The organism is Agromyces tardus, assembly GCF_003710805.1.
GTDB classification, from domain to species: Bacteria; Actinomycetota; Actinomycetes; order Actinomycetales; family Microbacteriaceae; genus Agromyces; species Agromyces tardus.
Map to the genome: position 1 here is coordinate 1 of NZ_RHHB01000004.1, position 112,130 is coordinate 112,130.

Below are 112,130 nucleotides of genomic sequence, written 5' to 3' on the forward strand. Positions count from 1 at the left end.
GCCGGGGCGGGCGGCTGGCGGCGCTCGCCGTGGGCGGGCGCGTGCTCGCGCAGGCCGCGGTGGTGCGGTGCGCCCGGGCGTTCCGGGGCGCCGACGTCGTCGACGCGAACACCGCGCGTTCCGCCGCATACGGCGCGTTCGCGGTGCGCGGCACGCGGAAGGCGTTCGTCGTGCACCTGCGCGACCTCGTCGAGCCGGCCGCCCTGGGCCGGGCCGGCCACGCGCTCATGGTGCGGGTCGTGCTGCCGCGAGCCGACGGCGTCGTCGCGAACTCGCGCGCCACGCTCGAGTCGGCGCGCCCGTACCTGCGTTCCGGGGTGCCGGCGGAGGTGATCCCGAGCGCGTCGGGGCTGCGTACGGGTGCGCCGGCGCGATCGGCCGGCCCCGCGGCATCCGGGTCGGTTCGCAACGTCGGCATGCTCGCACGGATCGATCCCTGGAAGGGGCAGATGCAGCTGCTCGAGGCGTTCGCGCGCGTGTTCCGCGGCCGCGACACCCGGCTGCAGCTCGCGGGCGGAGCGCCGTTCGGTCATGAGCAGTTCGCCGAATCCCTCCGCCGTCGCGCCGACGAGCTCGGCGTCGGTGCGCAGCTCGACCTGCCGGGTCATGTCTCCGACGTCGAAGCGCTGCTGTCGGGGTGGGATGTCGCGGTGCAGGCGTCGACCCGTGCGGAGCCGCTCGGCCAGAACGTGCTGCAGTACCTCGCGGCCGGCCTGCCCGTGGTCGCCGCCGACGAGGGCGGGCCCGCGGAGTGGATCACCGACGGCGTCAACGGCCTGCTCGTGCCCCCGCGCGACGTCGCGGCGCTCGCCGCGGCGCTCGAGCGGCTCGACGCGGATGCGGCGTTGCGCGCGCGACTCGCGGCGTCGGCCGCCGCGACGCCGGGGCTCCTCGACGACCCTGCGGTCACCCGGGCGCACGAGGCGTTCTACGACCGCGTCCTGCGGTCGGTGTCCGACCGGCGTCGGGGTCGGCCCTCCGCGTAGCCGCCGAGGCGCGGGTGGGCGTCCGGGCGGTGGCGTGCCGGGTCAGGCCCGGCGAGCGGATGCCGCGGCCGCGCGTCCGAGCCCGGCCGCGTCGATGCCCACCGGCCCACCGGTGACGAACGCGGTGATCGCGTCGAGCGCGGCATCCGCCCCGAGTACTCGGGAGTGCCCGGAGCCGCTCGTGAGCACGAGGCGCGAGCGCTCGCCGTGGGCGTCGTGCAGGCGGAGAGCCTCGTCGACGCGCACCTCGCGGTCGTCGCGGTCGTGCACGACGAGGAGGGGCACGTCGGCGGGCAACGGCGAGGCCACCGCGTCGAAGCGCGCCCAGCTGTCGGGCTCGCCGGGGAAGATGCGGCGGGCGAATCGCTCGGCGAGCGCGTCGGCGGTGGCCGACCCGGCGCCGAGGCGCGCGGTGAAGGAGTCGAAGACGTAGCGGGCGTCGGCCATGCCACCCACCGCGACGACGCCGTCGGTGGCAACGCCCTCGCGCACGGCTGCGAGTGCCGCCAGCGACCCGAACGAGTGCCCGATGACGGCGTGGAACCGCCCGTGGTGGGAATGGAGCGCATCGATCGCGGCGACGTAGTCGCGGATGTCGGTGCGGCGCCCGGCCGATTCCCCGTTCGCCGGTGCGTCGACCGCGACGAGCCGGAGGCCCTCGGTGCGCAGTTCGCGCACGATCGGGGCGAACTGGGAGGCGCGGCCGCGCCAGCCGTGCATGAGCAGCACGGTCTCGGGCCCCGAGCCCCACTCATAGGCGACGACATCGCGCCCTCGCACGCGGAGCAGGCTGCGCCGCGCGGACTCGTGCACCGCGCGGTCGGACGGGCGCACCGGCAGCGGGCCGCCCACGCGCATGAAGAGGGGGAGCGCGAGCCGGGCCGCGGCGTCGGGGGAGACGCGTTCGGCGGCGCGGATCGCGGCGACGTGGGCGGAGAGTACGGGATGCATGGTTCCTCCAGTGGGTGCGACGCGACCGGCGCACGATCGGGCGGGGGCCGGCTGGCGGCATCCGCCCGGAAGAATACGAACGGTCGTGCGTAGAGTATACGAACGTTCGTGCGTAAAATCGAGGGGTGAGCACCGAGATCTTCGCGAGAGCCGGGCCCGAGACGGGTGCGGATGGGCTGAGTGCGGACGCGTCGGGCACTGGCGCCTCGGGCGCCGGCACGCCGGGCGTCGGCACGCTGAGCGCCGGTTCGCCGGACGCACAGCAGCGTGGTCTGCAGCGCCCCGACGGCCGGCGGCTGCGCGGCGATGCCTCGCGCCGGATCGTGCTCGCGCAGGCGGTCGACCTCGCGTCGATCGAGGGGCTCGACCAGCTCACGATCGGCCGCGTCGCCCAGGCGGCGGAGCTCTCGAAGAGCAACGTGGCCACCCTGTTCGGCAGTCGCGAGCGCCTGCAGCTCGCGACGGTCGAGGCGGCCCGCGAGCGCTTCGTCGAGACCGTCATCGAGCCGGCCCGCTCACTGCCTCGCGGGCTCGGCCGGGCGCTCGCGCTCATCGACAACTGGATCGCGTATTCGCGCGATCGCGTCTTTCCGGGCGGATGCTTCTTCGCCGACGCCGCGGCCGACTTCGACGCCAAGCCCGGCGAGGTGCGCGACGCAGTCGCGGCCACGCTGCGCGACTGGAACGGCTACCTCGGCGCCACCCTCCGGCACGCGCGCGACCTCGGCGAGCTGCCCGGGCTCGACGACCCCGAGCAGCTCACCTTCGAGTTCATGGCGCTCCTCGACCTGGCGAACCGCAACTCCCTGATGGGCGACACGAACGAGCCCTACCGGCGTGCGCGAGCGGGCATCGTGGCCCGGCTGCGCGGCGCGGGGGCGGATGCCGCGGCGCTCGCGGTGTTCGCCGCGGCATCCGACGCCTGAGCGGGCCGCGCACGCGCCCCGAGGTTCGCTGCGGCATCCGACGCCTGAGCTGGGGTGCACGCGCCGAGCGCGGCACGCGCAGCAGCCGCGGCGAACACAGGCGTCGCGGTGGCGACACGCCGGTTCGGCTCCTGCGTCCGCGACCGATGCGGCGTGTCGCCCTGTTCTCATGACACCGGTGGAAGCGGGGCGGGGCGGCACAGGATCGCGCCGGGGCGCGCGCACCGAGAGCAGGGAACGGCTGGGCGACACGCCGCAGCAGGCCCTGTTCTCGTTGCCCGTGCGGCGTGCAGTCCTGTTCTCGTGACCGGCCGGGCGACCGCGGCCCGGGTCAGCCGGCGACGAGCGCGCCCGAGCGCGAGATCTCGACCTGCTCGTCGCGCGGCACGACCTTGACCCGCTCGCGCGTGATCCCGGCGTGCGCGGCATCCGCGGGCTCCCACGCCTCGCCGAGCGAGCGCTCGTGCGCGTCGAGCGCGAGCCAGCCGTTCCACGTCGTGAAGCGGATGCCGCGGGCCTCGAGCAGCTCGAACACCTCGTCGCCGTCGGGTCCCGCATCCACGGTCGGTGCCGCGAGCGCGCCGGACGCGGCATCCGCCACCAGGTTCGTGATCGTCTCGAGCGCGTCGCCCTTGGTGTGGCCGATGAGGCCGACGGGGCCGCGCTTGATCCAGCCGGTGGCGTAGACGCCCGGGATCGGGGCGCCCGCGGCATCCGTGACCCGGCCGCCGTCGTTGGGGATGACGGCGCGGCGCTCGTCGAACGGCACGCCCGGCACGGGCGAGCTCGCGTAGCCGACGGCACGGTAGACGGCCTGCACGGGCACGTCGACGAACTCGCCGGTGCCCTCGACCGAGCCGTCGCCGACGGGCCGGGTGCGTTCGAAGCGCACGCCCTCCACGGCGGAGGAGCCCAGCACCTCGACGGGCGCGTGCAGGAAGTGCAGGTGCAGGCGGCGCGACGCGGGCGCGCGGCCCTCGTCGCGGGTGCGCCAGCCGTTGAGCGTGCGGGTCATCACCTTCACCTGGTTGTTCGACGCGAGCAGCTGCTCGGCGTGCGGGTCGCCGGCGGCGCGCTCGAAGTCGTCGTCGTACACGACGATGTCGACGTCGGGCACCTCGCCCAGCTCGCGCAGCTCGATGGGCGTGAACTTCACGTGGGTCGGGCCGCGGCGGCCGAAGACGTGCACGTCGGTCACGGGCGAGGCCTCGAGGCCCTCGACGACGTTCGCGGGCACGTCGGTCGGGAGCAGGTCCTTCGGATGCTTCGCGAGCACGCGCGCGACGTCGAGCGCCACGTTGCCGTTGCCGATGACCGCGATCGACTGCGCCTCGAGCGGCCAGGTGCGCGCGACATCCGGGTGCCCGTCGTACCAGGCGACGAAGTCGGCGGCGCCGTACGAGCCCGGCAGGTCGATGCCGGGGATGTCGAGCGGGGCGTCCTTGAGGGCGCCGGTCGCGAAGATCACGGCGTCGTAGCGCGCGCGCAGCTCGTCGACCGTGACGTCGCGGCCGACCTCGACGTTGCCGATCAGCCGGATCGTGCCCGCGTCGAGCATCTCGTGCAGCGAGTTGACGATGCCCTTGATGCGGGGATGGTCGGGGGCGACGCCGTAGCGGATGAGGCCGTAGGGCGCGGGCAGCGACTCGAACAGGTCGATCGCGACCTCGCCGCCCGCCTCGGCGACCTGCCGCTGCAGGATGTTGCCCGCGTAGATGCCGGCGGGGCCGGCGCCGACGATCGCGACTCGGAGGGAGAGGGTCATGGGGAGGTGGCCTTCCAGTGGGCCCGCGGCTGCGGGGCTGAGTGGTCGAGGTGGTCTGGGTGCGGGGTGCGGGGTGCGGGGTGCGGGGTGCTGGTGCGGGGCGGCGGTCGGGGCTTCGGGGTGTCGGGCGCGGCGGGTGCGGTCCGACGAGCGCGGGGCGGTGCGGCGGCGTGCGCCTACGACAGCCGCGGCGCCCGCGGCACCGCCTGCGCGGCGATCTCCTCGGGCGCGTACGGGCTCAACGCGACGACGTCGCCGACCACGACGACCGCGGGCGAGCGGATGCCGCGGGCCGCCGCCTGCGCCGCGATCGTCTCGAGCGTACCGACCGTGACCCGCTGGCGCGGACCATACCCGTCCTCGATGATCGCGACCGGGCAGCCGGGGCCGCGCTCACCCCGGGCGAGCGTGATGGCCGAGTTCGCGAGCGTGCCGATGCCCATGAGGAGCACCACGGTGTGGTCGCGTCCGCCGCCGAGCGACTGGATCTGCTCGTGGCCCGTCACCACCGTGAACGTCGTCGCGAGTCCGCGATGCGTGAGCGGGATGCCCGCGATCGCCGGGACGGAGATCGCGCTCGTGATGCCCGGCACGACCTCGACGTCGACGCCGGCGTCGCGGCAGAACGCGACCTCCTCGCCGCCGCGACCGAAGACGAACGGGTCGCCGCCCTTGAGCCGCACGACCTGCTTGCCGTCGCGGGCGAGCGCGACGAGCAGGGCGTTGATGGCGTCCTGCGGCACGGCGTGGTGGCCGGGCAGCTTGCCGACGTCGACGACCTCGGCGCGCAGGTGCACGCCCTCGGCGGCGAGCCCGTCGAGCACGCCGCGGGCGCCGAGGCGGTCGGCGACGATGACGTCGGCCGCCTCGAGCGCGCGCAGTCCGCGGAGCGTGAGGAGGCCCGCGTCGCCGGGGCCCGCGCCCACGAGCGTCACACGGCCCGCACCGCTGGCCGAGGAGCCGCGAAGCGGCGTATCGAGACCCGGTGTCGCGGTCTCGATACGCGCCGCCGGCGCTACCCGACCGGCGGGGGCGCGACCGGCGGGCTCGGACGCGCTCATGCGCTCGCCCCCGTCAGTCCGCGCCGGCGCAGGAGGCCGCGCTCGATCGGCGCGAACACGAGCAGCTCGATGATCACGCCGATCGTGAGGATCACGAGGATGGTGCCGAGGGCACCGGCCAGGTCGGCGAGGTCGCGGCTCTGCTGCAGCATCGAGCCGAGGCCGAAGCCGATGGTGCCGCCGAAGGCGATGATCTCCGCGGCCATGAGCGAGCGCCACGAGAAGGCCCAGCCCTGCTTGAGGCCCGCGACGTAGCCCGGCAGCGCGGCCGGCACGACGACCGAGGTCGCGAGCTGCCAGCGCGAGGCGCCGAGCACGGTGCCCACGCGGCGCAGCTGCGGCGGCACCTGGGCGATGCCGGCGACGAGGCCGTTCGCGATGGAGGGCACGGCGCCCATGAGCACGACGAAGTAGACCGTGGCATCCGACAGCCCGAACCAGATGATCGCAGCGGGCACCCAGGCCACCGACGGCAGCACCTGCAGGCCCGAGAGCAGCGGCCCGAGGGCACGACGGAGCAGGCCCCATTCGGCGAGCAGCAGGCCGAGCGGTGTGCCGATCGCGATCGCGATGAGGAAGCCGAGGATGCCGCGCTCGAGGCTCGTGGCGATGGCGAGCTGGAGGCGGCCGTCCTCCCACGACTGGCCGAGCGCCGCGGCGACGTCGAGCGGACCGGGTGCGAGGTCGGGGCGAGGGGCGGCGATGACCGTGTAGGCCTGCCACGCCGCGATGAGCAGCACGACGAGCACGATCGGCGGCAGCGCGCCGGCGAGGGTGCGGCGCCACCACGGACGCCGCGTGCGGGCGTCGGTCTGCAGGGCGTCGAGCCCGGATTCGAGGGCGCGGAGGTCGTCGGACTTGCCCTTCGGTCGTGGAGAGGTCTCGCCCTCGTCGGTCGAGGAGCCGCGAAGCGGCGTATCGAGACCACCGGCGGGCTGGGTCTCGATACGCGCCTCCGGCGCTACTCGACCGGCGGGCTGGGTCTCGATACGCGCCTCCGGCGCTACTCGACCGGCGGGCTGGGTCTCGATACGCTCGCCGGCGCTCGCTACTCGACCGGCGGTGGTGGGGAGGATGTCATGCGGCATTGCGGCGGATCTCCCTTCGCAGCTGCTCGGTGATCTCGATCGAGAGCCGGCCGACCTGCGGCGACTCGATGCGGCGCGGGCCCTCGTCGGCGATCGTCCACTCGTTCACGATGCGGCCCGGGCGGCTCGACATGAGCAGCACGCGCTGCCCGAGCCGCGCGGCCTCGCGCACGTTGTGCGTGACGAACACGATCGTGCGGCCGGTCTCGCGCCACACGCGCTCGAGCTCCTCGTGCAGGAGGTCGCGCGTGATCGCGTCGAGGGCGGCGAACGGCTCGTCCATGAGGAGCACGGGCCGGTCCTGCGCGAGCGCGCGGGCGAGCGCGACGCGCTGCCGCATCCCGCCGGACAGTTCGTGCGGACGCTTCTCCGCGGCATCCGCGAGGTTCACGACGTCGAGCAGCTCGAGCGCCCGCGCCCGGCGGCCGGCCCGGGTGAGGCCGGAGCCGCCGAGGCGCAGCGCGAGCTCGACATTGCGGCGCGCGGTGAGCCACGGGAGCAGCGAGGCGTCCTGGAACATCACCGCGGCGCCGCCGTCGGCGACCTCGACCGATCCGGTCGTGGGCGTCTCGAGCCCCGCGACGATCGACAGCAGGGTCGACTTGCCGCAGCCCGAGGCGCCGAGGAGGCAGACGAACTCGCCGGGCTGCACCGCGAGGTCGATGCCGTCGAGCACGACCGGCCCGCCGTCGCCGAAGCGCTTGCCGAGCCCGCTGACGCGGATCGCGGCCGTGCGTGCCGTCGAGCCGGAACGGGTCTCGAGGTCCGCCTGCGGCGCTCCTCGACCGGCGCCGGCGCCCGCGGTGATCGTGGACATGGCTACTCCGTCCCGAGCCCCGCGGCGCTCACGGGCTCCTCGCCCTCGTCCTCGAGCACCGCGTTGAGCGCCGAGAGGTCGAAGAGGCCGTCGATGTCGCCCGGCTTCGAGGTGCCGGCGGCCACGCCGTCGTCGAGAAGCTGCTCGAAGGTCTCGGCGTGCGGGTCCACGGTGAAGTCGACGTGCTCGAGCGCCCGTTCGATGACGGCGTCGCTCAGCGGCTTGCCGGTGTCGGCGTCGAGGCGCGCATTGATGACCGTGGCGGCCTCGTCGGGGTTCGCGGCGATCCAGTCGACGGATGCCACGTGGCCCGCGATGAGCGCCCGCACCGTCTCGGGGTGCTCTGCCAGGAAGTCCGCGCGCACGAGGAGCACGGTCGTGGGGAACGCCCCGTCCTCCCACAGGTCGGCCTCGTCGACGAGCACCTTCGCGCCCGCGTCGACCACGAGCCGCGACACCCACGGCTCGGGGAGCCAGGCTCCGTCGACCTCGCCCGACTGGAACAGCGTCAGCGTCTGCGCGTTCTCGGTCGGCGCGATCGCGACGTCGCCGCCGCCCGTGGTGTCGGTCTCGTAGCCCTCGTCGGCGAGCCAGGTGCGCAGCGCGACATCCTGCGTGTTGCCGAGCTGCGGCGTCGCGAGCGTGGTGCCCGCGAGGTCGCTCGGGTCGTCGATCGACGGCTGCACGACGAGCGCGGCACCGCCGCTCGCGGCCCCGGCGACGATGCGCGCCGAGGCGCCCGCCGACTTCACGTAGGTGTTGATCGCGGGGTTGGGGCCGATGTAGGTCGCGTCGATCGCGCCGGCGCTCAGCGCCTCGATCGCCGCGGGGCCCGCGTTGAAGACCTGGGTGCTGAGCTTCGTGTCGCCGAGGGCGTCCTGGAGGAGGCCCTCCTCGAGCCCGACGAGCGCGGGCGCGTGGGTGACGTTCGCGAAGTAGCCGAGGCGCAGCTCCGTGGCGGGCGTGCCGGTCGCCTCGGCGGCGGGTGCCTCGGGCTGCGTGCCGGCGCCCGCGGCGGTCTGGGCGGAGCATCCGGTGAGGGCCGCGCTGAGGACGATCGCGCCGGCGAGCATCATGCCGGCGAAGTCTCCGAGTCGGGTCGTACGGGTGGCGCGCGATGGTGCGGTCATGCGGGTACTCCTTCGGTGACGATGCCGGCGGCGAGGGTTGCGCCGTCGTGCGGGTGGATGACCAGGAACGCCCCGGCCCGGCGGTGTGCGGCGTACGGCTCCACGGCGAGGTTCGCCGAGAGCTTCAGCCCCACGAGTCCGATGTCGTTCGCCTCGAGCGCGCCGGCGGGCGTGGTGGCGAGCGTGTCGAGGTCGAGTCGACCCCGGATGTCGGCGACGAGCGCCTGCACGGTCGAGGTGCCGTGCTTCACGAGCACGCGCGATCCGGGCGTGAGCGGGCGCGGGTCGAGCTGGAACACCGCGGCGTCGAGCTCGCGGCGCGGCTCGGAGAGCGAGCCGGCGGCCGCGATCACGGCGCCGCGTGCGGCATCCACGTCGTCGGCGAGGCTGAGCGAGACCGAGAGCGGGGCGGATGCCTCGTCGACGGCCACCGGGCCACGGTCGATGCGGGTCACCGTGGTGGTGACGCCCGCGGGGAACACCTGCACGGAGTCGCCCACGCGCACGGTGCCCGACTCGATGCGGCCCGCGAATGCGCGGTAGTCGCGATAGTCGTCGGCGGTCTCGGCGCCCTGCTCGAGGAGGTCGGGCGCGAGCGCGCCCTGCGGGCGGATCACGAGCTGCACCGGCAGGCGCAGCGCCTCGAGGTCGGTCTCGAGCTCGTCGATCGAGGGGAGCGCCTCGAGCAGCTCGAGGAGGCTCGGTCCGTCGTACCAGGGCGTGTTCGCCGAGCGGTCGACGATGTTGTCGCCCGCGAGGGCGGACACGGGCACGACGTGCGCGTCGGGCAGGCCGAGGTCGCGCGCGAGCGCGGCGACATCCGCCGCCACCTGCTGGAAGACCGCCGCGTCGTAGCCGACGAGGTCGATCTTGTTGACGGCCACGATCACGTGGGGCACGCGCAGCAGCTGCACGACCGCGAGGTGCCGGCGGGTCTGCTCGAGCACGCCCTTGCGCACGTCGACGAGCACCACGACCGCGTCGGCCGTGGCCGCGCCGGTGACCATGTTGCGCGTGTACTGCACGTGGCCGGGGCAGTCGGCGAGGATGAACGACCGGCGCCCGGTGGAGAAGTAGCGGTAGGCCACGTCGATCGTGATGCCCTGCTCGCGCTCGGCGCGCAGGCCGTCGGTGAGCAGCGCGAAGTCGATCGCGCCGGGCTCGCCGCCGAAGCCGCGCTCGGCGCTCGTGCGGGCGACCGACTCGAGCTGGTCGGCGAGGATCGCCTTCGAGTCGTGCAGCAGGCGGCCCACGAGGGTGGACTTGCCGTCGTCGACCGACCCGGCGGTCGCGAAGCGGAAGAGCGTCGACATCAGAAGTACCCGTCCTTCTTGCGATCCTCCATGGCCGCCTCCGAGAGGCGGTCGTCGGCGCGCGTCGCGCCGCGTTCGGTGAGGCTGGATGCCGCGACCTCGGTCACGATCTCGGAGAGGCTCGCGGCATCCGACAGCACGGCGCCCGTGCAGCTCAGGTCGCCGACGGTGCGGTAGCGCACGGTGCGGCGCTCGACCTGCTCGCCCGCGCGGGGACGCGACACGTCGCTCACGGCGAGCCACATGCCGTCGCGCTCATACACGTCGCGCTCGTGCGCGAAGTAGAGGGGCGGGAGCGGGATCTGCTCGCGCTCGATGTAGCTCCACACGTCGAGCTCGGTCCAGTTCGAGATCGGGAACGCGCGCACGTGCTGGCCGACGGTGTGGCGGCCGTTGTAGAGGCTCCAGAGCTCGGGGCGCTGATTGCGCGGGTCCCACTGGCCGAACTCGTCGCGGAGGCTGATGATGCGCTCCTTGGCGCGGGCCTTGTCCTCGTCGCGTCGGGCGCCGCCGAAGACCGCGTCGTGCTTGCCCGCGGCGATCGCGTCGAGCAGCGGCTGGGTCTGCAGCGGGTTGCGGGTGCCGTCGGCGCGCTCCTGCAGCCGGCCGTCGTCGAGGTAGTCCTGCACGCTCGCGACCTCGAGGCGGATGCCGAGGCGCGCGACGGTCTCGTCGCGGAACGCGAGCACCTCGGGGAAGTTGTGCCCCGTGTCGACATGCAGCACGGGGAATGGAACCCTGCCCGGCCAGAACGCCTTCGTCGCGAGGTGGAGCACCACGACGGAGTCTTTGCCGCCCGAGAAGAGGAGCACGGGGCGCTCGAACTCGGCGACGACCTCGCGGATGATGTGGATCGCCTCGGCCTCGAGGGCGTCGAGGCTCGTGAACGCACTCGCTGGTCGAGTAGGGCGCGCAGCGCCCGTATCGAGACCCGGGGCGCTGGTCTCGATACGCTCGCTGGCGCTCGCTACTCGACCGGCGGGCTCGCTGGCGCTCGCCACTCGACCGGTGGGGTTCGAGGTGTCGGTCATAGGTGCAACCCGCATTCCGTCTTGGCGAGGCCGGCCCAGCGGCCCGACCTCGGGTCCTCGCCCGCGGCGACGGGCTTCGTGCACGGCTCGCAGCCGATCGAGGGGTAGCCGTGCGACATCAGGAGGTTCACGGGCACCTGGTGCGCGCCCGCGTAGTCGAGCAGCTCGTCGAAGGTCCACGCCGCGAGCGGGTTGACCTTCACGAGTCCATTCCGCTCGTCGTACGTGACGAGCGGAGTGTCGGTGCGCGTGGGCGCCTCCTCGCGGCGCACACCCGTGAACCAGACCTCGTATCCGCCGAGGGCGCGCTGCAGGGGCTCGACCTTGCGGCGGGCGCAGCAGAGGCCGGGGTCGCGGGCGAAGAGCTCCGCGCCGAACTCGGCGTCCTGCTCGGCGACGGTCTGCTCGGGCAGCACGTCGACGATTCGCACGTCGAGCGCACGGGCGACCTCGTCGCGCGTCACGTAGGTCTCGGTGAAGTGGTAGCCCGTGTCGAGGAAGAGCACGTCGACACCGGGCAGCGCCGCGGCGACCACGTGCGGCAGCACGGCGTCGGCCATCGAGCAGGCGACGGCCGCGGCATCCGTCGTGAAGTTGGCCGCGACCCAGGCCACGACCTCGGCGGCGGATGCCTCGGGCCCGCCCTCGGGCGAGAGCAGGGCGTTGCCCGCCTCGGCGAGGGCGCGGAGCTCATCGGCGCTGCGCAGGTGTGCGGGTCGAGTGGGGCGCGGAGCGGACAGGGCGGTGGTCTCGATACGCGCCTCCGGCGCTACTCGACCGGCGGGTGCGTTGGTCTCGAGACGCTCGCTGGCGCTCGCTACTCGACCGGCGGCGGAGGCGGTGAGGGTCTCGAGACGCTCGCTGGCGCTCGCTCCTCGACCCGCAGAGGTCAGCCCGATGTTGCGAGCGCTCATCGGAGGGCCTCCTCGTCGGCGCGGTGCGCCCACTGGGCGAAGGTCTCGCCGGCCGCGGCGTCGCGGTCGTCGAGGAAGCGGGTGACCACGCGCTCGACGTAGTCGGCGATGCCGTCGGCCGTGACCTTGAGGCCGCGCACGGTACGGCCGAGGCCGGCCTCGTCGCGGTCCTGCGAGGCGAGCCCGCCACCGAGGTGCACCTGGTAGCCCGGCACCTGCCGGCCCGAGTCGTCCATGATGAGCTGGCCCTTGAGCCCGATGTCGGCGGTCTGGATCCGCGCGCACGAGTTGGGGCAGCCGTTCACGTGCAGGGCGATCGGGTGGGGCAGGTCGAACGCGTCGAGCCGCTCCTCGAGGTCGAGCACGGCGGCGGTGGCGAATGCCTTCGTCTCGACGATCGCGAGCTTGCAGAACTCGATGCCCGTGCACGCGATCGTGCCGCGCCGGATCAGGCTCGGCCGGGCCTGGAGTCCGAGCTCGTCGAGGCCGGCGATGAGCGACTCGACCCGGTCCTCGGGGATGTCGAGGATGACGACCTTCTGGTGCGGCGTGGTGCGCAGGCGGGTCGACCCGTGGGCCTCGACGAGGTCGGCGAGCCTGGTCAGGATCGGGCCGGAGACGCGCCCGACGATGGGCGTCGCGCCGATGTAGAACCGGCCGTCGCGCTGGCGGTGCACGCCCACGTGGTCGCCGGCCGTCGCGGGGGTCGGCGCGGCGGGACCGTCGGGCAGCGGAGCGGAGAGGTACTCGGTCTCCAGCACCTCGCGGAACTTCGCGGTGCCCCAGTCGGCGAGCAGGAACTTGAGCCGAGCCTTGTTGCGCAGGCGCCGGTAGCCGTAGTCGCGGAAGATCTGCGCGACCCCGTGCCACACCTCGGCGGTGCGCTCGGGTGCGACCCACACGCCGAGGCGCTCGGCGAGCCGCGGCGCCGTCGAGAGGCCGCCGCCGACCCACAGGTCGTACCCGACACCCAGCGACGGGTGCTCGACCGCGACGAACGCGACGTCGTTGATCTCGTGCACGACGTCCTGGCTCGGGTGGCCCGTGATGGCCGACTTGAACTTGCGCGGCAGGTTCGCGAGCGACTCGTCGCCGATGAACCGGCTCGTGATCTCCTCGATCTGCGGCGTGGGATCGATGAGCTCGTCGGCCGCGATGCCGGCGACCGGCGAGCCGAGCACGACGCGGGGCACGTCGCCGCACGCCTCGGTCGTGCCGAGCCCCACCGACTCGAGCCGGCGCCAGATCTCGGGCACGTCCTCGACGCGGATCCAGTGCAGCTGCACGTTCTGGCGGTCGGTGAGGTCGGCGGTGTCGCGGCCGAACTCGGTCGAGATGCCGCCGATGACCCGCAGCTGCTCGGTCGTCAGCTGCCCGCCGTCGATCCGCACGCGGAGCATGAAGTACTCGTCCTCGAGCTCGTGCGGCTCGAGCGTGGCGGTGCGACCACCGTCGATGCCGGGCTTGCGCTGCGTGTAGAGGCCCCACCAGCGGAAGCGGCCGTGCAGGTCGGTCGGATCGATCGAGGCGAAGCCGCCCGCGGCGTAGACGTTCTCGATGCGCTCGCGCACGGCGAGGCCGCCGTCCTCCTGCTTCCACTGCTCGTTGGGGTTGAGCGGGGCGGTGCCGTCGACCTTCCACTGCCCGTGCGGGCGGGCGGCGGGCCGGGCGGGGCGCTCGGCGCCGGCGGCTCGCTCGGTGCGGACCGGCCGTTCGGGCCGTTCGGCGCGCACGGGGCGCGACGTGGCCGGCGCGGCATCCGTCGTCTCGATCGTCACGGTCCCTCCTCGGTCGATCGGGTGCCCCCGTTCGGGGCAGGTCGGATCGACGGTACGGCGGTGCGGAACGATCCGACAGGGCGGCTGTCATGTCCGGTCACGCCCCGTCGCATCGCGTAACACGCCGTCGTGTTTCGACATGAAGGGTTGCGCTTCGCCGCCGCGGCGTTCCGCTGCGGTAGTGGGGGCCGAGACCGCGCGATCGGTGCGCGGAAGCGCCGATCGCGCGCCGGAACGGGCGCGGAGCGTGCCGCCGCCGGTGTCAGGCGAGGCGGTCGGATGCCGCCGCTCGCGCCGCCTCGTAGCGGTCGAGCACGATCGCCACGAGCTCGGCCGGCGCCGCGTCGTCGTGGCGCAGCACGGGCTCGGCGAGCACGTCGGGAGCGGTGGCCGCCGCGAGATCCTGGAAGTAGCCGGGCGCGAGCAGGTAGCTCGCCACCGCGAGCCGCGACGCGGGGTGCTCGGCGCGCGCTGCCGCGACCGCGTCGGGCAGCCGCGGCTCGGCCGCCGAGAGGAAGCCGAGCGACACGGGCCCGGCGGATGCCGCCGCGAGCCGCGCGGCCATGTCACGGCAGTCGACGACCGCGCGTGCGTCGCTCGATCCGGCGACGGCGAGCACCACGGGATCCGCGTCGCCCGCGCCCGCCTCCACGAGCCGTCGGCGCAGCACGGTGACGAGCCGGTCGTCGGGCCCGAGCGCCCCGGCGATCACGACCGCGCGCCCGGCGTCGGCCGCCTCCGTGGCCGCCTCGGCGAGGTCGACGTGCACGTGGTAGCCCGCCGAGAGCAGCAGCGGCACGATGACGGCGGGCTCCCCGGGCTCGAGCGTCGCGAGCGTCGCGGGCACGTCGGGCTGCTCGACGTCGACGTGGCCGAGCCGAGTCGACGGCGTGGCATCCGGGTACCGCTCGGCGACCGCTGCTGCGACGGCGTCGAACAGGCCGCGCACGGCGAGGCGACCCTCGGGCGACGAGGTGCCGTGCGACACGGCCACGAGGGCGGGCGGGCGCTGCGTCATCCGCCCATCGTCGCATCCGAAGCCGCCGTGAACCCAGCCCCGTCACGCCGTGTGACGGCAGAATGGGCGCATGGATGCCGCGCTCGCCACCCACTTCACCGTCGCACTGCCCGACTGGCTCCGCGCCGAGCTCGACTCGCTCGCCGACCGCCCGCTGGGCTCCGCCGAGGAGCGCATGGCGCTCGTGCACGAGCTCGCCGACCGCAACTGGCGGGCCGGCAACGGCGGACCCTTCGCGGCGATCGTCGTCGACGCGGCATCCGGCGCGCTCGTGTCTGCGGGCGTGAACGTCGTGCTCTCGAGCGGGCTGAGCTCGACGCACGCCGAGGTCACGGCGCTGAGCCTCGCGCAGCGACGCCTCGGTCGGTGGGACCTCGGGGCTGACGGAGCCGACCTCGAGCTGCTCGTCAACTGGCGTCCGTGCGTCATGTGCTACGGCGCCACGATGTGGTCGGGCGTGCGGCGCCTCACGATCGCGGGCGACGGGCCCGAGTGCGAGGACCTCACGGGGTTCGACGAGGGCCCGATGCATCCCGACTGGGTGGGCGAGTTCGAGCGCCGCGGCATCCGGGTCACCACGGGGCTGCTGCGCGACGAGGCGCTCGCCGTGTTCCGGGCGTACGGCGCCTCCGACGCGGTCGTCTACAACGCGCGCGGTTCGGTCGAGCCCGGCGACGCCTGAGTGGTCGGATGCCGCGTCGGCTAGCGTGGCGCCCATGACCCACGACTCCCGCATCCGCGTCGGCATCCTCGGCATCGGCTGGATGGCCGACATGATCGTCCCCGACTTCCAGCGCGTCGACGCGTTCGACCTCGTCGCCGTGGGCGGACGCGATGCCGCGCGCACCCGCGCGTTCGCCGACGACCGGGGCATCCCGCGCGCGCTGGGCGTCGACGAGCTCCTCGCCTCCGACGAGATCGACCTGCTCTACATCGCGACGACGCACGACAGCCACTTCGAGCTCGCGCGGCGGGCGATCGAGCACGGCACGGCGGTCCTGCTCGAGAAGGCCTTCACGATGAACGCCGCGGAGGCGGAGGAGCTCACCGCCCTCGCCCGCGAGCGCGGCGTCTTCCTCATGGAGGCGATGTGGATGCGCTTCAACCCCGCGATCCGGCGCGTGGCCGAGCTGCTCGCCGAGGGCGCGATCGGCGAGCCGCGCCACCTCGACGCCTCGTTCGGCTTCGCCATCACCGATCCGGCGCACCGGCTGTGGGACGCGGTCCGCGGCGGCGGCTCGGCGCTCGACCAGGGCGTCTACCCGCTGACGCTCGCCGACCTGTTCTTCGGAGAGCACGCAACCCTTGCGGCGACGGGGTCCCGGCTGGGCCCCGACGGGCGGCCGACCGCCGTCGACAGCGAGCTCGCCGTGCTGCTCGGCTATGCCGACGGCCGTCAGGCGTCGCTCGCCACCTCCCTCCGCGCGATCCTGCCGTGCGACGCGTCGATCGGCGGCACCGCCGGCCGCATCCGCGTCCTGCCGGCGTTCTGGGCGACCGAGGGCTTCGTGATCGAGCGGCCGACCGGCGGGTTCGCGCTCGATCGTGAGGAGGTCTCGATGCCCAAGGTCGGCAACGGCTACGTGCCGATGCTCGAGGCGGTCGCCGAGGCGATCGACGACGGTCGCCTCGAGCACGAGCTCTCGAGCCACGCGGCGACGCTGCGCATCATGCGGGCCGTCGACACGGTGCTCGCCCAAGTGCCCTGAGGCCGAGCCGCGCGCTACTCCACCACGAGCGCGAGCGACGTGTCGCCGCACGGCACGACGGTCGCGCCGCCGGGCAGCGTCGCGGCATCCGTCGGGGCCACCGCGCCCCCCGAGGCGCGCACGGGCGCGAGCATCTCGGCGAGGCCCTCGAGCCGCAGCAGCGCGCCGGTCGCCCGGTGCGCGTCGGTCGACGCGACGATGCGGCCCGAGGCGTTGACGACGGTGCACGGCTGCGTCGCCTCGCGCAGCACCGGGAGCAGCACCTGCTCGAGCCGCGCGACGTACATGTCGGCCCCGACGAGGCCCACCATCTCGCCGCCGACCGTGACGGGCGTGGTGACGGTCACGGTGTAGTCGTCGGTGCAGAGGTAGTCGACGTACGGGCCCGTGAGGTGCCGTGTGCCGGTGCGCTCCGGCACGCGCCACCACTCGAGCGTGGTGTAGTCGCGGAACGCCTCGGAGTCGGGGTCGCTCACGGCCTCGAGGCGACGAATGCCGCCGCCGGGCGCCGGCCGGAAGGTGTTGGCGTCGCTCAGCCACCACGCGAGGTGCCACGGGGCGTCGGCGAGGTAGCCGGGCGCGGCCACGAAGCCGGCCCCCGTGATGAGCGTGCCCGCGCGGTCGAGCTCGGCGGCGACCGTGGACGCGATCGCGGGGTCGAGGTCGGCGGCGCGGGGCTCGGGGTCGTCGGCGAGCAGTCGCTCGAGCTCCTGCTGCCAGCCGTCGATGAGGGCGAACACCGGGTCGATCACGGCGGCGACGCGCAGCGCGATCGCGTCGGCGCCCGTGGCGAGTGCCTGCGTCATGGGCTGCTCCCTTCGTGCCGGGCGATCGGCGAGTCGGACGCCGCCTCGAGCCGCACCTTCTCGTCGATGAGCCATTCCACGGCCGACCCGATGTGCGCGGTCGTCGCGACGCGGGCGGACGTGGAGTCCGCTGCACGGATCGCGTCGATCACCTCGAGCCGGCTCTCCCTGCTGCGGTCACGGTACTCCTGATCGCGCAGGCAGAGCCAGAGCAGGGCCCCGGCCTCCGCCTGCAGGCGCAGCTCCTCGTGCACGAGCCGCGGCGACTGGCTGATCGCGGCGACCTCGAGCTGGAAGCGGCCGACCGCGCGGCGGGCGCCGCCCGGGGTGGCGAGGTCGGCGCGGGCGTCGATCTCGACGAGGCTCTGCACGTCGTCGTCGCTCGCCCGGTCGGCGGCGACCTCGGCGGCCATGCCGGCGATCGCGGCGTAGTGCAGCGAGAGGTCGCGCAGCTCGATGCGGCTGAGCGCGCGCACGCGCTCCTCGAGCATGCGGGTGGAGGCATCCCGGTCGTAGGTCACGAAGCTGCCGCCGTCGCGACCGCGGCGGGTGCGCACGAGGCCCTTGTGGCGCAGGGCCACGAGCGCCTCACGGGCGGTGACGGGCGCGACGCCGAGGAACTTCGCGAGGTCGGCCTCGCTCGGCAGGCGCTCGCCGTCGCGCAGCACGCCGGCGACGATCGCGTCGGTGAGGCGCTGCTCGACGAGCTCGGCGCGTCCGGCGCCCTCGAGCGGGGAGAAGATCACGGCTCGGGCGGCGTCGGCGCGCGTCGTGGCGTTCGGCATCGTCCTCCTCCTCGAGCGTCGGGGCGGGAGCGTGGCCCCCGCACTGGGGTGGCCGCCCCCCGATTCCGTGATGCGACCGTAACACGCAGGTCTGGACTATGACATATGAATCCATATGATTTCCAGTATCGACATCGAAGGAGATCGTCCATGACCGACCAGCAGCCGGCGATCCGGCTCTCCGGGCTCACCAAGGAGTTCGGCGCCGTGACCGCCGTCGACCATGTCGACCTCGAGATCGCCGCGGGCGAGTTCTTCTCGATGCTCGGTCCGTCGGGCTCGGGCAAGACCACGGTGCTGCGCCTCATCGCGGGCTTCGAGCAGCCGACCGGCGGCACCATCGAGCTCTTCGGCGACGACGTCACGAAGCGTGCGCCCTTCGACCGCGACGTGAACACCGTCTTCCAGGACTACGCGCTGTTCCCGCACATGAGCGTGCTCGACAATGTGGCCTACGGCCTGCGCGTGCGCGGCATCGGCAAGTCCGAGCGCAACGAGCGGGCGCGCAAGGCGCTCGCCGCGGTGCGCCTCGAGCAGATGGCCGACCGCAAGCCCTCGCAGCTCTCGGGCGGCCAGCGCCAGCGCATCGCCCTCGCTCGCGCCACCGTGGTCGAGCCGAAGGTGCTCCTGCTCGACGAGCCGCTCGGCGCGCTCGACCTCAAGCTCCGCGAGCAGATGCAGGTGGAGCTGAAGGAGATCCAGCGCGACCTCGGCATCACCTTCATCTTCGTCACGCACGACCAGGAGGAGGCGCTCACCCTCAGCGACCGCGTCGCCGTGTTCAACAACGGCCGCATCGAGCAGCTCGGCACCCCCGCCGAGCTCTACGAGCGCCCCGTCTCCCGCTTCGTCGCCGACTTCGTGGGAACCTCGAACCTCTTCGACGACGACCGGTCCCGCGCGATCCTCGGCCGCGGCGGGCAGCACTCCGTGCGCCCCGAGAAGATGACCGTCGGCGCCGGCGCCGGCGAGGCGGGCGAGGGCGTGATCAACGCCGCGGGCACCGTCGTCGAGACGATCTACCTCGGCAGCGGCATCCGCATCGTCGTCGACCTCGACGCCGGCCTGCGCGTGAGCGTGCTCGAGCAGAACGACCGCAACCGCAGGCACGACGAGGACCGCGGCGACCGCGTCGTCGTGAGCTGGCACGACGGCGACGTCGTCGCCCTCGGCGGGGCGGATGCCGCGGCGCCGGCGCCGGCCTAGCGCTCGAAGCCGAGGTCTCGATACGGCCTTCGGCCTACTCGACCAGCAGCTCCCCGAAACGCACCACCCCAACGCACCACCCACAGAGAAACCAGGAGAGAACCATGAAGCGCATTCCGCGCACGGCGCGCCGCGGCGTGACCGTCGGGCTCGCGATCACCTCGGTCGCGCTGCTCACCGCCTGCGGCACGGCCCAGGGCGGCGGCGGCTCGGCCGCCTCCGAGGCTCCCACCGAGCTCGGCGACATGGAGGGCCAGGTCTCGATCCTCGCGTGGCCGGGCTACGTCGAGGACGGCTCGAACGACCCCGCGGTCGACTGGGTCACCCCGTTCACCGACGACACGGGCTGCAAGGTCACGGTCAAGACCTTCGGCACCTCCGACGAGGCGCTCAACCTCATGAAGACGGGCGACTACGACGTCGTGTCGGCTTCGGGCGACGCGTCGCTGCGCCTCGTCGCCGCGGGCGACGTCGCGCCGGTCAACACCGACCTCATCCCGAACTACGAGAACATCTACCCCTTCCTCAAGGACCAGTCGTGGAACTCGGTCGACGGCGTGCCCTACGGCGTGCCGCACGGCTACGGCGCCAACCTCCTCATGTACAACACGGAGGTCTTCCCGACCGCCCCCACCTCGTGGGACGTCGTCTTCGACAAGTCGGGTGACTACGCCGGCAAGGTCACGGCCTACGACTCCCCGATCTACATCGCGGATGCCGCGGTGTACCTCATGGCCCACAACCCCGAGCTCGGCATCGAGAACCCCTACGCGCTCGACGAGGAGCAGCTCGCGGCGGCCGTCGACCTGCTGAAGCAGCAGCGTGCGAACATCGGCGAGTACTGGTCGGACTACCTCAAGGAGATCCAGGCCTTCACGACCGGCGACACGGTCGTCGGCACGAGCTGGCAGGTCATCCAGAACGTGCTCGCGTCGGAGGGCGCGACCACCGACGTCGTGCTCCCCGAAGAGGGCGCGACCGGATGGTCGGACACCTGGATGATCGCGTCGGAGGCGAAGAACCCGAACTGCGCGTACGCGTGGCTCGACTACATCGCGAGCCCCGAGGCCAACGCGGCGGCGACGTCGTACTTCGGCGAGGCGCCCTCGAGCGACCAGGCCTGCGAGTTCCGCGACGACTGCGAGGCGTACCACGCCGGTGACGCCGACTACGCGTCGCAGATCTGGTACTGGTCGACCCCGATCGAGGAGTGCCTCGACGGTCGCACCGACGTGAAGTGCACCGACTACGCCGCCTGGACCGCGGCCTGGCAGGAGATCAAGGGCTGACGCCCTGACCGGTGCGGGTCGAGGAGCCGGCTCCTCGACCCGCACACGCCCGCACACCCCACCGACAGGAAGCAGCATGACGATGAACGCGACGGCACCGGCATCCGCCCGGAACGCGGCATCCGCACTGGAACCCGGCACGCCCGGGGCCTCGCCGCGCGCCGGCGTCCCGCGCCCGAAGCGCACCCCGGCCCGACGGGCCTCGGTGTTCCTCAGCACGCACCCGCGCACCCGGCTCGCGCTGCTGCTCGCCGCACCGCTGTTCTGGCTCGGCATCGTCTACATCGTCGCGCTCGTGCTCCTGCTCGTCACCGCGTTCTGGTCGGTCGACAGCTTCACGGGCGAGATCACGCAGGAGTGGACGCTCGACAACATCGTCACGGTGCTCACCGGGTCGCTGTACCAGACGGTGACGCTGCGCACCGTGGGCGTCGCGCTGCTCGTGACCATCATCGACGTGGCCTTCGCCCTGCCGATCGCCTTCTTCATGGCGAAGGTGGCGTCGCGGCGGATGCAGCGGATCCTCCTCATCGCGGTGCTGACCCCGCTCTGGGCGAGCTACCTCGTGAAGGCGTACGCGTGGCGGTCGGTGCTCTCGCAGGACGGCATCTGGGAATGGCTCGTCGCCCCGTTCGGCGGGTCGACGCCCGGCTACGGCCTCCCCGCCACCATCATCACGCTCGCGTACCTGTGGCTGCCGTACGTGATCCTGCCCATCTACGCCGGACTCGAGCGGGTGCCCGACTCGCTGCTCGAGGCATCCGCGGACCTCGGCGGAAAGACCTGGCCGACGCTGCGGCACGTGGTGCTGCCGCTCACCATGCCCGCGATCATCGCCGGCACGATCTTCAGCTTCTCGCTCTCGCTCGGCGACTACATCACGGTGAACATCGTGGGCGGCGCGAACCAGATGCTCGGAAACCTCGTCTACACGAACGTGGGCGCGGCGAACAACCTGCCGCTCGCCGCGGCGATCGCGCTCATCCCGATCGCGATCATCTTCGGCTACCTCTTCCTCGTGCGCCGCACCGGCGCCCTCGACAACCTCTAAGGGGCTCCGGATGCGTCTCTCCCGCCTGTCGCGCACGACCCTCGGCGTCGTGACCGCCCTGATCCTCGTGATCGTCTACGTGCCCTTGTTCGTGGTGCTCGTGAACTCGTTCTCGACGTCGACCTCGCTCACCTGGCCGCCTCCCGGCTTCACCCTCGAGTGGTGGCAGAAGGCGTTCCAGAGCGCCGGCGCCATGGAGGCGGTGCTCACGAGCGTGCAGATCGCGATCATCGCGACCCTCGTCTCACTCGCCCTCGGCACGCTCATCTCGCTCGCGCTGCAGCGGTTCGACTTCTTCGGCCGCGACGCGATCAGCCTGCTCGTCATCCTGCCGATCGCGCTGCCGGGCATCATCACCGGTATCGCGCTCAACAACTTCTTCCGCACGATCATGGGCGTGCCGCTCTCGATCTGGACGGTCGTGATCGCGCACGCCACCTTCTGCATCGTCACGGTGTTCAACAACGTCATCGCGCGCCTGCGACGCATGGGCACGAGCCTCGAGGAGGCGTCGGCCGACCTCGGCGCCGGCGTCTGGACGACCTTCCGCCTCGTCACCTTCCCGCAGCTGCGCTCGGCGCTCCTCGCGGGCGGACTGCTCGCGTTCGCGTTGTCGTTCGACGAGATCATCGTGACGACGTTCACGGCGGGCTCGGGCGTCACGACACTGCCGATCTTCATCCTCAACAACATGTTCCGCCCGAACCAGGCGCCCATCGTGTCGGTGATCGCCGTGGTGCTCGTGCTCGTGTCGATCATCCCGATCTACCTCGCGCAGCGCCTCTCGAGCGACACCGAGCAGAAGGCGCCCTGATCCGTCAGGAGGAGCTCGTGAGGATGACGAGGCGCTGGGTCGCGCGGGTCATCGCGACGTAGCGGTCGACGGCCCCCTCGATCCCCGTGCCGAACGACTCCGGGTCGACGAGGACCACGAGGTCGAACTCGAGCCCCTTCGACAGCTGCGGAGTCAGCCATCGGACGCGCGGCGTCGCGCGCTGCGCGCCCGCCTCGGCGTCCTCCGGCGCGATGACGCAGGCGATGCCCTCGGCGTTCGCCGCGAGCCACGTGTCGAGGATCGAGTCGAGGTCCGACGCTGCCCCGTGCCCGACGGGGACCCCGGTGCTGCGGATCGAGGTCGGCACGTTCGCGTCGGGGATCGCCGCGCGGATGACCGGCTCGGCCTCGGCCATCACCTCCTCCGGTGTCCGGTAGTTGATGGTCAGCGAGGCGACGTCGACCCGGTCGAGTCCGATCCGTGCGAGCCGTTCCTGCCACGAGTCGGTGAAGCCGTGCCGGGCCTGCGCGCGGTCGCCGACGATGGTGAAGCTCCGCGACGGGCAACGGAGCAGCAGCATCTGCCACTCGGCATCCGTCAGCTCCTGGGCCTCGTCGACGACGAGGTGTGCGAAGGGGCCCGCGAGCTCGTCGGGGTCGGCGCTCGGCAGTGCGGCCTCGTCGACCAGGGTGTTCTGGACGTCCTGGCCGCGCAGCATCGACATGACCGCCATCTCCGAGTCGTCGGCGGCGATCAGGTGCTCCATGACCCGCTCCCGCTCCTCGCGCTCGGCGGCGAGTGCGGCCTCCCGGAGCCGCCGACGGCGCGGCGCCTCGGGGTCGCCGATGCGCTGCCGTGCCGCATCGAGGAGCGGCAGGTCTGTGACCGTCCATCGCCGCGCGTCGGCGCGCTGCAGCATCCGCACCTCGTCGGCGGTGAGCCAGGGTGCGCACTGTCGCAGGTAGGCCGGGACCGACCACAGGTCGGCCACGACCCCGGCCGTGTCGAGCAGCGGCCAGGCCCGGCTGAAGGCGCGACGGAGGCCGCCGTGCTGCTGCAGCGCCGTGCGGAACTCCTCGTCGGACGCATCGCCGTCGTTCTTGTCGGCGAGGATCGTCAGCAGCCCCTCCCAGACCTGGTCGCGTGCCTCGTTGTGCGGGGTGCCGGGTTCGGGGGCGTCGAACGCCTCGGCCCAGTCGTCGGCGTCGAGCCGCACATCCGACCAGTGGGTCTCGACCTGCATCGGCCGGGTCGGCGGTTGCTCGTGGTAGCGGACGGCAGCCTCGATCGACCGCACCAGCTCGGCCGAGGACTTGAGGCGCGCCACCGCGGGGTCGGCCTCGATGGCGGCTGCGGCGCCCTCGGGCACGAGGTCTCGGAGGGTGCAGGTCTGCACGCCCTCCTCGCCGAGGCTGGGGAGCACGTCGGCGACGTAGTCGAGGTAGGGCTGGTGCGGGCCGACGAACAGCACGCCGCCGCGGCGGTGGCCGAGGCGCGGGTCGGAGTAGAGCAGGTAGGCGGTGCGGTGCAGGGCCACGACGGTCTTGCCCGTGCCCGGACCGCCGTCGACGACGAGCGCCCCGCGCGAACCGGCGCGGATGATGGCGTCCTGGTCGGCCTGGATGGTGCCGAGCACGTCGCGCATGCGGGGCGAGCGGCTGGTGCCCAGGCTCGCGATGAAGGCGGAGTCGTCGTCGAGCGCCGCCGCGTGCCCGTCGAGCCCGTCCGTGGTGAACACCTCGTCCCAGTAGTCGCCGATCCGACCGCGGGTCCAGCGATACCGGCGGCGGCTCACGAGCCCCATCGGATTCGCGTGGGTCGCGCCGAAGAACGGCTCGGCTGCGGGCGATCGCCAGTCCAGCAGCAGTCGACGCCCGGCGCTGTCGGTGAGGCCGAGGCGGCCGATGTAGACGGGCTCCGCGTCATCCGCCGCGACCATGTGCCCGAGGCAGAGGTCGAGTCCGTAGCGGCGCAGGGTGCGCAGGCGGGCGGAGAGCCGGTGGATCTCGAGGTCGCGGTCGAGCGCCTGCTGGCCGCTGCCGCCGCGCTCCATGCGCACGACATCGAGGCGGCTGGACAGGTCGGCGATCGCGTCGGCGAGGCTGCGGGCGATGGCGTCGAAGTGCCGCTCATCGCGGGCGATCAGCGCCGGGTCGGCTTTGGCGGCGAGGCGGTCGGGCAGGTCGAAGGCGCTGGGGGTCAGGGCTGCTCCTCTTCAGGGATCCGGTCGGCCGCCCATTCTGCGCCACGACCGGGGCCTTGCGGCAAGTCCCCCTCCCCCGGTTATCCTGAAAGTGGAGAGCACCGCCGGTGCTCTCCACTCGTGTCTCATCGCCCGAGCCGCCGAGCCGCCGAGCCGCCGAGCCGCCGAGCGGGCCGAGCCGCCGAGCGGCCGAGCGGGCGGCGCGGCGGCTACCAGGGCGACGGGCGGTCGTCGTCGCGCGTGCCGTCGTCGGGCAGGTGCGGCAGCTCGGCGCCACCCGCGCGGATGCACAGCCACCGCAGCTGCTCGGGGCTGTCGGGCGTGCAGCGCCAGGTGCGCCACACGCCCTGGCCGACGCGCACCACGGTGCCGGGGCCCACCTCGACCACGTCGTCGTCGAGGCCCATCTGCCCGCGCCCGGCGAGGAACACGTACAGCTCCTCGATGCGGGAGTGCGTGTGCCAGTAGCCCGCCTCCTCGCCCGGCTCGTACGCGTTCGCGGTCATGCCGATGTACTGCATGGTGAGGTCGTGGTCGACGATCCGTCGGCCGTCTCGCGAGCTCTCCGGTCGGAAGCCGCCGTAGTGCTCCCGCCACTCGTCGAGGCCGCCCATCTCCAACACGTCGTAGTCGCTCACGACGTCACTGTAGCGGGCGGGCCGGAGGCGGTCCCCCCTCACGCCCCCACGAGATCGCGGCGCTCGAAGGCGAGGATTCCGGCGATCGCCAGCACCAGTCCGATGCCCGTCATCACGAGCGCCGCGGGCACGCCGACCGGATCGACCGGCACCTGCTCGAGGTGGTGGAACGGCGAGAGGTTCAGCACCCACTCGGGCCACTCGAGCACCGGTCCGACGAGTTCGACGACGTAGGCGACGACCGCGGCACCGGCGGCGACCGGCACGGTCAGCCGCGGGAGCAGCCCGAACACGAACACGGCCAGCCCCGCGAAGACGGCGATCGCGGGCAGCGCGTTGGCCGAGGCGGCGAACGCGTCGGCGGCCGTCACCGGCCCGTCGGTCGCGAGCACCCCGATCCACACGGCCGTGGCCGCGAAGGCCGAGAGGGCCACGACGGATGCGGCGAGCGTCACGACGTGCGCGCCGAGCCACCGCCACCGTCGCATCGGCCGGGTGAGCAGGAACTCCGCACGGGTCGACGCCTCCTCGGCGCGGGTCGCGCCCATGCGGAAGGCCGCGTAGACCGCGATGACCAGCCCGAGGATGACGGACTGCATCGCGACGAAGCCGAGCACGACGTCCTCCGCGGACATGCCGAAGAGCGCGAGGATCTCGAGGAATCCCTCGTCGGACTCGAGGAACTCGTCGACGGCGGGCAGCAGCATCCCGATGACCAGGCCGGCGGCGGCGAGGCCGGCCGCCCACGCCAGCAGCACGCCGAGGTTCATGCGCCACGCGAAGCCGATCGGCCCGCCGAGCCCCCACCACCGCGACGTTCCCGACGACCGCGAGCGCACGAGGGCGCCGCCGGCGTCGCGGATGCCGCGGAGCACCACCGCTGCGGCGGCGAGCACCACGATCGCGGCTGCCGGCACGAGCAGCACCGCCCAGCGGTTCCCGCCGAAGGCCTCGACCCGGTCGGTCCAGCCCACGGGGGTGAGCCACGAGAGCCACTCGCGTCGTTCGGCGCTGTTCGCGGCCATGCGCAGCAGGATCCACGCCGCGAGGACCACGCCCGACACGGCCAGCGCGACGCGTCGGGTGCCGAACACCTGGGCGACGAGTGCCGACAGCGCCACGAGCGTGCCCCCGTACGCGAACATCGCGAGTCCGACGAGGAGCGAACCCTCGGGCTCGGCGCCGATGAGCGCGAGCGCGACACCGACGGCGCCGCCGATCACGGCGCAGGCCGCGAGCAGCACGGCCAGCTGCAGCACGAGCACCGACCGGGCGCCGACCGGTGCGGCGTGCACGAGGTCGGCCCTGCCGGTGTCCTCGTCGCCGCGCAGCACGCGCGTCGTGGCGGTGAGCGCCCACGCGGCGAGGATCAGCGTGAGGGAGAGCCCCGCGTCCCACACCGCGAATCCGCCGACGGTGTCGACCGCGGTGGCCGGGCCGGAGATGATTCGGATCCCCGGATCCTCGCCCCACATCAGGAGCGCGCGCCGCGACGCCTCATCGGGGTAGGCGGTCTCGAACGAGAGGCCCTCCAGCGCGATGAGCCCGCCGAGGGCGAGCGCGATGGCCACGGCGCCGCGGGCGATGAGCCGCGCGGTGAGTCCCGCGACCGACCGCAACGGTCGCGGCGCACGCCCGGAGCGCACGTGGCGGTGCGTCGCGGGCTGCGTCGCGTGCGCGGTGGCCATGCGGCATCCCTTCCGGTCGGCCCCCGGGCGCGGCGACGCGCCGCGAGGGGTGGTCAGTAGTAGGTGAGGAAGATCTCCTCGAGCGACGGCTCGACGGTGTGCAACCGAACCACGTGGTGCTCCGCGAGCCGCCGCACGAGTGCGTCGGGTTCGCCTGCGAGGATGATGCGGATGCCGCCCGGCACGCCGGCCATCGGCCCGACCGCCGTCACGCCCGGCACGCCGTCGAGCACCGGCGGCGCTCCGTCGAACACCGCCTCGACGATGGTCGTGCTGATCCGGCGCAGTTCGTCGAGGGCGGCGACCTCCACGAGTCGCCCCGCCCGGAGGATGCCGACCCGGTCGCACAGGTCCTGCACCTCGTCGAGGATGTGCGACGACAGGAAGATCGTCTGGCCGCGAGCGGCCGCATCCCGTGCCACGATCTGGAACTGCTCCTCCATCAGGGGATCCAGGCCCGCGGTCGGCTCGTCGAGCAGCAGCACGTCGGGCCGGCCCATGAGCGCCGCGACGAGCGCGAGCTTCTGCCGGTTGCCCTTCGACAGGGAGCGGACCCGCGCCGAGGGGTCGAAGTGGAACCGCTCGACGAGCTCGGCCCGGAAGTCCGTATCGACCCAGCCGGTCGCGTTGCCCAGCAGTCGCAGCACCTCGTGCCCGGTCAGCTGCGGCCAGAGCGCCACCTCCCCGGGCACGTAGCCGAGGTGACGGTGTGCCTCGGCGACATCGGAGGCGGGGATGCCGAGGACCGTCGCGGTGCCCCGCGTGGGCCGGATGAGCCCCAGCAGCAGGCGGATCGTCGTCGTCTTGCCCGACCCGTTCGGTCCGAGGAATCCGAAGATCTCGCCGCGCGTCACCTCGAGGTCGAGCGCTTCGAGCGCCGCGACCTTGCCGTAGTGCTTGGTCAGGTCGGATGTCGCGATCGCCGCGTCGCCCATCCCGGCTCCCTTCGGCGCGGTGCGCGCCCGAGGGCAGTCTCGCCGACGGCGGGACACGCGTCGGGGGCGAAGGTCCCGGCGCGCCCCTACCCCTGTTCCTCCCGCGCGCGCACGACGACCGTGCGCGGCTCGTGCCCGTCGGCGCGCACCGTGACCGTGATCTCGCCGGCGCCGGTCGGGCGGACGACCGCCTGCGCGCGTCCGTCGAAGGTGCGGGTGCGGCTCGCGAGGTACGACTCGGTCGTGTCGGGTCGGGCGCTGCCGAGCCCGAGCAGTTGGCCGGGCCCCTCGACGGCGACCTCGACGTCGAGATCGCGGTCGGGCCACACGATGCCCTCGTCGTCGGTCAGCGAGACCGTCACGTACGCGAGGTCGTCGAGCGAGGCGCGGATGTCGTTGCGCTCCGCCTCGGCGCGCAGCACGACCCCGCCCGTGGCCGAGCGCAGCGTGTCGCGGCCGGTCTCCACTCCGCCGCTGTACGCGACCGCGACGAGCTCGCCCGGCTCGAAGCCGACCTCGAACTCGGCGCGGTAGCGGTGCTGCGGCCCGGCGGGGGCGCGACCGACCGAAGCGCCGTTCAGCAGCAGCTCGACCTCGCCGGCGTCGCTGTACACCTCGACGACCACGGGCGTGCCGGATCCGGCCGACGCCGACCACGACCACGAGGCGACCGTGTCGGACCACGACCACGGCCCGCCCGCCGGCACGAGCCCATCCGTGCGAGGCCGGCGCACGGCGAGGTACGGGATGCTGCGCAGTCCGTACACGATCTCTCGGTAGTACGAGGCGGGCCGGCGGAAGCCCGTGATGTCGAGGTCGCCGCACCACGCGAGCTGCCAGGGGAACGGCCCGGAGGTGCCCCCGAAGCCGCCGCCCGGTTCGACGTGGTCGACGCGGCCGATGCCGGCCTCGCCGAGGTAGTCCCAGCCCGTCCACGTGAAGTCGCCGATGACGTGGTCGTTGGCGATGACGAGCGGCCAGCCCACGTCGATCCGGGTCGCGAACGTCTCGGTGCCGATGATGACGCGGTTCGGGAAGGCGGTGGCGTCGGGGCCGTAGCGGCCGTCGCCGTAGTTGAAGCCCGCGGCATCCACGGCGGCGAAGCTCTCCTCCGTGCGCCGGGTGACGAGGCCGGAGGAGACCAGTTCGGTCATCATCGTGCCCATGTCGGCCATCGCATCGTTGATGTCGCCCATGGGTGGGAGTTCCTTGATGACCGAGACGAGCCCGTTGATGCTGTTCGTCGTGAAGCGGGTCGGATCGAGCGCCCGCACCTTCTCGGCGAGCAGCCGCCCGAGGCGGGAGCCGTGCGGCCGGCCCGTCTCGGGGATCTCGTTGCCGATCGAGTAGAACACGACCGAGGGGTGGTTGAAGTCCTTCGCGACCATCGATTCGAGGTCGCGCTCCCACCACTCGGGGAAGGCGAGCGAGGCGTCGAACGGCGACTTCGACTCGGCCCACATGTCGAACGACTCGTCCATGACCACCATGCCGACGCGGTCGCAGGCGTCGAGCAGCTCGGGGCTGAGCGGGTTGTGCGCGCTGCGGATCGCGTTGAATCCCGCCGCCTTGAGCAGCTCGATGCGCCGCTGCTCGGCTCGGGCGATCGACCTCGCACCGATCACGCCGTTGTCGTGATGGATGCACGCGCCGCGCAGCTTCACCGAGCGGCCGTTGATGCGCAGGCCGTGCCGCGGGTCGAGCTGCAGGGTGCGGATGCCGAAGCGCACCGAGTCCGCATCCGTGACCTCCGCCCCGTCGTGGCCGCCCGTCACGGTCACGCGCGCACGGTGCAGGACGGGGCTGTCGAGGTCCCAGCGCTCGGGGGAGTCGAGCCACAGCCGCTGGCGCACGGTGCCCGATTCGCCGGCGAGGAGCGTGATCGGCGAGCGACCCCGTGCGATCACGGTGCCGTCGGGCGCGTCGATCTCGACGCCGACGACGACCGTGGCGGTGCGCAAGCCGTCGTTCGCGACCGTCGCGTCGACCTGGGCGAGCGCACCGGCGTCGTCGATGCCGGGCGTCGAGACGCGGACGCCATCGAGCGCGAGGTGCACGAGCGGTCCGGTCGCGAGCGCGACGTTGCGATGGATGCCCAGGCCCGAGTACCAGCGCGAGTCGCGGTGCGCCCGAGCCTCGACGCGGATGACGTCGGGCTCGCCGTCGTGGCGCAGGAACGGGTCGAGCCGCACGGCGAACCGCGAGTAGCCCGACGGTCGCTGCGCCGCGAAGTGATCGTTCACGAACACCATCGCGTCGCGGTAGACGCCGTCGAACACGAGGGCGTGCACGCGGTCCGCCGCGTCGGCCCCGAGCTCGAGGGTGCGCGAGTACTCGACGGCACCGCCGGGGAAGTAGGCCCCGTGCGCTCCCGAGGGCGCCTCCGCCGAGCGCTCGAAGGCGAGCATCGCGTCATGCGGCAGCGACACGACCGCGTCGGGCACCGGCTCGCCGCCGATGCCGTCGAAGAGGCCTCGCTTGGGCGAGACGGACCAGTCGTGGTTGAGGGGAGTCGTTCGCATCGTGCGCCTTCGCATTCGGCTTCGTCAATCTCCAATGAGCATTGGAGATTTGCTGGGCCGACTGTACCCCGAGTCGCCCGAAGCGGCAACTCGCGCGGTGGCTCAGAGCTCCGTGACGGTCGTGATGAGTCGCAGGTGCCGGCGCAGGGTCTCGGTGACGCTCACCGAGTCCGGGTCGATGAGCCAGTGGATCTGCGCGCCGTCCCACAGTGCGAACGTCGAGGTCGCCGCGAAGTCGGCATCGACCCCCGGGGCCAGCAGGCCGTGCTGCTGCATCCGCTCGAACCCGGTGCGGAAGTCGCGCCGCGTGCGAGCCGTGCGCTCGCGGAAGTACTCGCCGCCGGGGTGGTCGACCGTGGTCGACTCGGCCGAGAGCACCGCGTACAGCGAGATCAGCCCGGGCCGGCGGTCGTTGCGCTCGGCGAGCTCGATGAGGCCGCGCGGGATCAGGGCGGGGTCGAGCTCCTCGATGTCGGGGATCGACTGGGTGTCCTGGGCGATCTTGTCGTCGAGCACCGCGCGCAGCAGCGCCTCCTTCGACCCGAAGTGGTGCAGGATCGTCGAGGGATCGATGCCGATGCGCTCGCCGATGTCCTTCAGGGACCCCGCGCGGAACCCCGACGCCGAGAACACCTCGAGCGCGGCCGCGATGATCTCGCGCCGGCGGGCGCCGGTCTTGCGATACGGCCCCCGCTTGCGGCGCTCGGTCTCGTCGGCCTCGGTCACGGGTCCTCCTCGGCTGGGCGTGCTCGGTGATCCGACACTAGCCCCGCGACGGCGAACGGATGCCGCGGCCCGAAGCCGGCGGCATCCGCTCGCCGGGTTCGCCCGAGCCGGTCACACGGTGGGGCGGGGGTGTTCGCCGCGTCGGCGCTCGCGTCCGTGGTGGAACTCGTGCCCGCGGCAGGGGTGCTCGCCGCCGTGGTGGCGCTCGTGGCCGTGGTCGTGCGGGTGCTCGCCGCCGTGGTGGTGCGGGTGCTCCCCGTGGTGGCGCGGCCGGCGGCCGTGGGGGCGACGGATGCCGCGGCGCGGGCCGTGCGGCATCCGCTCGTCCTCGCTCCACCCGAGCGTGCGCGCGATGGCCTCGAGCGATGCCAGCGTGGTGGCGAACTCCTCTGGGCCCACGGCCCCGGCGACCCTCGCGCGGAGCGCGGAGACGCGCTCGACCAGGGCGTCGCGGGCGGCGACGCCCGACTCGGTCAGCCGCCAGGCACCGGGCTCGCCTTCGACCCAGCCGCGCTCGACGAGCGGTTCGACCTTCTCGGGGCGGGAGGCCAGGCGCTCGGCCAGGCGCGCATCGGCGACGGCGCCGCCGATGAGGTTGAGCCGGCGCCAGTCGCGCCGGGTGAGGCCCTCGGCCTCGAAGAGCGCGCGCATCTCGTCGTCGAGGCGGCGGTCGATGACGCGCAGCCAATAGCCGAGGGGGCGGGGGCTCGTGGGGATGGTCCCGGCGTCGCCGGGGCCGTCGGTGGAGGTGTCGTGGTCGGTGTCGTTCGTCATGGTGGTGTCCTTCGTGTCGCTGATCTCGGGCGTATCGGCGGCGTCGGGGACGTCGCCGAGGTGGTCGTGGTCGTTCGTTCCGGGGGTGGTCATGGTGGCCGTTCCCTTCCTGGCGCGCTGCGCGCCGCAGGGCACCGCCGGCTGTGCGCGGGCGGCGCGGGTGGTTGCGGATGCGGCGGCGGCCTGCGCGGTCGTTCCCGGTGCGTGTCCGGATGCCGTGGCTCGGGGCCGTGCATCGCCTCCGACTATTGCATGCTCAATGACATGTATATGTAGAATGACATGTATGAACCCGTCCCGTCAAGTCCCGTCCGGCGAACCCGTGGATCCGGACCCGATCGGCGCGATCGAGGCGGCGCTCGTGACCATGCGCCGCGACCAGGGCCGGCGCCGGCTGCAGCGTCGCGCGGAACGCGAGGGGACGGGACGGTGGGGCGACGGCCCCGAGGCGCCCGACTTCGGCCGCCGGGGCGGCGGACCCGGGCCGTGGGGCGGCGGCCGCCACCACCGCGGCGGCCCGCACGGCGACGGTCACGGCCACGACCACGACGCTCACGCTCACGACCACGACGGCCACGACCACGGGCCGGGGCACGGGCCGCACGCGATGGCGCACGCGGCGCGCTTCCGCCTGCTGGACGCACTCGAGGCATCCGACCGTCCGCTCTCGGTGAGCGAGCTCGCCGACGAGATCGGCGTCGACCAGCCGCGGGCGAGCCGCCTCGTGCAGGCCGCCGTGCACGCGGGGCACGTGCGTCGCGAGGCCGACCCCGCCGACGCGCGCCGGAGCGCGCTCGTGCTCACGTCGGCCGGTCGCGACGTGCTCGCGTCCGCCCGTACCACCCGGCGCGGGGCGGTGGAAACCGCACTGACCGGTTTCAGCGCGGAGGAGACGGCCGAGTTCGCCCGGCTGCTCTCGCGTTTCGTGGCGGCCTGGCCGCGCGACTGAGCCGCGGCATCCGCTCGTCACCGACGCCGTGAGCGCGCGCCGTCAGCGACGCCGCGCGCCCGCTCGGCTCGGCTAGAAGCTCGTGACGAGGTCGCCGAGCACGTCGCCCACCTTGGTCGGGTCGGTCGCGTCGTAGAAGTGGGCGCCGGTGGCGCTCGAGATCGACTGGAGCGTCTTCACGTCGGCGTCCGCGCCGTAGGCGAGCGTGAAGATGAGCACCGGCGTGGTGTCGTGCAGCTCGTGCAGGTTCTCGACCATCTGGTCGGCCGTGATCGGTTCGCCCAGCGTCTCGTTCTTGCCGTCGCTCAAGAGCACGATCGCGTTGATGTGATCGGGGTCCCAGTCGGCGGCCTGCTGCTTCGCGAACGTGTCCACCGCCGCGTAGAGCGGGGTGAACTCGATGGGCTTGAGGGCACCGAGTGCGCTCAGGAACTTCGTGCGACCCGTGTCGATGTCGGCCACGGGGGCCACGAGCCCGGGAGTGATCGGGCCGTCGTCGACGGACGAGAACGCGGCGAGGCCCACGTTGTCACCGGCGGTGAAGTAGTCGAGTGCCTTCGTGATCGCGTCCTTGGCCGCCGCGAGCTTCGATCCGCCGGTCGCGATGGGCTCGTCCATCGAGCCGGAGACGTCGACGAGGAAGAGCACCTGGGCGCGCTTGCGCACCTCGGGGAAGGCCGCGTTCGTCGCCACGATCACGCTGGAGTCGGGGAAGGGCAGGGCGCCCGACTCGCCGGAGGCGAGCTGGCCGACCTCGGCGACCATCGGGTCGAACTCGCCGTTGAGGTCGCGGTACCCACCGGTGCGCACGATCTGCTGGCCCTGTGCGGTCGCCGCGTACCGCAGGAAGTCCGCTCCGGCCGCGGCCTCGGTGTCGTCGACCCACGATCCCGTCAGCACGACGGCCGGGTTGTCGGCGACGTAATAGCCGTCCTTCGGGTAGATCGGGACGAGCTTCTCCTTCGGAGGATCGCTCTCGATGCGGGTGATGCCGTCGCGGCTCGTGATGCCGCGGTTGTAGTCCCATACGGACTTCTCGTCGACGATGACGGCCGAGAGGAAGTCGGCGACGGAGCCCTTCTCCTCGGACTGGCGCGCATGCCAGAGGAAGTGCTCGGGTGTGGCCATGTAGTGGCTCGTCGCGAGCTCGTGCTGCTTGACCTCCTCGGTCACGTCGGGGTCCTCGATGTCCTTCGCCGTGAGCTCGCTCAGCGACCCCGCAGCGGAGCCGTACGACGCGAGCATGGCCGCCTCGCCGGAGCTGGCGATCAGGGGGCTCGTCTTGCCGAGCTTGAAGGCACCCCATTCCGGGTGGCCGAGCTCGCTCCACGCGTCCTCGTTGCCGGCCGCGGCGAACACATCGTCCCACGTCGGGCGCTCATCGTCCCAGCCGATCGCCGCCGCGAGGCTCTGGGGCATGGCGAGCACGATGTCGGATGACGCGATGCTCGTGCCCTCCTCGGGCACGTTGGCGCCGCCTCCGCCATCGCGTGCCATCGCGAGCCATGAGCTCGAGTCGGGGATCCAGACGGTGGGGCGCGCGTCCTCGGCCGCGTCGGTGAAGCCGGTGGCCGCGTCCTCGGCGGCGAGGCCCGACTTGTCCTCCTTGGCGACGACGGTGACGCACGTGCCGTCGACGTCGCGCGGCGCGGCGTTGTAGCCCTCGACGAGGGCGGCCACCATCTCGGAGTTCTCCAGCGACGAGAGCACCGTCACCGTCGTGCACGGCGCCGCGCCCGCGGTGGCCGCAGGTTCGTCCTCGGGGAACACGATCGGCTCCGGCGTGGCCTCGGGGCTCGCCTGTGCCGAGGTGCCGCCGCCCTGTCCGTTGACGACGACGGCGGCGACCGCTGCACCGCCGACGAGGACCAGGACGACCGCGCTGACGACGACCGCCCACGTGATGCGCCGCCGTCGCTGCCGCTCCTCGCGGATGCGTCGCCGGTCGCTGCGCGATGCCGGACCGCCGGCGCTCACCGACGGACTCCCGTCTCGCGGGCAGGGTCGACCGCGCGACGGTCGACGGACCGCGGGGGTCGCGTCACGAGTGCGTCGGGCATGGATTCGTCCTCAGGGCCGGGAGCAGGGTCGAAACCGAGCCTATCTCGCGGATCTGAACGAACCCAAGGAACCGGTCGGGCGGCCACCGGGGCGGGAGCAGCTCACGACGTGGAGTTCAGCATCCCGATGACGACGGCGGTCCACCAGGCGAGCTGGGAGATCGTGGCGCTGGCGATGAACCGCACGCGTGCCGGACGTGGAAGGGCGCTGAAGCGCATCTTGCGGGGGAACCGCGCGAGCGTCGTCGTCCACCGCGTGAGGGCGACGCCGTTCAGCGAGAGCACGAGCACGGCGCCCAGCTTCACGAGCGTCGCAGGCGAGTCGAGGTGCGGCTGCAGGAATGCGCCGCTTGCGAGCAGGCCGATCAATCCCGCCCAGATCGGCACCTTCAGCGTGAGGTCCACCTGCCGCAGGTCCCGCACGGACCGCCACTCGGTGACCCACAGGAGTCCGTACCACTCCACCATCAGCACGGCGCCGAGCCCGACGATGAGCGATGCGAGGTGCACGAACACCGCGATGGTGTGCAGCCAGGGCGGCGGCGCGAGCAGCGTGCTCAGCCCGATCGACGCGGCCCAGCCGGCCGTGACGAGGACGTAGGCGACCGCGCGCCGGCGCTTTCGCTTGCGCTGCCTCGCCTTGGGGGTCATCGTCACGGGGGTGAGCGCCGGCCTCTCACTCGTGGCGTGGGGGACACGCCGGCTCATGGCGTGCGGGGGGACACGCCGGGATCTCGCCGGGTTCACATTACCGAACGGGATGCCCGTCGCCGCACCGGTTCAGCCCGGGGTGCCTGCCGCCGACGGCGTCGGCGAATCCGCGGCATCCGCCACCCGCTTCGGCAGCCGCACGAAGAGCATCATCACGAAGCCGGCCGCGAGGATCAGGGCGATGCCGAGGATGCCCCAGTACTGCGCGCCCGCGACGGAGATGAATCCCGCCCACAGCAGCGGCGAGAGGAAGCTCGCCGCGCGACCCGTCGTGGCGTAGAGGCCGAAGATCTCGCCCTCGCGCCCGGCGGGCGTCACGCGCGCGAGGAACGATCGGCTGGCGGCCTGCGCGGGGCCGACGAGGGCCGAGAGGAAGAGGCCGAAGACCCAGAACACGGCCGTGCCGGCGTCGTGCGCGAAGAACACGACGAGCGTCGAGACGACGAGGCCGCCGAGCGTCGCGAGGATCACGGCGCGCGGCCCGAACCGGTCGTCGAGGCGGCCGGCGAAGATCGTCGACACGCCCGCGACGATGTTCGCCGCGACCCCGAAGATCACGACCTCGTTGAACGAGAACCCGAACGTGACGCTCGCGATGAGCGCGCCGAACGTGAAGACCCCCGCGAGGCCGTCGCGGTACACGGCGCTCGCGAGCAGGAACCAGAACGTGGGCCGGGCCTCGCGCCAGAGCCGCGCGATGTCCCGCACGAGCACGACGTAGCTGCGGAAGAAGCCCACGCGCTCGCGGCCCGGCGCCGGCGGCGCCTCGGGCACGTTGAGGAAGATCGGCAGCGAGAACACGAGCGTCCAGACCGCGCAGAACAGGGCCACGATGCGGATGTTGAGCCCGCCCTCGGTGGGGATGCCGAACCAGCCCGAGAGCTGCGCCGCCACGACGAGCGCGAGCACGACGATGCCGCCGAGGTAGCCGAAGCCCCAGCCGAGGCCGCTGACCCGCCCGACGGTGCGCGGCGTCGACACCTGCACGAGCATCGCGTTGTAGTTCACGCCCGCGATCTCGGAGAACACCGTGCCGGCGGCGAGCAGCCCCGCGCCGAGCCAGAAGAACCGGGCGTCGGCCTCGACGAAGAACATCATCGCCATGCTCAGGATGACGCCGCCGGTCGCGAAGGCCAGCCAGGCCTTGCGGCGGCCCTCGGCGTCGGCCCGCTGGCCGAGCACGGGCGCCAGCAGGGCGATCAGGATGCCGCCGATGCCGATCGCCAGCCCGAGCTGGCTCGACAGGTCGGCGAGCCCGCGGTCGTACGCACGGTCGCCCTCGTCGAGGCCCGCGACGTCGGACGGGAGGAAGAGCGCGCTCGTGAGGTACACCGAGAACACGAAGGTGGTGATGACCGAGTTGAACGGCTGCGTCGCCCAGTCCCACAGCGCCCACGACCACACCTGCTTGCGCGGGATGCGCCGCTCGCCCTGCAGCTCGAGTCCCGTCATCACCTCGAAGTCGTCGGTGGTGGCGCCGCGGTCGGCGGCGGCGCGGGGGGCGTCAGGGTCGGTCATGGGGGGAGTCTCCCGGCATCCGGTGAACGGTGGGTGACGGCGCGCCCGCCGGGGCGATCCGCGTCGATCCCGTGCACTGTATCGCGCCCGCCCCCTACCGGTACACGTCCGCGATGAGCTCGCCGAAGAGCTCCTCGGCGTCGCACTCGAGCCGTTGCCGCGTGAACCAGTCGCACACGTTGACGCAGTCGCGGTGCAGCAGGTCGAAGCCCTGCGGATTCGCGACCACGTCGACCACCTGGGGCAGGTCGATCGCCACGACCCGCCCCCGGTGCACGAGCAGGTTGTACGGCGAGAGGTCGCCGTGCGCGAGCCCCGCGAAGGCGAGCGTGCGCATGAAGTCGGCGACCTGGTGGAACAGGTCGCGCAGCTCATCCGGCTTCGCCCGCACCTGGGCGAGGCGCGGAGCGGCGACCCGGCCCTCGCCGACGAACTCCATGAGCACCTCGGTCTCGCTCACCTGCACCGGGTACGGCACCGCGGCGCCGAGCTCGAAGAGGCGGCCGAGCGCGTCGAACTCGGCGTACGCCCACTGCACGCGGGCGATGGCGCGGCCGTACGAGGTGCCCTTGGTGAGGGCGCGCATGTCGCGCGTGCGGCGCGTACCGCGACCCTCGGTGTAGATCGCCGAGCGGTGGAAGTCGCTGTGCTCGGTCGTGCGGTACCGCTTCGCGGCGAGCAGCGAGCGGTTGCCGGGCACGTCGGCGGGCGCATCGGGCACGGCCCGTTCGATGAGGAACAGGTCGGCCTCCTTGCCCGTCTTCACGACCCCGAGCTCGGTGTCGATCGCCGCGGCGGAGGTGACGAGCCAGTCGGGGCGCGGCTCGGGGCCGCGCTCGCTCGGCAGGGTGGCTGGCCACGTCGACCAGCGCTGGTCGGCGCCGGGCTCGGTGGACTGGAAGCGAAGGTCGGATGCCGCGCCGAACGGCGAAGCGGTCGTGCCCTGCGGCACGGTGTCGTCGAGTGACGAGAGAAGGTTCACGGTGGTTCTCCGAGATCAGGAGGCCACCGGACGCCCGGCGCGAAACGGGCTACGGGCGGGCGGCCTCACAGGGAAGGGTGTCTGCGATGCGCACGACAAGGACGGTGTTCATCGGTCTCACTCCCTCCGGTCTCGGGTTGCGGGCTTCGGACGCCGCGTGGCGCGGTCCGCACGAGAGCATACGCCCCGAACGAGTCGGTGTCCACGTTCTGCCGGGCGGTAGGGTCGCGGCATGCGCGAAGTCGTGTACGCCGGGGCATCCGCCACCGTCGTGCTCGTGGAGGGCGAGAGCGACCGGCTCGCGCTCGAGGCGCTCGCCGAGCTCCTCCGCTTCGACCTCGCCGCGGCGGACGCGGCCGTCGTCTCCATGGACGGCGTGACGAACCTGCGCCACCACCTCGCCGCGCTCGCTCGGACGCCGATTCGGCCCCGGGTGCTCGGACTCTTCGACCTCGCGGAGATCGCGCACGTGCGCCGGGCCGTCGAGGGCGTGGGACTCGCGCGCCCCGGGTCGGATCTCGCGCAGCTCGGCTTCTTCGCGTGCGACCCCGACCTCGAGGGCGAGCTCATCCGGGCGCTCGGGTCGGAGCGGGTGGAGGAGCTCCTCGCCGAGCACGGCGAGCTCTCCCGGTTCCGCGGGTTCCAGCGTCAGCCCGCGCAGCGGGTCAAGGCGACCGAGGTGCAGCTGCGCCGGTTCATGGGCACGCACAGCGGGCGCAAGGCGCAGTTCGCGCCGATCCTCGTGCGTGCGCTCGACGTCGCGAGCGTGCCCGCGGCGATGGCGGCGCTGCTCGCCGCGGCGACCGACGCGGGCTGAGGCGCGCCGTTGGGGACATTGGTCCTCGACCTCGTGCGCTCTGCGTGCTTGGGTGAACCATGGACCCCGCCGCATCCCCCGACGACGCGCAGCCGTTCAACCGGCGACTCGCACTCCTGCTCGCGATGGCGATGTTCGTGCTCGTCGTCGACACGTCGATCATGAACGTCTCGATCTCCGCCGTCGTCGAGGACCTCGGCACGACGGCGAGCGACGTGCAGGGCGCGATCGCGCTCGAGGCGCTCGTCTCGGCCGCGTTCATCCTCATCGGCAGCAAGACCGGCGACCTCATCGGCCGCAAGCTCGCCTACATCCTCGGGCTCCTCGGCTACGCCGTCGGCGCCGTCGCGATGACGTTCGCCCAGGGCATCACGGCCGTGATCGTGTTCTGGGCGATCATCGGCGGCATCGGCGCCTCGCTGCTGCTGCCGGCGATGCAGTCGCTCATCCACGGCAACTTCGCGGGCGCGCAGCAGAAGCGCGTGTACGCGCTCGTCGGGGCGTCGGCGGCGATCGCTGCGGCGGTCGGCCCGCTGCTGGGCGGGTTCATCACCACGTTCCTGTCGTGGCGGGTGGCCTTCGGGCTCGAAGCCGTCATCATCGCGGTCGTGCTCTCGGGCATCGGGCTCGTGAAGGACGTGCCGTACACGGGCTCGCGTGCCGTCGACTGGGGCGGCGCGGCCTTCTCGGTCGTCGGCATGGGCGGCGTCGTGCTCGGCATCCTCGTGTGGCAGGAGGGCGGGCAGTACGTTGGCCTCATCATCGGCATCGGCGTGGTCGCGCTCGGCAGCCTCGCGTGGTGGCTGCGCGATCGCAAGCGCCGCGGGAGGGCGACCCTGATCGACCCCGGCCTGTTCTCGTCGAGGATCTTCCGCTCGGGCGTGAGCGGCCAGCTCCTGCAGCAGATCGCGCTCGGCGGCACCATGATCGTGCTGCCCCTCTACCTCCAGATCGTGCTCGAGTACAACGCGCTGTGGGCCGGCCTCTCGATCGCCCCGCTGTCGCTCAGCATGTTCGTCGTGGCCATGCTCGCGGGCAGGCGGGCGAAGGGCCGGCCGAGCAACATCATCCTCTGGGGGTTCGGGCTGCTCGTGGTGGGCATCGTCGTGATCATCCCGCTCGTGCCCCGCGCCGACTCGGGCTGGTGGCTCACGATCCCGCTCATCATCGCCGGATGCGGCCTCGGGCTGCTCGTCTCGCAACTCAACAACTACACGCTCTCGCCGATCTCCGACGAGCGGGTCAGTGAGGCGGCGGGCGTGAACTCCGCGGCCGGCTCGTTCGGCCTCTCCTTCGGGCTCGCGTTCGCGGGTGCGATCCTGCTCGCCGTGCTCGCGTTCTCGTTCACCGCGCGGACCGAGGCGAGCACCGTGCTCTCGCCCGATCAGCAGCAGCAGGTCGCCGCCGTGCTCGAAGAGGACGCCCAGCTCATGTCGACCACCCAGCTCGAGGAGCTGCTCGCCGACGAGACGCCCGAGGTGCAGGACGAGATCATCGCGATCAACACCGACGCCCGCCCGATCTCGCTGCAGGTCGCGCTGCTCGTGCCCCTGCTCGCGGGGCTGGCGGGCATGGTGGTCGCGCTCAGGATGCGCAAGCTCCCCGACCCGACGCCGTCGGGGGCCGCGGAGACGATGATCGGCTGATCGCGGGCCGGCCGCCGGCGTGCGTGAAGCCGGATGCCGCGGGCGTCAGCGCGTCGCGGCCGCCCGCCGCACGTGGCTGCGCGCGTGCTCGACGGCGGGCGGGAGCTCCTCGAACAGGTGGTTCTGGTGCCGCAGCGAGGCGATCGCCCCGACGCGGGTCACGAGCCGCAGGTGCCGGGTCTGGATGCCCTTGACGAGCACGGTCACCCCGCGTCGCTCGAGCGCCTGGATGAGCTCGTTGATCACCTGGGCGCCGGTCGCGTCGAGGATCTGGAGCTGCGACATCCGGATGATGACGACCTCGACCCCGCGGATGTCGCCGACGCGCTCGAGCATGCGCTCGGCCGCCCCGAAGAACAGTGCCCCCTCGAGGCGGAACAGGGCGATCCGCTCGTCGCCGGGCTCGGCGGGCCCGGGCAGCTCCTCGCGGTGCACGCCGCTCGAGCGCGCGAGCGCGCGGAGCGCGAAGAACGCGGCCACGGCGATGCCGATGAGCACCGCGTAGATGAGGTCGAAGCTCACCGTGATGATCGCGGTCACGATGAAGACGATCGCGTCGGAGCGGGTCGAGCCCACGACGGTGCGGATCGTGGCGACCGAGATCATGCGGGTCGACGTGACCATGAGCACGCCCGCGAGGGCGGCGAGCGGGATGACCGCGACGACGGTTGCCCCGACGGCCACGACGCCCGCGAGCAGCAGTGCGTGCACGATCGCGGCGACACGGGTGCGCCCGCCGGAGCGCACGTTCACCGCCGTGCGCGCGATGGCGCCGGTGGCGGGCATGCCCCCGAAGAAGGCGGATGCCACGGAGGCGAGTCCCTGCCCGACGAGCTCGCGATCGGCGTCGTACGGGCCGGTGTCGGAGATGGATGCCGCGACCCGCGCCGACAGCAGCGACTCGATCGCCGCGAGCGCCGCCACCGTCAGGGCCGGACCGAGCAACGGCGCGACGGCGTCCCACGACAGGGTCGGGAGGGTCGGCGCCGGCAGGCCGGTCGGCAGCTCGCCGATCGTCGCGACGGGGAGCTGCAGGAGCGCCGCGACCGCGGTGACGAGCACGATGGCGATGATCGACCCCGGCAGCATGCGGTGGATGCGCGGCGCGAGGAGCATGACGACGGCGACCACGGCGACGATGCCGAGCGACCACGCGACCTCGGGCCAGCTCACGGTCGAAAGGGACTGCAGCGCGGCGACGATGGCGTGCGTGCTCTCGCCCGGCGTCGTGCCGAGTGCGGCCGGCACCTGCTGCAGGAAGATGATGACCGCGATGCCGAGGGTGAACCCCTCGATCACGGGCCACGGGATGTAGGTGACGGCGCGTCCGAGCCGCAGCGCGCCGGCGGCCACGACCATCACCCCCGCGAGCAGTCCGACCGTCGCGAGCGCGCCGACGCCGTTGGCCGCGATGATCGGGCCGAGCACCACGACCATGGCGCCCGTGGGCCCGGACACCTGCACGTTCGATCCGCCGAAGACCGCCGCGACCACGCCCGCGATGATCGCGGTGACCAGGCCGCTGGCGGCGCCGGCGCCCGAGCTCACGCCGAACGCCAGTGCGAGCGGCAGCGCGACGATGCCGACGGTGACGCCGGCGACGAGGTCGCCCTTCCACGTGCGCCGCAGGTCGCGGTAGTCGGATGCCGCGGGCGCGAGGCTGCGCACGTAGGCAGCGGCCCTGCCCGCCGGCGACGGGGTGGCGGGGGTCGGCGCCGCGGGGGTCGCGGCTCCGCTCACGGCGCGACCTCGGCGGCGGGGACGCCGGCTGGGAGCTCGGGCAGCCCGCCGCGGTCGACGAGCTGGCGATGCGTGGTCTCGAGGATCTCGCCGAGCAGGGCGCGGGCGACGCGGAGCAGGTCGGCGACCTGCGGATAGGCGAGGCGGTAGTACACGAGGCTGCCGCGGCGATCGGATTCGACCAGCCGATTGCGGCGCAGCACGGCGAGGTGCTGCGAGAGGTGCGACGCCTCGAGGGAGGTCGCGTCGAGCAGCTCGGAGACGGAGGCCTCGGGGGCCGCCGAGAGCACCTCGAGGATGCGGATGCGGATCGGGTGCGAGAGCCCCTTGAAGAGGCCGGCCTTCACCTCGTAGAGGGGGCGGTCGGAATCGGTCAGCACGCGAGCGCCTCCTGCGGGTTTACGGATTGATGAAATCATCATACCGCGAGCGCCCGAGCCTCAGGCACCTGCGCGGCATCCGCGGATCAGACGCCGGGCCGGATCCACTCCGCGAACGTGGGCGCGCTCACGAAGGTCACGGTGTCGTCGTCGACGACCACGATCGGGGCGAGGCCGTTGCCGGGGTCGACCGGCCCGGTCCAGGCGCCGGGAACCGGGTCGTCGGTCTGCGTGTAGCCCGCCGCCGCGAGCGCGTTCGTCCAGGCCGTCGCGTCACCGGCGACCATCGCCTGGCGGACGTCGAGGATGATGTCCGACTGCGGCTTGCCCCACGAGCAGACGAGGCCGCCCTGCTCGGCGATCTGCCCGGCGATCGTGTCGGTCGCGGAGGACTCGCGCGGCACGAGTCCGTCGGCCTCGAGCTTGGTGTACGCGTCCGCCGTCAGCACGTCGTCGCACGTGGCGCCGGCAGTCGGCTCCTCGCTCGGCATCGCGGTCGCGGGTTCGGGCGAGGATGACCCCGCCGGCGCCGACGACGCGGTGTTGGTGGGGGCGTCGCCGCCGCCGGCGCAGCCGGTGAGCCCGAGGGCGAGGATCATGGCCGCGGCGGCGAGGGCGCGCGCAGCGTGGGTTCGAGTCATGCGCTTACGGTAACGGCCACGGGGCGCAACACGACACCGGGAGTCGACCCACCGCGGGATCGAGATGGGGACACTGGAAACGCGCTGTGAGTTGAGTCGGGTGCGCTCAAGTTTCGAGTCGGCAACTTGACACCGTTCAGGGCCGCTGGAACACTTGAGCCATCGGGACTCAAGTCTCGAAGAACATGACTTCGGTCGCAGGCCCGCAAGGCCGGGCCGACCGTCGAGGGGCACACGCGGCATCCGGTCGCCTGACACCCCCGGCAGAAGGAGAAATCACACATGTCACGTGCAGTCGGTATCGACCTGGGCACCACCAACTCGGTCGTGAGCGTGCTCGAGGGCGGCGAGCCCGTCGTCATCGCGAACGCCGAGGGCTTCCGCACCACCCCCTCGGTGGTCGCGTTCACGAAGGACGGCGAGGTGCTCGTCGGCGAGACGGCCAAGCGCCAGGCCGTCACCAACGTCGACCGCACGATCTCGTCGGTCAAGCGCCACATGGGCACCACCTGGACCCAGGAGATCGACGGCAAGAAGTACACGCCGCAGGAGATCTCGGCGCGCATCCTGCAGAAGCTCAAGCGCGACGCCGAGCAGTACCTCGGCGACACCGTGACCGACGCGGTCATCACCGTGCCGGCGTACTTCAACGACGCCGAGCGCCAGGCCACGAAGGAGGCCGGCGAGATCGCGGGCCTCAACGTGCTGCGCATCATCAACGAGCCCACCGCGGCGGCGCTCGCCTACGGCCTCGACAAGGGCAAGGAGGACGAGCTCATCCTCGTCTTCGACCTCGGCGGCGGCACGTTCGACGTCTCCCTCCTCGAGGTGGGCAAGGACGACGACTTCTCGACCATCCAGGTGCGCGCGACCGCCGGCGACAACCGCCTCGGCGGCGACGACTGGGATCAGCGCATCGTCGACTGGCTCGTCAAGCGCTTCAAGGACTCGACGGGCGTCGACGTCTCGAACGACAAGATCGCGAAGCAGCGCCTCAAGGAGGCCGCCGAGCAGGCCAAGAAGGAGCTGTCGTCGAGCATGTCGACGAGCATCCAGCTGCCCTACCTGTCGCTCACCGAGAACGGCCCCGCGAACCTCGACGAGACGCTCACCCGCGCCCAGTTCGAGAACATGACGAGCGACCTGCTCGACCGCACCAAGAAGCCCTTCGAGGACGTCATCCGCGAGGCCGGCATCAAGGTCGGCGACATCGCGCACGTCGTGCTCGTGGGTGGATCGACGCGCATGCCCGCCGTCTCCGAGCTCGTCAAGAAGGAGACCGGCAAGGAGCCCAACAAGGGCGTGAACCCCGACGAGGTCGTCGCCGTCGGCGCCGCCCTGCAGGCGGGCGTCCTCAAGGGCGAGCGCAAGGACGTGCTGCTCATCGACGTCACCCCCCTGAGCCTCGGCATCGAGACCAAGGGCGGCATCATGACCAAGCTCATCGAGCGCAACACGGCCATCCCCACCAAGCGCAGCGAGACCTTCACGACCGCCGACGACAACCAGCCGTCGGTCGCCATCCAGGTCTTCCAGGGCGAGCGCGAGTTCACCCGCGACAACAAGCCGCTCGGCACGTTCGAGCTCACCGGCATCGCACCGGCGCCCCGCGGCATCCCGCAGATCGAGGTCACCTTCGACATCGACGCGAACGGCATCGTGCACGTGTCCGCCAAGGACAAGGGCACCGGCAAGGAGCAGTCGATGACCATCACGGGCGGCTCGTCGCTCGCGAAGGAGGACATCGAGCGCATGGTGCGCGACGCCGAGGAGCACGCGGCCGACGACAAGAAGCGCCGTGAGTCCGCGGAGACGCGCAACCAGGCCGAGCAGCTCGTCTACTCGATCGAGAAGCTCATCCGCGAGAACGACGAGAAGCTCCCGGGCGACGTGAAGTCCGAGGTGCAGGGCGACGTCGACGCGCTGAAGACCGCGCTCGCCGGAGACGACGACGAGGCCGTGAAGACCGCGTTCGACAAGCTCTCGCAGTCGCAGGGCAAGCTCGGCGAGGCGATCTACGCCCAGGGGCAGCAGGCCGAGGCCGCAGCCGCCGCGGGCGAGGACGCCACCCCGTCGGGCGCCGAGGGCGGGGCCGAGTCCGATGAGGACGTGGTCGACGCCGAGGTGATCGACGACGAGGACGAGAAGAAGTAATCATGGCCTCCGACGAGAACCGGAACAACGAGGAGCCGGTCATCCGCGACAAGCGGCGGATCGACCCCGAGACGGGTGAGGTTCGCCAGCCGACGCCTGAGGCCGAAGGGGCGCCCGCGGAGGGCGCCCCCGAGGCCCCCGAGGCCGGCGGGGCTGCGGATGCCGCGGCATCCGGCACCGACGACGAGGACGTGCTCACCGTCGACGACATCCTGAACGCGGCCCAGGCCGAGGTGCAGGAGCCGAGCGACGAGCACCTCGCGGACCTCAAGCGGGTCACCGCCGAGTACGCGAACTACCGCCGCCGCACCGAGGCGAACCGCGAGATCGAGCGCGAGCGCGCGGTCGGCGCGGCCGTCGCCGTGCTGCTGCCGGTGCTCGACGACCTCGACCGTGCCGAGAAGCACGGCGACCTCGAGGGCGACGCCCCGTTCGCCACGATCGCGGCCAAGCTGCGCGCGGCCACGGCCAAGCTCGGGCTCACGCCGTTCGGCGAGATCGGCGAGCCGTTCGATCCGCAGCGGCACGAGGCGATCTTCCAGCAGCCGTCCGACGAGGTCGAGGTCGAGACGGTCGCCGACGTCGTCGAGACGGGCTACCTGCTCGGCGGCACCATGCTGCGCGTCGCGAAGGTGGTCGTGAAGACCCCGCAGTGACGACTCCGCCGATCGAGTAGCGCCGCCCGCAGGGTGACGCGCATCGAGACCCGACACGAGGTCCCGATACGCGTCCGGCTCCGCCGGGCGCTACTCGACCGGCGACATATCCGGCAGACTCGAGAAAGGAGGCGCCGATGGCCAGTCAGGATTGGTTCGACAAGGACTTCTACGCGATCCTCGGCGTCTCGAAGGACGCGAGCGACGCCGACATCAAGAAGGCCTACCGCAAGCTCGCCCGCAAGTACCACCCCGACCAGAACCCCGGCGACGCGGCTTCCGAGGCGAAGTTCAAGGAGCTGAGCGAGGCGCACTCCGTGCTCGCCGACCCCGAGGAGCGCAAGGAGTACGACGCCATCCGCGCCATGGGCTCGGGCGCCCGCTTCACCGCGCCCGGCGGCGGCGGCGGGGCCGGCGGCTTCGAGGACGTCTTCGGCAACATGTTCGGCGGCGGCGCGGGTCGCGGCGGCGGAACCCAGTACACGTTCCGCCAGGGCGGAGGCGGCGACTACGACGACCTGCTCGGCGGCCTGTTCGGCAGCGGCCGCTTCGGCCAGACCACGGGCGGCTACCGCGGCTTCGGCGGGCCGACGAGGGGGCGCGACGTCACGGCGTCGACGACGCTCGACTTCCTCACCGCCACCCAGGGCGACCGCATCACGCTGCAGACCTCCGAGGGTCGCGAGATCACCGTGAACGTGCCCGCCGGCGTCGCCGACGGGCAGAAGATCCGGCTGCGCGGCAAGGGCCACCCCTCGCCCGACGGCGGCGAGCCCGGCGACATCGTGCTCACCGTCACGGTGCGCAAGCACCCGGTCTTCGAGCGCGACGGCCTCAACCTGCGCGTCACGGTGCCGGTGACCTTCGCCGAGGCCGCCCTCGGCGCCACGATCCAGGTGCCCACCCTCGGCGGCGAGCCCGTGAAGCTCAAGATCGCACCGGGAACCCCGAGCGGCCGCGTGCTGCGGGTCAAGGGGCGGGGCGTGCACACCAACAAGGGCACGGGCGACCTGCTCGCCGTCGTGCAGGTCGCCGTGCCGTCGCACCTGTCGAAGGACGCCGAGGAGAAGCTGCGCGAGTTCGTCTCCGAGCTGCCCGACGAGAACCCGCGCGACGACCTGCTCGCCAAGGCGAGGCGCTCGTCGTGAGCATGAACGAGGCGAGCCCGCTGTTCGTGATCTCGGTCGCGGCCGAGCTCGCGGGGATGCATCCGCAGACCCTGCGGCAGTACGACCGGCTAGGGCTCGTCTCGCCCACCCGCACGGCGGGCAAGTCGCGCCGGTACTCCATGCGCGACGTCTCGCAGCTGCGCGAGATCGCCCAGCTCTCGAGCGAGGGCGTGAGCCTCGAGGGGATCCGCCGCGTGCTCGGCCTCGAAGACCGGGTGGCGGAGCTCGAGCAGCGCGTCCGCGAGCTCGAGGGCGCGCTCGCCGACGAGATGCTGAACCGCCCGGGTCGCCGCGTGTTCGCGGCGGGAGCCGCGGGCGACGTGGTCTCGATGCGCGCCGGCACCCGCGTGCGGCGCGAGAACGCCATCGTCGTCTGGCGTCCGCTCGAACGCTGAGCGCGCTCCGCGATCGGGCCGTGACGCCGCCCCAGTCCGGGGGTGAACGGCCCGGCGCCGCCCCGAACCGGGCCGGATCGCATTGTGCGGCCGGGCGGTCGGTGGGACGATGAGGCATCCTCTGCGCAGCATCCGTCTTGTGTGGGAGCGTCCATGGCCGCATCGTCCGAGCCCGCAACGTCCGTCGCCGAGAGTGCATCCGGCACGCCCGAGTACGTCGACGCGGTCGTGATCGGCTCCGGTTTCGGCGGCTCCGTGACCGCGTACCGGCTCGCCGAGGCCGGACGATCCGTCATCCTCATGGAACGCGGACACGCGTACCCGCCGGGCACGTTCGCGCGCACGCCGATCGAGTTCGCCGAGAACTTCTGGTCGCCCGCCGACGAGCTCTACGGGCTCTTCGAGACGTGGAGCTTCCGGGGCCTCGAGGGACTCGTCTCGTCGGGCCTCGGCGGCGGCTCGCTCATCTACGCGAACGTGCTGCTGCGCAAGGACCCGGAGTGGTTCGTGCACGACTCGCCCCTCCCGGGCGGGGGGTACGAGAACTGGCCGATCGGCCGCGAGGACCTCGACCCGTACTACGACCGCGTCGAGCGGATGCTGGATGCGACGCCGTACCCGTACCACGACACCCCGAAGACCGAGACGTTCGCCCTCGCCGCGAAGGCCGCGGGGCACGAGCCGTTCCGGCCGCCGCTCGCGGTGACGTTCACCGGCCGGGACGGCGAGCTCGGCGGGTACCTGCCGATCGAGCCGAAGCCGTACGGCAACATCCACGGCCGCATGCGCTACACGTGCGCCCTGTCGGGCGAGTGCGACATCGGCTGCAACTCCGGCGCGAAGAACTCGCTCGACCACACCTACGTGTCGGCCGCAGCGCACCACGGCGCCGACGTTCGCACGCTGCACGAGGTGCGCGGCTTCCGTCCGGTCGACGGCATGTGGGAGGTGCGGTACCGCCGGCATCGCCCGAACGAGGGTCCCCCCGTCGAGGGCACGGTGCGCGCCGCGCGGGTGGTGCTCGGCGCCGGCACATTCGGTTCCACCTACCTGCTGCTGAAGAACCGCGCCTCGCTGCCCGGTCTCTCGCCGGCCCTCGGCAGCCGGTTCTCGGGCAACGGCGACCTGCTCGGCTTCCTCATGGGCGCGAAGGAGCAGATCGACAAGGTGGCCAGGGCGCGCCGCATCACGGGCAGCCGCGGACCCGTGATCACGAGCGCGATCCGCATCGGCGACCGCGTCGACGGCGACGGCAGCGCCGGGCGCGGCTACTACGTGCAGGAGGCCGGCTACCCGGGCTTCCTCAACTGGATGATCGAGACCGCGCAGCTGAAGTCGGTCGTGTCCCGGTCGACGCGCGTCGCCCTGCGGATGCTCGCGAACCGACTGAGCATGCGGGGCGAGTCGAACATCTCGGGCGACCTCGCGAACGTGCTCGGCCGCACCGCACTGTCGACGAGCTCGCTGCCGGTGCTCGGCATGGGGCGCGACGTTCCCGACGGGAAGATGTACCTCGACCGCGGCCGTCTCGCCGTCGACTGGACCACGACGACGTCGATCGACTACTTCGCGGCGATGCGCGAGACGATGTCGAAGTTCGCCGAGGAGCTCGGCGCGAAGTACGTCGACAACCCGCTGTGGTGGGCGAAGCGCGTCATCACGGTGCATCCGCTGGGCGGGGCGCCCATGGGGCGCAACCACTTCGAGGGCGTCGTCGACGAGTGGGGCGGGGTGTTCGGGCATCCGGGTCTCTCCGTCGTCGACGGCGCGGCGATGCCCGGCCCCGTCGGCCCCAACCCGTCGCTCACGATCGCGGCGTTCGCGGACCGGGCGGCCGACCACGCACTCGAGCAGTGGCCGAAGTCCCGCCGGCGCCGCCGGCGCACCGACGCGACGCAGCCCGCCACGGGCGCATCGCAACCGACCGGAGGGATGTCGCCCATGGACGCGAACGCAGCGGAGCAGCCCGGGCCGGGCGGACCGAGCGGGAACGGCGCCGTCGCGACATCCGTCGCCTTCACCGAGCAGATGAAGGGGTTCTTCGTGCTCGGCCAGGGCGAGCCGCGATCCGCCGCGCAGGATGCGCGCGTACGCGACGAGCGCATGATGTTCGAGCTCACGATCACGGCGCCCGACATCGACGAGTTCGTCTCGGGCGACGCGCACGAGGGCACCGCGAGCGGATACCTCGAATCCGACGCGCTCGGCGGGCGACTCGAGGTCGAGCGCGGCTGGTTCAACCTGTTCGTGCTGGCGGGCCACGAAGAGGACCGCCTCATGAAGTACCGCCTCTGGCTGACGACCGAGGGCGGCTCGCCCGTCACCTTCGTGGGCTACAAGGAGGTGCGCGACGACCCCGGGTTCGACCTCTGGGAGGACACCACCACGCTCTTCGTGCAGGTGCTCGACGGGCACGTGCCGCCCGGCACGGATGTCGCGGCCACGGGCCTGCTCGACCCGGACGACCCGTCCGTGCTCGGCGCCGGCGTGCTGCGGATCAAGCCGCTCGACTTCGCCGAGCAGATGACGACGTTCACCACGACCGGACCGGGCGGCGCGCAGGCGATCGCCCGGTTCGGCGGGCTCTTCCTCGGCAAGCTCTGGAGCACCTACGGACGGCTGGCACGAGCGGAGGACGCATGACCGTCGAGACCCCGACGCCGCGCACGACGCGCGACGACCAGCACACCGAGCACATCCCGTTCCTGGCCGACGACGGCCAGTACCTCACGATGCTGCACGTCGAGAATCCCGCGATCACGCCCACGCGGGGCCCCGTGCTGCTCGTGCACGGGGCGGGCGTGCGCGCCGAGATCTTCCGCCCGCCGATCCCGCGCACGCTCGTCGACGCGCTGCTCGACGACGGCTTCGACGTCTGGATGCTCAACTGGCGGGCGTCGATCGACCTCGAGCCCGTGGCGTGGACCCTCGACGACGCCGCGGTGTACGACTACCCGGCCGCAGTGCGGCTCGTGCGCGAGCGCACGGGCGCCGACACGGTCAAGGCCTTCGTGCACTGCCAGGGCTCCACGTCGTTCACGATGTCGGCCATCTCGGGGTTGCTGCCCGACGTGTCGACGATCGTCACGAACGCGGTGTCGCTGCACACGGTGCTGCCCGCCGGGTCGCGGTTCAAGATCCTCGGGCTCGCGCCCACCATCGAACGGATGTCGCCGACGCTCTCGCCGCGGTGGGGGTACATGTCGGAGGGTCCGTTCTCGCGGCTCCTGCGGGCGTGGGTCACGGCGACGCATCCGGAGTGCGACAACCCCGTGTGCGCCATGGTGAGCTTCACCTACGGCAGCGGTCACCCCGCGCTGTGGGCGCACCGCAACATCGACGCCGCCACGCACGACTGGATCACCGGCGAGTTCGCGGGCGCCCCGATGACGTTCTTCATGCAGATGCGCGAGTGCGTGCGCGCCGGGCACCTCGTGCCCGCCGGCACGGCACCCGGAGTGCTCCCCGACCTCCTGGCGCGCCCGAGGACCGACGCGCGCTTCGTCTTCATCGCGGGGGAGGACAACCGCTGCTTCCTCGTCGAGAGCCAGCAGCGCAGCTTCGACCACTTCGATGCGCTGGCGCCGGGGAAGCACGCGCTGCACCGCATCCCGGGCTACGGGCACCTCGACGTGATCTTCGGTGCGAACGCGTGGCGCGACACGCATCCGATCATCGTGGACGAGTTGCGGCGCTGAGGCGTCGGGGTCTCGAGACGGGCGCGGGCGCCCTCCTCGACCTGCACAATCGGGCAGACGCTGCTAGCGACCCCAGGCCGACGGGGGTGCCTCGACGACCGGCACGGGCGTGGTGGTCCAGTTGGCGCCGTAGCCGTAATGGCTCGTCGCCCACGGCGACGCCCAGATCGCCTGGGCGGTGCGCTCGGCGGAGCTGCCGTCGGCGAGGCCCGCGGCGATGTCGGCGTACACCGACCGCTGCAGGTTCTCGGCCGCGTAGTATGCCGCGGTGTCGAGGGTGTCGTAGCTGCCGAGGCCGCTGCCGCCGCCCGAACCCTGCCCGTTGTTCATCGGGTTGTTGCGGTTGAACCAGTTGTCGGGGCCGTTCTCCTCGCGCATCCACTGCACCATGACGGTGACGTTCGCGTCGGTGAGCGGCCATCCGCCGTACACGAGCACGAGCTTCGCCCAGTCGTAGTTGGTACCGCCTGCGACGAGCGTCTGCGTGCCCGTCTCGGCGACGTACGACTCGCGCGACAGGGCGGGCGTGCTCACGTCGCCGTCGACGCGCACGTCCTGCACGTCGCCGTCGACGAATGCGCTCACCGAGGCGGCATGGGCGACGTCGACCGGCCGCTGCAGGGGCGCGATCGCGAAGGTCGCGACGATCGCGAACGTGGCCGCCGCGGAGAGCGGGGCGATGATGCGCCGAAGGATGCCGCGGGCAGGACGCATACGGCTCGCGACCCTGTGAGGTGTCGCGCGCCGCGCCCCCCGTGGTCGTCGCCTGGTGTCCCGCATCCGGGGCCGAGGGTAGCAAACCCGCCTGCGAACCGCATCCGCACCGTCAGCCGGCGGTGGCCTCGCCCCGCCCGAGCCCGGCGTCGCGGGCCTTCACGATCGCCTGCGCCCGGTCGGCGACCTGCAGTTTCGCGAAGATGTTCGACACGTTGTTGCGCACGGTCTTCGGAGACAGGAACAGTTCGTGCGCGATGGCCGGGTTGCTGCGGCCGGCGGCCACGAGGTCGAGGATCTCCCGTTCGCGACGGGTGAGCTCCGGGAACGCGCCCGCGGGATCCTCCGACACGGCGAGACGGGCGAAGTAGGCGCCGATCCGCTGGGCGACGCCCGGACCGAAGAGCGCCTCCCCCGCTGCCACGCCGCGTACCGCCCGCGCCACGTCGTCCTGGCGCGCCCCCTTGAGCACGTAGCCGCGCGCACCGGCGCGCATCGCCTGGAACACGGTGTCGTCGTCCTCGGCCATCGTCAGCATGAGCACGGCGAGATGCGGATGTCGCGCCGTGAGCTGCCGCGTCGCGGCGATGCCGTCGAGTACCGGCATCTGCACGTCCATCACGACGACGTCGGGCAGGAGCTCGTCGACCACGACGATCGCCTCGGCCCCGTCGGCGGCGACGCCGACGACCTCGAGGTCGGGCACCGATGAGAGCGCCTGCCCCAGTCCGTCGCGGTAGAGCGGGTGGTCGTCGACGACGACGATGCGGATCGCCTCGGTCATGCCGCGACCTCCTTCGTCGGGATGGGCGGGGCGCCACTGTCGCCCTGCATGCCTCCGCGCCCCTCGCCCACGGCCTCGGGAACGATCGGCAGCGTCGCCCGCACCTCGGTCCCTCCGTCCGGCCCCGCCCCGATGCTCCACGCGCCGCCGAGCTCGACCGCGCGCCGACGCTGCGAGCCGAGGCCCGAGCCCGAGCCGGCGCCAGAATCGGATCCGGCCGGCTCCGTCGCATCCGTGTGCCCGCGGCCGGTGCCACGCCCGTCGTCGGCGACGACGAGTTCGACCTCGTCGCCCCGATCGCCGAGTCGCGCGGTGACGCGCGCCTGGCGGGCGTCGGCGTGCCGCACGACGTTCGTGAGCGCCTCCGAGGCGATGCGGTACACGGCGACCTCGACCGCCGCGGGCAGGCTGTCGGGCAGGTCGAGGTCGGCGCGGATCTCGAGGTCGCTGCCCGCCGACAGCCGCTCGCACTGCTGCGCGATGGCGCCCGCGAGTCCGAGCTCCGCGAGCGCGGCAGGGCGCAGGTCCTGCGCGATGCGGCGCACCTCGTCGACCGCGCGGCTCGCATCCGCCGCCGCGGCGTCGATGAGCCGCCGCGCCTCGTCGGGCTCGGTGTCGAGGCGGACGGCGGCGGCGTCGAGCCGCAGCGTGATCCCCGCGAGCATCGGGCCGAGGCCGTCGTGCAGCTCGCGGCGCATCCGACGGCGCTCGTCCTCGCGAGCCGTGACGAGCCCGGTTCGGATGCCGCGCAGCTCCGTGTTCGCGTCGCTCGCGCTCACCGCGGCGACGGCCTGGCGGATCACGTCGTCGAGAAGGCGCCGGTCCCGCGCCGAGAACCGCGGACGCCGGGCAGGCGCCATCGCGAGGGTGCCGATCGTGCGGTCGCGGTAGCGCACCGGTTCCGCCACCACCGTGGCCGCGGCATCCGCTGCACCGTGCTCGGCCACGAGCTCGCCGTCGCCCGCGCGCTCGAGCGAGATGCGCACGTACGGAGTCAGGAAGGCCCGCCCGATGGTCTCGGCGACGGCCGCGAGCTGGCCCTCGCTCGTCTCGGCGGCCTCGAGGTGCTCGGCGAGGCCCGCCATCACCTCGTACGGCTCCTCGCGCTCGCCCGAGACGAGCCGGGCCACCGCGCGACGCAGCCGCCGACGGAACGGCAGGTAGAGCGCCGCCACGATCGCGGCCGCCGCGATCGCCACCGGGCCGGCGCCGAGCGAGGCGCCGACCGCCGCGGCGAGCAGCAGGTCGGCCACGACGAACGCCGCGACGAGGAGCGCCGAGAGCAGCGTCCAGCCGAGCAGGCCGTCGATATCGTAGAGCCGGTAGCGCGTGATCGCGATCACGATCGACGCCGAGAACGCCCCGATGCCCACGGTGAGCAGCAGGTTGGCTCCCTCGGAGGGCAGGACCACCCAGCTGAGCACCGCGAACACCACGACGATCGACGCCCAGAGCAGCCAGCGCAGCTGTGCGCGCAGCGCGTCGTCGGCGCCCGACCGCCGGTGCAGCACCACGGCGAGCGCCGCCGCGAGGCCCGGCACGAGGGCGATGCGGGCGATCGTGAGCGCGACCGGCCACACCCCGGGCGCGAGCTGCAGTTCGACGGGGGCGGTGACGAGGCCGGCGAGCAGCGGGTCGAGGGGTTCGCCCTCCTGCGCGACGAGCTCCGCCGCGGGCGCGACCATGAGCGCGAGCGGCAGCAGCGACGTCGCGGCGATCGATCCGATCGCGACCCGGCGCCATCCCCCGCGGGGGAGCCGGCCGTCGGGGAACAGCACGAGGATGACGGGGATCGCCGTGAGCAGCCAGGCCCCGAACCGTCCGTACCACCAGAACGCGGCGGCGGCGCCGGGTGCCCCGGGCAGCAGCGCGACCGACGCGTTGACCCACGAGGCGGCGAGTCCGTCGAGGCACCAGAGCACGCCGTAGCCGAGCAGGGCGACGGCGATCGGATGCCACGGCAGTCGTGCGAGCAGCAGCGCCCCCGGGATCGCGAGCGCGAGCCCCGGCAGCACGCCGGTCCACCCCGCAGCGACGGGCTGGGGTGCCCCGCCGGCCCAGAGCGCGATGTCGAGTACGACGGCGATCACGGATGCCGCGGCGGCGAGCACGAAGAGCGCGACCGCGGTCGCGCGGGCCGCTGCCGCCGCGCGCGTCGGGGGCGGCGCGGGGGCGGCCGGCGTCGTCATCCCGCCATGATCGCACGCGGCCCGGCGCCGCCGGCAGGGACCGGTGTCCCGGGTTCCGGCGGGACATCGCCGGGCACACGAGGGGACGACAATCCCTGCCGCGGCGATCGTGCCGCGAGGAGCATCGTTCCCGGCGAATCCGCCGAACGACGCTCGAAGGGAACCGACCATGACCGCCGCCTCGACCACCGCGACGACCGACTCCACCCACTCCACCCCGGCGCCGAAGCCCGCGCCGCGCCTTGCACCGCAGCCGCGCGTCACGACGAAGGGGGTGCGCCTGGCCGGCATCGGCCTCGCGGTGGGCAGCCTCGTGTGGGCGTCGACCCTCGCCTTGTTCGGCCCGCAGAGCGAATCCGCTTTCGGCACGATGATGGGCGACCTCGGCGGCCTCCTCTTCCAGTTGGGCCTGTTCGGCCTGCTCGCGGTGCAGGAGCGCACGTTCGCGACCGGGCCGAAGCGCTTCTGGAAGGTCGCCTTCGTCGTCGAGCGGGTGCTGCTCGCGCTCGCCGCAGCGTGGTCGCTGCTGCACGCGTTCTGGCCGTCGCTGGCGATCCTCCCGATCCTCGACCTGTTCTGGCCGCTCTCGATGGTCGGCATGTTCGTCATCGGCATGGCGATCCTCGTGAAGGGCCGCTGGACGGGGGCGCTGCGCATCTGGCCCGCGATCGCCGAGAGCTGGGCCGTCGTGTGCGTGCCCGCGCTCGCGATCTTCGGCCCGGCGGTGGGCTCGTGGCTCCCCGCGACGCACCTGCTCGTCGGCTACGTCACGCTCGGCATCCTGCTCGCGCTGCTGCCGGAGCGCACGGGCGCGGCCCGCGTCGGCTGACCCGACGCCGCTCATCGCGACGGCGGTGCCCGGCTCCGGCCGGGTGCCGCCGTGTCGCGCTGCGCGCAGCAGGGCGACGGGGCTGTGGATGCCGCGGCATAGCCTTGGGGGATGCAGTTCGACTTCGGCGCGCTCCGCCGGTTCCCCGACGTCGAGGGCGAGGGCCTCGAGGCGTCGGATGCCGCGGACCGGCTGCTCCTCGACGAGGCCGCCGTGCGGCTCGCTGCGAGCGTGCCCGGCGAGGTCGTCGCGCTCGACGACGCGTACGGCGCGCTCGCGCTCGGCGCGGTCGCGGCGGGGGCTCGTGGCATCCGCGTGCACCAGGACGCGATCACGGGAGAGCGGGCGCTCGCGGAGAACGCGCGACGGTTCGGCCTGACGGGCGACGAGCTGCCGGTGAGCCTCCCGCTCGGGCCCGAACTCGTCGCGGGAGCCCGGCTCGTGCTGCTGCGGCTGCCGCGGTCGCTCGACCGGCTCGACGAACTCGCGGGGCTCGTGGCGCAGCACGCGGCATCCGATGCGGTGCTCCTGGCCGGCGGGCGCCTCAAGCACATGTCGCTCGCGATGAACGACGTGCTCGGCGCGTGGTTCGCGCGGGTCGACGTCTCGCACGCGCGCCAGAAGTCGCGGGTGCTGACGGCGTCGGGGCCGCTGGGTCTCGAGACGCTCGCTCCTCGACCCGCACGGGATGGGGCGGCGTGGCCGCGCGCGCAGCGCGACCCGGAGCTCGGGCTCACCGTCGTCGCGCACGGCGGCGTCTTCGCGGGCACGGGCGTCGACATCGGCACGCGATTCCTGCTCAGACAGCTCGGTGCCGCGATGCCGGACGCCGCATCCGCCGTCGACCTGGCGTGCGGCTCGGGCGTCGTCGCCGCGTGGCTCGCACGGGAGCGGCCCCGGATCGTGGTGCACGCCTCCGACCGCAGTGCCGCTGCCGCGGCATCCGCCCGCCTCACCGCCGCCGCGAACGGCGTCGCCGACCGCGTGCGCGTGACGCAGGCCGACGGCCTCGAGCACCTCGCCGACGCGAGCGAGCGGCTCGTGGTGCTCAACCCGCCCTTCCACTCGGATGCCGCGCTGCACACCGGGATCGCCGCGCACCTGTTCGCCGACGCGGCCCGCGTGCTCGCGCCCGGCGGCGAGCTGTGGTGCGTCTGGAACTCGCACCTGCGCTACCGCCCGCTGCTCGAGCGCATCGTCGGCCCGACGCGCCAGATCGCGCGCAACCCGAAGTTCACCGTCACGGCATCGACCGCCACTGGTTGAATTGGTGGCATGACCACGTCGTCCCGTCTGCCGACGGGGACCGTCACCTTCCTGTTCACGGATGTCGAGGCGTCGACCCGCATGGTGCAGGCCGCCGGTGACGCGTGGCCCGGCCTGCTGTCGCAGCACGATCGCCTGCTCCGCGACGCGATCACCGGCAACGCCGGCACCGTGGTGAAGACGGAGGGTGACGGGTTCTTCGCGGTCTTCCCCTCGGCGCGCGACGCGGTGGCCGCGGCGGCGGACGCCCAGCGGAGCTTCGCCTCCCACGTCTGGCCGGACGGCCGGCGCCTCACGATCCGCATCGGCCTCCACACCGGACTCGGCATGCTCGGCGGCGACGACTACGTGGGCATCGACGTGCACCGGGCCGCGCGCATCGCGGCTGCCGGCCACGGCGGACAGGTCGTGCTCTCGGAGACGACCGCGGTGCTCGTCGAGCGCGACCTGCCCGCCGGGCTGGCGCTCCGCGACCTCGGCGCGCACCGGCTCAAGGACCTCGCGCAGTCCGAGACCATCTTCCAGCTCGACATCGCAGGACTCGACGCCGAGTTCCCGCCCCTGCGCACGCTCGACGCGGTGCCGAACAACCTTCCGCTGCAGGTCACGAGCTTCGTCGGCCGCCGGGAGGACCTCGCGCGCGCCCTGTCCCTGCTCGAGGCGTCCCGCGTGCTCACGATCACCGGCACCGGCGGCACGGGGAAGACCCGGCTCGCCCTCCAGGTCGGTGCCGAGGTCGGCGGCAGGTTCCGCGACGGTGTGTTCTTCGTCGACCTCTCGCCGACCCGTGACGCCGCCCTCGTCGCCTCGCAGGTGCTCAAGGCGCTCGGCGGTGCGGCTGCCTCGGGCAGGCGACCGCCGCGCGACGCGCTCCTCGAGCGACTGGGAGAACGCGAGGTGCTCCTCATCCTCGACAACTTCGAGCAGGTGATGGCGGCCGCGCCGCTCGTGGCCGAGCTCGTCCGCGTGTCGCCCGGGTCGAGGTTCGTCGTGACGTCGCGAGGGCCGTTGCGGATCACGGCCGAGCAGGAGATGCCCCTCGAACCGCTGGGGGTGCCCGAGCGGCTCGATCCCGAATCTGCGGCGGGATTCGACGCCGTCGCGCTCTTCATCGAGCGCGCCATGGCGGTGCGCCCCGACTTCGCGCTGACCCCCGAGAACGCCTCGGCCGTCGCCGAGCTCGTGCGGGGGCTCGACGGGCTGCCGCTCGCCATCGAGCTCGTCGCCTCGCGGGTGCGCCTGCTTCCGGTGCCGGAGATCCTCGCGCGGCTCGATCTCGCCTCACTCGGGTCGGGCTCCGTCGACCTCCCGGAGCGGCAGCGCACGATCGAGGGCGCGATCGCGTGGAGCCACGACCTCCTGTCCGCCCCCGTGCAGGGCCTCTTCGCCCGGCTCGGGGTCTTCGCGGGCGGCGCCGACCTCGCCCAGATCGAGCGGGTGTGCTCCGATGTCGACGTCGACGTGCTGACCGGACTGGCGGAGCTGGTGGACCAGGGCCTGCTGCGGCAGGTCCCGGGGGGACCGCGGGCCCGCTTCCGGACCCTGCACGTGATCCGCGAGGTGGCGCTGCGCCGCCTGTCCGCGAGCGGGTCGGCCGACGCGGTGCAGCGCTGGCATCTCGAGGCCTTCGTCGAGTGGGCCGAGGAGATCGCACCCCACCTGCTGGGTGCGGACCGCAAGGACTGGCTCGACCGCTTCGACGCCGACCATGACAACGTGCGGTCCGCGCTGGACTGGGCATCCGCGCACGGCGAAGCCGATCTCGCGCTCCGGCTGGCCTCCGCCTCGTGGCGCTTCTGGCAGAGCCGCGGTCACCTGCTCGAGGGCCGCCGCCGCCTCGAGTCCGCCCTGGGACTGGCCGGCGGCGCCCCGGCGAACCGCGCCAGGGCGCTCGAGGCGCTCGCCGGGGTCTGCTGGTGGCAGGGGGAGATCGACGCGTGCGTGGCGCCCTATCGGGAGGCCCTGCGGATCCAGCGCGAACTCGGCGACCCTGCGGAGATCGCGAATGCCCTCTACAACCTCGCGCTCGCCGAGTCGGTCGTCGGGCCCGGCACCGCGGGAGCGGACGATGCCCGCCGGGACGTGTACGCCCTCCTGGACGAGGCCGAGGAGATCTCCCGCAGACGGGGTGACGAGAACGGCCTCGGCAACGTGGCCTGGGGCCGCGGCATCGCCATCTCCTATTTCGAGGACTACGCGCCGGCGGCCCTCGAGCAATGGCGCAGCAGCATCGAGCACTATCGTCGGGCCGGCAACGACTTCGGCACCGGCTGGGGGATGTTCGAGGTCGCGAACTTCGCGGTGCGCCATGACGACCACGAAACCGCGCGGCAGTACCTCGCGGAGGGCCTCGAGCTCTTCGCGCGGCACCGGGACGTGTCGGCCGTGGTGCTCCTGATCGCCCTGGCAGCGGGCCTCGCCCAGGCGATGGGCGACGATTCGCGCGCCGCCCGGCTGGCGGGCGCCTCCCGAGCACTGCGCGACGCGTCGGGCACCAATGTCGTCGATCACGGGATGAACCGCCTCCCCGACTTCACCCTGGGCGATCCGGAGCACCTCACCGGGGAACTCGCGGCGGCCTATCGCGAGGGCACGGAGATGGACTTCGACGCCGCCGTCGCGTACACCCTGGGCGGGGCCGGCCCGGCAGGCGATCCGGCGTGAACGGACCGACGGGGGAGGTGCGAGCGAGCCGCGAGCGTGTCAGGCTGGGGAGGTGACGTCCACGATCGAGCAGCTCGACGCCGACCTCGTCACCGACGAGGCAGTGCGTCCCGACCTGCCGTGGCAGACGATCGTGTGGGACGACCCGGTCAACCTCATGACCTACGTCACCTACGTCTTCCGCAGCTACTTCGGCTACCCCCGCGAGGAGGCCGAGCGGCTCATGCTGCAGGTGCACCACGACGGGCGTGCGGTCGTGGCATCCGGCAATCGCGAGGCGATGGAGCGGCACGCGCAGGCCATGCACGGCTACGGCCTGCAGGCCACCGTCGCGAGGGCCGAGGCGTGAGGGCCGCCTCGTGATCGTCGCGGGCCGCGAGGGCGGCGCCGACGGCGTGCGCATCGTGCTCGAGACGGAGGAGGCCATGCTGCTCTCCGAGCTCGCCGACCAGGTCGATTCGGTGCTGCTGCTCGGCGGAGACGACGACCCGGCGCTGGGCAGGCTGCTGCCGAACGCCTACCCCGACGACGCGACCAACGCACGCGACTTCGCCCGCTACACGCGCGAGAGCCTCGTCGACGGCAAGCGGCAGGCCGCGCAGTCGGTGCGCGACGCGACCGCGACCGAGCGCGGTTCCGGGATCGTCGAGATCGAGCTCGACCAGGCGCAGGCGTGGGACTGGCTCACGTTCCTCACCGACCTGCGGCTGATCCTCGCGGAGCGGGTCGGCGTGGTCGACGAGGACGCCGACGAGGCCGACGAGCAGCGCGACGACTACCTGCGCGCGGCCTACGAGTGGGCGGGCATCGTGCAGGGATCGATGCTCGAAGTGCTCGACCCGATGCAGGGGTAGCTGGCAGTCTGATCCCGACGACCCGCTCCGAGCGCCGGGGGGCGCGGCGGGCGCGGGAACGAGGAGCCATGACCAGCACGTCGAACGTCGCGCGCGGAGGCCGGCCGGTGACACTGCGGTACCTGCTGCGGCATCCGGTGGACACCGTGGAATCGCTCGAGTCATCGGCGCTCGTGGTCGGTGCGGTCGCCTTCGTGATCGGGGCGATCGCCGAGGCGCTCGTGCACTGGAACGAGCCGCTCGAGATCGCGGGCCGGGGTTCGCTCGGCGACTTCGCGGCGCTCGGCGGCGCGATCGCAGCGGTCCTCGCCTTCCTGTTCGGCCGTCTCCTCCTCGGGCGTGCGGCCGCAGAGGGCGCGCTGTTCGACCGCCTCGAGAATCCCGGCGCCCGCTTGCACTGGTTCGACGTCGTCGCGCTCGCGGTGGCGCACGGCCTCATCGCCCTGCTCGGCTGGGTGGGCACCGCCGCGGTGCTCGAACTGTCGTTCCAGGGGGCGGTGGTCTACCCGCTGCCCGCGTCGATGCTCGCCGGCGTCGCCCTCGCGCTCACGGCGTACGTGTGCTTCCTCTCGGCCGTGCGGATGACGCCGATGCTGCTCTCGCTCGTGCTCGCCGTGTTCCTCGTCTTCGGAGCGCTCGCGGCGATGCTGAGCTCGACCGATCCGCTCTGGTGGGAGAAGAACCTCAGCGCACTCGGCATGACCGACGACGTCTCCGCGCTCGCCTTCAACCTCACGCTGATCGTCGCGGGGCTGCTGGTCACCATCATCGCGCGCTACGCCACGGCGGGCCTGCCCGGCCGCACGCACGAGGAGATCCGCGGCCGCCGGCTGGTGCGCTACGGGCTCGTGCTCATCGGCGTCTTCCTCGCCTGCGTCGGGATCTTCCCGGTCGACGAGTTCTTCGCCGTGCACAACACGGTGGCGACGGGCATGGCGGTGGCCTTCGCGGTGCTCGTGATCGGGCTGCCGTGGTTCGTGCCGTCGATGCCCCGCGTCTTCCTGATCCTCGGCTACGTGTACGTCGGCGTGATCGTCGTGCTCGCGGTCTTCTTCGTCACCGGGTACTACAACCTCACCGCGGTCGAACTCGTGGCCGGCGTGCTGATCTTCAGCTGGATCATCGTGTTCCTGCGCAACACCGGCACGGCAAGGCGAGCGGATGCCGCGGTGCAGGCGGATGCCGCGGAGCCGGCGCTCGCGCCGGAGGCATCCGTCGCCTGACCCCTGCGGAACGCCGAACGGCCGGGCGCCTGCGCACCCGGCCGTTCGCGATCCAGCGCCGGATCAGGCCTGCGAGAGCGCCTTCGCCTTGATGACGTCGTACTCCTGCTGCGTGATCGTGCCCGAGTCGAGCAGCGCCTTGGCCTTGGCGATCTCGTCGGACGGGCTGGCGCTGCCGGCCGTCTGGCGGATGTACGCCTCGGTCGCCGCCTGCGCCTGCTTCGCGTCGCGCGCCGAGCGCTCGGCCATGCCGTTGCCGCGTGCGATGAGGTAGACCAGCGCGGTCAGGAACGGCACGAAGATCAGGAAGATGATCCACACCGCCTTCCACCATCCGCTGAGCTTGTGGTCGCGGAACAGGTCGCCGACGATCGCGAAGAGCGCGAACAGGTAGGCGATGAACGCGAAGCTCCAGAAGAAGAGCCAGATGATGTTCCAGAAGTTGTCCAAGAATCCCACGATTGAGCCTTTCATCAACTCTTGACGAGGGTCGATGACCGTCCCCCGGTGGTCAGGGTACTCGGCACCACTGGGGCGCGCGGGACTTTCGACTTCAGCGCGTCGCTCGGCGGCGCGATACGTTCGCCCAGCCGTTGCGCGCGTGACGTGGCCGCGGCGAGCCGCTATGTTCGCGACAACACGGTCACTGGGGGTGCGCAGTGGGAGACTCGCCGAATCAGCCACGACGGCTCGAGGAAATGAAGCTCGCCGTCCCGGAGCGAGATCCGAACGCCACGCCGCGGCGCCTGCTCCTGCTCGCGATCCCCGCGATCGCGGTCGGCATCCTCGCCGCCCTCGTGCTCTGGAGCGTCGACGCCATCGCGGGCGCGCTCGACGGCCTCCTGTGGACCACGTGGCCCGACGCCCTCGGCGTCGACCCGTCGGGGTGGTGGATCGTGCTCGTGCTCACGACCACCGGACTCGCCGTGGGGCTCGCGCTCACGTTCGTGCCGGGGCACGGCGGTCCCGACTCGGCGACCACCGAGCTCACGCCGCCCCCGATGAAGCTCAGCGCGCTGCCGGGGCTCGCGCTCGTCACGATCCTCGCGCTCGCCGGCGGCGTGAGCCTCGGCCCCGAGAACCCGGTCATCGCGATCAACGCGACGCTCATCGCCGCGATCCTCGCACGCCTGCTGCCGCAGGTCCCCGGGCAACTCGCCATGCTGCTCGCCACCTCGGCCACGATCGGCGCACTGTTCGACACCCCGGTGGCGGCGGCGCTCATCTTCACGGGGGTCGTCGCGGCCGTGAAGGCGGGCGGCTCGCTGTGGGACCGGCTCTTCCTGCCGCTCGTCTCGGCCGGCGCCGGGGCGATGACGATGCACCTGCTGGGCGCGGCCGTGTTCGCGTTCGACGTGCCGCCCTACGACTCGCCGCAGGCGATCGACCTCCTCACGGGATCGGCCGTCGCGATCGGGGCCGCGCTCGTCGGCCTCGCCGCCCTCGCCGCGTTCCCGTGGGTGTACCGCGCGTTCCACGCGATGCGGCATCCGATCATCGTCACGACTGTCGGCGGCCTCGTGCTCGGCCTCCTCGGGCTGATCGGCGGCCCCATCACGATGTTCAAGGGCCTCGAGCAGATGGGCGAACTGCTCCAGAACGCCGACGACTACGACGGCGCGCAGCTCGCCGCGATCGCCGGAATCAAGACGGTCGCGCTGCTCGTCGCGGCGAGCGCGCTGTTCCGCGGCGGCCGGGTCTTCCCCGCCACGTTCATCGGGGTCGCCCTCGGCATGCTCGGGCACGTGCTCATCCCGGGGCTCCCGCTCGGCCTCGCCGTCGCATGCGGCGTGCTGGGGCTGACGCTCGTCGTAACCCGTGACGGCTGGGTCGCCATCTTCCTCGGCGTCGCGATCGGCGGCGACATCACACTGCTGCCCGTGCTGTGCGTCGTCGTGCTGCCGGTGTGGTTGATGGTCACCGGCGCGCCCGAGTTCCGCATCCAGCCGCCGGCGCCCGCGCCGGCGGACCCGTCCGCGACTCACGCGCCGCCCGGGCCGCCCGAGGCGACCTCCGCTCGCTAGGGTCGTCGATGGGAGGGGGGCCCATGCAGCGTCCATTCGCCGGACTGACCCGGCGCAACCTGCTCCGCGAGCTTCTCGCGGGTGTCACGCTGCTGGCGATCGCGATCCCGCTGAACATCGGCTACGCGCAGATCGCCGGGCTGCCGGCGACGGCCGGGCTCTACGCGCTCGTGCTGCCCACGGTGGTGTACGCCGTCGTTGTGTCGTCCCGCCAGGTGGTCGCGTCGCCGGATGCCGCGGCTGCGGCGCTCGTGGCGTCGTCGATCGGCGGTCTCGCCGTCGCGGGCAGCGCCGACTACGCGACGCTCGCCCTCGCACAGGCGATTCTGTGCGGCGGGATGTTCGTGCTGCTTGCGGTGTTCAAGCTCGGGTTCCTCGCCAACTTCCTCTCGAAGCCGATCCTCATCGGATTCGTCGGCGGCCTCGCGCTCGACATCCTCGTGAGTCAGGTCGCGAAGATGCTCGGAGTCTCCATCGACTCCGGCGGCGAGTTCGTCGACAAAGTCTCCGAGCTCATCGCCGGCCTCGGCACGGCGAACGCATGGTCCGTGGCGATCGCCGCGGCATCCGTCGCGGTGCTGCTCGGCGGACGGCGGCTGGCCCCGGCGGTGCCATGGGCGCTCGTCGTGCTGATCGCCGCCACCGCAGCGGTCGTGCTCGGCGGACTGGATGCCGAAGGGGTCGACGTTCTGGGAGAGGTGCCCCCGGGGCCGCCCGCGCTCACCTGGCCGATCATCGACTGGACCATGTGGCTGGCGCTCGTCCCATCCGCGATCGCCCTCACACTGGTGACCACGGCCGAGGGGCTCCTCGTGTCCCGGTCGTACGGCGAGCGCCGTGGATACCGCACCGACCCCAACCGCGATCTCCTCGCGTTCGGGCTGGGCAACGTCGCGGCCGGAGCGAGCGGAAGCTTCGCGATGGGCTCGTCGACCTCCCGCACCGCAGCCATGGACCAGGCGGGTTCGCGCACGCAGCTCCCCTCGCTCGTGCTGGCCGTGGGCTCGCTGTTGCTGCTGCTCGTCGGGACGGCCCTCCTCGCCGACATCCCCTCGCCGGCCATCGGCGCGATCGTGGGCGTTGCCATCCTGCCGCTGCTCGGCGTGCGGGAGTTCGTCGCGCTCTGGCGCGCCGATCGTGGCGAGTTCGTCGTGGGTGCGGCGTGCTTCCTCGTGACCCTCTTCGTCGGTGCGATCCCCGGCATCCTCGTCGCGTTCGTGCTCGCGCTCGTCAACCTCGCCCGTCGGGCTGCCAATCCGGCGATCGACGTGCTCGCGTCGACCGGAGAACCGACCGATTCGTTGCTCGTGGAGGCGCCGCGGGGCGAGCTGAGCGCGCCCGGGATCATCGTCGTGCGCCTTGCGGCGCCGCTGTTCTTCGCGAACGGCAGCGTGTTCGACGACGCGGTGAAGCGTGCCGTGCGGGCCGCACCCGAGGAATCCGTGCGCCACCTCGTCATCGACATGGAGGCCGTGACCGATGTCGACGTGACCGGCGCCGAGAGCTTCGATGCGCTCGAGCAGTGGCTCGTGCAGCACGGCATCGCCGTGAGCTTCTCGCGAGTGCGCGAGGATGCGCGGGCCCGACTCGCGCACCTCGGTCTCCTCGGCGACCATCAGGTCTTCGACACGAACCGGGCTGCGATCACCGCACTGGCCGTCGGGGCGCCAGGGGCGCCAGGCGCACCGGAAGGAGGCTACCGGCATGGGTGAGGCCATCGGCGAGGTCCTGCCGCTCGCGCTCGGGATCGCGATCAGCCCGATCCCGATCATCGCGGCGATCCTCATGCTGCTCTCGCCGAAGGCGCGCGGCACGAGCGTCGGGTTCCTGCTCGGCTGGGTGCTCGGCATCGTCGTGGCGGTCGTGCTGTTCACGCTGCTCGCCGCCGTCATTCCCGAGGGCGAGCCGGATGCCGCGAAACCCGTCGCCGGCACGATCAAGATCCTGCTCGGGACGGCCCTGCTGTTCCTCGCCCTGCGGCAATGGCGCAACCGCCCGAAGCCGGGCGAGGAGCCCGCGCTGCCCAAGTGGATGGCCGCGATCGACACGATGACCGCAGGGCGCGGCTTCGGGCTCGGATTCCTGCTTGCGGCCGTGAACCCCAAGAACCTGCTGCTCGGGGCGGCGGCCGGCGTGGTCGTCGGCACCGCGGGGCTCACGGCGGGCGAGGCGGCGCTCGCGATCCTCGTGTTCGTGATCGTCGCCGCGAGCTCGGTCGCGATCCCGGTGATCGCCTACCTCGTGGCGTCGAAGCGCATGGCGGCGCCGCTCGAGTCGCTGCGCACCTGGCTCGTGCACAACAACGCGGCGGTCATGTCGGTGCTGTTGCTCGTGATCGGCGTCGTCGTGATCGGGAAGGGCATCGCCGACTTCTGAGCCGCATCGACGTGACCACGGCTCGGGCTTCTCGGCCACTGACGTCAGTCATCACCACTTCCGAACGAAACGAGGACACCATGGACCACAAGCCGGCCACCCCGTCGATCGAGGCCGCGCACGCTGCACTGCTCGGGAGCCTGCCTTTCGCCGATCGCCAGGACTTCGAGGACGCGGACCGCGGATTCCTCGGCGCGCTCGACCCCGGGGTCGTGCACGCGGCCGACGGCCGGGTCGTCTGGGACAACGACGCCTACGGGTTCCTCGCGGGCGACGCGCCGACCACGGTGCATCCGAGCCTCTGGCGTCAGTCGCAGCTGGCCGCGCGGCAGGGGCTCTACGAGGTCGTCGAGGGCATCTACCAGGTGCGTGGGCTCGACCTCTCGAACGTCACCTTCGTCGAGGGCGACACGGGCGTGATCGTCATCGATCCGCTCATCTCGACCGAGACCGCGGCGGCCGCGCTCGGGCTCTACCGCACGCACCGCGGCGACCGGCCCGTCGTCGCGGTGATCTACACGCACAGCCACGTCGACCACTTCGGCGGCGTCTTCGGCGTGACCTCGCAGGCCGACGTCGACGCGGGACGCGTCGCCGTGCTCGCCCCCGAGGGCTTCGTCGGCCACGCCGTCTCCGAGAACGTCTACGCGGGCACGGCGATGGCACGGCGCGCGGGCTACATGTACGGGGCGGCGCTCGAGCGCGGCCCACGCGACCAGGTCGGCGCCGGGCTCGGGCAGACCACCTCGGCGGGCGAGGTCGGCCTCATCGTGCCGACCCTCGAGATCTCGACCACGGGCGAGACGCACGTGATCGACGGCGTCGAGATCGAGTTCCAGATGGCGCCGGGCACCGAGGCGCCCGCCGAGATGCACTTCTACTTCCCCGGTCGCCGGGCGCTCTGCATGGCCGAGAACGCCACCCACACCCTGCACAACCTGCTCACCCTCCGCGGCGCACTCGTGCGCGACCCGCACGTGTGGTCGACCTACCTCACCGAGGCGATCGAGACCTTCGGCGACCGGGCCGACGTGGCCTTCGCGTCGCACCACTGGCCGACGTGGGGCGGCGACCGCATCGTCGAGTTCCTCGGCACCCAGCGCGACCTCTACGCCTACCTGCACGACCAGACCCTGCGGCTGCTCAACCGGGGCTTCACGGGCGCCGAGATCGCCGAGCTGATCGAGCTGCCGCCGGCACTCGAACACGCCTGGAACGCCCGCGGCTACTACGGATCCGTCAGCCACAACGTGAAGGCCGTCTACCAGCGCTACATGGGCTGGTTCGACGGCAACCCGGCGCGGCTCTGGCCGCACCCGCCGGCCGAGCTCGCCACCCGCTACGTCGACGCGATGGGCGGCCCGGACCGGGTCGTCGAGCTCGCGCAGGCGGCGTTCGACGCGGGGGACTTCCGCTGGGCGGCCACGCTCCTCGACCACGCCGTGTTCGCCGACGAGGCGCATTCCGGCGCGCGGGCGCTGTACGCCGACACGCTCGAGCAGCTCGCCTACGGCGCCGAGAACGGCACGTGGCGCAACTTCTTCCTCTCGGGGGCGACGGAGCTGCGCGAGGGCGCCTTCGGCACGCCGACGGCCACGAGTGCTCCCGCGATCGTCGCGCAGCTCACGCCGGAGCAGCTCTTCGACGCGATCGCCATCTCGGTCGACGGACCGAGGGCGTGGGACCTCACGATCGCGCTCGACGTGACCCTCACCGACCTCGATGCCAACTACCGGGCGACCCTCCACAACGGCGTGTTCATCTCCGTCGAACGGGCAGCGGATGCCGCATCCGCCGACGCCACCGTCACGACCACCAAGCCGCGCCTCATCGCCCTCGTCGGCGGCGACCTCGCCTCGCCCGGACTCGACGTCGCGGGCGACGCCGGCGTGCTGCAGGCCCTGCTCGGCGTGCTCGACGCCGGCGACCCGTCGTTCGCGATCGTGACGCCGTAGCAGCCCGAACGATACGGGACCTTCGTCGCGTCGGCGCCAGGCCCCCACGGCTTGAATCGGTTCTGGCGGCCGCGGGGCCGCGCGGATAGTCTGCACACACAACGGCCTCAGGGGGGAACCAATGGCGGAATTCGAATACGGTCCGGTCGACATCTATCTGATCGCATTCCCGGGATCGAGGCTCGACGACGCGACGCTCGAGGCGCTCGGCGAACTGATGATCGGGGAGGCGGTGCGCCTGCTCGACATGCTCATCGTGTCGCGCGGCGACGACGGCGAGGTCACGGTGCGGGAGTTCGAGGAGTTCCGCGACGAGTACGGGTTCACGGTCGTCGAACTCGAGGCATCGGGCCTCCTCGGCGACGAGGACGTCGAGGAACTCGGCGCATCGATCCCGCCGGGCTCGTCGGGTGCGCTGCTCGCTCTCGAGCTCCTGTTCGCGAAGCGGCTGGCGTCGAGCTTCGCCGCCTCGGGCGGCGAGGTGCTGCAGGTCGAGCGCATTCCCGCGCAGGTCGTCAACGACGTGCTCGCCGAGGCGAGCGACGAGGAGTAAGGGGAGATCATGCCACTTCGCAGAATGGGACGACCGGGACTCATCGGCATGGCCGCGCGCACCGCGGTCGTGGCCGGTACCGCGACGGCGGTGAGCGGCAACGTCGCCCGCCGCCAGAACGCGCGGGCCCAGGGCAAGGCCGACGAGCAGGCCGCCGCAGAGCAGCAGGCGTACGAGGCGCAGCAGTACGAGGCGCAGCAGGCAGCGGCAGCGCAGGCGGCGTACGCGCCGCCGCCCCCGCCGCCGGCAGCGGCGCCCGCGGGCGGAACCGACGTGGTCGCCGAGCTGCAGAAACTCGCCGGGCTGCGCGATCAGGGGATCCTCAGCGAGGACGAGTTCGCCGCGGCGAAGGCCAAGCTCCTCGCCTGACGGGGTGACGTGAGCGGAGTCGATCCGACGGTGCAGGGGCGCGCGTGGCTTCCACGCGCGCCCCTCGTCGTCATCGCGACGATCCTCGTGCTCGCCGCACTGTCGTTCGCGCGCGAGATCGTCGCGCCGCTCGCGCTCGCCGCGGTGCTCGTGGTCATCGTGCACCCGCTGCGGCATCCGCTCGAACGCCGTGGCTGGCCCCGGTGGGCCGCGAACACGGTCGTGATCGTCGTGGTCTACCTGATCCTCGCCGTGCTCGCCGCACTGCTCGTGTTCGCCGCGGGGCGCTTCACGGTGCTCGTAGGCGACTACGTCGAGCAGATCGGCGGCGTCGCCGACGCGACCGCCGCCTGGCTGTCGTCGGTCGGGCTCGACCCGGCGACGGCCGAGAGCGTCGTGGCCGCGTTCGATCCAGCCCGGCTGCTCGAGCTCGCCCAAGGGGTGACCGGCTGGCTGCTCGGCTTCGCCACGGCGTTCTTCTTCGTGCTCGGCTACGTGATCTTCATGGCCGCCGACGGCGGGCGCTACAGCGGGGCCGACCGCCGGTTCCCAGGCCACGCGCGCACGGTCGAGCGGATCCGCTCCGTCAACTCCGCGGTGCGCCGGTACTACGTCGTGAACGCGTCGTTCGGCGCCGTCGTCGCGGTCATCGACGGCCTCGCCCTGTGGGCGCTCGGCATCCCGGCACCGGCGGTCTGGGCGATCCTCGCGTTCGTCACGAACTTCATCCCGAACATCGGGTTCGTGATCGGGCTCGTGCCGCCGGCGGTGCTCGCCTTCGTCATCGGCGGCGTGCCGCTCATGCTCGCGGTCGTCGCCGTCTACTGCGTGGTCAACGTGGTGCTCCAGGTGCTCGTGCAGCCCAAGTTCGTGAGCGACGCGGTGAGCATCTCGCTGACGCTGAGCTTCTTCTCGGTGATCTTCTGGACGTTCGTGATCGGCCCGCTCGGCGCCATCCTCTCGATCCCGTTCACCCTCCTCGCGCGGGAACTCCTGATCGGCGAACCCACCGCCGCCCGCTGGTGGCGGTGGCTGTCGGGCGACCGGGACGCCGCGTTCGTCGCGCCCGGCTGAACCACGACGCATCCGGAGCCCGTGGCACTCTGGACCCTGCCACGCTCGCGGGTTAGTCTGCGAGAACTCGCGGGTCGGTCTGCGAGAAAAGGGGGGTCGCCATGCCGCAGTTCCGACCGATCGAAGCCGGGGGAACGGCATGAGCGCCGCGATCTCGCTCCGGGGGCTCTCGACGGTGGTGCCGTCGACCGTGCTCATCCAGGAGGAGGTGCGCGACGTGTTCGCCGCCCAGCCGGGCCTCAACCGGCTCGCGCAGCGCATCGTCGCGACCTCGTTCAACGTGTCGGGCATCGAGCGGCGCTACACCGTGCTCGAGGAGCTCACGTACGAGGCGCGCGAGGGCGAGCCGGTGTTCTTCGACCAGGCGACCGGTGAGCTCCTCCTTCCCGGCACGAAGGCCCGCAACGAGATCTACGCCGAGGAGGCGACGCCGCTCTACGTCGAGGCGGGCAGGGCGGCGATCGCGGCGACGCCGGGCATCGAGGCATCCGACATCACGCACGTCATCACCGTGTCGTGCACGGGCTTCTACGCGCCCGGGCCCGACTTCATGGTCGTGCGCGACCTCGGCCTGGGCGCGGCCGTGCAGCGCTACCACCTGGGCTTCATGGGGTGCTACGCGTCGATGCCGGCGCTGCGGCAGGCGGCGCAGTTCTGCGCGGCCGACCCCGACGCGGTCGTGCTCGTGATCAGCGTCGAGCTGTGCACGCTGCACCTGCGCTCCTCGAACGATCCCGACACGATCGTGGCGTCGTCGCTCTTCGCCGACGGCGCCGGCGCCGGCATCGTGACCGCGCGTCCGCTCGAGCCGGGCGAGCGGGCGTTCGCGCTCGACCGCTTCGAGACGCGCGTGACGCCGGTGGGCGAGGGCGACATGGCGTGGAAGATCGGCGACCACGGCTTCGAGATGGTGCTCTCGAACGCCGTGCCCTCGATCATCGACGACCACATCACGGGCGCGCTCGAGCCGCTCTTCGCCCCCGAGGCCGACCTGGCCGAAGCGCTGGCGACGGATGCCGCGAGCGACGCGGTGGCGCACTGGGCGATCCACCCCGGCGGCCGCAGCATCCTCGACAAGGTCGAGTCCCGCCTCGCGCTCACCGAGGCACAGCTCGTGCCCGCCCGTGAGACCCTGCGCGACTTCGGCAACATGTCGAGCGCGACGGTGCTGTTCGTGCTGCGCAACATCCTGCTGTCGGATGCCGCCGCCGACGGCGACCGCGTCGCGGCGATGGCGTTCGGCCCGGGGCTCACCGTCGAGTCCGCGCTCATGACCGTGCAGGCGTGACGGGAGGCGCCGGCGTCGTGGACCGCGGTCGGGCTCGGCGGCCGGCCCGGCGGCCGGCCCGGCGGCCGACCCGACGGCCGGTCGACCTGGCCCACCGTGACGTCGACGCGGTCGAGCTCATGGACGACCCCGCCGCCGACCCCGTGACCCTCGACCGCACCTATGACCGCTTCCGGCTCGTCAACGCGGTCGTATCGAACCCCGCCGCCGTGTACCGCGACTGGGTGCGGCCGCGACTGTCGGTCGCGCACACGACCCGGCTGCTCGACGTCGGCGCGGGCGGCGCGGACCTGCCACGCGCGCTCCTGGCGCGGGCGCGTCGCGACGGCCTCCCGCTCGAGGTCGTGGCGATCGACCCCGACGAGCGGGCGGCGGCCTGGGTCGCGTCGCAGCCGCCCGTGCCGGGGCTCGAGTTCCGGCGGGCGATGAGCCGCGAGCTCGCCGACGCGGGCGAGCGCTTCGACGTGGTGCTGTCGAACCACGTGCTGCACCATCTCTCGCCCGAGGAGCTCGGTGCGCTCCTCGCCGACTCCGAGCGGCTCGTCGCGCCCGGCGGGGTCGCGGTGCACGGCGACATCGCCCGAGGCCCGTTCGCCTACGCGGGGTTCTGGCTCGGCACGCTGCCGTTCGCGTGGAACCTGCTCGCCGGATCGTTCATCCGCGCCGACGGGCTCACGTCGATCCGCCGCTCCTTCACCCCCGGCGAGCTCGCCGTGGCCGTGCCGGCGGGATGGCGGGTGCGGCGGGCGTTTCCGTCACGGCTCGAGCTCGTGTGGGGCGACGATGGCGACGCGTGAGCCGGCGCGGCGCGAGCCGGCGGGGCGTGCGGATGCCGCGGGCCCCGAGCCGGCGAGCCGTGCGGATGCAGCGGGCGGCCCCCGCATGCACGACGTCGCGATCGTCGGGGCGGGCGCCGTCGGCCTCCTGCTCGGCTGCCTCCTCGCGAAGCGCGGACTCGACGTGGTCGTGCTCGAGCGCCGCACCGAACCCGCCGGACGCACACGCGCGATCGGCATCCACCCGCCGGGACTCCGCGCGCTCGACGCCGCCGGGGTCGGCGACGAGGTGCGGGCGCGGGCGGTCGCGATCCGCGGCGGCCGGGTGACGTGCGACGGACGGGTGCTCGGCGCCCTCGAGTTCCGCCGCACCGGCGCGGTGCGCTCGCTGCCGCAACGCGAGACCGAGGCGCTGCTCGAGGCGCGGCTGCGGGAGTCGCCCAGCGCGGAGCTCCGCCGCGGAGTCGAGGTGCGGGGCGTCCACGACCGGGGCACGCACGTCGACCTCGATGCGACGACGGCCGAGGGACCCGTGACGGTGGCGGCGCGCTACGCAGTCGGGGCCGACGGAGTGCGCAGCGGCATCCGCGAGCTCATCGACGCCGGCTGGCTGCCGCGGCGCGGGCGGGCGCACTACGTGATGTGCGACACGCGCGACGACACGGGGGAGCCCGACGTCGCGCTGCTGCACTTCGAGCGGGCCGGTGTCGTCGAGTCGTTCCCGCTGCCGGGCGGCGAGCGGCGCTGGGTGGCGTGGGTTCGGCGACCGCTCGAATCGCCCACGGCCGAGTCGCTCGCGACGATCGTGGCGACGCGAACCGGGGGCACGTTCGACACGGATGCCGCCGGCGCGCCGACCGCGTTCGAGGCGCGCCAGCACCTGGTGCGGCGCATGGCCGTGGGGCGGGTCGCCCTCGTCGGCGACGCCGCGCACGAGGTGAGCCCCATCGGCGGACAGGGCATGAACCTCGGCTGGCTCGACGCCGTGCAACTGGACCGCGAGCTCGCCCACGCCTTCGCCGCGGGCGCGCCGTTCGACGCGTTCGCCGCCTACGACCAGTCGCGGCGCGCCGCGGCCTCGCGCGCCATCCGCCAGGCGGGCTTCAACATGGCGATGGGCGGACCGACCACCGGCGTGCGCCTGAAGGCCCGCAACGCCGCGGTGCGGGTGCTCGCGGTGCCGCCCTTCCGCGGCGTGCTCGCGAGCGCGTTCACGATGCGCTGGCTCTGAGCGGATGCCGCCGGCGCACCGGCCCCGGCCGCGCGCCCCCGCCCGCGCCCGCGCGCCCGGCACTCAGGTGGTGATGCGCGTGAGCACGAAGAGCGGGATCTGCCGGTCGGTCTTGGCCTGGTAGTCGTCGTAGGCGGGCCAGGTCTCGGTGGCGCGCTTCCACCACTCGGCCTTCTCGGCGCCGGTGACCTCGCGGGCCTCGTAGTCGTGCTTCTCCGGGCCGTCCTGCAGCTCGACGTGGGGGTGCGCCTTGAGGTTGAAGTACCACGCGGGGTGCTCGGGGCGGCCGCCCTGCGACGCGACGACGGCGTACTCGCCCTCGTGCTCGACGCGCATGAGCGCGGTCTTGCGCAGCTTGCCGCTCTTCGCGCCCACGGTCGTGAGCACGATCACGGGCTTGCCGCGCAGCAGGTTCGCCTCGGCGCCCCCGGTCGCCTCGTACGTCTCGGCCTGGTCGCGCGCCCACTTCGACGAACTCGGCGCGTACTCGCCCTGCAGTGGCATGGTTCCTCCTCGATCGGCTTCCCCTCACGCTAACGCCGGATGCCGCGTGCCGATTCCTCCGGGAACGCCACGCGCCCGCGACATCCCGCCACACGCGGGCCGGAGCCCAGCATGGGCGGGGCGCAGCGGCCGCTTCCGGCATCGACAGCGCCGCGGCATCCGTCTAGCGTGTGAGGCGGGGGAGCGGCCGGTGCGCCGACGAGATCGGCGAAGCCGGAATACCGACCTCTTCGGGAAAGTTGAGTGGAGTAGACTCAAGTTTGAAGAAGGGATTCCCGTGGCCAACATGCAGGGCGCGCCGAGCACGCAGGAGGAGCAGAAGTCGGCGCTCGAACAGTACGGCGTGAACCTCACCGAGATCGCCAAGCAGGGCAAGCTCGACCCCGTGATCGGCCGTGACGCCGAGATCCGCCGGGTCAGCCAGGTGCTCACGCGTCGCACCAAGAACAACCCCGTGCTCATCGGCGAGCCCGGCGTCGGCAAGACCGCCGTGGTCGAGGGCCTCGCGCAGCGCATCGTCGCGGGCGACGTGGCCGACTCCCTGAAGGACAAGCAGCTCGTGGCACTCGACATCTCGGCGCTCGTCGCCGGTGCCATGTACCGCGGCCAGTTCGAGGAGCGGCTCAAGGCCGTGCTCAAGGAGATCAACGACGCCGAGGGCAAGATCATCACCTTCGTCGACGAGCTGCACCTGCTCATGGGAGCCGGCGGCGGCGAGGGCTCCGTCGCGGCGTCCAACATGCTCAAGCCCATGCTCGCGCGCGGCGAGCTGCGGCTCATCGGCGCGACCACGCTCGACGAGTACCGCCAGTACATCGAGAAGGATGCCGCACTCGAGCGCCGCTTCCAGCAGGTCTACGTGGGCGAGCCGAGCGTCGAGGACACGATCGCGATCCTCCGCGGGCTCAAGGGCCGCTACGAGGCGCACCACGGGGTGACGATCACCGACGCGGCGCTCGTGGCCGCGGCATCCATGTCGAACCGCTACATCACGGCGCGCCAGCTGCCCGACAAGGCGATCGACCTCATCGACGAGGCCATGTCGCGGCTCAAGATGGAGATCGACTCGAGCCCGGTCGAGATCGACCAGCTCAAGCGGCGCGTCGACCGGTTGCGCCTCGAGGAGCTCGCGCTCAAGAAGGAGAAGGACGAGGCCTCGAAGGAGCGCCTCGTCACCCTGCAGGAGACCCTCGTCGACCTCGAGCGCGAGCTCGTGCAGCTCGAGGAGCGGTGGTCGCGCGAGCGGATGAGCCTCAACCGGGTCGGCGAGCTCAAGAAGCAGCTCGACGAGGCGGTCACGCAGCGCGACCGCGCCATGCGCGAGGCGGACTACGCCACGGCGTCACGTCTCGAGTACGAGACCATCGCGCGACTGCAGCGCGACCTCGAGGCGGCCGAGCGGGCCGAGGAGGCGCCCGACGAGCCCCGCATGGTCAACGAGCAGGTCACCGAGGAGGACATCGCCGCGGTGATCGCGCAGTGGACCGGCATCCCCGTCGGCCGGCTCATGCAGGGCGAGACCGAGAAGCTGCTGCACCTCGAGCAGGAACTCGGCAAGCGCGTCATCGGCCAGCGGCGCGCCGTCGCCGCCGTCGCCGACGCAGTGCGCCGCGCCCGTGCGGGCGTGAGCGACCCCGACCGGCCCACGGGCTCGTTCCTGTTCCTGGGCCCGACGGGCGTGGGCAAGACCGAGCTCGCGAAGGCCCTCGCCGCGACGCTCTTCGACGACGAGCACGCGATGGTGCGCATCGACATGTCGGAGTACGGCGAGAAGCACACCGTCGCCCGTCTCGTGGGCGCCCCTCCGGGCTACATCGGCTACGAGCAGGGCGGCCAGCTCACCGAGGCCGTACGTCGGCGCCCGTACTCGGTGATCCTGCTCGACGAGGTCGAGAAGGCGCACCCCGAGGTGTTCGACGTGCTGCTGCAGGTGCTCGACGACGGCCGCCTCACCGACGGCCAGGGTCGCACGGTCGACTTCCGCAACGTCATCCTCGTGCTCACCTCGAACCTCGGGTCGCAGTACCTCATGGACCCCTCCCTCTCGTGGCCCGAGAAGGAGGAGGCCGTCATGGCGGCCGTGCGCCAGTCGTTCAAGCCGGAGTTCGTCAACCGGCTCGACGACCTCGTGGTGTTCGCGACGCTCACGCAGGAGGAGCTCGGCGAGATCGTGAACATCTCGATCGACCGCCTGAGCTCCCGGCTGCACGAGCGGCGCCTCGAGCTCGGCGTCACCCCCGACGCACGCGCGTGGCTCAGCGAGCGCGGCTACGACCCGCTGTACGGCGCCCGGCCGCTGCGCCGGCTCATGCAGGTCGAGGTCGCCGATCGGCTCGCACGGGCCCTGCTCGCGGGCGAGATCCGCGACGGCGACCAGGTCGTGGTGGGGCTCGACCCGAGCGGCGAGCACCTGAGCGTGATGCGCGCCCCGGAGCCGGGCGACGGGCCAGAGGGCGGCGACCACGACGTGATCGACGCCGAGATCATCGAGTAGCCGTCATCCGCCCACGGTCTGCGACGCCTCGGCCACCCCGTTGGCCGAGGCGGGCACCCGGCGCTCGAGCACGAGGGCGAGCACGAGGACGCTCGCGCAGCCGGCCAGCATCGTGATGATGTAGGCGGCGTCCCAGCCGTTCGCGAGCAGCAGGCCCGCGGCGATCGGGCCCGTGATCGCGCCGCCCTGGAACGCCGCCGCGCTCACGGCGTTGACCCGGCCGCGGTTGCGGTCGGTGGCGAGGTCGTTGTACATGGCCGGCACAGTCGGCTGGAGCATCGTCTCGCCGAACGCGAAGATGCCCATGAACGCGAGCACGCCGATCGCGGCGGCGACCGAGTCGGGCAGCAGGCCGGTCGCGCCGAGCACGAGCCATGATGCGGCCCACACGAGCGCCATGACCTGCATCACGCGGGTGCGGCGTCGGCCCGCGATGAGCTTGAGCACCGCGAACTGCAGCAGCACGATCACGGCGGTGTTGACCGCGAACGAGAGGCCGACGACCCGCGTCGACACCTCCGAGACCTGCCGCGCGAACGCCGGGAAGCCCGCCTCCATCTGCCCGTAGCCGATGAACACCGAGATGAACGTGACGAGCGTCAGCCACAGCACCGCCGGCCGGCGCAGGATCTCGCGGTAGCTCCCGCCCGCCTCGTCGTCGGTGCCCGGTTCTCCCTGCGTGCGCACGTGCCGCAGCGGGCCGAGCAGCAGCGCCATGGGGATGAACCCGCTCGCCGCGTCGGCGAGGAAGATCGCCGTGAACGTCGCCGGGTTCTGCACGTCGACGAGGAATCCGCCGATGATGCCGCCCACGCCGATGCCGAGATTGACGAGGGCGAAGTTCACCCCGAAGTACTGCTGCCGCAGCTCGCCGTCGACGATCGTCGCGATGAGTGCGTTGAATCCCGGCCACGAGAGGCCGAAGTTGACGCCGATGAGCACGATCGCGATCGCCGCGACTCCGGGGTGGGTCGCGAAGGCGAGCAGCGTGCAGCCCGCGATCATCGAGCTGATGCCGAAGAGGAGCACCGCTCGCGCGCCGTACCGGTCGATGAGGGTGCCGCCCGGGCCGGTGACCGCCAGCGCGGTGATCGCGATGAGGCTCATGAGCGCGCCGGAGATCCCGAGATCGAACCCCCGCACCTCGTGCAGGTAGATGATCGTGAACGGCAGCGTGAGGCCGCGCCCGAGCGTCTGGATCGCGACCGTCGACAGCAGCCACCGCCCCTCGGTCGGAAGGGCCTTCCAGAACGTCGTCATGCCGGTCACCAGTGCATTCTGCCGGAGCCCACCGACACGCTCCGGACCCATCGGCCCGCGCTGTGGAGAGCGGGTCCGGCTCGGCGCAGTGCAGCCCGCACGCCCGGCCGCGGCACCCGCTCATCTCACCGGGGCGGATGCCGCGTGGGCCCGGTCGGGGCCCGCTCAGCCGATGAACTCCACGATGTCGGCGCAGAAGTCGCGGTTCTCGGTCTCGAAGTGACCCTTCACGTCGGCGCCGAGGAACTCGACGAACTTGTCGTCGTCGGGGTTGGACGGGGTGCCGTTGGTGTCGATCACGATGGAGAAGAAGTTGCGCCCCGTGTCGATGAAGAGGCGATCCCCGTTGTCGTCGTAGTACGTCGTCGGGCCGGTGTGGAGCACCTCGATCGTGATCTTGCCGTCACCGTTGTCCGTCACGTGCAGGTCCTTGTCGACGCCGTGCGAGATCCCCGACAACGTCGCACCGGTCTCCACGTTGGTCCACGAGAACTTCGACGTGAAGGTGCTGCCGCCGTAGTACAGGCCATCGCCGCGCTGCTGGAAGCGGAAGGTGCCCCAGGCGTCCTCGGTGTACAGCACGTCGAACGGAACGACGTCCCGCGTGCACCAGTCGTCGTGCTCGACCTGCTCGATGTGCTCGATGTGGTCGCTCCAATGCTCGAGGTAGGGGCGCGCTGCGGATGCCGGTGCGGCGACCGCGAGGGAGAGTGCGGCGGCGGCGGCGAGCACCGCCGTGATGGATGTCTTCAGGTTCATTGCTGCTCCTCCGGATCGGGTTGTGCGCCCGGCTCGCTCTCTCCCCGCCACGTCACAACTGAGGAATCCTCGCGGATGGGACGAACCGCACGCTACTCCCGACGTGCCTCGACGGTCACCCCCCGTTCGGGCCGGGGTGGCGAGCGCACGTATGCTCGGACGCATGCTCGCCACCGTCATCCATGCTGCCCGTGACATCCGCGTCGAAGAGGTGCCGGACCCGGCCCTCAGCGCCGGGAGCGACGCGATCGTGCGCGTCGTCGCCGCCTGCGTCTGCGGGTCCGACCTCTGGCCCTACCGCGGGGTCACGCCCACGAACGAACCGCACCGCATCGGCCACGAGTTCGTCGGCGTCGTCGAGGCCGTCGGTCCCGACGTGCGCCGCGTGCGGGAGGGCGACTTCGTGATCGCCCCGTTCTACGTGTGCGACAACACGTGCGTGAACTGCGCCAACGGCGTGAGCACCTCGTGCCTCAACGGCAGCTGGTGGGGGAGCGACGACCGGCTCGGCGGGTTCGCCGACGGCGGGCAGGGCGAGCGCGTGCGCGTGCCGCTCGCCGACGGCACCCTCGCGGTCGTGCCCGGCCCGGTCGCCGACGACGAGATCCCCGGGCTCCTCACGCTGAGCGACGTCATGGGCACCGGGCACCACGCGGCGGTCTCCGCGGGCGTCGGCCCGGGCGACACGGTCGCCGTGGTCGGCGACGGCGCGGTCGGCCTCTGCGCCATCATCGCGGCAAAGCGACTCGGCGCCACGACGATCATCGCGATGTCGCGGCATCCGCAGCGCCAGGCCCTCGCCCGCGAGTTCGGCGCGACGCACATCGTCGAGGAACGCGGCGACGAGGGCGTGGCCCGGGTGCAGGAGCTCACCGGCGGTATCGGCGCCGACCGGGTGCTCGAGTGCGTGGGCACGAGGGAGTCGATGGACCAGGCGATCCGGTCGGCGCGCCCGGGCGGCATGGTCGGCTACGTCGGCGTGCCGAACGGCGGCCCCGAGCTGCCGGTGCGTCCGCTGTTCAACCGCAACGTCGGCGTCAACGGCGGCGTCGCACCGGTGCGCGGCTACATCGAGGAACTGCTGCCCGACGTGCGCTCGGGGGCGATCAGGCCCGGCCTCGTGTTCGATCTCGAGCTGCCGCTCGCCGAGGCCGCGGAGGCGTACGCCGCGATGGACGAGCGCCGGGCCACCAAGGTGCTGCTGCGCCCGTAGCGGCCGGCGGATGCCGCGGCATCCGTCCACGCGATGACGAACGACCCGCCGCCGAGACCGGGGGCGGGTCGTTCCGCGTGCGGACGCCGGCTCAGGCCGCGGTGATCACGAGCTCGCCGAGCGGCTTGCGCGAGCGGGGCGCGACCTCGCGCTGGCGCAGCTGCTCGGGGAGCGCGTCGACGTCGCCGAGGCTGCCGAGTGCGGTGATCGAGACGGGCTCGAGGCCGTCGCCGAGCCCGAACGCCTCGCTCAGGCGTGCGACGTCGAAACCGCCCATCTGGTGGGTGTGCAGGCCCTCGTGCTGCGCCTGCACCGAGAGGTGCGCGACGGCCTGTCCCAGGTCGTAGAGGGCCCAGCGGCGGGGCGTCCCCTGCTCGTCGGCGACCTCGGCGACGTTCACGATGAGCACGGCGGCCGAGTCGGCCCAGGCCTGGTTGAAGCCGAGGAGCGCGTCGTGCACGGTCGTGAACTCGGGGGTGCCGCGGCGGGCGACGATGAACCGCCAGGGCTGCACGTTGTTCGCCGACGGCGCCCACCGGGCGGCCTCGAGCACGGTGCGCAGGGTGTCGGCGCCGATCTCGGCCGTGGGGTCGAAGGCGCGCGGGCTCCAGCGCTCGACGAGCGCGCTGATGAGCGGGGCGTCGGTGTCGGCGTTGCGCGAGGTGAGGTCGGTGATGAGGGTCATGATGATTCCTGACTTCCAGTGAGCGGATGTCGGGACTCCATCGGCCCAGATGACTCAACGGATGCTGGGGCCTCCGCTATTCCATGCAATCGCATATTCGCAGGAACGGAGCCCGCGATGGGCGTCGACGACGCCGGGGGACCTTCGCCTCGATGGCCGGGCCGCGAGGGGCATAGCGTTCGAGGCGTCGTCGCCCGTGCGCCGCGCTCGGGCGGAGGGGATCGTGATGAAGGTGCTGGTGGCGTACTCGAGCAAGTACGGAGCGACGAAGGGGATCGCCGAACGAATCGGGTCGGCGATGCGACGGCCCGGCCTCGACGTCGTCGTCGCGCGATGCAAGGACGTGCGGGACCCGTCGGGGTACGACGCGTTCGTCGTCGGCTCCGCGGCGTACATGTTCAACTGGCGCAAGGACGCGCGGAAGTTCGTGCGGCGCAATGCGGAACTGCTCGCCGAACGCCCGGTGTGGCTGTTCAGCAGCGGGCCGCTCGGCACCGACACGGTCGACAAGGACGGCAACGACGTGCTCGCCGGGGCCGAGCCGAAGCAGTTCGCCGAGTTCGACGACCTCGTCGGCCCGCGCGGCATGCAGGTCTTCTTCGGCGCGTTCGATCCCGAGCAGGTGCGCGGCGTCGATCGGATCGTCGCGTGGATGCCGGCGATCCACGACGTGATGCCCTCGGGGGACTTCCGCGACTGGAAGGCGATCGACGATTGGGCGCACCGGATCGCCGACGAGCTCGCGATCCCGGCCGCACCGGCCGCTCCCGACGCGTCCGCCTGAGCCGGCGGGAGCGTCGCCCCGCTAGGCAGCCGCGCGCGCGAGCTCCTCGCGGATGCCCTCGACGAACGCGTCGATGTCGGCCTCCGACGTGTCGAACGAGCACATCCAGCGCACCTCGTTGCGGGCGGCATCCCAGTCGTAGAACTTGAAGCCGCGGTCGCGCAGTCGGTCGGCGACGCCCGCGGGCAGCGTCGCGAAGACGCCGTTCGACTGGGTCCGCTGCGTGAACGCGAGCCCGGGTAGCTCGCCCGCGGCGATGCCCGCGTCGAGCGCGTCGCGCAGGCGGCGGGCCATCGCGTTCGAGTGCGAGGCGTTGCGCAGGTAGAGGTCGTCGTCGAGCAGCGCGATGAGCTGTGCCGACACGAAGCGCATCTTCGACGAGAGCTGCATGTTGAGCTTGCGCAGGAACTTGAGCCCGTCGGATGCCGCGGGGTTCAGCACCACGATGGCCTCGCCGAGCATGGCGCCGTTCTTGGTGCCGCCGAAGCTCAGCACGTCAACGCCCGCGTCGCGGGTGAACGCACGCAGCGGCAGGCCGAGCGACGCCGCCGCGTTCGAGATGCGCGCGCCGTCCATGTGCAGCTTCATGCCGCGCTCGTGCGCGTGGTCGGCGAGGGCGCGGATCTCCTCGACGGTGTACGCGGTGCCGAGCTCGGTGGTCTGCGTGATCGAGACGACGAGCGGCTGCGCGCGGTGCTCGTCGCCCCAGCCCCAGGCCTCGCGGTCGACGAGCTCGGGGGTGAGCTTGCCGTCGTCGGTGGGCACGGTGAGGATCTTGATCCCGCCGACGCGCTCGGGCGCTCCGCCCTCGTCGACGTTGATGTGCGCGGTGCCGGCGGCGATGACGGCGCCCCAGCGCGGCAGCATCGACTGCAGCGCGGTGACGTTCGCCCCCGTGCCGTTGAAGACGGGGAACGCCTCCGCACCCGCGCCGAAGTGCCGTGCGAACACCTGCTGCAGGTGCTCGGTGTAGACGTCGTCGCCGTAGGCGACCTGGTGTCCGTCGTTGGCCGCGGCGATCGCGGCGAGCACCTCGGGGTGCACGCCGGAGTAGTTGTCGGAGGCGAAGCCGCGGATGGCGGCGTCGTGCAGGGGTCGGAACTTGTGGGTCACCCAGCGATTCTCCCAGATTCACGGCACTCATTCAGCAACTGCATCCTATTGTGCAGTAACTGCACTTATGACATGCATCGACTGAAAGGGCAACGCGATGACCATCCCCCTCCTGACGGCGCCGCCCGGGTCCGCCCCGGTCCTGCGCGCCGTCGACCTCACCCGCAGCTACGGCAAGGGCCAGGCCCGATTCGACGCCCTCAAGGGCGTCACCCTCGACGTGCGGCGCGGGGAGTCACTCGCGATCGTCGGCCGGAGCGGCTCGGGGAAGTCCACGCTCATGCACCTGCTCGCGCTCCTCGACCGCCCCGACGCCGGTCGCATCGAGGTCGACGGCGGCGACGTGAGCCGCGCTGCCGCCCGTGAGATCAACACCCTGCGGAACCAGCGGTTCGGCTTCGTGTTCCAGCAGTTCTTCCTCACCGCGGGCCAGACCGTGCTCGAGAACGTGAGCCTGCCGCTCATGATCGCCGGCGTCCCGCCGCGTGAGCGCAAGCGCCGTGCGCTCGCGACGCTCGACCTGCTCGGCCTCGCCGACAAGGCGGGCAACAAGGCCACCGACCTCTCGGGCGGTCAGAAGCAGCGGGTCGTCATCGCCCGGGCACTCGTGAACGAACCCGACGTCATCTTCGCCGACGAGCCCACGGGCAACCTCGACACCGTCACCGGGCACCAGGTGGAGGACATCCTGTTCGGCCTGCAGCGCGATCGGGGCATCACCCTCGTCGTCGTCACCCATGACGAGGAGCTCGCCGAGCGCTGCGACCGGCGCATCACCATCGCCGACGGGCTGCTCGTCGGCCGAGCGGATGCCGCGCCATCCGTCGTCACGGACGGAGCGGACCGATGAGGACCACCGACATCGTGCGCAGTGCCACGCGCAACGCCTTCCGCAGCAAGCTGCGCACCACCCTCACGGTGCTCTCGCTGTTCGTCGGCGCCTTCACCCTCACGCTCACGACCGCGCTCGGTGCCGGCGTGAGCGATTACGTGACCAAGCAGGTGTCGTCGCTCAGCACGGGCGACGTGCTGCTCGTCTCGCCGGCCGCGTCGACCGACACCACCGAGGGCCCGAACGAGTACGACCCGAACGGGCGCCAGCAGTCGAGCCAGGCGAACCCGCTCGGCGCGGGCACGCTGCTGAACGACGACGACCTCGCCGCGATCGCCGCGATCGACGGGGTCGACCGGGTCGACCCCATCCGCCAGGTCTCCGTCGACTGGATCGCCGCGCCGGGCTCCGACGACCCGGCGAAGTTCGAGCTCTCCGTGAACCCGACGTCGTCGATCGGCCGCAGCGACCTCGCCGCCGGCGAGCAGCTCGACCAGCAGGCCGACGAGGCGCAGCTCATCCTCCCCGAGGACTACCTCGACGCGCTCGGGTTCGCCAGCGCCGACGAGGCGATCGGGCAGTCCGTCGAGCTCGGCTACACCGCGGCCGACCGCACCGAGCAGGTCGCCGAGGCCACCATCGTGGGCGTGGCCCGCGCGAGCCTGCTCGCCTCGGGTGCCGGCGCCAACCAGCAGCTCACGGCCGAGATCGCCGACGCGCAGGCGGTACCGGGCCAGCCTGACGCCTATGCCATCGCGGTCGCGTACCTCACCGGCTCGGGCGCCGACGGCGCGGTGACCGACGCCGACGTCACCGTGGTGAAGGCCGGTCTCGCCGACGCCGACCTCGCCGGCCAGACCGTCGAGGACCAGCTCGGGGTCATCCAGACGGTCATCAACGGCATCATCGGCGTGCTCACGGCCTTCTCGATCGTCGCCCTCGTCGCGGCATCCTTCGGCATCGTGAACACCCTCCTCATGAGCGTGCAGGAGCGCACCCGCGAGATCGGGCTCATGAAGGCCATGGGCATGTCGAACGGCAGGGTGTTCGGCCTCTTCAGCCTCGAGGCGGTCGTCATCGGCTTCCTCGGCGCGGGCCTCGGTGCGCTCGCGGCGATCGGGCTGGGCTCCGCGATCTCGTCGGTGGCCGCCGCCGGTCCCCTCGCCGACCTGCCCGGGCTCACCCTGCTGCTCTTCGATCCGGTGAGCGTCGCTGTGGTGATCCTCGTGATCATGCTCGTCGCATTCCTCTCGGGTGTGCTGCCCGCACGGCGCGCAGCCCGCCAGGACCCCATCGAGTCGCTACGGTACGAGTGAGAGAAGGAGCGCAGACCATGTCGACCGCATCCGACCGGCCCGCGGCCTCGCGCCGCCGCAACGCGGCCGAGACGACCGTCGCGATCGAGCGCGCCGCCGTCGAGCTCGTGCTGCAGCACGGCTTCGACCAGGTGACGGTCGACATGATCTGCGAGGCGGCCGGGGTCAGCCAGCGCACGTTCTTCAACCACTTCAAGACGAAGGATGCCGCGCTGCTCGGCCCCGAGCTGCCCACCATCGACGAGCGGGCGGCCCGGGAGTTCATCGTCTCCGACGGGCCGCTGCTCGCGGAGGCGGTGGGGCTCATCCGGGTCGCGCCCGAGCACCTCCCGGTCGACCCGAAGCTCTTCTCCGATCGCATCCGCGCCGTGTCCGCCCACCCGGCGCTGCTCCTGCGACAGATGGAGCGCCTCGGCGCCATCGAGGGCGAGCTCCGCGAGATCATCGCACTCCGACTGCGTCGCCGGGCTGCCGACGGGGCGGATGCCGCCGGCTCCGCCGAGAGCCCCGAGGAGCTCGAGGAGCAGGCCGAGCTCATCACCCACATGCTGGCCGGCGTCATGCGCTACGTCGGAATGCGGTGGGCGCGCCTGTCCGCCACGGGCGCGCTCCCGCCGGGCGCCGCACCCGATGCGGGCCTCGCCGAGACGCTCGACCGCGTCATCCGCAAGCTCGGCTGAGCTCAGCGCAACCGGTAGTGCAGGCCCACGTGCCCGCTCGGGTGCGACACGGCGTGGTCGAGCGCGAGGCGCTGCTCGCCGAGGTCGGCCGGGGTGAACGGCCGGCCCGCGCCGATGAGCACGGGCACGACGCGCAGGTGCAGGTCGTCGACGAGACCCGAGCGGAACAGCTCGTCGCAGAGCATGAGGCTGCCCAGACGACGATCGACGCGTGGCGGCCCTTGAGTTCGGCGATGGAGGTGGCGACGTCGCCGTGCAGCACCTCGAGCGCGTCGTCGCCCCAGGGCGCGTGGTCGATCGCGTTCGAGAACACGTACTTCGGCAGGCGCGCGATCACCTCGGCGACCGGCTCGACGGCGGGGTCGGCGCCCGGCCAGTACCCGGCGAACATGCGATAGGTGTTCCCGCCGAGCAGGATCGCGTCGACCCCCGTGAGCCACTCGAGTTGCTCGGCGTCGGTGGCCGCAGGCTCGTCGACGGCTGTGAAGAAGTCGATGCCGCCCGAGGCGTCGGCCGCGTAGCCGTCGGCCGAGACGATCTGCTCGACGGTGAGGATGCCCATCAGCGGCCCTCGTGCGCGCCGTCGGCGTCGCCGCCCGTGCCGACCGTGGCGAGGTGCTCGGCGAGCACGTCGAAGGCGGAGTCCCAGCCGTCGTAGACGTCCGCGTCGCCGGGCGCCGCCGCGATGCCGAGCAGGTGGAACAGCATCTCGGTGCGGTCGCCGTCGAGCTCGCGCAGCGTCACGGTGATGACGGGCGCGTCGCGGTCGTCGGGATTCCCCCAGGTGTACACGAGCCGCTCGGGCTCCACGATCTCGCGGTAGACGCCGGCCGTCGGGTACTCCGAACCGTCGGCGTCGTTCACCATGGTGTACGCGTAGCGACCGCCGATGCGCAGGTCGATCGCGACGCTGCCGGGCCGGATCGAGATGCCGCGCGGATGCCACCAGGCCGCGGCATCCGCCTGCTCGGTCCAGGCCCGCCAGACGAGCGGGCGAGGCGCATCGAAGATGCGGGTGATCGTGAACTGGGGTGCGGTCGCGTCGCTCGTGGCCTCGGCCACCGACGCGCGTTGCTCGGTCATGATTGCTCCTTCATCGATCGGAGGTGCTCGTCGAGCAGGTCGAACCGCTCGTTCCACTCGCCGCGGTGCCGTTCGACCCAGGCGGATGCCTCGTCGAGGGGCTCGGTGCGCAGGGTGCACGTGCGCCACTGCGCCGTGGCCGTGCGCTCGATGAGGCCCGCGCGCTCGAGCACCTTGAGGTGCTGCGAGATCGCCGGTCGGCTCATCGCGAACGGCTCCGCCAGCTCCCCGACGGTCGTCGGCCCGGCGTGGAGGCGCGAGAGGATCGCGCGCCGCGTCGGATCGGCGAGGGCCTGGAAGACGAGGCTGAGCTCGTCGGTCGCCGCTGCCACTGCGTAAGCAACTCCTTAATTAATGATTCGCTTACGTTACGCCCGAGCGGATGCCGCGTCAAGGGGTGCCCGGGGATTCGATCCCGCCCGCGCTGCGCCGGGGCCGCAACGCACGGGACCCGGTCGGATGGTGCGCCGGTGCGCACCCAGGGAGCGGAATCGCCTGCACCACTCGGCCCGATGGCCCGGAACGCCGTACGATGACGCCGGGCCCAGGGTCAGGCCGGGGCCACGGGCCCGCCCCCGGCCCCGCCCCGGGCTCACGACACGGCACGACACGATGAGAGGCGAACCACCGATGACGAACGAGGCCGAGGCACGCACTGTGCCGGCGCCCGTGCGGGCGTCCGCGCACGGCCTCCGCGTCGTCGTGATGGGCGTCTCGGGAGCGGGCAAGTCCACGGTCGGCGCCCTGCTCGCGGCGCGCCTCGGGCTGCCGTTCGTCGACGGCGACGACCTGCATCCCGCGGCGAACATCGCGAAGATGGCGGCGGGCATCCCGCTCGACGACGACGACCGCTGGGGCTGGCTCGACGCGGTCGCCGAGGTGCTCGCCCGGCCGGGCGGCGCCGTGGTCGCGGCATCCGTGCTCAAGCGGCGCTATCGCGACCGGGTGCGCGCCGGGGCGCCGGGCACCCGATTCGTCGAGCTGCGCGGCACCCTGACGCTGTTGCGCTCGCGACTCGAGCAGCGCGCCGACCACTTCATGCCGCCGCAGCTGCTCGCGTCGCAGTTCGCGGCGTGGGAGCCGCTCGCCGACGACGAGGACGGCCTCGACTACGACGTGGCGCTCGAGCCGGATGCGATCGCCGAGGCGGCCGCCACGGCGCTCACCGGGTCCACGACGGGAGAGCGCCACGGCTGACCCGCCTCGGCACGCACGGCCTCGACGCCGGTTCCTCCCCTTCTGCCGGGGGCGCGGCTAGTGTGGCTCGCATGACCGACGCGACGCCCCCGATCGATCCCGACGTGCCGCCCTCGGGCGAGGGGTGCGTCGAATGCCTCGACGGCGGCGGCTGGTGGCTGCACCTCCGCCGCTGCGCGCACTGCGGCCATGTCGGATGCTGCGACAGCTCGCCCGAGCAGCACGCCTCGCGCCACGCGCGCGAGCAGGGGCATCCGATCGCCCAGTCGTTCGAGCCGGGCGAGGACTGGTTCTGGAACTACGCCACCCACGAGGCCGTCGACGGACCGCGGCTCGCGCCGCCCGACAGCCGCCCCGTCGAGCAGGGCTCTCCGGCGCCGCGCGACCGCGTGCCCGCCGACTGGAAGTCGCGGCTGCACCGGCAGTCGGCGAACTGACCGCAGGCGCCCGGCGACTCAGGCCGCAGCCGCGTTGCGGTCGCCTGCCCGCCGCTTGAGGAAGATGAGCGGGAGCACCCAGCCGCCGAGCGCGGTCACGATCCACACGATGAGGGTCGCGAGCACCCACGTCACGGCGCCCTCGATGCGGATGCCGCCCGGGAACAGCGACGCGATGAGCAGCGCCACGAAGGTCGAGACGAGACCGATGCCGCCCAGGATCGCCGACGCGTACTTTCGCGCGACGTTGAAGATGAACGGCGAGAGCACGCTCTGCGCGATGGCGAACACCGCCACCGCCACGAGGAATCCGCCCCACTCGATGTGGAAGTCGGGGAGGATCCACGAGGCGACGAGGAGTCCGAGGGCGGCGGTCACGAGGTAGATCGCCGCGCGGATGAGGAAGCGCACCATGCCCGGAGGCTATCGGTGCCGTCGGGAACGGGTCAAACGATCGGCTCTTGGCCCCGGCCGCCGCAGCGCGCATGATGAACGGATGAGACGAGCGCGAGACCGGGCATGACCGCCGTCGCCGAGCCGAACCGTGCGGCTCGACGGGTTCAGGGCGTGTACTACACGCTCATCCTCGGCAACACCGTGGCTGCCTCGTTCATCTGGGGCATCAACACCCTGTTCCTGCTCGATGCGGGACTCACGAACCTCGAGGCGTTCGCGGCGAACGCGTTCTTCACCGCGGGCATGGTGATCTTCGAGATCCCCACGGGCGTCGTCGCCGACACGGTGGGCCGCCGCGCCTCGTACCTGCTCGGCACCGCGACGCTCGCCGTCACCACGGTGATGTACTGGCTGCTCTGGCTCTGGCACTCGCCGTTCTGGGCGTGGGCGGTGGTGTCGGTGCTGCTCGGCCTCGGGTTCACGTTCTTCTCCGGAGCGGTCGACGCCTGGCTCGTCGACGCGCTGCGCGCGACGGAGTACCGGGGCACCCTCGAGGCGGTGTTCGGTCGTGCGCAGATCGTGGGCGGCATTGCGATGTTCTCGGGTTCGGTGCTCGGCGGCGTCGTGGCGCAGCTGACCGACCTCGGGGTGCCGTTCCTGATCCGGGCGGGGATCCTCGCGGTCACGCTCGTCGTGGCGGCCCTCCTCATGCGCGACCTCGGCTTCACGCCCGAGCGCGGCGCCGGGCCGATCCGGGCCACACGCAACGTGCTGCGGGCCTCCCTGAAGTACGGACTGGGCGACCCGCCGGTGCGCTGGCTCATGCTCGCGAGCCCGTTCACCGCGGGCGTCGGCATCTACGTCTTCTACGCCCTGCAGCCGTACCTGCTCGAGCTCTGGGGCGATGAGGGCGCCTACTCGATCGCCGGCCTCGCCGCGGCGATCCTCTCGGCCGCGTCGATCGTCGGCGGGGCGATCGCGCCGTTCGTGCGGCGCCGGTTCCGCAAGCGCACCTCGGCGATCCTGCTCGCCACGATCGCGTCGGCCGTGATCCTCGTCGCGCTCGCGTTCACGACGAACTTCTGGGTGGCCATCGTGCTCCTCGCCGGCTGGGGCATCGCGTCGTCGATCGACGACCCCGTGCACCGGGCGTACCTCAACGACATGATCCCCTCGAAGCAGCGCGCGACCGTGCTCTCGTTCGACTCGCTCCTGGGCAGCGCCGGCGGCGTCGTGTTCCAGCCGATCCTCGGGCGCTCGGCCGACCTCGGCGGCTACGGGGCGTCGCTCCTGTGGAGCGGACTCATCTCGGCGATCGCGACGCCGTTCGTGCTGCTCAGCCGCGCACAGCGCTCGCCGGCCGACACCGCGAACGAGGTCACGCCGGCCCCGTCGGGGAGTGCGTCGCCGGCCTCCTCATCGACGGATGCCGCGACCCCGCCCTCGGCCGACTGACACGTCAGGGCCACCACTGACGACCGCCCACCGCGAGCCCCGCAGAATGGGGGACGCGCCGCCGCGCGCCGCCGGGCGATGGAACATGAGGATTTCCCTGTTCGGGGGGCAGCGTTGCGGCTAGCATGTCCGCACACGACGATCACGACGGCGCGGCGGACGACTGGGGGTTCGGATGCGGAAGGTGCTCTGGCTGGCAGCCGGCGTCACCGTGGTCTCCGCGGCCGCCTTCTTCATGGGCGCCGCCGCCGCGATGACGGGAGCACCGGTCTTCTACGACGCGCGGTACCCCCAGGAGGCCTCGCCCGCGGTCGACGGCTACGAGGCGAGCGCCGCCGAGTCGACGCCCGCCCCGCCCGGCGCCGTCGCCGAGCGCGAGGGCGACGTGCCCGCCGGGGCCGACGGCGGCGACGCAGCGCCCGCGCCGCAGGAGACGCCCGTCGCGCAGGCTCCGGATGCCGAGCAGCCCGACGGTCGTGCCACCGCCCCGACGCCGACGGACGAGCCGCCGCAGGCGCCCCGCCGCGGCACCCCCTCGGGCGAGTTCGGCGTGCCGGGCGGCCCGGCACCCGACGATGCTCCCGGCGGGCCGCCCACGCCCGAGGACCAGCACGCGTGGCTCGCCTTCCAGCAGATCGTGCGCGAGTGCATGTCCGCCCAGGGCCAGGAGTACCTCTACTGGGAGTGGTGGAACTACCAGGGCGACGGCTCGAACCGCTACCCGGCCATGCCGGCCGACCTCACCCACCGCGAGGCGGCGGCATGGGAGCTCGCCCTCAACGGCACCTCCCGGGGCGGTGACCAGTACCGCTGGGAGAGGGCCGGCTGCTGGGGCTTCGCGGGCCACCGCATCGGCGCGGTGGGCTGACCCGCCGCGATCCACGCGACTCGTCGCCGCGGTCGGGCCGGAGCGCGCTCAGGCGGTGAGCTCGGTGACCGATCCGTTCAGCTCCGCGGCATCCGCTCGCCACAGGTCGACGACGGATGCCGCGAGCCGCTCCTCCAGGCCCGCGAGCGACTGCACGCGGAACGTGACCGCCGCCGCCGGCGACCCGGACTTCGCGAACCCCTGCGCGACCGACCGCATCCACGACTCGCTCGCGGCCTTGACCGCCGTGTAGTTCGCGCCGCCCGCGGTGGGACGCTCGACGGTGGTCGACGAGACGATCGCGATGCGACCCGCGGGCGACGCCACGAGGTCGTCGTAGAACGCCCGGCTCACGTACCGCAGCGCCGTGAACGAGCGTTCGAGCACCCGGTAGTCCTCCTCGGTCTGCCCGGCGAGGCCCCCGCCGCCGCGCCAGCCGCCGACGAGGTGGATGACGCCGTCGACGTCGCCCACGCGGGCGTGCACCCGCATGGCGAGCTCGAGCACGTCGTCGCCGTCCGTCAGGTCGGCGCGCTCGCCGACCAGTTCGGGCAGCTCCGCCTCAAGTGCGTCGAGGCGCTCCTGGTCGCTGCCGACGGCCACGACGCGAGCGCCCGCGTCGAGCAGGGCGCGTGCCACGGCCCGGCCCGAGGCGCTCGTCGCGCCGGCGATGAGCACGGTGCGATTCGCGAGATCGGTCATGTCCTGCTCCTCTTCGAGATTCGGCTGTCGAACCAGTCGGTCGAGCAGCGAAGCGTATCGAGACCACGCTACGGGCCCCGATACGCTCCGTCGTCGCTGCTCGACCGACGGGCCGTCAGGCGTCGGCCGCAGTGATGCCGACCGTCGACTCGATGACCGGCTTCATCTTCTTGTCGAGGGCCTCGTAGAACATCGACAGCGGGAACTCGTCGTCCATCACGAGGTCGGTGTAGCCCTTGGGCGGGCCGGCCAGCACCTCGCGGGGGAGGCCCTGGGCCCACACCGACGCGGGGTTCGGCGTGAGCACGCTGCGCACGAGGTCGTACGCGGCGAGCCAGTGCACCGTCTTCGGGCGGTCGATCGACTTCCAGTAGAGCTCGTCGATCGCGTCGCCGAGCTCGACGACCGCGTCGGGCACGGCGGCCCAGTCGAAGCTCAGCTGCACGTCGGTCCACTCGAGCACGTGCTTCTGGTGGAGCCACGCGAACAGCAGCTGGCCGCCGAGCCCGTCGTAGTTGCGCACGCGCGAGCCCGTGATCGCGAAGCGGAAGATGCGGTCGAAGATCACCGCGTACTGCACCAGGGTGGCGTGGTGCAGCGTCTCGGCGTTCACGTCGCTGAGCGTCTCACCGGCGGCGACGCGTGCCCGCAGCGCTCGGGTGATCTTCACCGACTCGCGGAACGCGGTGAGGTCGCACCGCAGCTCCTCGAGCGAGTAGAGGAAGAACGGCATGCGCTGCTTGATCATGAAGGGGTCGAACGGCAGGTCGCCGCGCATGTGGGTGCGGTCGTGGATGATGTCCCACATCACGAAGGTGCGCTCGGCGAGGTCCTGGTCGTCGAGCAGCGCGGCCGCGTCATCCGGCAGCTCGAGCTTCGTGATCTCGGATGCCGCGCGCACGACCCGGCGGTAGCGTGCCGCCTCGCGGTCCTGGAAGATCGCGCCCCACGTGAACGGCGGGATCTCGCGCATCGCGACCGTCTCGGGGAAGAGCACCGCCGAGTTGGTGTCGTAGCCCGGCGTGAAGTCGACGAGCCGCAGGCTCACGAACAGCTTGTTCGAGTACTCGCCGGCCTCGAGGTGGGCGATGAACTCGGGCCAGATCGTCTCGACGACGAGCGCCTCGACGTGCCGGTCCTGCGAGCCGTTCTGCGTCACCATCGGGAACACCACGAGGTGGCGCACGCCGTCGACGCGCTGCTGCTGCGGCTGGAACTCCACGAGCGAGTCGAGGAAGTCGGGCACGCCGAAGCCCTCGGCCTGCCAGCGGCGGAAGTCGACGACGGATGCCGCGAGGTACGCGGCCTCGTGCGGGAACCGCGGCGCGAGCGCCTCGATCGACTCGACGATCGCGTCGACGAGGGCGGATGCCTCGGGCCGGTCGCCGTCGTCGGGGACCGAACCGTCCTTCACCTGCAGGGACTGGAGCCGCGTCGCGGAGTCCTTGAGCCGGAGCCACGCCGGGTCGGTCTCGACGCCGTGCGCGAGCGCGATCTGCTCGGCCGTCACGAGACGGGTCTCGTCCTCGAGAACCTCGGGTTCGCCAACGATTGCAGTCAAGGTGTTCTGTGACATCGGAACCTCCGTTCTCGGATCTCGGGGCCAGAGCGGCGCGTGTGCACGCCGGGATTCAGCGCGCCATCCAAGGCTACGTGGCGGACCTCCGCGATTGATTGCGGGCCGACGCGGGATTCGTGCGTGAACGCAAGATTCCGTGGTGGTCTTCGCCACGCCACGCATCGCCGTGCCGGGGGCTCCTCGGGCGGCGCATTCGCACCGAGGAGCCGCCCTGCTGCGCCGCGCCGCTCAGGCGCGCCGCAGCAGGCGCACCCCGAGCCAGCTCAGCCATGCGAACGCGAGGGCGATGCCGAGGAAGAGCCGCACGCTCGTGCCCGGCCCGACGGGAGCGGTGAGCACGAGGCATCCGATCGCCGCTGCGACCGACCACGCTGCGGCCCCGCGGCGTCCCTCGCGAGCGAAGCGGCGGGCGAACACGATGCACGCGGCGATGAGCGCGAGGAAGGCGAGCGGCGGGGCGATGGCGTGGATCATGCCGTGCACGGTGAGCGTCTCGGGGATCCCGGCGGGCGCGCCGGCCGGGAAGCCCATCCCGGGGTCGGCGCTGAACAGGCCGCCGATCACGAGGCCGAGGCCGAACACCGCGAGCAGCCACGGCCCTGCGATGTGCGCGGCGCCGCTGCGCAGTGTTCGGCCGACGCCGACGGCGAAGCCCAGGCTGAGCACGCCGGCGAGCAGGAAGTTCGCGGTCTGCACCCAGCCTCCCTCGCCGACGGCGAGGAGGCTCAGCGGATGCCGCGTCAGGTCGAAGCCCTCGCGCGTGAGCGCCTGCACGGCCACGGTCACGACGAAGACCGGTCCGGCGATGATGCCGCCGGTGAGCAGGTTGCGCGTGAGCGTGTCGGGACGGGCGGTGGCGCCCGTCTCGGGTGCGGTGGAACGGGGAGAGGTGGAGGTGTCCATGACGTGTCCTTTCGCGTGTGCTGGAACGGTCCTTCACCAGAGCGACGTCGTCCGACGCCGATTCTCGACATCCGCTCGAGGAATTTCGCGTGCGGATGTCGAGAACCGACCGTTGCCGCCGTCGCTATGGTGAGGGCACACCACTGGGGCGTGCCGGAACCGAAGGAGGACCCGATGCGATTTCTGTGCATGGTGAGGATGGACGAGGCCCAGGCGGCCGAGGCGCCGCCCGCCATCTACCAGGCGATGGGTGCGTACGAGCAGGAGGGCCGCGCGAACGGCACGCTCGTCGAGAGCCAGGGGCTGCTGCCGAGCGCCGCCGGCGCGATCGTGACCGTGGCAGACGGGCGCGCGAAGGCGATCGACGGGCCGTTCGCCGAGGCGAAGGAGCTCGTTGGCGGCTACGCAGTGGTCGACGTGCACTCCCGCGCGGAGGCGGTCGAACTGGGGCGCCGCCTCGTGCAGCTGCACCTCGACAACTGGCCGACCTGGAACGGCACCGTGGAGATCCGCCAGATCGCGGAGTTCTGAACGACGCGCCGCTCGCCCTTGCCGTGATCGCGGCGCGTGTGGTCTGATCGCACCCGTGGGTGACGTGACCACGCGCGCCGCGATCGAGGCGGTGTGGCGACTCGAGTCCACGAGGCTCATCGCGGCGCTCGTGCGGATGCTGCGGGACGTCGCGCTCGCCGAGGACGTCGCCCAGGACGCGGTCGTGGCGGCGCTCGCGACCTGGCCCGCCGACGGGATCCCCGACAACCCCGGCGCCTGGCTCATGACGACCGCGAAGCGGCGGGCGATCGACGTGTTCCGCGCACGCGCCCGGCACGACCGGGCGGCGGAGCTGCTCGCGAACGAGCTCGCCGAGGCGGTCGACGACGACCCCGGTGCGGGCATCGACCACGTCGAGGATGACGTGCTGCGGCTCATGTTCATCTGCTGCCACCCGGCGCTGAGCGCCGAGGCGCAGACGACGCTCACGCTCAAGCTCGTCGCCGGCCTCTCGACGCGTGAGATCGCGCGCGCCTACCTCGCTTCCGAGGCGACGGTCGCGCAGCGCGTGTCGCGGGCCAAGCGCACCCTCGCCGAGGCGAACGCCGCGATCGAGGAGCCGAGCGGCGCCGAACGCGCGGAACGGCTGGCGGCGGTGCTCGGCGTCGTCTACCTGCTCTTCAACGAGGGCTACTCGGCGACCGAGGGGGCCGACTGGATGCGTCCGCCGCTCTGCGACGAGGCCCTGCGTCTCGGGCGCATCCTCGCGGCGATCGTGCCCGGCGATGCCGAGGTGCTCGGGCTGACGGCGCTCATGGAGCTGCAGTCCTCGCGCCTCCGCGCCCGCGTCGGCGCCGACGGGACCCCGGTGCTGCTCGACGACCAGGATCGAAGCCGGTGGGATGCCGCGCGCATCCGCCGCGGGCTCGACGCGCTCGCCGAAGCCGAGGCGGTCGCGGGCGACGAGCCCGGCCAGTACCTGCTGCAGGCCGAGCTCGCCGCGTGCCACGCCCGCGCCGCGGCATCCGCCGACACCGACTGGATGCGCATCGCCGCGCTCTACGAGCAGCTCGTGCGCCGCACCGGCTCGCCCGTCGCGGAGCTCAACCGCGCCGTGGCGCTGGGCCGCGCCTACGGACCGGAGGCGGGGCTCGCGCTCGCCGATCAGCTCGTCGACCATCCGGCACTCACCGGCTACCACCTCGTGCCGAGCGTGCGCGGCGACCTGCTCGAGCGCCTGGGGCGGCACGCCGAGGCGGCGGCGGAGTTCACCCGTGCCGCCGCGATGACCGAGAACGCACGCGAGCGCGAGCTGCTCGAGGCGCGCGCCGTCGCGGCGCGGGCGGCGTCGGTCGAGTAGGCCGCAGGCCGTATCGAGACCCGGCGGTGGCGTCGGTCGAGTGGCCGCAGGCCGTATCGAGACCCGGTGGCGGCGTCGGTCGAGTGGCCGCAGGCCGTATCGAGACCCGGCGGTGGGTCTCGATACGGGCTTCGCCCTACTCGACCGGCGGTGGGTCTCGATACGGGCTTCGCCCTACTCGACCGGCGGTGGTCTCGATACGGGCTTCGCCCTACTCGACCGGCGGTGGTCTCGATACGGGCGTCGCCCTACTCGACCGGCGACGTCGAGCGGTGAGGAAAACTCAGTGTCAGCCCCCGGGCCGACGAGTGGCACCACCGATGCCGCGGCGGCCTCCCCGTCCTAGCTTCAGGCCATCCCCATCGAGGAAAGGAACGGAGCCATGAACCACAAGACGGCGACGCCGGTGATCCTCACCGTGTCGCTCATGCTGCTGCTCGGCGGCACCATCGGGGCAGCGGCCCAGGATCGCGGCGTTCGCGACAACCTGAGCCCCGTCGCGAATGCGGCGATCGTGGGACTCGCTCGAGGTTCGGTCATGTGGCGCGACAGCTTCGCCGGCGTGCGCGACGACCTCTCGCCGCTGCGTGCCACGACGCCCGTGCTCGTGCCGACGGAGACGCCGACCACGACGCCCACGGCGACGCCGGACATCGTCGACGACCTGTCCCCGCTGCGAGGTGGTCGCTAGATGGCGGCCGCGGAGCACCCGATCCGAGCGCGGACGCGGTGGGGCCCACCAGGCCTCCCGCGTCCGATCTCTGTGTCCGCGTCGCTCGCTGTGCGCGTCTCGCCGTCCGCGCACACCGACCCCGGACCGCTGGATCCACCGGGCGCGCCGATCGGAGGGGCGATCGACTCAGCAGCCCTGAGGAACGCTCAGGAAAACCGGGTGTCGGGGCGGGTGGCACCCCGGATTCCGCGGCCGCGCCCCGGTCGTAGCTTCGGGGCATCCACTCAGGAAAGGAATGGAGCCATGAACACAAGGACGACAGCACCCGTGATCGGCATCGTGTCGCTCGTGATGGTGCTCACGGGGGTCACCGGAGCGTCAGCGCGGCCCGAGCAGGTCGTGATCGACACCGGCCCGACCGCGGCGGAGGTGCAGGGGGCGCGACTGTCGCAGTACGCAGCCGCCTATGCCGCCGCCACGGGGGACGTCTCGTTCGCGCGCACGGAGGCGATCCGTTCGGTCAAGCAGGCGGAAGCGGGCGCTGCCGTGCGACTCTCCCCCAGCGAGGCCCAGGGCGTGCGACTGCAGCAGTACGCCGAGGCACGGTCGCACGCATCCGAACGCTCGGGCGGCACCATCGACGACGACCTCTCGCCCATGCGGGGCGGCCGCTGAACGATGGAGGGGAATTCGCGATCCGGTGAACGGGCGCGGTGGCATCGGCCACCGCGCCCGTTCACGTTGCCGGGCCGCACCAGGCACGACGACGCTCAGCACCTCCACTGAGACCGTCCCTCCGGACGGACCGGTGCAGGCGTGGGGGGTCCTCCGAGCCAGCACCCGCTGCGAGTTCGGTGGTGGCACCTCGCGATCACGGGGCTGGTCCGGATTCCGCGCAACCTGAGGATTCCTACGCTTCGACACATCACAGCTCTCGGAGGGAGAGGATCATGAACACCAAACGAATCGCCCCGGTGGTCGGGGTGGCGGCGCTGCTGCTCGTGCTGAGCGGATGCGCCGGAGTCGACGGACGCTTCGCCGACACGGCGCATGCCGACGCGAGCCAGGCCCGCGTCGAGCTGCGGCTCAGCCAGCAGCGTGCGGCCGCCGCGGCCGAGGTCGCGGAGCTCGTGCGCGGCGTCAAGGCCGCCGAGTCGCGAACATCCGCATCCACCACGCGCGGCACCGTCGACATGACGGCGCAGGAGCGGATCCGTGTCGCCAAGCAGGCCGAGTCCCGCGCATCGGGGAACCTGACACGGGCCCAGGTGCTGCAGGAGGCTGCCGTGCGCGAGTCGTTGGCGTCGCGCATGCCGGGCGATCGGATGCGTTCGATCACGCTCCAGGAGGAAGCCGTGCGCGAGTCGCTGGAGTCCCGCGCATCGGGCGACGTCATGCGCGCCCAGACGCTCGAGCAGGAGGCCGTGCGCGAGTCGCTGGCGGCTCGCTCCGGCGACGTGAGCGTGCAGGAGCTCGTCCGCTCGGTCAAGCAGGCCGAGTCCGAGCAGTGACGGCACGGGCCGCCCACCCCGAGGGGCGCTCGCCGAAGCGGTGGAACCGCCGGCGCAGCGCCCCTCTCGTGTCCCCGACGACGCCGGCGCGCCGCGGCGCGACACGCGGCATGACCTTCGCCCCATGGCCCTGCGGCGCGCAGCACGCCATGATGAGCGACATGGACGCACCGGCCGCGAGACCCGACCGAACCCTCATCGTGATCCTCGGCGTGATCGCGGTCCTCGTGATCGTGGCGCTCGTCGTCGTGTTCACGCGCGGCGAACCGGCGCAGCTCGACGAGACGACACCCGAGGGCGTCGTGCAGCGATACTCGGCGGCGGTGATCGACGGCGACGAGGCCGCGGCCGAGGAGTACCTGGTGCCCGAGCTCGCCGACTCCTGCCGTCGCATCGAGACGGGCCCCGTGGACGGCATGCGGGTCACGCTCGTCTCGACGACCGAGCGGGCCGACACCGCCGACGTCGAGGTGCTCATCGTCACGTCCTACGACGGGGGGATGTTCGGATCGTCGGAGTACGAGGAGCAGGGCGTGTTCGATCTCGTCGCGGCGGATGGCGGATGGCTCATCGAGTCCGCCCCGTGGCCCCTCACCGTCTGCGACCCGGGCACGGTGAAGTGATGAGCGCCACCATCGCCCCGGTGACCGGCGGCGCGCAGCGCACCGTGCGGCGCATCATCGTCTACACGATCCTCTTCGCCCTGGTCACGATCGCCGCCATCGGCATCGCCGGGCTGCTGGAGCGACTGCTCGACGTCGGCGCGCCGCTCGCGTTCGGCGGGACGACCGACCTCGCGCTGTCGCTCGCGTTCGCACTCATCGGCGGCCCGCTCGCGGCGGTGCTCTGGTGGGTCGTCTGGCGTCGCCTCGCCGACGAGTCCGAGCGGTCGTCGCTCGCGTGGGGGCTCTACCTGACGGCGATGTACACGGTCTCGCTGATCGTGTCGACCGCGGCGCTCGTGGGAACGGCGTCCTCGCTCATCAGGGGGCTGTGGCTGCCCGGCGACTTCGCGACCGGGGTCGTCTGGGCCCTCGTCTGGGTCTGGCACCGCTGGATGTGGCGCCATCGGGTCAAGCGTCCGACGCGGCTCGCGACCGTGCCCGCCGTGGCCGGCTCGGTGTATGGACTCGTCGTGGCCGTCGGCGGCGCGATCGACGCACTCGGCGGCCTGCTCGACACGGCCATCCTCGGCGCGTCCCAGCAGTCGATCGCGGGCAGCCCGTGGTGGGTCGCGCCGCTCGGGTCGCTCATCTGGGTCGTGGTCGGCGGGGCGATCTGGTGGTGGCACTGGTTCCGCGATGGCGCGGTGCACCTCACCACCGGCCTCGCCGCGGTGGCGCTCGTGGGCGTGGGCGTCCTGGGCGCCGGTGCCGTCATGCTCGGCGGACTGGGCACGGCCATCTTCGTCGCATTGCGGCTCGCCTTCGACCCGGGCGACTCCGCGACGCAGGTGCTCGGCCCGCTGGGCACGGCGCTCGCCGCGGCATCCGTCGGCGCGCTCGTCTGGGCCTACCATCGCCGTGTCGCCGCCCGGCGATCCGACGACACGCGCCGGGCGAGCGGGCTCGTCATGTCGGCCCTCGGCCTCGCGGCGGCCGCAACGGGCATCGGCGTCATCCTGAACGCGGCGCTCGCGGCGCTCGTCAGCCCGCTCGCGGCATCCGACACCCGCACCGTGCTCCTCGGCGGCATCAGCGCGCTCGTCGTGGGCGGACCGGTGTGGTGGCTCAGCTGGAAGCCCACGCGGCGTGTCGAGTCGACGGAGATCGGGTACACCGGCCGCCGGGTCTACCTCATCGCCGTGTTCGGCGTGAGCGCGATCGTGGCCCTCATCGCCTTGCTCGTGGTGGGCTACCGGCTGTTCGAGTTCTTCCTCGAGCCCGCGACGGGCGCGAGCCTCGTCGACCGCATCCGCGCGCCGTTCGGGCTCCTCGTCGCCACCGCGCTCGTGTTCGGCTACCACTTCGCGGTCTGGCGGCACGATCGGTCGGTGATCGCCGCCGAGGGCCTGACCCCTGCGCGACGCATCGGGCGCGTCATCCTCGTCACGGCCGGCGACGGCGAGGCACTCGGGAAGGCCGTCGAGGCGGCCACGCGGGCATCCGTGACCGTCTGGCGGAGCGCGGCCGAGCCGGATGGCGGTCCGGATGCCGCGGCGCTCGCGGCGGCGCTCGAGGGCGTCACCGCGCGGCGCGTGCTCGTGCTCGCCGGCCCCGGGGATCGGATCGAGGTCGTGCCGCTGGCCCAGTGAACGGCCGGCGCACTGAGTGGCCGGCGCGCTGAGTGACTGGCGCACCCGGCCGCGCGCTCCTACACTGGCGCGCATGGCGGCCGAGACCGTGGACGAGTACGTCGCGTCGTTCCCACCCGACGTGCGGGGCGTACTCGAGCGCGTGCGGGCTGCGATCCGCGCGGGCGTGCCCGACGCCGAGGAGAAGGTGCGCTACGGCATCGCGGCGTTCATGCTCGGCGGGCGGTACGCCATCCACTTCGCCGGCTGGAAGCGGCACGTGGGCCTGTATCCGGTGGGCCCGCTCGACGGCGCGCTCGAGGCCGAGATCGCGCCCTATCGGGCCGAGAAGGACTCGGTGCACTTCCGCTACGCGGACCCCATCCCCTACGACCTCATCACGCGGGTCAGCGCGGAGCTCGCGCGGCGGCGCCGCGTCGCGGACTGAGCCGGCGCCCAGGGCCGGCGCCAGGGGCGGCGCCCAGGGGCGGCGCTCAGAGCTCCTTCATCATGTGCAGCGCCGTGGTGCGATAGCCGAGCGCACGATAGAGGGCGATCGCGCCGTCGTTGTAGCCGAAGACGTTGAGACCGAGCGCGCTCGCGCCGTGGTCGCGGGCCACGCGCTCGCCCTGCTCGAGCGCCGCACGGGCGATGCCGCGGCGGCGGAAGTCGTCGTGCACCCGGATGTCCCAGACCCACCACTCCGAGCCCTCGCCCCACGGGCCGAGCCACAGCCAGCCGGCCTCCTCGCCGTCGGCGAGGACCGTGGAGAGGAGCTGCCCCTCGGCGAGGCGCCCGTCGGGGAAGAACCGCTCCTCGGACGCGGCGCGGCCCGCGGCCGCCGCCTCGGGGGTGTCGCCGGCCTCCTGGCGCGCCGCCTCGTAGAGGCCCATCGCCACGGGCAGCCAGGCGGCCACCTCGGCGTCGGTCTTCGGTACGAGCTCCACGTGCGGCGTCGGCGTCTCCTCGGGCATCCGACCATGCTGGCAGCATCCGGCGCTGCTGTCACGGATCGGCACGCCGCAGGCTGTCCGAGACGGCGGATGCCGAGTCCGGCGCTGCGAGAATGGACGCATGGCCAACACGGCGCGCGGAGCGCACATCCTCATCACCGGCGGCGCAGGCGGCATGGGACGCATGTACGCGGAGCGGGCGGTGGCCGAGGGCGCGGCATCCGTCGTGCTCTGGGACCGCGACGCGGGGGCGCTCGCCCGCACGGCCGACGAGCTGGGGGCCGCCTCGCGCGGCCGCACGCAGGTGCGCTCGTACGTCGTCGACGTGTCGGAGCTGGGCGCGATCGCGAAGACCGCGCACAAGGTGCGCCGCGACATCGGCGACCCCGACGTGCTCATCAACAACGCCGGCATCGTCCGCGGCAATCGCTACTTCTGGGAGACCGACTCGGGCGACGACACCCGCGCGACGATGCAGGTCAACGCGCTCGCGCCGATGTACGTGACCCGCGAGTTCCTGCCCGCCATGGTCGCCTCGGGCCGCCCCGCGCGCATCGTGAACATCGCGAGTGCGGCGGGCACGCTGGGCAACCCGCGCATGGCGGTCTACGCCGCGTCGAAGGCCGCGATGATCGGCTGGAGCGACTCGCTGCGCATCGAGCTCGAGCAGGCCGGGCACGACCACGTGCGTGTCACGACCGTCACGCCGAGCTACATCGCCACGGGCATGTTCGCGGGGGCCCGGGGCCCGGTGCTCGCGCCCGTGCTCGAGCCGGCCTACGTCATCGACAAGGTGTGGCGGGCGATGCTCGACGGTCGCGCCCTCGTGGAGCTCCCAGCGAGCGTGCGGCTCTCGCGGGTGCTGCGCGGCATCCTGCCCACTCGAACGTTCGACCGCCTCATCGGACACGGCCTCGGCATCTACCGCTCGATGGAGGAGTACACCGGGCGCGGATGACGCGCCGCGACGCTCCGGCGCCGCGATGCGCACGGGGTGGCGATCTCTGCGAGGGGCGTGACCCGCACGCGGTGGTCCCGGTAGCGTGAGCCCGGGAGGACCGCGATGCAGGACACGGGTTCCACGGTGGTGGGCGACGACGCGGATGCAGGTCGCCGGCTCCGCACGGTCGACGCGCTCGTCGGCATCGCGTACGCCGTGCAGGCGGTCATCGTGGGCGTCGTGGTGTCCACCGTCGGGGCGCGGGTGCTGCTGCCCGTCACGGCCACGTTCACAGCCGGCCCGACCGGTGCGTCGTCGGAGCAGCGCGTGCACGTCGACATCGCCGCCGTCGACCTCGGAGTCGCGGTGCTCGTGCTCCTCGCGGCGGGCGCGATCGTGCGCTTCGCCCTCCTCGTGCCGGCGCTCGCCGTGCGCCGCAGCGAGGCGACCGCCGTGGGGCGCAACACGGTGCGGTGGGCGGAGTGGTCGCAGGTCTCGGCCGTCACGGTCTTCCTCGTGGCCCAGCTGAACGGCATCACGGAGGTCACGTCGCTCGTGCCCGTCTACGCGATGACCGCGTCCGCGGTGCTGCTCCTGGCCCTGCAGGAACGGTCGGGCGGCGGCGCGGCCGGGCGTCGCCTCGCCGCGGTCGCGGCGGTCGTCGGCATCGTGCCGTGGGGCGTGATCGCGTTCGCCCAGATCGGCGCGACCGTCACGAGCGGCGCACCCGCGGTGACGGTGCGCATCATCACCCTCGCGATGCTCGCGATCGCCGTCGCCGTGTGGGCGTTCGTCTGGCGGGCGGGTCGACGGCCGGTGGCGGCATCCGGGGTGGCCGACGAGGTGACCTACCTGGGCGTGGCGCTGCTCGGCACCGGAACCTTCGCGTGGCTCGCGGTCGGCGGCATCGTGCTGCCGAGCGCGCTCTGACCGGACGCGGTCTCCGGAGGCCGGCACACGTCGTCAGCCGCCTCCCTTGTCCTTGCCCTTCCCGCCCTTGTCGTCCTTGTTGCCCTTGCCGTCGCTGTTGCCCGGGGCGTCGTCGGCCGGCTCCTCCGTCGGCGTCGGCTCGGCGGTGGGCGGCGGCGTCGCGGCGGCGATGGATGCCTCGAGGTCGGCGCGCACGAGGGCGATCGCCTCGCGGATCTGGTCGGCGCGAGCGGGGTCGACCGTGCCGGCCGCCACGGCGGCGTCGACCTCCGCGGCCAGGGCGTCGAGCTGGGCGAGCGCCCCGGCGTAGTCCTCGGCGACCGAATGCGTCGCGATCGTCGCGACCTGCGCGCGGAACGCCGCCGAGGTGTCGGCGCCGATCTCGGGGTCGGCGGCGCACGACGCGAGTCCGCCGATGAGGCCGAGCGCGACGGATGCCGCGACCAGCGTGCGCCGCAGCCGGTACGTCTTCGCGGTCAAGGCGTCACCGCCTCCTCCAGCTGTTCGAGGTGCGTGCCGAGCTCGCCCGGGACGCTCGGCAGCGGCGTCTCGCTCGGCGCGGGCTCGCCGGCCACGCTGCTCGCGATCGTCGGCACGATCATCACGACGAGGGCGAGGGCGAGCGCGACGAGGCCCGCGGGCAGCAGCCACCGCGGCATGCGTCGCCGGGCCGGCGCGCTCGGCCGGGTCGCGTCGGCACCAACGGGCGGTGCGGATGCCGCGACGCCCGGCAGGGCGGCCGGCGCTGTGAGCAGCCGGGTCGCCGCAGTCGGCTGCGCGGGCAGCACGCGAGTCGCGTCGACCACGTCGTCGTCGGCCCGAGTGGCGCCGGCCGTACCGTCGCCCGGGGCGCCGTCGCCCGTCGCGACGGGCATCGGCGCGGCGAGCAGGCGGGTGCCGTCGTCGGAGTCACCGACGGGGTCGCCGGAGAGGATCGACGTCGCGGCCGCCTCGCGCGCCTCGACCGCGAGCGTGTGGGCCGTCACGGCCACGTCGAGCGCGCTCGGGCGTCCCGCCGGGTCCCGTGCCGTCATGGCGGCGAGCAGGGCGCACCAGTGCGGCCCGAGCGACGCGGGGATCTCGGGGTCGCGCACGAGCCGGGCGCTCGCCGACTCGAGCGCGGGCCCGGGGAAGGACTGCTGCCCGGTGAGGGCCTCGATCATGACGAGGCCGAGCGCGTAGACGTCGGCCGCCGAACCGACGCGTTCCCCGCGCACCTGCTCGGGGCTGAGGTAGCCCGGCGTGCCGATGATGTGCCCCGTCGAGGTGAGGCGCGACTCGTCGAGCAGTCGCGCGATGCCGAAGTCGGCGAGCTTCGCGTTCCAGCGGCGGGTCGGCAGGTGCGCCGTCGAGAGCAGCACGTTGGCGGGCTTCACGTCGCGGTGCACGATGCCGCGGGAGTGGATCACGTGCAGCCCCTCGGCGAGCTCGGCGAGCACGTCGGCGGCGTCGGCGGACGGGATCGGTCCCGCCAGGAGCACCTCGCGGAGGTCGCGGCCGTCGACGAGCTCCATCACGAGGAACTCGCGGTCGGTGGCCTCGTCCTTCGCGGCGTCGTACAGGGTCACGAGCGCAGGGTGCGTGAGGCTTGCGAGCAGCGCGGTCTCGGAGCGGCGCCGGTCGGCGTCGTCGATGCCCTCGGCCGAGGCCCCGAACACCTTGACGGCGACGCGGCGGCCGAGCACGAGGTCGTCGGCGCGGTAGACGGCCGCCATCCCGCCGCGGCCGATCAGGCCGTCGATGCGGTAGCGACCGTCGAGGATCGCCCCGACGAACGTGTCTGCCACGGAGTCGCGGCCGGTTTCCGACGTCATCGGATCGAGGGTAACCGCATCCGGATGTGAGCGCCCCGGGTTGCGCTCAGCCGAAGATCATGGGCAGGTCGTCGTCGGACTCGCCCAGGTCGAGGTCGACGAGCACCGGCACGTGGTCGCTCGGCGCGACGCCCTTGCGCTCGTTGCGGTGGATCGACGCCGCGGTCACCGCCTCGGCGAACGCCGTGGAGCCGAGGATGAAGTCGATGCGCAGCCCCTCGTTGCGGGGGAACTTCAGCTGCTTGTAGTCCCAGTAGGTGTAGCCCTCGGGCACGCGCGGGCGCACGACGTCGGCGACGCCCGCGTCCTCGAGGGTGAAGAAGGCCTGTCGCTCGGGCGGTGACACGTGCGTGGTGACGCCCTCGACGACGGCGGGGTCGCCGTTGTCCTGGTCGAACGGCGCGATGTTGAAGTCGCCCATGAGCGCGAACGGCACCTCGGGGCGAGCGGATGTCTCGGCGCGCGTGTAGTCGGTGAGCGCCGCGAGCCAGTCGAGCTTGTAGGTGTAGTGCGGGTCGCCGAGCGCGCGGCCGTTGGGCACGTACAGGCTCCACACCCGCACTCCGTCGACCGTGGCGCCGATCGCCCGCGCCTCACGCGGGAGGTCTGGCCCCTCCTGGCCCTTCAGGAACCCGGGCATGCCGGGGAACTCCGTCTCGACATCGGTGATGGGGGAGCGGCTCGCGATCGCCACCCCGTTCCACTGGCTGAAGCCGTGGATCGCGAGCTCGTAGCCGGCCTCTTCGAACGCCTCCGCCGGGAACTGCTCGGGCTTGCACTTGATCTCCTGCATCGCGAGCACGTCCACGTCTTCCCGCACCATCCAGTCGACGACGCGGCCGGATCGGGCACGGATCGAGTTGACGTTCCAGGTGGCGATGCGCATGCGACCAGCCTATTCGGGAGGGCCGACGCGCGAACGCGAACGGGCGCGCACCGCAGGGGTGCGCGCCCGTTCGCCGGTCGACCGCTCAGCAGGTGCGGAACGGCTTTCCGCCCTCGTAGTACAGCTGCGACTGGTAGTACCCCAGCACATAGGCCTCGGCGACGACCAGGTCGGAGATCTGCTGCTGCACGCTGAGGCTCGTGCAGCTCGCGGGCGTCACGTACAGCGGCGCGCCGATGAGCCCGGCGAACGGCGCCCCCGCCAGGGCATCGGGGAAGTTCTCGCCGCTCGCGAAGAAGGCGTAGACCGCGGTGGCGCCGTCGTAGCCCCACGCGAGGTCCATGATCTTGAACGCCGTGTCATAGCGAGTCGCCCCGCCGACGCGCAGGACGTCGGCGACCAGCGGGAGCTTCGCGATGGACGACTCGATGCCGGTCGACACCGCGCCCGTCCCGCCCGCGATCGCAACGAGGTCCGCTCCGAGCGACGTGAGCAGATTGGCCGAAGCCGAATCGAGGGCGGAGCTGCTGCCCGGCACGATCAGCACGGGGATGTCGGCCGCGGACGCCGCCGCGCTGGCGGAGAGCGCGTCGGGGAAGTTCGCGCCCGATGCGACCCACAGCGCGCCGGTCGTGCCGAACTCGCCGGCGACGATCTTGCGCGAGGTGTCGTAGCGGTCGGCGCCCGCGTACCGTGCGAACTGCGGAGCAAGGGTGCGCAGCGTGGCCTCGACACCCGCCGAGACCGCGCCGGTGCCGCCTGCGACCACGATGCGCTCGGGGGCGAGTCGCGCGATCTCGTCCTTCACGACCTGCGGGATGGACGTGCCGGGCACGAGGAGCAGTGGACCGCCGCAATGCGCTGCGGCCGGTCCGGCGCTCAGGGCGTCGGGGAAGTTGAGGCCGTTGGCGACGAAGACGCACGGCACGCCGGCCGCGAAGCTCTGCGACACCGCGACGGCGGTCGCGTAGCGGTCGGCGCCGGCGATGCGACCCTTGAGGAGCGGCTCCAACTGCTCGTCGATTCCCGTGACGACCTCGCCGTCGGCGAGCGAGATGACCGTCGCCTGCTCGATGTACTGGGCGTCCTCGTAGAACTCCGCGATGAGCGGGCTGCCCGGGGCCTCGTCGAACACGACGACGACGTAGTCGCCCGCGGCCAGGTCGGGGATCGTGTACGCGCCGGTCACCGGGTCGCCGTAGGCGCTGGCGGCGACGACGTAGTCGCCCGCGGCGTCGTCCCAGACGAGTGCCGCGACCCACGCCGAGGTCAGCGGACTGCTGACTCCGGTGTACGCGAGTGCGGTGATCGTGCCGCTAATCGAGCCCGTGCCGGCGGCCAGGTCCGACTCGCCCACGGCGAACGATCGCGATGCGGTGGCCGCGCCGTCGGCGCCGTTCGCGGCGAGGTACGAGGCCGGCGAGCCCGCGGGCGCCTTCGCCAGCAGCCCGACGGGAACATCGGATGCCGAGGGATCGGGTTCGGTCGTCGACGCCGGCGGGATCAGGTCGGGCGTCGGGTCGGCGGCGTAGGCGGGGGCCATGCCGGTGCCGAGGAGGGCGAGGGTTGCGGCGAGCACTGCGGCACGTCGCAACCCCGCCATGGTGTGAGGGGCCATGGGGGTCCGTTTCGGGTCGATTCGCGGCCCGCACGTCGCAGACCGTCAGCACATCGTAGGACGACGCGCGCGCGAAACGGAGTATCGATTCCGTATCGGATCGCCCCGTGGCGTGCTCAGGCGCGGATGCGATCGGGGCGTCCCGCACGCCGCCCCAGTCGGGGCACCACCGCCCAGAACACGATGAGCACGGCGAGGGCGATGGCGAGGGCGCCCCAGCCGGTCTCCCGGTTCACGGTGATGTCGAAGATGAGGCTCGTCACCCCGGCGGCGAGCATCGAGACGACGACGAGCAGGGTGAGCAGCAGCCCGTTCGCCACGCGCACCACGCGGTCCTTGTGCTTCTGGCCGCTCAGCTGGCGGTGCAGGATGACCGGGGCGAGCGAGACGAGCGTCGCGAACGCCGCGAGCACGACGAGCACGAGGTAGAGGTTGCGCTCGTACGGCTCGAGCTCGGAGAACTTGGGCTGGAACGCGACCGAGAGCAGGAAGCCCGTGATGAGCTGCGAACCCGCCTGCACCGAGCGCAGCTCCTGCAGGATGTCGTTCCACTTGCGGTCGAGCCGCTCGCCGTAGGTCTCGTCGCGGACCTCGCGCGGGTCGCCCTCGTCTTCGGCTGCTGGGGATGCTGACGTCGGATCCGTGGCCATACGCGATGCTATCGCCGCGGCATCCGCCGGTTCACGCCCTTGCGCCGGAGCGGCTCAGGGTGCCATGGGCTGCACGCCCGTGCTCGTGACCCACGCGCCGAGGAACCACCCGCCGACCATGAGCCCGATGCCGACGAGCGGGATCCAGAACGCCAGGCGCCGCAGGACGAGCATCACGACGGCCGCCACGAGGGCGATCAGCCCGAGCGCCACCGGCAGCACGATCGCGAGGAGCATGCCCGTGGCGATGCGGTCGCTGTCGCAGACCGACGACGCGCCGCACGAGTCGCTCGCGAACGCGAGGAAGAAGGCGAGGAAGAACAGCACGAACCCGGCGCCGACCATCAGGAGCAGCAGCACGATCGTGAGCACGAGGTCCCACACGATCACCGGTCGCCTCACGCGTGCCTCATCCATGTCGTCTCCCCCGATCGCGTGCGCCGCCGCGCGTTCTGGCAGCGCGGCCGCGGATACTGCGAAGATACTCGGGGAACGGCGAGGGGACGGGTCACGTGAGGTTCAGCATCGAGGGCGTCGCGGGCATCCCCGAAGTGGTCGAGGGGAGCGACCTCGCGGCGCTCATCGCCGATGCGATCGACGCGGCCGGTGCGCCGCTCGAGCACGGCGACATCCTCGTGGTCACGTCGAAGGTCGTGTCGAAGGCCGAGGGGCGGTCCGTGCGGGCCGACGACCGCGAGCAGGCGATCACCGACGAGACGGTGCGGGTCGTCGCGACCCGCGAGAACCCGGGCGGGGCCACCACGCGCATCGTCGAGAACCGGCTCGGCATCATCGGCGCCGCGGCCGGGGTCGACGCGTCCAACGCACCCGAGGGCACGGTGCTGCTGCTGCCGCTCGATCCGGATGCCTCGGCGCGGGCGCTCGCGGCCGGCATCCGCTCGCGCACCGGGGCCGACGTGGGCGTGATCGTCTCCGACACGCTCGGACGCCCGTGGCGCGAGGGCCAGACCGACATCGCGATCGGCGCGGCCGGAGTGCACGTCTTCGACGACCTGCGCGGACAGGCGGATGCCGCGGGCAAGCCGCTCGCCGTCACGATGCCGTGCGTGGCCGACGAGCTCGCCGGCGCAGCCGAGCTCGTGAAGGGCAAGGCCGCGGGCGTGCCCGTCGCGATCGTGCGCGGACTGGGGCGCTTCGTCGGCGACCTCGACCTGCCCGGGGCGCGCTCGATCGTGCGCCCGGCCGACCGCGACATGTTCCGCCAGGGCGCCGACGAGGCGTACGAGGAGGGCTACCGCGCGGGCTTCGAGGAGGCGCAGGTCGAGGACTCCTCGCCGTCCTGACTCCGCCGAGCGGCCGCCCGGCCGGCCCGCCGGCCGGACCCGGCGCAGGAAGGGGCAGGATGGAGGGGTGTCAGCCCACATCGGCTATGCCGCGATGCTCGAGCAGTTCCCCCCGTCGGACGCGGTCGGGTTCGCGGCGCTCGCGGAGCGGCACGGCTTCTCGGGGGTGATGGCGACCGACCACTTCCAGCCGTGGGTGCCGCGTCAGGGTCAGTCGTCGCACGTCTGGAGCGTGCTCGGCGCGATCGGCGAGCGCACCCGCGGCGACTTCGGCCCGGGCGCCACGACCCCGACCTTCCGCACGCATCCGGCCGTGGTGGCGCAGGCGAGCGCGACGCTCGCCGCCATGCACCCGGGGCGGCACTGGCTCGGCATCGGCTCGGGCGAGGCGCTCAACGAGCACATCGTGGGGCAGTACTGGCCCGAGGCGCCCGAGCGCATCAACCGCATGTTCGAGGCGATCGACGTGATCCGCAAGCTCTTCACGGCGTCGCTCGCGGGCCGCGACGTGCGGCACGCGGGGCCGAACTTCAAGCTCGAGTCCACCCGGCTCTGGACGATGCCGGCGAAGGCGCCCGAGATCCTCGTCGCGACGGCCGGTCCCGTCACGGCCCGACGGGCGGGCGCCGTCGCCGACGGCCTCATCACCACGAGCGGGCCCATCGAGCGGATCGAGGCGCTGCTCGCGCGCTTCCGCGAGGGCGCGCGCGAGTCCGGCCGCGATGCCACGCGGATGCCGAAGGTGCTGCAGCTGCACCTCTCGTGGGCGGCCACCGACGAGGAGGCGATGCGCAACGCCCTCCTCGAGTGGCCCATCGGGGGGATGCGCTTCGGGCGCAGCGACATCCGCTCGCCCTTCGAGTTCGAGCAGCTCGCGCGCACGGTGCGCCCCGAGGACTTCACGGGCAGCATGGTCGTCTCGGCCGACCCCGAGCGGCACCGCGCCGAGATCCAGCGCCACCTCGACCTCGGCTTCGACCGCATCTACCTGCACAACGTGGGCCGCAACCAGGCCGACTGGATCGAGGCCTTCGGCCGCGAGGTGCTCCCGGGGCTGCGCGCGTGAGCGGGCGAGCGGATGCCGCGCCGGGCGGCTGGGCGGTCGTGATCCCCGTGAAGGCGCTCGCCGCAGCCAAGTCGCGCCTCGCGCCGACCGTGTCGCCGACCGCGCGGCTCGCGCTCGCTCGGGCCTTCGCGCTCGACACGATCGACGCCGCCCGTGCGGCGCGCTCGGTCGGCCGCATCGTCGTGGTCACCGGCGAGGTCGAGCTCGGTGCGCACCTGCCCGCGGGCGTGGAGCTGCTGCCGGAGACGCCCGGGGCGGGGCTCGGCTCGGCGATCGAGCTCGGGGTCGCCTCCGTGCGCGTCGGAGGAGACGGGGCCGTCGCCGTGCTGCTCGGGGACCTGCCCGCGGTGCGGGCGCACGAGCTCGACGCGGCGCTCGAGGCCGCGGCGCGGCATCCGCTCGCCTTCGTACGCGACGCCGACGGCTCGGGCACCACCCTCGCGACCGCCCGCACGGGCGAGCCCTTCGCTCCCGCGTTCGGCGACGGCTCGGCGGGGCGTCACGCGACCGCCGGGTTCGCCGACCTCGTCGTGGTCGAGCCGGGCGCGATCTCTGCGGGCCTGCGTCGAGACGTCGACACCGTCGAGGCGCTCGAGGGCGCCCTGCAGGCCGGTGTCGGGCCGCACACGGCCGAGGCGGTCGCCGCGCTCGCCGACGGGCCCCTGCCGCACGCGCCGGCATCCCACGTACCGATCACCGACCCCCACAGAAAGGGACCATCGTGACCCTCACCCTCGGATACAAGGCCAGCGCCGAGCAGTTCGACCCCCGCGAGCTCGTCGAGATCTCCGTCGCCGCGGAGGCGCACGGCATGGAGTCCGTGTGGACGAGCGACCACTTCCAGCCGTGGCGGCACACGGGCGGCCACGCGCCGTTCTCGCTCACCTGGATGGCCGCGGTCGGCGAGCGCACCTCCACGATCCGCATCGGCACGAGCGTCATGACGCCCACGTTCCGGTACAACCCGGCGGTGCTCGCGCAGGCGTTCGCGAGCCTCGGATGCCTCTACCCCGACCGGGTCATCGCCGGCTTCGGCACCGGCGAGGCGCTCAACGAGGTGGCCACCGGGTTCCGCGGCCCGGGCGAGCAGGACTGGCCGGAGTTCCGCGAGCGGTTCGCGCGGCTGCGCGAGTCGGTGCGGCTCATGCGCGCGCTGTGGAGCGGCGAGCGGGTGAACTTCGAGGGCGAGTACTACTCGACCCACGACGCATCCATCTACGACCGCCCCGAGGGCGGCGTGCCGATCTACATCGCCGCCGGCGGCCCCACGGTCGCGAAGTACGCGGGCCGCGCGGGCGACGGCTTCATCTGCACCTCGGGCAAGGGCGCCGAGCTCTACGTCGAGCAGCTGCTCCCCGCCGTGCGGGAGGGCGCCGCAGCGGGCGACCGCTCGTACGATGCGCTCGATCGCATGATCGAGGTCAAGCTGTCGTACGAGGAGACCGAGGAGGCCGCCCTCGACAACTGCCGCTTCTGGTCGCCGCTCTCGCTCTCCAAGGAGCAGAAGCACGACATCACCGACCCCGTCGAGATGGAGCAGGCGGCCGACGCCCTGCCGATCGAGGAGATCGCCGGTCGCTGGATCGTGGGCACCGACCCCGACAAGGTCGTCGACGAGATCGGGCAGTACGTCGACTGGGGCTTCAACCACCTCGTGTTCCACGCACCGGGGAACGACCAGCGGCGCTTCCTCGAGCTCTTCGAGCGCGACCTCGCGCCGCGGCTGCGGGCGCGGGCGACCCGCATCGCTCCGGCGGTCGAGTAGCGCGGCTGCTCCCGCCGGACGGGTCTCGATGCGGCCTCCGGCCTCCTCGACCGGCGGTGTCGTCGGTCGAGGAGCGCGGAGCGCGTATCGAGATCCGGGCCGGGC

General features: G+C 72.6%; 108 protein-coding genes. 58 read left to right on the plus strand and 50 right to left on the minus strand.

Annotation, left to right across the window (positions count from 1 at the left end; genetic code table 11):
- On the plus strand, nt 1-986 hold a 986-nt coding region (locus EDM22_RS04050; protein ID WP_122935789.1), incomplete at its 5' end, for a glycosyltransferase family 1 protein.
- 42 nt (nt 987-1,028) lie between these two features.
- Here EDM22_RS04050 and EDM22_RS04055 read toward each other — a convergent pair.
- Nucleotides 1,029-1,937 (minus strand): alpha/beta fold hydrolase, encoded by a 909-nt coding sequence (locus EDM22_RS04055; RefSeq protein ID WP_122935790.1) that lies wholly within the window; start codon nt 1,935-1,937, stop codon nt 1,029-1,031.
- A 125-nt stretch (nt 1,938-2,062) separates the two neighbouring features.
- On the opposite strand from EDM22_RS04055, the gene EDM22_RS04060 reads away from it, so the two are divergent.
- The gene (locus EDM22_RS04060) at nt 2,063-2,863 is read left to right on the plus strand and encodes a TetR family transcriptional regulator C-terminal domain-containing protein (protein WP_245989173.1); all 801 of its coding nucleotides are present in this window, start codon (nt 2,063-2,065) and stop codon (nt 2,861-2,863) included.
- A 331-nt stretch (nt 2,864-3,194) separates the two neighbouring features.
- Here EDM22_RS04060 and EDM22_RS04065 read toward each other — a convergent pair whose 3' ends face one another.
- The 10 genes from EDM22_RS04065 to EDM22_RS04110 form a co-directional block, all read right to left on the minus strand.
- Complete coding sequence (locus EDM22_RS04065; protein WP_122935791.1) at nt 3,195-4,628, minus strand: FAD-dependent oxidoreductase; 1,434 nt, start codon at nt 4,626-4,628, stop codon at nt 3,195-3,197.
- Between the two features lie 176 nt (nt 4,629-4,804).
- Complete coding sequence (gene cobA / locus EDM22_RS04070; protein WP_122935792.1) at nt 4,805-5,689, minus strand: uroporphyrinogen-III C-methyltransferase; 885 nt, start codon at nt 5,687-5,689, stop codon at nt 4,805-4,807.
- Nucleotides 5,686-6,777, minus strand: coding sequence for an ABC transporter permease (locus tag EDM22_RS04075; RefSeq protein WP_122935793.1), 1,092 nt, complete (start codon nt 6,775-6,777; stop codon nt 5,686-5,688). The genes cobA and EDM22_RS04075 overlap by 4 nt, the downstream gene beginning before the upstream one ends.
- Nucleotides 6,767-7,594, minus strand: a complete 828-nt coding sequence (locus tag EDM22_RS04080) for an ABC transporter ATP-binding protein (protein ID WP_122935794.1) — start codon at nt 7,592-7,594, stop codon at nt 6,767-6,769. Before EDM22_RS04080 ends, EDM22_RS04075 begins: the two co-directional genes overlap by 11 nt.
- Before the next feature lie 2 nt (nt 7,595-7,596).
- Complete coding sequence (locus tag EDM22_RS04085; protein WP_122935795.1) at nt 7,597-8,724, minus strand: ABC transporter substrate-binding protein; 1,128 nt, start codon at nt 8,722-8,724, stop codon at nt 7,597-7,599.
- Nucleotides 8,721-10,037 (minus strand): sulfate adenylyltransferase subunit 1, encoded by a 1,317-nt coding sequence (locus tag EDM22_RS04090; protein WP_122935796.1) that lies wholly within the window; start codon nt 10,035-10,037, stop codon nt 8,721-8,723. Before EDM22_RS04090 ends, EDM22_RS04085 begins: the two co-directional genes overlap by 4 nt.
- Nucleotides 10,037-11,068 (minus strand): sulfate adenylyltransferase subunit CysD, encoded by a 1,032-nt coding sequence (gene cysD, locus EDM22_RS04095; RefSeq protein ID WP_122935797.1) that lies wholly within the window; start codon nt 11,066-11,068, stop codon nt 10,037-10,039. Before cysD ends, EDM22_RS04090 begins: the two co-directional genes overlap by 1 nt.
- Nucleotides 11,065-11,808 carry a phosphoadenylyl-sulfate reductase gene (locus tag EDM22_RS04100; RefSeq protein ID WP_376917945.1) on the minus strand — a complete coding sequence of 248 codons (744 nt, stop codon included), beginning with the start codon at nt 11,806-11,808 and terminating at the stop codon, nt 11,065-11,067. The genes cysD and EDM22_RS04100 overlap by 4 nt, the downstream gene beginning before the upstream one ends.
- A 170-nt stretch (nt 11,809-11,978) precedes the next feature.
- Complete coding sequence (locus EDM22_RS04105) at nt 11,979-13,760, minus strand: nitrite/sulfite reductase (RefSeq protein WP_376917937.1); 1,782 nt, start codon at nt 13,758-13,760, stop codon at nt 11,979-11,981.
- A 262-nt stretch (nt 13,761-14,022) separates the two neighbouring features.
- Nucleotides 14,023-14,778, minus strand: coding sequence for a sirohydrochlorin chelatase (locus tag EDM22_RS04110; RefSeq protein ID WP_122935799.1), 756 nt, complete (start codon nt 14,776-14,778; stop codon nt 14,023-14,025).
- A 70-nt stretch (nt 14,779-14,848) separates the two neighbouring features.
- On the opposite strand from EDM22_RS04110, the gene EDM22_RS04115 reads away from it, so the two are divergent.
- Together EDM22_RS04115 and EDM22_RS04120 are read left to right on the plus strand one after the other, a co-directional pair.
- Nucleotides 14,849-15,460 carry a nucleoside deaminase gene (locus EDM22_RS04115; protein ID WP_122935800.1) on the plus strand — a complete coding sequence of 204 codons (612 nt, stop codon included), beginning with the start codon at nt 14,849-14,851 and terminating at the stop codon, nt 15,458-15,460.
- Between the two features lie 34 nt (nt 15,461-15,494).
- Nucleotides 15,495-16,487 carry a Gfo/Idh/MocA family protein gene (locus EDM22_RS04120; RefSeq protein ID WP_122935801.1) on the plus strand — a complete coding sequence of 331 codons (993 nt, stop codon included), beginning with the start codon at nt 15,495-15,497 and terminating at the stop codon, nt 16,485-16,487.
- A 14-nt stretch (nt 16,488-16,501) separates the two neighbouring features.
- Here EDM22_RS04120 and EDM22_RS04125 read toward each other — a convergent pair whose 3' ends face one another.
- Nucleotides 16,502-17,293 carry a PDC sensor domain-containing protein gene (locus EDM22_RS04125; protein WP_122935802.1) on the minus strand — a complete coding sequence of 264 codons (792 nt, stop codon included), beginning with the start codon at nt 17,291-17,293 and terminating at the stop codon, nt 16,502-16,504.
- The gene (locus tag EDM22_RS04130; RefSeq protein WP_122935803.1) at nt 17,290-18,078 is read right to left on the minus strand and encodes a FadR/GntR family transcriptional regulator; all 789 of its coding nucleotides are present in this window, start codon (nt 18,076-18,078) and stop codon (nt 17,290-17,292) included. The genes EDM22_RS04125 and EDM22_RS04130 overlap by 4 nt, the downstream gene beginning before the upstream one ends.
- 150 nt (nt 18,079-18,228) lie before the next feature.
- Here EDM22_RS04130 and EDM22_RS04135 point away from each other — a divergent pair, with 150 nt between their 5' ends.
- From EDM22_RS04135 to EDM22_RS04150, 4 genes are all read left to right on the plus strand, one after another.
- Nucleotides 18,229-19,284: an ABC transporter ATP-binding protein gene (locus EDM22_RS04135; protein WP_122935804.1), complete on the plus strand. Its 1,056-nt coding sequence runs from the start codon at nt 18,229-18,231 to the stop codon at nt 19,282-19,284.
- Between the two features lie 104 nt (nt 19,285-19,388).
- Nucleotides 19,389-20,573, plus strand: a complete 1,185-nt coding sequence (locus EDM22_RS04140) for an ABC transporter substrate-binding protein (protein WP_122935805.1) — start codon at nt 19,389-19,391, stop codon at nt 20,571-20,573.
- Nucleotides 20,574-20,649: 76 nt separating this feature from the next.
- Nucleotides 20,650-21,624 carry an ABC transporter permease gene (locus tag EDM22_RS04145; RefSeq protein WP_122935806.1) on the plus strand — a complete coding sequence of 325 codons (975 nt, stop codon included), beginning with the start codon at nt 20,650-20,652 and terminating at the stop codon, nt 21,622-21,624.
- 10 nt (nt 21,625-21,634) lie between these two features.
- Nucleotides 21,635-22,438 (plus strand): ABC transporter permease, encoded by an 804-nt coding sequence (locus tag EDM22_RS04150; RefSeq protein ID WP_122935807.1) that lies wholly within the window; start codon nt 21,635-21,637, stop codon nt 22,436-22,438.
- A 4-nt stretch (nt 22,439-22,442) separates the two neighbouring features.
- Here the strand turns inward: EDM22_RS04150 and helR are convergent, their stop codons facing one another.
- From helR to EDM22_RS04185, 7 genes are all read right to left on the minus strand, one after another.
- A complete protein-coding gene (gene helR, locus EDM22_RS04155) occupies nt 22,443-24,602 on the minus strand; it encodes an RNA polymerase recycling motor ATPase HelR (RefSeq protein WP_122935808.1) in 2,160 nt (719 codons plus the stop codon).
- Nucleotides 24,603-24,811: 209 nt separating this feature from the next.
- Nucleotides 24,812-25,240, minus strand: a complete 429-nt coding sequence (locus tag EDM22_RS04160) for a cupin domain-containing protein (RefSeq protein ID WP_122935926.1) — start codon at nt 25,238-25,240, stop codon at nt 24,812-24,814.
- Between the two features lie 38 nt (nt 25,241-25,278).
- Nucleotides 25,279-26,928, minus strand: coding sequence for an ABC transporter permease (locus EDM22_RS04165; protein WP_122935809.1), 1,650 nt, complete (start codon nt 26,926-26,928; stop codon nt 25,279-25,281).
- A 53-nt stretch (nt 26,929-26,981) separates the two neighbouring features.
- Nucleotides 26,982-27,863, minus strand: coding sequence for an ABC transporter ATP-binding protein (locus EDM22_RS04170; protein WP_122935810.1), 882 nt, complete (start codon nt 27,861-27,863; stop codon nt 26,982-26,984).
- 86 nt (nt 27,864-27,949) lie between these two features.
- Complete coding sequence (locus EDM22_RS04175) at nt 27,950-30,385, minus strand: glycoside hydrolase family 2 TIM barrel-domain containing protein (protein ID WP_122935811.1); 2,436 nt, start codon at nt 30,383-30,385, stop codon at nt 27,950-27,952.
- A gap of 102 nt (nt 30,386-30,487) precedes the next feature.
- Entirely contained in the window at nt 30,488-31,111 is a 624-nt protein-coding gene (locus EDM22_RS04180) for a TetR/AcrR family transcriptional regulator (RefSeq protein WP_122935812.1), read from the minus strand.
- A 111-nt stretch (nt 31,112-31,222) separates the two neighbouring features.
- Nucleotides 31,223-31,978: a MarR family winged helix-turn-helix transcriptional regulator gene (locus tag EDM22_RS04185; protein WP_122935813.1), complete on the minus strand. Its 756-nt coding sequence runs from the start codon at nt 31,976-31,978 to the stop codon at nt 31,223-31,225.
- Nucleotides 31,979-32,171: 193 nt separating this feature from the next.
- Here EDM22_RS04185 and EDM22_RS19965 point away from each other — a divergent pair, with 193 nt between their 5' ends.
- Nucleotides 32,172-32,834: a MarR family winged helix-turn-helix transcriptional regulator gene (locus tag EDM22_RS19965; protein WP_245989174.1), complete on the plus strand. Its 663-nt coding sequence runs from the start codon at nt 32,172-32,174 to the stop codon at nt 32,832-32,834.
- 72 nt (nt 32,835-32,906) lie between these two features.
- Here EDM22_RS19965 and EDM22_RS04195 read toward each other — a convergent pair whose 3' ends face one another.
- The 4 genes from EDM22_RS04195 to EDM22_RS04210 all read right to left on the minus strand — a co-directional run bounded on the left by EDM22_RS04195 (nt 32,907) and on the right by EDM22_RS04210 (nt 38,105).
- Nucleotides 32,907-34,811, minus strand: a complete 1,905-nt coding sequence (locus EDM22_RS04195; RefSeq protein ID WP_122935814.1) for a vWA domain-containing protein — start codon at nt 34,809-34,811, stop codon at nt 32,907-32,909.
- Nucleotides 34,812-34,996: 185 nt separating this feature from the next.
- A complete protein-coding gene (locus tag EDM22_RS04200) occupies nt 34,997-35,545 on the minus strand; it encodes a hypothetical protein (protein WP_122935815.1) in 549 nt (182 codons plus the stop codon).
- A 129-nt stretch (nt 35,546-35,674) separates the two neighbouring features.
- A complete protein-coding gene (locus EDM22_RS04205; RefSeq protein ID WP_122935816.1) occupies nt 35,675-37,123 on the minus strand; it encodes an MFS transporter in 1,449 nt (482 codons plus the stop codon).
- Between the two features lie 94 nt (nt 37,124-37,217).
- Complete coding sequence (locus EDM22_RS04210) at nt 37,218-38,105, minus strand: serine protein kinase RIO (protein WP_245989176.1); 888 nt, start codon at nt 38,103-38,105, stop codon at nt 37,218-37,220.
- Nucleotides 38,106-38,337: 232 nt separating this feature from the next.
- On the opposite strand from EDM22_RS04210, the gene EDM22_RS04215 reads away from it, so the two are divergent.
- A complete protein-coding gene (locus tag EDM22_RS04215; RefSeq protein WP_122935817.1) occupies nt 38,338-38,922 on the plus strand; it encodes a TOPRIM nucleotidyl transferase/hydrolase domain-containing protein in 585 nt (194 codons plus the stop codon).
- A gap of 59 nt (nt 38,923-38,981) precedes the next feature.
- Entirely contained in the window at nt 38,982-40,568 is a 1,587-nt protein-coding gene (locus EDM22_RS04220; protein WP_122935818.1) for an MFS transporter, read from the plus strand.
- A 45-nt stretch (nt 40,569-40,613) separates the two neighbouring features.
- On the opposite strand, the gene EDM22_RS04225 is transcribed toward EDM22_RS04220, so the two are convergent.
- From EDM22_RS04225 to EDM22_RS04235, 3 genes are all read right to left on the minus strand, one after another.
- Nucleotides 40,614-42,308 (minus strand): SulP family inorganic anion transporter, encoded by a 1,695-nt coding sequence (locus tag EDM22_RS04225; RefSeq protein WP_122935819.1) that lies wholly within the window; start codon nt 42,306-42,308, stop codon nt 40,614-40,616.
- Complete coding sequence (locus EDM22_RS04230) at nt 42,305-42,688, minus strand: ArsR/SmtB family transcription factor (protein WP_245989179.1); 384 nt, start codon at nt 42,686-42,688, stop codon at nt 42,305-42,307. Before EDM22_RS04230 ends, EDM22_RS04225 begins: the two co-directional genes overlap by 4 nt.
- A gap of 86 nt (nt 42,689-42,774) precedes the next feature.
- Nucleotides 42,775-43,329, minus strand: coding sequence for a hypothetical protein (locus EDM22_RS04235; RefSeq protein WP_138708025.1), 555 nt, complete (start codon nt 43,327-43,329; stop codon nt 42,775-42,777).
- Nucleotides 43,330-43,611: 282 nt separating this feature from the next.
- Between EDM22_RS04235 and dnaK the strand changes: the two genes are divergently transcribed.
- From dnaK to EDM22_RS04265, 6 genes are all read left to right on the plus strand, one after another.
- Nucleotides 43,612-45,483 (plus strand): molecular chaperone DnaK, encoded by a 1,872-nt coding sequence (gene dnaK, locus EDM22_RS04240; RefSeq protein ID WP_122935821.1) that lies wholly within the window; start codon nt 43,612-43,614, stop codon nt 45,481-45,483.
- A gap of 2 nt (nt 45,484-45,485) precedes the next feature.
- Nucleotides 45,486-46,139, plus strand: coding sequence for a nucleotide exchange factor GrpE (locus tag EDM22_RS04245; RefSeq protein WP_122935822.1), 654 nt, complete (start codon nt 45,486-45,488; stop codon nt 46,137-46,139).
- 137 nt (nt 46,140-46,276) lie between these two features.
- Nucleotides 46,277-47,287, plus strand: a complete 1,011-nt coding sequence (locus EDM22_RS04250; RefSeq protein ID WP_122935823.1) for a DnaJ C-terminal domain-containing protein — start codon at nt 46,277-46,279, stop codon at nt 47,285-47,287.
- Between the two features lie 2 nt (nt 47,288-47,289).
- Nucleotides 47,290-47,703 (plus strand): heat shock protein transcriptional repressor HspR, encoded by a 414-nt coding sequence (locus EDM22_RS04255; RefSeq protein WP_122935824.1) that lies wholly within the window; start codon nt 47,290-47,292, stop codon nt 47,701-47,703.
- 153 nt (nt 47,704-47,856) lie between these two features.
- Entirely contained in the window at nt 47,857-50,346 is a 2,490-nt protein-coding gene (locus EDM22_RS04260; protein WP_122935930.1) for a GMC oxidoreductase, read from the plus strand.
- Nucleotides 50,343-51,401 carry an alpha/beta fold hydrolase gene (locus EDM22_RS04265; RefSeq protein WP_122935825.1) on the plus strand — a complete coding sequence of 353 codons (1,059 nt, stop codon included), beginning with the start codon at nt 50,343-50,345 and terminating at the stop codon, nt 51,399-51,401. The genes EDM22_RS04260 and EDM22_RS04265 overlap by 4 nt, the downstream gene beginning before the upstream one ends.
- Nucleotides 51,402-51,464: 63 nt before the next feature.
- On the opposite strand, the gene EDM22_RS04270 is transcribed toward EDM22_RS04265, so the two are convergent.
- From EDM22_RS04270 to EDM22_RS04280, 3 genes are all read right to left on the minus strand, one after another.
- Complete coding sequence (locus EDM22_RS04270; protein WP_122935826.1) at nt 51,465-52,115, minus strand: hypothetical protein; 651 nt, start codon at nt 52,113-52,115, stop codon at nt 51,465-51,467.
- 112 nt (nt 52,116-52,227) lie between these two features.
- The gene (locus EDM22_RS04275; RefSeq protein WP_122935827.1) at nt 52,228-52,899 is read right to left on the minus strand and encodes a response regulator transcription factor; all 672 of its coding nucleotides are present in this window, start codon (nt 52,897-52,899) and stop codon (nt 52,228-52,230) included.
- Nucleotides 52,896-55,088, minus strand: a complete 2,193-nt coding sequence (locus tag EDM22_RS04280) for a sensor histidine kinase (protein WP_122935828.1) — start codon at nt 55,086-55,088, stop codon at nt 52,896-52,898. Before EDM22_RS04280 ends, EDM22_RS04275 begins: the two co-directional genes overlap by 4 nt.
- Nucleotides 55,089-55,257: 169 nt before the next feature.
- Between EDM22_RS04280 and EDM22_RS04285 the strand changes: the two genes are divergently transcribed.
- The 6 genes from EDM22_RS04285 (at nt 55,258) to EDM22_RS04310 (ending at nt 61,924) form a co-directional block, all read left to right on the plus strand.
- A complete protein-coding gene (locus EDM22_RS04285) occupies nt 55,258-55,917 on the plus strand; it encodes a hypothetical protein (protein WP_122935829.1) in 660 nt (219 codons plus the stop codon).
- A 111-nt stretch (nt 55,918-56,028) separates the two neighbouring features.
- Entirely contained in the window at nt 56,029-57,183 is a 1,155-nt protein-coding gene (locus tag EDM22_RS04290) for a class I SAM-dependent methyltransferase (RefSeq protein ID WP_122935830.1), read from the plus strand.
- A 9-nt stretch (nt 57,184-57,192) separates the two neighbouring features.
- On the plus strand, nt 57,193-59,847 hold the full coding sequence (locus EDM22_RS04295) for an adenylate/guanylate cyclase domain-containing protein (protein ID WP_122935831.1): 2,655 nt from the start codon (nt 57,193-57,195) through the stop codon (nt 59,845-59,847).
- Between the two features lie 52 nt (nt 59,848-59,899).
- A complete protein-coding gene (gene clpS / locus EDM22_RS04300; RefSeq protein WP_212591886.1) occupies nt 59,900-60,196 on the plus strand; it encodes an ATP-dependent Clp protease adapter ClpS in 297 nt (98 codons plus the stop codon).
- Nucleotides 60,197-60,206: 10 nt separating this feature from the next.
- Nucleotides 60,207-60,701, plus strand: coding sequence for a DUF2017 family protein (locus tag EDM22_RS04305; protein WP_122935833.1), 495 nt, complete (start codon nt 60,207-60,209; stop codon nt 60,699-60,701).
- A gap of 68 nt (nt 60,702-60,769) precedes the next feature.
- Entirely contained in the window at nt 60,770-61,924 is a 1,155-nt protein-coding gene (locus EDM22_RS04310) for a DUF998 domain-containing protein (RefSeq protein ID WP_122935834.1), read from the plus strand.
- Nucleotides 61,925-61,987: 63 nt separating this feature from the next.
- Here EDM22_RS04310 and EDM22_RS04315 read toward each other — a convergent pair whose 3' ends face one another.
- Nucleotides 61,988-62,383: an SHOCT domain-containing protein gene (locus tag EDM22_RS04315; RefSeq protein WP_245989180.1), complete on the minus strand. Its 396-nt coding sequence runs from the start codon at nt 62,381-62,383 to the stop codon at nt 61,988-61,990.
- A gap of 239 nt (nt 62,384-62,622) precedes the next feature.
- On the opposite strand from EDM22_RS04315, the gene EDM22_RS04320 reads away from it, so the two are divergent.
- From EDM22_RS04320 to EDM22_RS04365, 10 genes are all read left to right on the plus strand, one after another.
- Nucleotides 62,623-63,948: an ion channel protein gene (locus tag EDM22_RS04320; protein ID WP_122935836.1), complete on the plus strand. Its 1,326-nt coding sequence runs from the start codon at nt 62,623-62,625 to the stop codon at nt 63,946-63,948.
- Between the two features lie 23 nt (nt 63,949-63,971).
- Nucleotides 63,972-65,660, plus strand: a complete 1,689-nt coding sequence (locus EDM22_RS04325) for a SulP family inorganic anion transporter (RefSeq protein ID WP_122935837.1) — start codon at nt 63,972-63,974, stop codon at nt 65,658-65,660.
- Entirely contained in the window at nt 65,653-66,324 is a 672-nt protein-coding gene (locus EDM22_RS04330) for a GAP family protein (protein WP_122935838.1), read from the plus strand. Before EDM22_RS04325 ends, EDM22_RS04330 begins: the two co-directional genes overlap by 8 nt.
- 80 nt (nt 66,325-66,404) lie before the next feature.
- A complete protein-coding gene (locus EDM22_RS04335; RefSeq protein WP_122935839.1) occupies nt 66,405-68,279 on the plus strand; it encodes an alkyl/aryl-sulfatase in 1,875 nt (624 codons plus the stop codon).
- Nucleotides 68,280-68,400: 121 nt separating this feature from the next.
- Nucleotides 68,401-68,832, plus strand: coding sequence for a DUF6325 family protein (locus EDM22_RS04340; RefSeq protein ID WP_122935840.1), 432 nt, complete (start codon nt 68,401-68,403; stop codon nt 68,830-68,832).
- A gap of 9 nt (nt 68,833-68,841) precedes the next feature.
- Entirely contained in the window at nt 68,842-69,201 is a 360-nt protein-coding gene (locus EDM22_RS04345) for an SHOCT domain-containing protein (protein WP_122935841.1), read from the plus strand.
- Between the two features lie 9 nt (nt 69,202-69,210).
- On the plus strand, nt 69,211-70,275 hold the full coding sequence (locus EDM22_RS04350; RefSeq protein ID WP_245989181.1) for an AI-2E family transporter: 1,065 nt from the start codon (nt 69,211-69,213) through the stop codon (nt 70,273-70,275).
- Between the two features lie 139 nt (nt 70,276-70,414).
- Nucleotides 70,415-71,563, plus strand: coding sequence for a type III polyketide synthase (locus EDM22_RS04355; RefSeq protein ID WP_122935843.1), 1,149 nt, complete (start codon nt 70,415-70,417; stop codon nt 71,561-71,563).
- Nucleotides 71,560-72,360, plus strand: a complete 801-nt coding sequence (locus tag EDM22_RS04360; RefSeq protein WP_245989182.1) for a methyltransferase domain-containing protein — start codon at nt 71,560-71,562, stop codon at nt 72,358-72,360. The genes EDM22_RS04355 and EDM22_RS04360 overlap by 4 nt, the downstream gene beginning before the upstream one ends.
- Complete coding sequence (locus EDM22_RS04365) at nt 72,347-73,570, plus strand: FAD-dependent oxidoreductase (RefSeq protein ID WP_122935844.1); 1,224 nt, start codon at nt 72,347-72,349, stop codon at nt 73,568-73,570. The genes EDM22_RS04360 and EDM22_RS04365 overlap by 14 nt, the downstream gene beginning before the upstream one ends.
- 63 nt (nt 73,571-73,633) lie before the next feature.
- Here the strand turns inward: EDM22_RS04365 and EDM22_RS04370 are convergent, their stop codons facing one another.
- Nucleotides 73,634-74,074 carry a nitroreductase family deazaflavin-dependent oxidoreductase gene (locus tag EDM22_RS04370; protein ID WP_122935845.1) on the minus strand — a complete coding sequence of 147 codons (441 nt, stop codon included), beginning with the start codon at nt 74,072-74,074 and terminating at the stop codon, nt 73,634-73,636.
- Nucleotides 74,075-74,351: 277 nt separating this feature from the next.
- On the opposite strand from EDM22_RS04370, the gene EDM22_RS04375 reads away from it, so the two are divergent.
- Nucleotides 74,352-76,568: an ATP-dependent Clp protease ATP-binding subunit gene (locus EDM22_RS04375; protein WP_212591887.1), complete on the plus strand. Its 2,217-nt coding sequence runs from the start codon at nt 74,352-74,354 to the stop codon at nt 76,566-76,568.
- Nucleotides 76,569-76,571: 3 nt separating this feature from the next.
- Here the strand turns inward: EDM22_RS04375 and EDM22_RS04380 are convergent, their stop codons facing one another.
- Together EDM22_RS04380 and EDM22_RS04385 are read right to left on the minus strand one after the other, a co-directional pair.
- On the minus strand, nt 76,572-77,828 hold the full coding sequence (locus tag EDM22_RS04380; RefSeq protein WP_245989204.1) for an MFS transporter: 1,257 nt from the start codon (nt 77,826-77,828) through the stop codon (nt 76,572-76,574).
- A gap of 165 nt (nt 77,829-77,993) precedes the next feature.
- Nucleotides 77,994-78,587 (minus strand): hypothetical protein, encoded by a 594-nt coding sequence (locus EDM22_RS04385; protein ID WP_122935847.1) that lies wholly within the window; start codon nt 78,585-78,587, stop codon nt 77,994-77,996.
- Between the two features lie 163 nt (nt 78,588-78,750).
- On the opposite strand from EDM22_RS04385, the gene EDM22_RS04390 reads away from it, so the two are divergent.
- On the plus strand, nt 78,751-79,800 hold the full coding sequence (locus EDM22_RS04390; protein ID WP_122935933.1) for a zinc-dependent alcohol dehydrogenase family protein: 1,050 nt from the start codon (nt 78,751-78,753) through the stop codon (nt 79,798-79,800).
- A 91-nt stretch (nt 79,801-79,891) separates the two neighbouring features.
- Here the strand turns inward: EDM22_RS04390 and EDM22_RS04395 are convergent, their stop codons facing one another.
- Nucleotides 79,892-80,485, minus strand: coding sequence for a nitroreductase family protein (locus tag EDM22_RS04395; protein WP_122935848.1), 594 nt, complete (start codon nt 80,483-80,485; stop codon nt 79,892-79,894).
- 226 nt (nt 80,486-80,711) lie between these two features.
- On the opposite strand from EDM22_RS04395, the gene EDM22_RS04400 reads away from it, so the two are divergent.
- Nucleotides 80,712-81,269: a flavodoxin domain-containing protein gene (locus EDM22_RS04400; protein ID WP_122935849.1), complete on the plus strand. Its 558-nt coding sequence runs from the start codon at nt 80,712-80,714 to the stop codon at nt 81,267-81,269.
- Nucleotides 81,270-81,290: 21 nt separating this feature from the next.
- Here the strand turns inward: EDM22_RS04400 and EDM22_RS04405 are convergent, their stop codons facing one another.
- Nucleotides 81,291-82,382, minus strand: coding sequence for a threonine aldolase family protein (locus EDM22_RS04405; RefSeq protein WP_245989184.1), 1,092 nt, complete (start codon nt 82,380-82,382; stop codon nt 81,291-81,293).
- Nucleotides 82,383-82,479: 97 nt separating this feature from the next.
- Between EDM22_RS04405 and EDM22_RS04410 the strand changes: the two genes are divergently transcribed.
- The 3 genes from EDM22_RS04410 to EDM22_RS19790 are packed head-to-tail and all read left to right on the plus strand — an operon-like array spanning nt 82,480 to nt 85,210.
- The gene (locus EDM22_RS04410) at nt 82,480-83,232 is read left to right on the plus strand and encodes an ABC transporter ATP-binding protein (RefSeq protein ID WP_122935850.1); all 753 of its coding nucleotides are present in this window, start codon (nt 82,480-82,482) and stop codon (nt 83,230-83,232) included.
- The gene (locus tag EDM22_RS04415; RefSeq protein ID WP_122935851.1) at nt 83,229-84,530 is read left to right on the plus strand and encodes an ABC transporter permease; all 1,302 of its coding nucleotides are present in this window, start codon (nt 83,229-83,231) and stop codon (nt 84,528-84,530) included. Before EDM22_RS04410 ends, EDM22_RS04415 begins: the two co-directional genes overlap by 4 nt.
- A 17-nt stretch (nt 84,531-84,547) precedes the next feature.
- Nucleotides 84,548-85,210 carry a TetR/AcrR family transcriptional regulator gene (locus EDM22_RS19790; RefSeq protein WP_212591888.1) on the plus strand — a complete coding sequence of 221 codons (663 nt, stop codon included), beginning with the start codon at nt 84,548-84,550 and terminating at the stop codon, nt 85,208-85,210.
- 2 nt (nt 85,211-85,212) lie between these two features.
- Here EDM22_RS19790 and EDM22_RS20235 read toward each other — a convergent pair whose 3' ends face one another.
- The gene (locus EDM22_RS20235; RefSeq protein WP_122935852.1) at nt 85,213-85,395 is read right to left on the minus strand and encodes a dihydrofolate reductase family protein; all 183 of its coding nucleotides are present in this window, start codon (nt 85,393-85,395) and stop codon (nt 85,213-85,215) included.
- Between the two features lie 48 nt (nt 85,396-85,443).
- Between EDM22_RS20235 and EDM22_RS20240 the strand changes: the two genes are divergently transcribed.
- Nucleotides 85,444-85,608, plus strand: a complete 165-nt coding sequence (locus EDM22_RS20240) for a hypothetical protein (protein ID WP_170964014.1) — start codon at nt 85,444-85,446, stop codon at nt 85,606-85,608.
- 163 nt (nt 85,609-85,771) lie between these two features.
- Here the strand turns inward: EDM22_RS20240 and EDM22_RS04430 are convergent, their stop codons facing one another.
- Both EDM22_RS04430 and EDM22_RS04435 read right to left on the minus strand, forming a co-directional pair.
- Nucleotides 85,772-86,293: an SRPBCC family protein gene (locus EDM22_RS04430; protein ID WP_122935853.1), complete on the minus strand. Its 522-nt coding sequence runs from the start codon at nt 86,291-86,293 to the stop codon at nt 85,772-85,774.
- The gene (locus EDM22_RS04435; protein WP_122935854.1) at nt 86,290-86,625 is read right to left on the minus strand and encodes an ArsR/SmtB family transcription factor; all 336 of its coding nucleotides are present in this window, start codon (nt 86,623-86,625) and stop codon (nt 86,290-86,292) included. Before EDM22_RS04435 ends, EDM22_RS04430 begins: the two co-directional genes overlap by 4 nt.
- 298 nt (nt 86,626-86,923) lie before the next feature.
- Between EDM22_RS04435 and EDM22_RS04440 the strand changes: the two genes are divergently transcribed.
- Together EDM22_RS04440 and EDM22_RS04445 are read left to right on the plus strand one after the other, a co-directional pair.
- Nucleotides 86,924-87,490 carry a gluconokinase gene (locus EDM22_RS04440; protein WP_122935855.1) on the plus strand — a complete coding sequence of 189 codons (567 nt, stop codon included), beginning with the start codon at nt 86,924-86,926 and terminating at the stop codon, nt 87,488-87,490.
- 71 nt (nt 87,491-87,561) lie between these two features.
- Nucleotides 87,562-87,927 (plus strand): UBP-type zinc finger domain-containing protein, encoded by a 366-nt coding sequence (locus EDM22_RS04445; protein ID WP_122935856.1) that lies wholly within the window; start codon nt 87,562-87,564, stop codon nt 87,925-87,927.
- Nucleotides 87,928-87,945: 18 nt separating this feature from the next.
- On the opposite strand, the gene EDM22_RS04450 is transcribed toward EDM22_RS04445, so the two are convergent.
- Nucleotides 87,946-88,341: a phage holin family protein gene (locus tag EDM22_RS04450; RefSeq protein WP_122935857.1), complete on the minus strand. Its 396-nt coding sequence runs from the start codon at nt 88,339-88,341 to the stop codon at nt 87,946-87,948.
- Nucleotides 88,342-88,446: 105 nt separating this feature from the next.
- Here EDM22_RS04450 and EDM22_RS04455 point away from each other — a divergent pair, with 105 nt between their 5' ends.
- A complete protein-coding gene (locus EDM22_RS04455) occupies nt 88,447-89,778 on the plus strand; it encodes an MFS transporter (protein WP_122935858.1) in 1,332 nt (443 codons plus the stop codon).
- 175 nt (nt 89,779-89,953) lie between these two features.
- Nucleotides 89,954-90,646, plus strand: coding sequence for a hypothetical protein (locus EDM22_RS04460; protein WP_122935859.1), 693 nt, complete (start codon nt 89,954-89,956; stop codon nt 90,644-90,646).
- Nucleotides 90,647-90,694: 48 nt separating this feature from the next.
- Here EDM22_RS04460 and EDM22_RS04465 read toward each other — a convergent pair whose 3' ends face one another.
- From EDM22_RS04465 to EDM22_RS04475, 3 genes are all read right to left on the minus strand, one after another.
- Entirely contained in the window at nt 90,695-91,348 is a 654-nt protein-coding gene (locus EDM22_RS04465) for an SDR family NAD(P)-dependent oxidoreductase (protein ID WP_122935860.1), read from the minus strand.
- A 115-nt stretch (nt 91,349-91,463) separates the two neighbouring features.
- Complete coding sequence (locus EDM22_RS04470) at nt 91,464-92,924, minus strand: DUF6421 family protein (protein ID WP_122935861.1); 1,461 nt, start codon at nt 92,922-92,924, stop codon at nt 91,464-91,466.
- Between the two features lie 231 nt (nt 92,925-93,155).
- Complete coding sequence (locus tag EDM22_RS04475) at nt 93,156-93,830, minus strand: DUF998 domain-containing protein (protein ID WP_122935862.1); 675 nt, start codon at nt 93,828-93,830, stop codon at nt 93,156-93,158.
- A gap of 174 nt (nt 93,831-94,004) precedes the next feature.
- Between EDM22_RS04475 and EDM22_RS19445 the strand changes: the two genes are divergently transcribed.
- The 8 genes from EDM22_RS19445 (at nt 94,005) to EDM22_RS04515 (ending at nt 100,547) form a co-directional block, all read left to right on the plus strand.
- Entirely contained in the window at nt 94,005-94,361 is a 357-nt protein-coding gene (locus tag EDM22_RS19445; protein ID WP_281274053.1) for a YciI family protein, read from the plus strand.
- Between the two features lie 55 nt (nt 94,362-94,416).
- Nucleotides 94,417-95,682 carry an RNA polymerase sigma factor gene (locus EDM22_RS04485; RefSeq protein ID WP_281274054.1) on the plus strand — a complete coding sequence of 422 codons (1,266 nt, stop codon included), beginning with the start codon at nt 94,417-94,419 and terminating at the stop codon, nt 95,680-95,682.
- Nucleotides 95,683-96,064: 382 nt separating this feature from the next.
- Nucleotides 96,065-96,373: a hypothetical protein gene (locus tag EDM22_RS04490; protein ID WP_122935864.1), complete on the plus strand. Its 309-nt coding sequence runs from the start codon at nt 96,065-96,067 to the stop codon at nt 96,371-96,373.
- 285 nt (nt 96,374-96,658) lie between these two features.
- A complete protein-coding gene (locus EDM22_RS04495) occupies nt 96,659-97,030 on the plus strand; it encodes a hypothetical protein (protein ID WP_138708026.1) in 372 nt (123 codons plus the stop codon).
- 275 nt (nt 97,031-97,305) lie between these two features.
- Entirely contained in the window at nt 97,306-97,866 is a 561-nt protein-coding gene (locus EDM22_RS04500) for a hypothetical protein (protein ID WP_138708027.1), read from the plus strand.
- 161 nt (nt 97,867-98,027) lie between these two features.
- Entirely contained in the window at nt 98,028-98,489 is a 462-nt protein-coding gene (locus EDM22_RS04505; protein WP_122935867.1) for an LpqB family beta-propeller domain-containing protein, read from the plus strand.
- Entirely contained in the window at nt 98,489-100,120 is a 1,632-nt protein-coding gene (locus EDM22_RS04510) for a DUF5671 domain-containing protein (protein ID WP_122935868.1), read from the plus strand. The genes EDM22_RS04505 and EDM22_RS04510 overlap by 1 nt, the downstream gene beginning before the upstream one ends.
- A gap of 73 nt (nt 100,121-100,193) precedes the next feature.
- Nucleotides 100,194-100,547, plus strand: coding sequence for an iron chaperone (locus EDM22_RS04515; RefSeq protein ID WP_122935869.1), 354 nt, complete (start codon nt 100,194-100,196; stop codon nt 100,545-100,547).
- 46 nt (nt 100,548-100,593) lie between these two features.
- Here EDM22_RS04515 and EDM22_RS04520 read toward each other — a convergent pair whose 3' ends face one another.
- Nucleotides 100,594-101,073, minus strand: a complete 480-nt coding sequence (locus tag EDM22_RS04520; protein ID WP_122935870.1) for a GNAT family N-acetyltransferase — start codon at nt 101,071-101,073, stop codon at nt 100,594-100,596.
- Nucleotides 101,074-101,173: 100 nt separating this feature from the next.
- Between EDM22_RS04520 and EDM22_RS04525 the strand changes: the two genes are divergently transcribed.
- The gene (locus EDM22_RS04525; protein ID WP_122935871.1) at nt 101,174-102,010 is read left to right on the plus strand and encodes an SDR family oxidoreductase; all 837 of its coding nucleotides are present in this window, start codon (nt 101,174-101,176) and stop codon (nt 102,008-102,010) included.
- Nucleotides 102,011-102,115: 105 nt separating this feature from the next.
- Nucleotides 102,116-102,922, plus strand: a complete 807-nt coding sequence (locus EDM22_RS04530; RefSeq protein WP_122935872.1) for a hypothetical protein — start codon at nt 102,116-102,118, stop codon at nt 102,920-102,922.
- Between the two features lie 33 nt (nt 102,923-102,955).
- Here the strand turns inward: EDM22_RS04530 and EDM22_RS04535 are convergent, their stop codons facing one another.
- The 6 genes from EDM22_RS04535 to EDM22_RS04560 form a co-directional block, all read right to left on the minus strand.
- Nucleotides 102,956-103,402: a hypothetical protein gene (locus EDM22_RS04535; RefSeq protein WP_122935873.1), complete on the minus strand. Its 447-nt coding sequence runs from the start codon at nt 103,400-103,402 to the stop codon at nt 102,956-102,958.
- Nucleotides 103,399-104,736, minus strand: coding sequence for a serine/threonine-protein kinase (locus EDM22_RS04540; protein WP_122935874.1), 1,338 nt, complete (start codon nt 104,734-104,736; stop codon nt 103,399-103,401). The genes EDM22_RS04535 and EDM22_RS04540 overlap by 4 nt, the downstream gene beginning before the upstream one ends.
- Nucleotides 104,737-104,782: 46 nt before the next feature.
- Nucleotides 104,783-105,622 carry an exodeoxyribonuclease III gene (locus EDM22_RS04545; RefSeq protein WP_122935875.1) on the minus strand — a complete coding sequence of 280 codons (840 nt, stop codon included), beginning with the start codon at nt 105,620-105,622 and terminating at the stop codon, nt 104,783-104,785.
- Between the two features lie 85 nt (nt 105,623-105,707).
- A complete protein-coding gene (locus tag EDM22_RS04550; protein ID WP_138708028.1) occupies nt 105,708-107,240 on the minus strand; it encodes a cell wall-binding repeat-containing protein in 1,533 nt (510 codons plus the stop codon).
- 116 nt (nt 107,241-107,356) lie between these two features.
- Nucleotides 107,357-107,890, minus strand: a complete 534-nt coding sequence (locus tag EDM22_RS04555; protein ID WP_122935877.1) for a DUF6328 family protein — start codon at nt 107,888-107,890, stop codon at nt 107,357-107,359.
- 54 nt (nt 107,891-107,944) lie between these two features.
- Nucleotides 107,945-108,373 carry a DUF6264 family protein gene (locus EDM22_RS04560; protein WP_342768499.1) on the minus strand — a complete coding sequence of 143 codons (429 nt, stop codon included), beginning with the start codon at nt 108,371-108,373 and terminating at the stop codon, nt 107,945-107,947.
- A 29-nt stretch (nt 108,374-108,402) separates the two neighbouring features.
- Between EDM22_RS04560 and cofE the strand changes: the two genes are divergently transcribed.
- The 4 genes from cofE to fgd all read left to right on the plus strand — a co-directional run bounded on the left by cofE (nt 108,403) and on the right by fgd (nt 112,025).
- The gene (cofE, locus tag EDM22_RS04565) at nt 108,403-109,194 is read left to right on the plus strand and encodes a coenzyme F420-0:L-glutamate ligase (protein WP_122935879.1); all 792 of its coding nucleotides are present in this window, start codon (nt 108,403-108,405) and stop codon (nt 109,192-109,194) included.
- Between the two features lie 67 nt (nt 109,195-109,261).
- Nucleotides 109,262-110,260, plus strand: coding sequence for a TIGR03557 family F420-dependent LLM class oxidoreductase (locus EDM22_RS04570; RefSeq protein WP_245989190.1), 999 nt, complete (start codon nt 109,262-109,264; stop codon nt 110,258-110,260).
- A complete protein-coding gene (gene cofC / locus EDM22_RS04575; protein WP_122935880.1) occupies nt 110,257-110,985 on the plus strand; it encodes a 2-phospho-L-lactate guanylyltransferase in 729 nt (242 codons plus the stop codon). The genes EDM22_RS04570 and cofC overlap by 4 nt, the downstream gene beginning before the upstream one ends.
- Entirely contained in the window at nt 110,982-112,025 is a 1,044-nt protein-coding gene (fgd, locus tag EDM22_RS04580) for a glucose-6-phosphate dehydrogenase (coenzyme-F420) (protein ID WP_212591889.1), read from the plus strand. The genes cofC and fgd overlap by 4 nt, the downstream gene beginning before the upstream one ends.
- Nucleotides 112,026-112,130 lie beyond the last annotated feature (105 nt).

Coding starts and splice junctions, on each gene's coding strand:
- cobA (WP_122935792.1), bottom strand. CDS start 5,689: ATGAGCGCGTCCGAGCCCGCCGGTCGCGCCCCCGCCGGTCGGGTAGCG.
- cysD (WP_122935797.1), bottom strand. CDS start 11,068: ATGACCGACACCTCGAACCCCACCGGTCGAGTGGCGAGCGCCAGCGAG.
- EDM22_RS04545 (WP_122935875.1), bottom strand. CDS start 105,622: ATGCGCATCGCCACCTGGAACGTCAACTCGATCCGTGCCCGATCCGGC.
- EDM22_RS04260 (WP_122935930.1), top strand. CDS start 47,857: ATGGCCGCATCGTCCGAGCCCGCAACGTCCGTCGCCGAGAGTGCATCC.
- EDM22_RS04515 (WP_122935869.1), top strand. CDS start 100,194: ATGGCGGCCGAGACCGTGGACGAGTACGTCGCGTCGTTCCCACCCGAC.
- EDM22_RS04325 (WP_122935837.1), top strand. CDS start 63,972: ATGCAGCGTCCATTCGCCGGACTGACCCGGCGCAACCTGCTCCGCGAG.
- EDM22_RS04340 (WP_122935840.1), top strand. CDS start 68,401: ATGGCGGAATTCGAATACGGTCCGGTCGACATCTATCTGATCGCATTC.
- EDM22_RS04140 (WP_122935805.1), top strand. CDS start 19,389: ATGAAGCGCATTCCGCGCACGGCGCGCCGCGGCGTGACCGTCGGGCTC.
- EDM22_RS04135 (WP_122935804.1), top strand. CDS start 18,229: ATGACCGACCAGCAGCCGGCGATCCGGCTCTCCGGGCTCACCAAGGAG.
- dnaK (WP_122935821.1), top strand. CDS start 43,612: ATGTCACGTGCAGTCGGTATCGACCTGGGCACCACCAACTCGGTCGTG.
- EDM22_RS19790 (WP_212591888.1), top strand. CDS start 84,548: ATGTCGACCGCATCCGACCGGCCCGCGGCCTCGCGCCGCCGCAACGCG.
- EDM22_RS04125 (WP_122935802.1), bottom strand. CDS start 17,293: ATGACGCAGGCACTCGCCACGGGCGCCGACGCGATCGCGCTGCGCGTC.
- EDM22_RS20235 (WP_122935852.1), bottom strand. CDS start 85,395: ATGCTCTGCGACGAGCTGTTCCGCTCGGGTCTCGTCGACGACCTGCAC.
- EDM22_RS04400 (WP_122935849.1), top strand. CDS start 80,712: ATGAAGGTGCTGGTGGCGTACTCGAGCAAGTACGGAGCGACGAAGGGG.
- EDM22_RS04380 (WP_245989204.1), bottom strand. CDS start 77,828: ATGACGACGTTCTGGAAGGCCCTTCCGACCGAGGGGCGGTGGCTGCTG.
- EDM22_RS04170 (WP_122935810.1), bottom strand. CDS start 27,863: ATGGGCGACGCGGCGATCGCGACATCCGACCTGACCAAGCACTACGGC.
- EDM22_RS04450 (WP_122935857.1), bottom strand. CDS start 88,341: ATGGTGCGCTTCCTCATCCGCGCGGCGATCTACCTCGTGACCGCCGCC.
- EDM22_RS04175 (WP_122935811.1), bottom strand. CDS start 30,385: ATGCGAACGACTCCCCTCAACCACGACTGGTCCGTCTCGCCCAAGCGA.
- EDM22_RS04150 (WP_122935807.1), top strand. CDS start 21,635: ATGCGTCTCTCCCGCCTGTCGCGCACGACCCTCGGCGTCGTGACCGCC.
- EDM22_RS04290 (WP_122935830.1), top strand. CDS start 56,029: ATGCAGTTCGACTTCGGCGCGCTCCGCCGGTTCCCCGACGTCGAGGGC.
- EDM22_RS04550 (WP_138708028.1), bottom strand. CDS start 107,240: ATGGCCCCTCACACCATGGCGGGGTTGCGACGTGCCGCAGTGCTCGCC.
- EDM22_RS04530 (WP_122935872.1), top strand. CDS start 102,116: ATGCAGGACACGGGTTCCACGGTGGTGGGCGACGACGCGGATGCAGGT.
- EDM22_RS04055 (WP_122935790.1), bottom strand. CDS start 1,937: ATGCATCCCGTACTCTCCGCCCACGTCGCCGCGATCCGCGCCGCCGAA.
- EDM22_RS04080 (WP_122935794.1), bottom strand. CDS start 7,594: ATGTCCACGATCACCGCGGGCGCCGGCGCCGGTCGAGGAGCGCCGCAG.
- EDM22_RS04330 (WP_122935838.1), top strand. CDS start 65,653: ATGGGTGAGGCCATCGGCGAGGTCCTGCCGCTCGCGCTCGGGATCGCG.
- EDM22_RS04410 (WP_122935850.1), top strand. CDS start 82,480: ATGACCATCCCCCTCCTGACGGCGCCGCCCGGGTCCGCCCCGGTCCTG.
- EDM22_RS19965 (WP_245989174.1), top strand. CDS start 32,172: ATGAACCCGTCCCGTCAAGTCCCGTCCGGCGAACCCGTGGATCCGGAC.
- EDM22_RS04345 (WP_122935841.1), top strand. CDS start 68,842: ATGCCACTTCGCAGAATGGGACGACCGGGACTCATCGGCATGGCCGCG.
- EDM22_RS04310 (WP_122935834.1), top strand. CDS start 60,770: ATGACCAGCACGTCGAACGTCGCGCGCGGAGGCCGGCCGGTGACACTG.
- EDM22_RS04250 (WP_122935823.1), top strand. CDS start 46,277: ATGGCCAGTCAGGATTGGTTCGACAAGGACTTCTACGCGATCCTCGGC.
- EDM22_RS04385 (WP_122935847.1), bottom strand. CDS start 78,587: ATGAACCTGAAGACATCCATCACGGCGGTGCTCGCCGCCGCCGCCGCA.
- EDM22_RS04085 (WP_122935795.1), bottom strand. CDS start 8,724: ATGACCGCACCATCGCGCGCCACCCGTACGACCCGACTCGGAGACTTC.
- EDM22_RS04440 (WP_122935855.1), top strand. CDS start 86,924: ATGACGAACGAGGCCGAGGCACGCACTGTGCCGGCGCCCGTGCGGGCG.
- EDM22_RS19445 (WP_281274053.1), top strand. CDS start 94,005: ATGCGATTTCTGTGCATGGTGAGGATGGACGAGGCCCAGGCGGCCGAG.
- EDM22_RS04415 (WP_122935851.1), top strand. CDS start 83,229: ATGAGGACCACCGACATCGTGCGCAGTGCCACGCGCAACGCCTTCCGC.
- EDM22_RS04505 (WP_122935867.1), top strand. CDS start 98,028: ATGGACGCACCGGCCGCGAGACCCGACCGAACCCTCATCGTGATCCTC.
- EDM22_RS04220 (WP_122935818.1), top strand. CDS start 38,982: ATGGACCCCGCCGCATCCCCCGACGACGCGCAGCCGTTCAACCGGCGA.
- EDM22_RS04335 (WP_122935839.1), top strand. CDS start 66,405: ATGGACCACAAGCCGGCCACCCCGTCGATCGAGGCCGCGCACGCTGCA.
- EDM22_RS04280 (WP_122935828.1), bottom strand. CDS start 55,088: ATGACGACGCCGGCCGCCCCCGCGCCGCCCCCGACGCGCGCGGCGGCA.
- EDM22_RS04145 (WP_122935806.1), top strand. CDS start 20,650: ATGACGATGAACGCGACGGCACCGGCATCCGCCCGGAACGCGGCATCC.
- EDM22_RS04065 (WP_122935791.1), bottom strand. CDS start 4,628: ATGACCCTCTCCCTCCGAGTCGCGATCGTCGGCGCCGGCCCCGCCGGC.
- EDM22_RS04215 (WP_122935817.1), top strand. CDS start 38,338: ATGCGCGAAGTCGTGTACGCCGGGGCATCCGCCACCGTCGTGCTCGTG.
- EDM22_RS04455 (WP_122935858.1), top strand. CDS start 88,447: ATGACCGCCGTCGCCGAGCCGAACCGTGCGGCTCGACGGGTTCAGGGC.
- EDM22_RS04295 (WP_122935831.1), top strand. CDS start 57,193: ATGACCACGTCGTCCCGTCTGCCGACGGGGACCGTCACCTTCCTGTTC.
- EDM22_RS04285 (WP_122935829.1), top strand. CDS start 55,258: ATGACCGCCGCCTCGACCACCGCGACGACCGACTCCACCCACTCCACC.
- EDM22_RS04120 (WP_122935801.1), top strand. CDS start 15,495: ATGACCCACGACTCCCGCATCCGCGTCGGCATCCTCGGCATCGGCTGG.
- EDM22_RS04520 (WP_122935870.1), bottom strand. CDS start 101,073: ATGCCCGAGGAGACGCCGACGCCGCACGTGGAGCTCGTACCGAAGACC.
- EDM22_RS04075 (WP_122935793.1), bottom strand. CDS start 6,777: ATGCCGCATGACATCCTCCCCACCACCGCCGGTCGAGTAGCGAGCGCC.
- EDM22_RS04445 (WP_122935856.1), top strand. CDS start 87,562: ATGACCGACGCGACGCCCCCGATCGATCCCGACGTGCCGCCCTCGGGC.
- EDM22_RS04525 (WP_122935871.1), top strand. CDS start 101,174: ATGGCCAACACGGCGCGCGGAGCGCACATCCTCATCACCGGCGGCGCA.
- EDM22_RS04200 (WP_122935815.1), bottom strand. CDS start 35,545: ATGACCCCCAAGGCGAGGCAGCGCAAGCGAAAGCGCCGGCGCGCGGTC.
- EDM22_RS04265 (WP_122935825.1), top strand. CDS start 50,343: ATGACCGTCGAGACCCCGACGCCGCGCACGACGCGCGACGACCAGCAC.
- EDM22_RS04090 (WP_122935796.1), bottom strand. CDS start 10,037: ATGTCGACGCTCTTCCGCTTCGCGACCGCCGGGTCGGTCGACGACGGC.
- EDM22_RS04355 (WP_122935843.1), top strand. CDS start 70,415: ATGAGCGCCGCGATCTCGCTCCGGGGGCTCTCGACGGTGGTGCCGTCG.
- EDM22_RS04165 (WP_122935809.1), bottom strand. CDS start 26,928: ATGGCCACCGCGCACGCGACGCAGCCCGCGACGCACCGCCACGTGCGC.
- EDM22_RS04490 (WP_122935864.1), top strand. CDS start 96,065: ATGAACCACAAGACGGCGACGCCGGTGATCCTCACCGTGTCGCTCATG.
- EDM22_RS04185 (WP_122935813.1), bottom strand. CDS start 31,978: ATGACCACCCCCGGAACGAACGACCACGACCACCTCGGCGACGTCCCC.
- EDM22_RS04430 (WP_122935853.1), bottom strand. CDS start 86,293: ATGACCGAGCAACGCGCGTCGGTGGCCGAGGCCACGAGCGACGCGACC.
- EDM22_RS04270 (WP_122935826.1), bottom strand. CDS start 52,115: ATGCGTCCTGCCCGCGGCATCCTTCGGCGCATCATCGCCCCGCTCTCC.
- EDM22_RS04275 (WP_122935827.1), bottom strand. CDS start 52,899: ATGACCGAGGCGATCCGCATCGTCGTCGTCGACGACCACCCGCTCTAC.
- EDM22_RS20240 (WP_170964014.1), top strand. CDS start 85,444: ATGGAGGTGGCGACGTCGCCGTGCAGCACCTCGAGCGCGTCGTCGCCC.
- EDM22_RS04395 (WP_122935848.1), bottom strand. CDS start 80,485: ATGACCCTCATCACCGACCTCACCTCGCGCAACGCCGACACCGACGCC.
- EDM22_RS04460 (WP_122935859.1), top strand. CDS start 89,954: ATGCGGAAGGTGCTCTGGCTGGCAGCCGGCGTCACCGTGGTCTCCGCG.
- EDM22_RS04475 (WP_122935862.1), bottom strand. CDS start 93,830: ATGGACACCTCCACCTCTCCCCGTTCCACCGCACCCGAGACGGGCGCC.
- EDM22_RS04370 (WP_122935845.1), bottom strand. CDS start 74,074: ATGCCACTGCAGGGCGAGTACGCGCCGAGTTCGTCGAAGTGGGCGCGC.
- EDM22_RS04470 (WP_122935861.1), bottom strand. CDS start 92,924: ATGTCACAGAACACCTTGACTGCAATCGTTGGCGAACCCGAGGTTCTC.
- EDM22_RS04255 (WP_122935824.1), top strand. CDS start 47,290: ATGAACGAGGCGAGCCCGCTGTTCGTGATCTCGGTCGCGGCCGAGCTC.
- EDM22_RS04235 (WP_138708025.1), bottom strand. CDS start 43,329: ATGACTCGAACCCACGCTGCGCGCGCCCTCGCCGCCGCGGCCATGATC.
- EDM22_RS04115 (WP_122935800.1), top strand. CDS start 14,849: ATGGATGCCGCGCTCGCCACCCACTTCACCGTCGCACTGCCCGACTGG.
- EDM22_RS04555 (WP_122935877.1), bottom strand. CDS start 107,890: ATGGCCACGGATCCGACGTCAGCATCCCCAGCAGCCGAAGACGAGGGC.
- EDM22_RS04130 (WP_122935803.1), bottom strand. CDS start 18,078: ATGCCGAACGCCACGACGCGCGCCGACGCCGCCCGAGCCGTGATCTTC.
- EDM22_RS04205 (WP_122935816.1), bottom strand. CDS start 37,123: ATGACCGACCCTGACGCCCCCCGCGCCGCCGCCGACCGCGGCGCCACC.
- EDM22_RS04110 (WP_122935799.1), bottom strand. CDS start 14,778: ATGACGCAGCGCCCGCCCGCCCTCGTGGCCGTGTCGCACGGCACCTCG.
- EDM22_RS04510 (WP_122935868.1), top strand. CDS start 98,489: ATGAGCGCCACCATCGCCCCGGTGACCGGCGGCGCGCAGCGCACCGTG.
- EDM22_RS04540 (WP_122935874.1), bottom strand. CDS start 104,736: ATGACGTCGGAAACCGGCCGCGACTCCGTGGCAGACACGTTCGTCGGG.
- EDM22_RS04365 (WP_122935844.1), top strand. CDS start 72,347: ATGGCGACGCGTGAGCCGGCGCGGCGCGAGCCGGCGGGGCGTGCGGAT.
- EDM22_RS04245 (WP_122935822.1), top strand. CDS start 45,486: ATGGCCTCCGACGAGAACCGGAACAACGAGGAGCCGGTCATCCGCGAC.
- EDM22_RS04320 (WP_122935836.1), top strand. CDS start 62,623: ATGAAGCTCGCCGTCCCGGAGCGAGATCCGAACGCCACGCCGCGGCGC.
- EDM22_RS04495 (WP_138708026.1), top strand. CDS start 96,659: ATGAACACAAGGACGACAGCACCCGTGATCGGCATCGTGTCGCTCGTG.
- EDM22_RS04500 (WP_138708027.1), top strand. CDS start 97,306: ATGAACACCAAACGAATCGCCCCGGTGGTCGGGGTGGCGGCGCTGCTG.
- EDM22_RS04465 (WP_122935860.1), bottom strand. CDS start 91,348: ATGACCGATCTCGCGAATCGCACCGTGCTCATCGCCGGCGCGACGAGC.
- EDM22_RS04390 (WP_122935933.1), top strand. CDS start 78,751: ATGCTCGCCACCGTCATCCATGCTGCCCGTGACATCCGCGTCGAAGAG.